Genomic DNA, 91,880 nt, shown 5'->3' with positions numbered 1-91,880 from the left:
GTTCCGATCGACGCGGGCTCTGGCCGGGGCGGCATGGCACTCAGTACGGAAGTCACGCATCTAGCGCCCGTACACGGGCCTGGAGCCCGCTGCGCGACCGCTTCCGAGTGAGGCCCGACCGGGGTCCCGCCCCGTGGCCGTGCCGCGTGCGCGGAGGCCGGCCCGAAGGGCGGGACCTGGTCGGTCACCGGTACCCTCCGCCAGCTATGCGGCCGAGCCGGCGCCACCTGGTGCGCGCAGGAACAACTGGAGCAGCTGCCGCCTGTCGGCGACCAGCACGGTCTCCTGACCGTGAAGAGCAGCGGCCGGTCGGCGACCGGCACGGTCTCCTGACCGCTCTGGAGCGTTCCCGACCGTGGAGGAGGTGCGGGGAGGGCCGCCGGGTTCTGCATCGTGGAGCACTCCCCCACCGGCGCGCCCCCTGTCGGCGTACACATGAAAGTGCTCACCGAGGTACGGCGCTACGTGCCCATCCCGTGCGCTCCGGGCCGGCTGTTCAGGCCGCGTCGGAGAAGCACACTCGCACGGCGAGGAGGCCACCCGACGAATCCAGATCGGCGATCACCGGGAAGAAGCCATCGCCCCAGCTCGTCATGGCGCACAGCACTCGGGCATCACCGAGTTCCACGGATCCGGCCCCGACTTGCGAAGCACGTACCTTACGCATGATCTGCCAGTGATGGGAGTGCGGTCGGAAGTCCACCGCCATGCGCCGTCCAGTTTCGTCCTTCCATCTCAACAGAGCGCGTGTTCTGCGCATTGCCTCCGAGGCGGGCAGGCCAGTCCATCCGCGAACATCGTCCTCGCCGAGCTCGCCCAGTTCGGGTGCGGCAAACGTCGCGGCCGCTTCGTCTGCCGCGCCACCCCAGAACGCCACATCGGCCAAGCCGTCCACCGGCTCATCGTGCTGCCAGAGGCTCAGGGCGTCGACATCGCCGAAGAGTACACGTGCCCAGTCCACGCCGATGTCACCCAAGGAAACCGATGACGTCACCTGACCCTCACCCATCCGGATCGAGATCTCGGACCAGCGTTCTCCGACACCATCGCCGTGGTCGACCCGTGTAGCCAGCACGGGCAGGTGCCGACTTCGGGGTACGCCACCTACTGCAACGACGGGCACCCCAAGCATCAGAAAGCTGCCACCGCCCTCATCACCTGTCCGGCGGGCCCTGTGGGCATGTGCCTCGCGAACCGGCAGGGCCTCCAGCCGGGCGTCAAGGCCGGCAGATCGGCAGTGCTCATCGAAAGTCGCCTCGAATTCGGCGGCTTTCGAGGCCGGGATGTCATGGAGCCTGGACCCTGGTTGGCGGTCAAAGCTCCGAACGGCTTCGGAAGCGTCCGGCCCGGTGACCACGAAGTCGATGGCGCCCGTGACGTCGGAGGCCATTGCAGCGTCTTCAATACCCAAGGAAGCCGGATCGATGTCCGCCGGCGACTGGTCCCCGCTCCACGGCCACAGGTAACCACCGTCAACGAGCACCAGGGTGCCAGAGGGGCAACTGATGGTCCCCAGCTCGAACATCTCTTCCACGGCGCGCGAGTCTACGACCACCCGGCAAGCCGTGCGCAGGCGGGCGGCTCAGCTGCCGGACAGCCTCTGGGAGCCTGCGTTGCATAGCAGGGGGGGTGCACGTTTCCGCGCACCGCCCTGTGCACTTCACGCGAACGCCGGCACCCCCCGGGCTAGAAGCCGGGAACCTCTGGGTCGTAAGACTCGATCTTCGCCGGTGCCCCACTCATTCCGGGGTGAGGCACGGCCACATTCGGATGTCGTAGCGCTCCGGGCCCTCGGAGCACCGACAGACGCTCACTTCGTGCTCACCGTCGTCTGACAGAGCCAGGACGGGCCCAGGCTCTCTCCCCTCGACGTTGACGACAGTGACCTCCCTGCCAGGAGCTTCGATGCGCGAAGTCCCCAGCAGGGTGCCTACACCGTCGGGCGCCGGACCTTCCCAGATGGAGATCGCTACTCCGATGTCCGTTGCAGAGCCGAGAGTGGAACGCCGACCGCCTCCCCGTTGCCCCTGACTGAGTCTCCTTCGGGAACAGCGCTCACGATGTCAGCACCAGGCCCGCTGCCGGCAACCAGCCAGAACTCGCTGTGCGAGACCCACAAGGCGTCAAACACCACGTCCCGCAGCTGGTCAGCGGCGAACAGGTCTTCACCGAATGCCATTTCAGGATCCATGCTCGGGGGAGCCGAATTCGGCGTTCAGCGCGCGCAGGGCGTCATCGTACTGGTGGCGGTCGAACTGGAACGGGCCGAACGCCGTGTACTCGCGGGTCTTGCGATGGGGTTGCTCGAAGGCATCCCAGATCACCAGGTCGGTTGTCGTGGTGATGCCGGCCATCAGAGGCCAGCATCCCCACTCACCGCATTCACAGCCGAGGACGGGTGTCTTCGGCCCCATCGCGTTGGTAGACCGTTCGAAGACGTGGTCCTGCAGCGGGCCAAACCGGAAGAACTCCGGGATCAGGCCACCGTAGGCGTCGCCTGCGGGCTGCATCCTTCTGGGGCACCAGCCGCCTCACCCCGGGGCGAAGCGGCCCGCAGAGCGTACGGACGGGGGCGCGCGGCGGGGGCGTGCGCCACCTGCCAGTGGAATATGCCGGGATTCCAGCTGCGGAGTGGCCGCCCGGTTCTGCATCGTGGGGGCAGAGGCCCCAGGCCGTGGGTTGCCTCGCGAGACGATGCGGGACAGGGGAGGCGCGATGGGCTGGGAACGTGAGGGGTTCGAGTCGCACGTGGGCACGGTGGGAGTGCTGCTGGCCGACGGGAGCGAGCCTCGCCCGGTCATCTTCGACATGGGCAGCAGCAGCTCGTTCTACGAGTCGACGTCGTGGTGGCACTACAACGGGACCGGGATCCGGCCGACGGCGACGTCGATGCGGGGCCGGTGCGCCTGCGGGTGGCGCGCCGAACGTACGTACCCGATCGACTGGGAACAGGTCCGCCGCGACGACGACCCGGACGTCTACGACACCAGCGGCCTGTACGAGGACTGGGCCGCCCAGATGGAGAAGGTGGCCGCTCGCCAGGTCGCCCTGCCCGAGGACATGGCGGGGGCGCTCCGGCAGCTGCGCGAGCGCCTCGACGAGCTCGTGGACGGCGAGCCGCTGGTCGTGCTCAGGGCCGTCGGGGAGCTGGAGGAGGTGATCACCTCGTCCGCCCGGTACGCCGCACGGCTCATCTCGCTGGAGGACACCCCGGTGCCGGAGGTGGCCGAGGCGCTCGGGGTCACCGAGAAGGTAGCCCGCTCGCGCCTGTCGCGCTACGAGTTCCTGCGCTAGCCCAGGCCGTGTTCCGCCCGGCGCCGACGTCCCGGGGGCCGCCCGGAGGAACCCCGGAGGGGCTCTGTGGCTGCCCGTTGGAGCCGGGGAGCTGTCGCCGGTGCGCCGATTCCTCTGGTGAACCCGCTCCCCCGGTGCACTGGTACCGACTGCCGCCCGGGAGGCGCGGCCGTGCCTCCCCGCTCCCTTGGCACGTCCCGAGTCGGAGACCGCGAGGCTGCCCCACCCACCACACCGACACCGCGCCCTCAGCCCTTGCCGTGCCAAGGGTTCACGTGGCTGCGGGGAGGGGGTCAGGTGGCTTCGTCGAGGAGGTGGGGGCCGTTGTTGTGGACGTTGTTCACGGCCATGGAGACGGGCCGGGCGTTGAGTTGGCCGTCCGCGGGCTGGGTGAGTAGGGCGCGGAGGTCTTCGGTGTTCTGGTGGTGGGGGTCGAGCCAGGCGTCGTAGTGGTCGGGCGTGAGGGCCAGTGGCATGCGGGGGTGGACGCGGCCGGCTGCGTCGGTGGCCTCGGTGGTGATGATCGTGCAGGTGATCAGCCAGGCGTCGGGGTCGTCGGCGCTCGTGACGTCGGGGTTGCGCCAGTACTCGTACAGACCCGCCATCGCCATCACCTGGCCGTCGCTGGGGTGGATGAAGTACGGCTGCTTACGGGTCTTGCCCGTCGACTCGTCCTTCACCGGCTCCCATTCGTAGAAGCCGTCGGCCGGCAGGACGCAGCGGCGCTTGGCGAAGGCACGCCGGTAGGCGGGCTTCTCGTGGACGGTCTCGACCCGCGCGTTGATCATCCGCGAGCCTGTCTTCGGGTCCTTGGCCCACGACGGCACCAGACCCCACTTGAGCGCCCGCAGTTCACGGCGCACCTCGTCGTCTTCGTCCCGGGCGGTGCGTTCGAGAACCGCGTAGACCTCGTCGGTCGGCGCGACGTTCCAGCTGGGCTCCAGCCTTTCGTCGGGGCGCCAGTCGGTGACCTGAAAGAGTCGGGTCAGATCCTCAGGACTGCGAGTGGAGGTGTAGCGGCCGCACATACCGCCACTGTGCCACGCCACCCCATGTTGGGCACGGAAGCTGAAGTCCCGCGGCGGCCGCCGCGGGCTTCCCCCTCCGGGACACGGTCGACTGCGGCAGGCCCACTTCCCTTGCCATCTGTCTGAACTGAATTTCCGACTCGGAAGGCTAGCGGTCGAGCAGGGGCAGCGCGGTGAAGGTGTGGTCCTGCCAGATCAGGCGCGAGGCTTCTTCCGGATAGGCGGCGAGGCTCGCCCGGCTCTCGGCGTCGAAGAGCCGTACGAGGCGTTCTCGGGTGTCGTACGCGGGCCAGCCCGGATCGCCGTGGGAGGCGAATGATGTCCACGCGGCCCGCATGCGTGCGGACAGCTCCTCCGCCTCTGGGGACGGGCTCTCTCCGATCAGCGCCGCGGGCTGGCCGCGGTCCAGGTTGCCGAAGACCAGGGGCACGTCGAGACCGTGGCATGCGCCGAGGGCGCCGCCCATGCCCGGGGCGGACCAGGTCAGCTCGTAGACGTGGGCGCGGCCACCGGCAGCGGTCTGGGCCTGGGCGAGGTGGAGGGAGGGCATGCGGAACAACCAGTCGGAGTTGACCAGCTCGTAGAGCTCGTCCGGGCCCGCGGCGGGGAACGCCTCGCGGTAACGGTGTGCGGCGTCCCGGCCGGGGCCGAAGACCTGCAGGGCGGTCTCGGCCTGCTCCGGCGTGACCTGGCCCAGCACTCCGTCGAGCGCGGCCAGCAGCCGCGTTTCGTCGCGGGTGTGGCCGACGAGGAGCTCGATGTCCCGCCCGGCGCCGTTCGCCAGGGCCTGCCACGGGGTGACCGGCAGGGTGTCGCCGTCGATGACCGGCGAGAAGGGGATCGCCCGGTGGGCGACCGGCCCCCAGCGATCCGCCCAACTGTCCGTCTTGGCGCCGACCGCGTCACCGGCGGTGGCCAGTCGGGTGGGGTCCACCCCGGACAGGTCGGCCACCGTGGGTCGTAGCCCCAGCTCGGCGGCGCATGCGGCGGAGATGTCGGCGGCGAGCTCCGGCGTGAAGTACGTGCCCTGCACGCTCTGTGCCACGGCCCGGCCGAAGAGCCCGGCCGCGCGCTCCGTCGCCAGCAGGGCGGCGACCGATCCGGCTCCCGCCGACTGGCCGAAGATCGTGACGCGGCTCGGGTCGCCGCCGAAGGCCCGGATGTTGTCGCGCACCCACTCCAGGGCGGCGATCTGGTCCAGCAGGCCCCGATTGGCGGGCGCCCCCTCGATCTGCCCGTACCCCTCCAGGCCCACCCGGTAGTTGAACGTCACCACGACGACGCCGTCACGCGCCAGGAGGCCACCGTCGTACTCGGGAAGACCGGACATGCCGATCGAGTAGGCACCGCCCTGGATCCACACCATCACCGGCAGACCTGCGACCGGACTCGGGTCGGGCGACCAGACGTTTACCGTCAGCCAGTCGTCGCCCGCGGCGTCCCGCGCCAGCGCGTCCATGCCGAAATGGCCGCCCTGCGGCGGCGGCGGGCCGTACGACACCGCCGGCCGCACCCCGTCCCATGCCCGTACGGGCCGCGGCGCGGCGAAGCGCAGCGGGCCGACCGGCGGCTCGGCGAAGGGGATGCCGCGGAAGACCGCCACGCCCGTCTCGCGGCTGCCGCGCAGCACCCCGCCCGCCACGCGGACCTCGGGCCGGGTCCCAGTCCCGGACCCGGACCCGGAGAGATCGGACGGCTCGGACGCACCAACGGTCATCACAGCTCCCTCAGTGGGCGGCCTGGAACGCTCCGGGATCATGCCCTGCCGCCCCTACGTGCGCCAGCCAATTACGTAGGTGTCGCAGGACCGGGGGCCTCCCCGCGCGGGATCACCAGGCGGCCTGCGCTCCCCACTTGTGGTCACTGGCTGTCCGCAAAGTCGACTCGAGGACGTCGCCGGCGTGGTGGGCTGCCTGGCGGGCCCCCAGGGGCGCTGGGTGACCGGACAGAGTATCGATGTCTCCTGCGGTACCTACCTCGGGCCGATCGCGGACGGGTGATCAGCCCGAGGCACCTACAGGGGCGTTGACGGTGGCCGCGACCTCGGTGGAGACGACGACCGGGGGGCCACGCCGGAGGACGCCGGAGGACAGGCGGTCTCGGGGCTGGAGTGGCTGCGTCCCGACCAGGCCCGGGCCCGCCGCAGCGCTCGCGACGGGCCCCGATCGCGACGCTCCCGATCGGCGTCGCGCCGCCGTTGGTCAGGGTCGGGTGCAGTTCACGCGGGCGAAGACGGTCAGCGGCTGGGTGCCCCTGTTCGTGGCCCGGACGGTCCACCCCGTGCGCGTGGGGTAGGACTCGTTGAAGAAAACGGACGGGTTGCCGAGTCCGCCGCCCCCGGTCGGCACCTCGCCGGCGGGGCATTCGACGTGGGTGGTTCCGGTGGTGCCCAGGCCCAGCAGCGTGCCCTCGCTGGACCGCGCACTGTGGGGCGTGTTGGTGCACACGACCTGGGTGGCGATCCGCTGCTGGAAGGTGGAGGCGTTGAAGGCCCGGACGGTCCATTCGTCACCGATGTCGGACGACTGACTCACGTACATCCGGTCGTTGCCCTGCGCCCCGCCGATGTTGCCGCCGCCCGTGGGCTCCGTGCCTGCGGGACACGCTGCGCGGGCGATCCCCGACTCCCCCGCCGGCACTTGCGTGTGGGGAATGCTCGATCGGCGTGTGTGCCACTGCGGGGTGCAGATCGCCACGGCCCAGACCGTCTGCGGGCTGTCGGACTCGTTGTAGACGTCGGCTGCCCAGCCTGCCGCGGACCATGAGGCGGTGATGAAGACTCCGTTGCCCGTGGTCCGCACGCCTCCTCCTGAGCTCTGCTCGGGAGACTGGCAGGGGACGTTGACGTGGGCCCCTGAATGGGGGGCCACGGTTGAGGAGAGCCCTTCCGTGATGGTGTGGGGGGCAAGTGCCCGTGTGTCGTGCGGCTCGGTGACTGCGGTGGCGGCCCCCGTGCACAACGCGGCCGCGCAGAGCGTGCCGGCCATGCCGAGTGCGGCCAGACTGAGACGCCTCATGGTTACTCCAGGTGATCGAGGGGTGAAGAACGACCAGGTTAGGATCCCCCGAGAGTGGTAAATGAATACACAGAGTCACTAGAACAGGTGATCGCGACATGCGGCCCGTTCGCAAGGAAGTGCTGATTCAGGCAAGACGCCAGGGGCTGAATTGGCTGGCGCGGCGGTCGCGGTGGCCCGTAGCATCCGCCCATGATCGAGGACGTGGCAGAAGCCGTGACGGAGCGCATGGCCACCGAGAATCCGCCCCGTCAGGTGTGCTGGCGCGGCCAGGGCGTCGCCTTCGCGCCGCTCGACGTCGACGACGCGGAGTTGGTACACGTCTGGCGCGCCGACCCCGTGGCCGCCCACGAGATCGGCATGTGGCCGCGTTCCCTCTCGGCCGTCCGCGAACGCATCGAGCGCGACCGCGACGAACACGATCGCGACGACTTCCTCGTCCTTCTCCCCGACGGTACGCCGATCGGCCACACCGCCCTGTTCGACCAGGACTTGGTCGACGGCACCGCCGAAATTCTGTTGATGCTGGACCCCGACCACCGGGGCCAGGGCCACGGCGCCGATGCCGTGGACGCGCTGGTCGACCTCGCCTTCGGCGAACTGCCCATGCACCGCGTCCAGGCCGTCACCCACACCACCAACACCGCAGCACTCGACGTCCTGGCCAGGGCCGGGTTCACGCAGGAGGGGGTACGCCGCTCCGCCTGCCTGCACCGGGGCCGGCGCTACGACGTCGCGGTCCTGGCCCTGCTCCGAGACGAGTGGCAGGCGCTCACCCGGTCCCGGTCCTGGGATGTGCCGGTCGACGGCCAGTGACCTGAGCCAAGGATTCCTTCGCGGTTCGCACGAGCCCGCCGGTGGCGTGGGCGTCCTCGCCGTCCTGCACGGCGCCGACGCCCTGCTCAGCGCGGAGGCCCTCAAGGCCCTCCGCGCGCGAGGTCAGGTAGGACTGCGCAGCCCCGCCAGGAGCCGGTCGAGTGCCTGTTCCGCCGCCTGCGGGTCCCCGCCGCGCGCGATCCAGAGCGCGGCCTCGTTCATCGCCCCCGAGAGCAGCCGGGCCAGGGGCTCCACCGGCTGGTCGGCGATGATCCCGGCCGCGGCGAGCGCGGTCAGGGCCTCCGCGAGGTGCCGGGCGGAGGACTCCTCGTCGAGGGCCCTCCACTCGTCCCAGCCCAGTACGGTCGGCGCGTCGACCAGCAGGATCTGACGCACCGCCGGGTCGGTCCCCGCGGCCAGGAAGGCCCGGCAGCCGGCCCGGAGTTGCCCCCAGAGGTCCTCGTGCCGCTCGGCCGCGGTCGCGACCCGCTCGCCCAGTTCATGCTGGACCTCGGCGACGACGGCCCGGAAGAGCCCCGCTTTGCTGTCGAAGTGGTGGTAGGCGGCCCCCTTCGTGACCCCGGCGGCCCGCGCCACTTCGGCCAGCACCACATGGTGGTACCCGTCGGCGGCGAACCGCCGCCGCCCTTCGGCCAGCAGCGCCTGCCGCGTCGCCGCCCGCTGCTCCGCCCGGTTGACCGCCATCGCGTGCGCACCACCCTTTCCATTTCGCATACCGGGGGTATGCTAACGCCACGGTTCACATACCCGGGGTATGTGAAAGGGATCTGAAGGGCCTCTGCCATGACGAAAGACATCACGACCACGCCCACGACCAAGCTCGGCGGCTTCTACCCGGTGCTGGCCACCCGGGACGTCGCGGCCTCCCGCGACTTCTACACCCGTCACCTCGGGTTCGAGGTGACCTTCGAGGCCGACTGGTACGTCAGCCTGCGCCGCCCCGATGCCCCGCAGTACGAGCTGGCCCTCCTGGACCACGCCCACCCGACCGTCCCCGAGGGCCACCGGGCCGCGCTCCGGGGCGGCTTGCTGCTGAACTTCGAGGTCGACGATGTGGACGCCGAGCACCAGCGGCTCGTGACGGCGGCCGGCCTTCCCGAAGTACTGCCCCTGCGTACGGAGGACTTCGGCCAGCGCCACTTCATCGTCGCCGCCCCCGACGGCGTACTGATCGACGTCATCACCGTCGTCCCGCCCAGCGAGGAATACGCCGCCCGATACACCGGTCGACACGCCGACGCCTGAGGCCGTACCGGCCGCCGCCACGGCGCGCGTGGCGGAGGCGCGGTCGGCGGGCTCGCCCGGCCGAGAGGCGACGATCCAGGACCGCGGGAACCTCTCGGAGGGTTCGCCGAGGCGCTGCGGCGGCGCGGGTGTGCCCGTACAGCACTTCGCCCCGCCGATCGAAGGATCGGCGGGGCGACGTGTTCATACCCGGGAGGCTTTCGGCGTCATCCCGTCGGCGTCAGGCGACGTCAGTCGTCGTCCGCCACGAGTTCGTGGACCTTGGGCCACTCCGGCATCCAGTCCGTCTCGATTTTTCCACGGAGGGTACCCACGAGCCATTCCTCAAGGGGAAGGCTCGTCTCGTACCAGTCGCCCCAGTTGCGTCGGAAAGCGGAGACCGTCCAACGCTCACCCGGGCCCTGGGGCACGAGGAACAGCCGGTCCCCGTCGAGCGTCTGGCCCCAGTGGAGCATTCCTGCCGGTTCCGGCAGGACCGGATCGACGATCAGCCGCGATTCTCCGCGCTTCACATAGCCGCTCATCCAGTCCCCCTTTTCCTCCAGGGTGAGGGGGCCGAACAGGTAGAGGAAGTCGTCGATCATCAGGTCCCCGTAGGACGACAGCACGCGGTGGACATCCGCGGGCAGGTCGACTCCCCAGGCCTGCTCGACGCCGGCCAGGGTGCGCTCGGGCCAGGGGGACCGCCCCAAGATCTGGGACAGATCGTCAAAGGACGAAGACATCCGTATTCCTTTCGGCTACCAGCATCGGTACGTGGCTGCGGCTGTGTTGTCGAACTCGCATCGGACATCGACCGTTCCCGTGGAGAAGAATTGCACCTTGGTCGGCATCACCGACGCAGGGTCGTCGTACACGGGAACCACCTGGACGAACTGGCGCCCACCCTTCTTGATGGAATTCACGACCTTGTCCTCGGCATGGTCGTACATGGCCTGATTGGCCGTCTGATACATGGGAACGAAATTCCGCGTATCCGTGTTCGACCCACCCATGGCAAAGCCGATGAGGTGACCGCGAGCGCGGTTCTTGCCCGGGAGGTCCTTGAGTCCCGGCAGAGCGAACCCGAGACCCGGCCGCGGCGGCGGCACGTAGTCGTCCTTGGCCAGGTCGGCGTAGGCGCCACTGGCGACGCACGCGCCGGCCTGACGCTTCCGCGGAAGGTAGATCTTGTTGGCCACGCCCTGCTTGTTCGTGTCCCAGCCGAACCCGGTGTCACACGGGTTGTCGTCGGTTCCCGTGCCGGCACCGGCATCGCCTTCGCTCCCCAGAACAGGCGCGTAACCAGCGAGAGGTTCCTCCGGTTCGAACGCATCGTCGGGCTGGAGCAGTCCCAGCATGCTGTCGGCCGAGAACACCGAGGCCCAGCCGTCGGCAAGGCCCCACCCTGCGTCCCGGACCGCGTCCCACGCGACGTCGGCGACGTGCTTGGGCGCTGGGACGGGGTTCTTGCCGTTGTTGGGGTTCTGGTCGATCGGGGGCGGAAGAGGCCGGCTGGGCTTGGGTGTGCCGGTGCCGACGTTGCAGTGCCGCTTGCAGCCCTGCGGAGGCGGACCGTAGTACCGAGTTCTGGTCTCGGTCCAGGCCCATCCGATGTCCGTCTGGGTCGTGGCCCCGGCCCTGGGGGGAGTGCCGTTGCCGCACATCCAGTGGTTGCAACCGCTGGACCTTCCCGGGCTCCAACCCCATGACTCGTTCTGGTTGAAGCGCTCGTGGTACCGGCGGGCGATGGCTTCGCCGTCGACCTTGTGGGTGAGCATTCCCAGCAGGCCCAGAAGGCCACCGCCCCGGAACCCGGGCATCGGAGGACGTGGCGGCGCCGGCGGCTTCCCGAGGCTCGGGGCCGTCCTGGGCGGGCTGTAGCGCCCGTTGCCCGTGTCCTGCCAGTGTCCGGTGGGGTCGGTACCGTTGAGCGGGCTCGCGTTGCCGTACGTGTAGCGGTTCGCCTGGACCGAGGGGTCCGGGTCGAGCTGCCACGTGTCGCGGCCGGTGAAGCTGCCGGTCCCCGGCTGATACCAGCGGGAGGCCATGTTGACCTCGCCGGTGGAGGCGTCCGTCCAGCCCGACTGGTAGCCGAGGGACGGGTTGGCACCCGTGGAAGCCGTCACGGTCCCGAAGGCGTCGTACGCGCGGGACGAGGAGACCGTGGTGCCGTCCGGAGTGAGTCCGGCGACCACGTCGGTGTGCCCGTCCGTGACGGACAGCTGGGCGCTGCCCGCCGTGCCGGTCACCGCCGACGCGAGCAGCGCGCCGCCGGGCGTCCGGCTGTAGGTCGACGTGCCGTCCTTGACCAGGTTGTTGGAGCCGCCGTCGTAGCTGAAGGCGTTTCCGCCGCTGGTCAGGATGCGGTCGAGCGAGTCGTACGTGAAGGTGCTCGTGCCGTTGTTGACCGTCCGCTCGAACGCGTCGGAGTTGATGACCCGGCTGGTGGCGCCGTCGCTGACCGCCTTGATCGTGCCGCGGGCGCTGTAGTCGAAGGTCTGCGTGCCCCAGGTCTGGACGCGGTTGCGCGAGTCGTACGTGCCGGTGGTGTTCCCCTTCTTGGTCAGGTTGCCGCTCTTGTCCCACTCGTACGGGGTGGTGGTACTTCCCGCGGTGGTGGAGGTCGTCCGGCCGGCCAGGTCGTAGGCGTAGGACTGGATGCCCGCGCCCGCCGTGCCGGTCGTGGTCTTCTTGGTCAGACGGTCGTCGAGGTCGTACTCGTAGGCGATGCTCTGGACCTCGGTGCCGCCCGCGGTGCGGACCACCGCGTCCTTGGTGGCCCGGCCCAACGCGTCGTACGTGTACGAGCGCTTCGCCGCGATGGTGTAGGCGCCGCCGGCGGCGGGGCGTGCGTACTCGTCGACGGTCGGTCGCCCGGCCGCGTCGAAGTCGCTGCGCACCTGCGTACCGGTCAGCGGGTCGGTCGTGGTGTCGAGACGCCCGGCCGGGTCGTAGGTGAAGGCCGTCGCGCCCGCCGCGTCCGTGCGGGAGGTCATCTGACCGTCCGCGTCGTACGTGTAGGCGGACGCGCCCGACGGGCCGTCGCTGTTCAGGAGCTGACCGCGGTCGTTGTAGGCGTACGTGTTGCCCGCGAGGACGCCGTCACCGGCCACTGCGGTCAAACGGCCGACGAGGTCGTAGGTGAGGCTGCGCGGACGGGTGGTCACGGCTGTGCCGGAGCCTGTCTCGCCGGTCGGACGGCCCAGGTTGTCGTACGTCTTGTTGCGCTTGACGTTGCCCGGGAGCAGCTCGGTGACGAGCTGACCCGCCGCGTCGTAGACGTTCGTCCACGTGCGGTTGCTGAGGGCCGGGTGCTGCGTGGTGCTGGGCTCGATGGTCGATTCCTGCAGACCCCACGTGTTGAACGTGTAGTACGTCACCTTCCCGCGGCCGTCGGTCAGGCGCGTGCGGTTGCCCGCCGCGTCGTAGCCGAAGGTCGTCGTGATCGAGTCCGTGGCGGTGACCGGTTCGACCTGCTTGGTCATCCGGCCCAGGGCGTCGTAGGTGTAGGTGCGCCGTGCGCCGGTGGCGGAGACCGATGCGGTGACGTTTCCGTCGTTGTCGTACTCCGAGGACACCGAGCGCAGGACCGTCGTTCCGGTCCCGTGGTCGGACACCCGGACCGGCTTGCCCAGGACGTCGTACGACGTGACCGTCCTGCGGCCGGTGGCGTCCTTCGACTCGGTCTGACGGCCGAGGCCGTCGTACGTGGACCGCGTGACGTCGCCGAGCGGGTCGGTGACGGTCAGGACCTGGCCTGCCCTGTCGTACGTCGCCGTGGAGCGGCGCCCGCCGGGGGTGGTCGAGGCGATCTGGTTACCCGCGTCGTCCCACGTGTAGCGGGAGACGAGGTTCTGCAGAACCGGCTTGCGCTCGACCGTGGTCGCGGTCAGCTTGCGGCCGAGTTCGTCATAGGTGGACTCGGTGCGTGCTCCTGTCGGGTCGGCCGCCGAGAGCGGCAGACCGGTCGGGGTCCAGGTGTAGGTGGAGACGCCACCGCCGGACAGGTCCGTCGTCGTGCCGTTGAAGGTCGTCGCGCCCGGGGCCTGCAGGCCCTGTGCTCCGGCCAGGGCCGGGTCCGTCCTGCGGACGAGGTTGCCCAGCTGGTCGTACCCGTAGGACGTGACGCGGCCCAGCGGGTCGGTCGTCGAGGCCGCGTTGCCGAGCTTGTCGTACGTCGTGCGCGCAACGGCGGTGATGGCCGTCGCGGCACCCGGCGCGGTGTAGTCGGGCAGCGTGACCGCGGTGGGCCGGCCCAGCTTGTCGGTCTCCGTACGGGTGACGAGACCGCGTGCGTCACGCGTCTCGGTCGCCTCGCCGAAGGTGTTGTAGCCGATGAGGGTCCTGGGCGTGACGGCCGTGGCCGCACCGCCGTTCTCCTCGGCCTGCACCTGCGGCGCGGTCGTCTCGACCGGACGGCCGAGCTCGTCGTAGCGGCTGGTGGTGGTGTTGCCCCGCGGGGTGACCTGCGTCAGAGGGAGGCCCCGCTGGTCGAAGGTGCCCGAGATGACCCGCGTGTCGGTGCCGTCGGTGACGGTCGCCTTCTTCGGGTTGCCCGCCGCGTCGTACTCGGTCGTCGAAGCGAGCTTCTTGCCGGAGCCGTCGATCGACTGGGTCTGCTCGGTGATCCGGTTGTCACCGTCGTAGGCCGCGGTCGTGACGCGGTTCAGGCCGTTCGGGTCGAAGACGACGCGGGTCGTGCGACCCGTGGCGTCCACCGTGTTGACCGTCGTCCGGCCACCGCTCTCCGTCCGGGTCGCGAGGTTTCCCGCGCCGTCGTGGACGAGGGATTCCAGGACGATGTCCTTCTTGGAACCGTCGGACTGCGTGATGCCCTTCGCCGTCGCCGAGGCCTTCAGGCCGTCGTCGTAGTAGGTGAAGGCGGTCGTGGCGCCCATCGCGTCCGTCGTCGAGGCCAGGCGGCCCGCCGGGTCGTACGCGTGGGAGACCAGGACCAGGTCGCGGGTCTGGCCGGACGGGTCGCCCGTCCAGTCCTTGAGGACCGACTCGGCCAGCTGCCCGCGCCGGGTGAACGCGTGCGTGACCACGTTGCCCGCGGGATCCGTCTCGCGGATCACCCGGCCCGACGCGTCGTGCCCGAAGGTGCTCTCGTTGCCTGCCGCGTCCGTGACGCTCTCGTTCAGGCCGAGGGCGTTGTAGCGGTAGGTGGTGGTGCGGGTGGTGTCGCCGCCGGTGGTGTCCTCCGTGGACTCGGTGAGCAGGTTGCCGTCCGCGTCGTACGTGCGGCCGATCCTGGCGGTGTGGGTGACGCCGGTGATCTCGTTCTTGACACCGGGACCGGTCTCGGACGAGATCCGGGACAGGGCGTTGTAGGCGTACGAGGTCGTGACACCCGCCGGGGTGGCGTCGGAGACCTGGGTCTCGGTCAGCTTCCGGCCGACGCCGTCGTAGGTGTACGAGGTCACAAGACCGGAGGGCGCCGTCGACTTGGCCAGGTCACCGCTCGAGAAGTACGCGTACGAGGTCGTGGCACCGCCGGTGCTCTTCCTGGCGGCGACCAGGCCCTTCGGGGTCGTTCCGCCGCCCACCGCGGGCTCCGTGCCCGTGGTGTACGTCGTCGAGGTCGTCCGGCCGTCCGCGAGCGTGACCGTGTCGGTCAGGCCGAGGGCGGTGTAGGACGTGGTCGTGCGGTAGCGGTTGTCCGTCGAGCCCGTCGACCGTGCGTCACGGACAGCCGTGGGCTTGCCGTTGCGCGGGTCCAGCGGGTCCGCGGCATTGTGGTGGTGGTCCGCGAAGGACGTCCAGCAGGAGTTCGCATCCCTGCAGACCGTGGTCGAGACGGTGTTGCCGTGCTCGTCGTGACCGGTGGTGGTCGCGTGACCGTTGGGGTCGGTGACCGTGTGCAGGAAGCCGCCGGTGTCGTACGCGTACGTGGTGACACCGCCGTCCGCGTCCGTCGAGGCGGTACGGCGCTGGCCGCGGACCGCGTCGAACGTGCTGCCGGTCTTCGCGCCCACCGGGTCGGTGACCGTCACCGTGGAGGTGAGCGAGGAGACCGACGCGGAGGTACGGGCCTCGTACTGTGCCGTGACCTCGTCGGCGGAGAGACCGCGGCGGAAGACCGCGGCCTCGTCGAGCGTGCCGGTGAAGTAGCTCACGTTGCCGGGGGCGGACGGCCAGAACTTGGCGAAGCCCGCACCCAGGAACGTCCGGCTGTTGCCCTGGTGGCTGACCGGGGCAGCGGACTTCGTCGCGACCTGTGCGCCGTCCAGGTAGAGCGTCTGGACGTCGCCCTTGGCCGTGATGGCGGCGTGGTGCCACTGGTTGTCGGTCACGGTGCCGGGTGAGGCGTTCGACGCGTTCACACCGGCCGAGTAGTACTCGCCGCGGAGCTTGCCGTCGGCACCGACATAGAGGACCGGGGTCCACGTGCCGCTCGCGTCGGCGGCTCCCGCGACGGGTGCCGACTGGTCGCTGAGGATGACGCCCGGCTTGTCGGTCCGGAACCACACGCTGGCGGAGACGTCCGTGGTGGCGGTTCCGACCGGTGGCAGCTCGGCGAATCCGTCGCCGTTGAACTGCGCCGCGGAGCCGTCGCCGGGGCCGAACGCGCTGGTGGTCCCGAGGACCGCCTTGGTGTACGTGCCCGTGCCGTCGACGGACGCCACACGGCTCTTCACCGTGGTGCCACTGGTCTCGTCCAGGCGCCAGTAGCCGGCGGGGCCCGCGGCCGTCACGGCGCCGCGGTACTGGTCGCCGGTGCCGCTCATCGCCTTGGTGCGGGCCTTGAAGTGGTCCGCCACAGCCTGTGCGTCGAGTTCCTTGGCGTAGAAGGCTGCCTCGTCGAGCTGACCGTCGAAGTAGCGGGTCGCTCGTGCCTGCCCGTCCCACGCCTCACTGGAGTAGCCGGCTCCCAGGTAGGCGTGGACCAGGGTCTCCGGCTTGACGACACCGGACTTGGAACCGATCTTGGCGCCGTCGAGGTAGAGCGACTGACCGGTCGGCCCGCCGGTGATCACGACGTGGTGCCACTTGTTGTCGGTGACCTTCACACCGCCCATGACCGGCCAGCCCGCGGACGGACCGTCCCACAGATGGCCGCGGAGCTTGCCTTCCCCGTCGACGAGCAGACTCGCGTTCCACATCGTCGGGGTGGTGCCGAGTTCGGTGTTCTGCAGGCCCAGCAGGACACCGCTGGGCTTGTCCGTCCTGAACCACAGCTCCACGGAGAGCGAGGTGGCGTCGTAGATCGACTCGGACGGTACGGAGACGGCGCCCTTGGACCCGTCGAGCGCGATCGCGCCGTCGTCGCCGTCGAGGAACGCCCCGACGCCGCCGAGGACGACACCGTCACGGTAGGAACCGTTGCCGCCGGCGGATATCTCGTCGGCCGCGGCGGCGCCGCTGCTGTCGCCCAGGCGCCAGTAGTTGACCGGTCCTGCGGACCTCACGGAATCGGCGTAGACCTGGGAGCCCGACGCGTAGCGGGGCGCGGAGATCTGCCACACACCGCCGTTCTCGTCGGTCACCTTGGTGGCGCGCTCGGTGTCGCCGTCGTACTCGGCCGTACCGCCGATCCTGCCCGAGGGCAGGGTCACCTTCGACAGCTTCGAAGCCCCGGTGCGGGCCGCGTAGTGCGAGCGGACCGAGCCGGCGTCGAGAGCGCGGTGGTAGACCGCGACCTCGTCCATCGATCCCCGGAAGAACCGGTTGCCCGTGGCAGCGATCCCGTCCCAGCTGCTGTTCCCGTAGGCCACGCCCAGGTAGGCGTGCGTCTTCTCGGCGTGACTGACCGGGCCGGCGAGCGTTCCCACGGCCGTGCCGTCCAGGTACAGCGTCTGGTTCGTCGCCGTGCTCGTGAGGACCGCGTGGTGCCAGGCGTTGTCGTTCACCGCCGTGGAGGAGGTGATGGGCACCAGACCGCCGTCCGCCTTCTCGAACGCCCCGCGGAGCTTGCCCGCCGCGTCGATGGCGAGCACCGGGTTGTAGCGGACCGGCGGAGCCGGCCCGACCGGCGCGTCCTGGAATCCGACGAGTGCGCCACCCGCCTTGTCCGTCTTGAACCACACCTCGACCGACAGGACGGTGGACGACGCCAAGGTCGACTCCGGCAGCTCGACGTAGGAGCTGGTGCCGTCGAAGGACGCCGACTTGTTGCCCGTGCCCGCGAGAGCACCGGTGCTGGAGAGGGTGACGTCACGGTACTGACCGGCGTTCATGCCGGTACGGGAGACCGCCTCGCTCTGCGCGGCCGAGCCCTCGGTCTCGTCGAGCCGCCAGTAGGCGACCGGGTTGGCGTCCTGGACCATGCCCCGGTAGTGCGAACCGCCGGTGTACTCGTACACCGTGCATGCGGTCGTGGACGTCGGCGGGCAGACCTTCGTCAGGAGGTCGCCCTGGTAGGTGTACGACCAGACGAGAGCCGACGCGGACGGGCCGACGGCATCGGTGGAGACGGACGCGACGTGCGCCCCGCTCCAGGTGAACGTCAGTGCCCGCTTGGACAGGGCGTCGGTGGCCTTGGTCAGCTTGCCACCCGTGTAGGTGAGCACCTGCTCGCGCTCGTGGCCGTCCTTGACCTTGGTCAGGCGGCCGGTCGCGTCGAAGGTGTACAGCGACGCGGACGCGTCCCGCAGGGTCCAACCGCCACCGGTCACCGCGGCGAGTACGCCCATGGAACCGGACGGCGCGCTGTAGGTGCCGTCGGCGTTGCTGCCGAAGCGGACCTGGCTGCCGCCGGCCAGCGTGACGACGACGCTGCCGTCGGGCTCGGCGACCGCCCGCATGTCCCAGCGGGTCGCCCAGCCGGCACCGAAGGCGTTCGCCTGGCGCGGGTCCTGCGAGTTGTACGTACGCGTGACCGCGAGCTCAGGACCGACCGTCGGCACCGCGGCGTCGGTGGCGGCGGTGACGTAGTTGCCGGACCGCTCTCCGAAGGTGCGCCCGCTGTCCGCACCGCCGAGGTGGGAGGTGATGACAGGCTGCGGGACCTGCGTGGTCAGGAGCGACGGGGCGGTCCTGGAGGACTGGTCCTTGCCGTCGTTGGCGTAGGCGAACCAGGCGTACGTCTTGGCCCACTTGAGCCGGCCGGCCGGGACGGTCCAGCTCTCGGAGGCCGCGTGCGTGTTGCCCTGGCAGTTCTTCCGGACGTCCTTCCCCTCGACCTCACAGAGCTCGAACTGGTACGTCAGCGCACCGGGAGACTTGTCCTGGTCGGTGGCCCTCGCCCACAGCGTCGGGGTCAGGGTGTCGACGACCGTGCCGCTCGGCGGGGCCGCAGAGGTCAGGTAGGGGGGCATGTTGACCGCGTCGAACCGTACGGCCGGGCCCGGGACTCCGTCGTCGACGAAGCTGCGGACGCCGAACTCGTCCATGGTCCACTGGATCGTGTACGTGCCGGGTGCCAGCGGGGCGATCGTCGCATCGACGGTGGCCGAGGCGCCGGGCGCCACGTCGTACGGCATGGGCGTCCACCGGATCTTGCTCCAGTAGTCGCCGCCCACCTTGTTGCCGTTGGCGTCGAAAAGGTCGTACCGCAGCTTGTAGTTGCTGTTCACGCCCCAGGTCTGCTGCCCGGTGTTGGTGACGGTGACCTTGAACTTGCCGTCGGTCGTGGCCGTCGGGGGTTGGACGAAACCGCCCAGACCGTACGTGGCCCCGTACTTCGACCACGTGACATCGAGGCTGGGCTTGCCGGTGGGGTAGTCGTCGGAGCCGAACTGCTTCCAGGTCCTGGAGTCGTCCGTGGCGGCCTTCACGGCCAGGCCGTAGTTGGCCTTGCGGCCGTGCGTCCAGTCGTCGACCAGCCTGCGCCCGGACTCGCCGAGCGGGATCGCCTCCCACGCGGGCCCGCAGGACCAGGTTGTCGTGCCCGACGGGCGCCAACCGTGCGCGAAGGACTTCGAGCCGAGGGCGCCGCCGGTCGCGGGACCGGGGTAGCTGGATGTGCTGCCCTCGGACCAGTTCGAGGTGATCTCGTGGACCGTCACCGGCCTTGCGGTGCACGAGTACGACCACGTGTTGTAGAGGCTCAGGTTCGCATTGATCACATACGCGTTCTTGAGGGTGGTGTCCAGACCGTTGAACTTCAGGAAGGAGGCCGCCTTGTGCCCGCCGCCGTCGTACGTGCCGACCTTGAGGACGGTGTCGCTGGAGAAGTTCTGGTTGTAGGGCGACTCGACGTACGTGCCGGATGCGGCCTGAAGGCCCGAGGCGGAGGGGTCGACCTTGACGGGGAAGACCCGCTCGGGCGCCGAGAGCCACTTCTTGTCGAGGGTGACGACCAGGACCTGCCGCGCACCCTCCCGCACGATCTCGTAGGTGACGCCGGAGGAGATGACGCCCTCGTTGGAGTTCGGTGCCTTGCGGGAGTCCTCCATCCAGCCGGCGGGCATCCAGCCCTGCTGGCGACCCGAGGCGTCGACGAAGGCGATGCCGCCGTGCGCGTCGAGCTTCGCCGTCAACCCTTCCAGGGCCAGCGGGAAACGCCACTGCGTGGGTGCTGCGGCGCTCTTGAGGATCAGCGTCTCCTTGACGGAGCTGCTGCCCGCGATGATCTCCACGTCCGCGTGGGGACGGGCCTCGGGGTAGGTGATGACGCTGCCGGTCACCTTGCCCTGCGCGTGCGAGACGCCTTCGATCCCCCACCCGATGGCGGCGGAGTCGTTCACGCCGAGACGGACCAGAGTCTGGGCATCGGCGTACTCGGCGAACCGTAGCTGCTCCTCGGTGGAGCGCGGCTCCCAGTTGGCGCCGGAGCCGTTCATGCTCCGCGTCGCGGTCTGCGCCGTGCGGGCCAGGCCGGTGTCGATGGCCTTCCACGTACCTTCGGACGACCGGAAGTTCACCGGCTCGTTGTAGAAGCGGGTGGTGTACGTGCCGTCCTTGTTCAGGAAGGTCCGGCCCCGCTCGGTCCGCTTGGCCGGCACTTCGGCGCTGGTCTTCGCGTCGAAGCCCTTCGGCGCTGCCACCTTGGGCGCCGGGACCCTTGTGACGGGGACGTCGGCCGGGGCCTTGGGTGCGGCGCCCAGCTTCACCGGCGCGGTACCGCCGTCCGGCGGGAGTTCGCCCGGCGCCTTCAGTGCGCCACTGCGTCCCCCTTCCGCCGGCGCGTCGGTGGCGTCGCCGGGGGCGCCGTGGCCCCGTCCGCGCGCCGATCCCCAGCCCTGTTCGGGTAGTTCACCGGCTCCGTAGCCGGCCCTTGCGGTGACCGAGTTGGTCACCGCGAGTGCAGCCTGTTCTGTACCTGCCAGAACGGCCATCATGAATGCCACTAGGAGCACTAGTGGTCGCGCAGCGCGCACGGCTTTCCCCCACGTAGACGATAAGTGGGGTTGTCATATCTACCTTCACAGCAAACTCACAACATCTGTCTGAAAGATGACGCGCCCTGGCCGAATCCCATGCGAGCCGACATGGGCTTTTGATCACCAGATGTCATGACAGGGGAGGTCGGAACGGCCCTCTCCGAGTGGGGAAGGTCACTCTGCAACGCACACCTTCCGGCGCACGTTTTCTTCGAGTTCCCTACAACCTTGGCCGCCGCGCGTGAGTCGTACTGCGGCACGGCCGGCGCAGCCCTGTCCGGTGCTTCGCCTTTCGTCGTTGTTTGAGAGTGGGGAACGTGAGCAGGAGAAAGACCCTCGGCGCGTGGATGGTCACGGGGCTCGCCGCGGCCGGATTGCTGGCGGCCGCGTCCGTGACGCCGGCCGTGTCGGCCGGTGCGCCGGAAGGAACTCCGCCGGTGCGGACGATCTCGTACAACGTGTGCGGCGCGTACGCGGCGCAGTGCCGGAGCGAGATGCCACTGGCCACGTGGGCCGACGGGCTGCAGGTGCACGTCGCCGACTGGGACGCCGACGTGGTGATGCTCCAGGAAATGTGCAAGGGCCAGTACGACCGGTTGCGCCAGGTTCTTCCCGGCTACGCGGGCGTGTGGACCAGTACCCGGACCGCCGACGGGTGCGCGAAGTGGGGCGATGACAAGAGCTTCGGCCAGGCGCTCCTGGTGAAGGCTCCGCAGAGCGAGGTCACCGGGATGTCGGCGGAGATCACTCCGCCGGGCTTCAGTGGGGAGAAGCGCTCGGTGGTGTGTGCCAAGGCGCCGGTCGAGGGGCGTGCCGTCCTCGCCTGCGGTACGCACCTGCGGCGTGACGACACCGCGCAGAACGACACTCCGGCGCTGCTGGAGCGGATCGAGACCTGGGCGAACGGGCTGCCTGTGATCCTGGCCGGGGACTTCAACGCCCGGCCCGACTACGCGCACATGGACCCGGTGTACGCGGGCCGGCCGGGGACGCTGTCCTTCGCCGAGGCCGACGGCACCGACCAGCAGTACTTCACGGCCGCGTGCAGGACGGCCGGTGCCGCGGAGTGCCGCAGCGGAGCTCCGACTCTCGTCGACAACGAGACGGGTACGAAGTACGTCTCGAAGGTCGACTTCACCTTCTTCACCCGCCAGGACTTCCGCGACCTGCGCAGCGAGACCGTCGAGACCGGGTTCACCAAGGTCAAGGACCATCTGCTGGTCCGCTCGGCAGCGGCGTTCCAGGAGCGGACCCCGGTCGCAGGGGACCTCACCGGTGACGGCGTCCGGGATCTGCTCGCCGTCCAGGACGACGGCTCGCTGCGGCTCTACCCAGGGCTCGGGAACGGGCGCTTCGCCGCCCACCAGGTCATCGGCACGAGCGGCTTCGCGGGTGCCGACGTCAGCCACCGCGGTGACTGGACCGGTGACGGCCGCGAGGACGTCATCGCCAGGATCGGCGACGAGCTGTGGGTCTACCCCAACATCGGCCTCGGCCGGCTCGGCGACCGCATCCCGATGGGCGAACGCCACACCGGCTGGGCACACGCCCATGTCCTCGCCGTGGGGGACGTCGACGGTGACGGACAGGCAGACCTGGTGGGCCGCAGTGCCAACGGCCTGTACCTGCACCGCGGGACCGTCGGCACGAACCCGACCCTGCCGCGCGACGCCGTGGTTCTGGGCGGCCCCGAATGGAAGGCCGCGGACCTGCCGGACATCCTCGCCCCCGGCGACGTGAACGGTGACGGCCGCGCGGACCTGTGGGCCCGCGCCGCCGACGGGCAGGTGCGCCAGTACGTCTCCCACGGGGCCCAGGCCCTCGCCGCCCCCACCGTCCTCGCCTCCGCTCCCCCGGCCGCCCACCCCCTCGCCGGCGCCGTCGGCGACGCCGACCGCGACGGCCACGCCGACCTGCTCCTCACCACCGCACCGCAGGGCACCGACACGGGCACCGGCACCGGCACCGGCAACCTGACGTTCCTGCCCGGCAGCGCGACGGGCACCGGATTCGGCCCGTCCGTCACCATCGGCGAAGGCGGCTGGCGCTGGATCCAGTCCATACGTTGACCCGCCACTACACCGAAGGTCCGCAGCCGGCCCAGCGCGGTCCGCACGATGCCGGCCTTCGCGGCATGCGGACACCGCGTCGCGAGGCGCACGGAACCAAGGGTCGCCGGTCGGCAGTCTGCTCGGGCATGACGTCCCAGCGCATCACCCACGGCTGCGCCCAGTTCTGGCGCTTCGGGCTCGGCCAAGTGCGGGCTGTCGCCTTCGCCGTAGTCCTCGTCGGCGGCATCGGCGCCTCGCGGCTGCTGCCCGGCGACCTGCCGGTCGCTCGCTACGACCTGCTCCTGCTGTACGGCGTGGCACTGACGATCCTGGCCCGCAGGGTCGGCTGGGACGGGCCCAGGGACACGGCTGTGATCCTGGGCTGCCACCTGGTGGGCCTGCTCTTCGAGCTCGTCAAAGTACGCATGGGCTCGTGGACCTACCCGGAGGACGCCATCTCCAAGGTCGCGGGAGTCCCTCTCTACGGCGGCTTCCTCTACAGCGCCGTGGGCAGCTACTGCTGCCGGGCGTGGAAGATCATGGATCTGTCGTTGTCCGGGTACCGGCCCCGGTTGATGGCCGTCCTCGCGGCGGCCGTGTACGTGAACTTCTTCACCCATCACTGGCTGCCGGACGCACGGCTGCCGCTTGCCCTGCTGCTCCTCGGCGCGACGGCCGGGACCTGGGTCCACTTCACAGTGGGCCCCTCCCGTCACCGGATGCCGTTGGCCTTGGCGTTCACGCTGATCGGGTTCTTCCTCTGGGTCGCGGAGAACGCAGCCACGTACGTCGGCGCCTGGGCCTACCCCCACCAACTCGACGGCTGGCAACCCGTACCGCTGACCAAGTTCGGCGCCTGGGCTCTCCTGATCAGTGTCACCTTCGTTCTGGTCGCGCGTACCCGGGGCACTCCGGATCCACGTGACCAGGCGCCCCTCGACGAGGGGGCGGGGAGTGTTGCCGGGAGAAGCCGGGTCCAGTGGGTTCTGCAGGACACCGGTCGCGTGTCTCGCGTGCGGCGGCCGCCGACGTCGCCCCCTACTGTCACTGGTTCGGCCGAGAGGCCCCAGGCGCCCCGGCGGCGCCTGTTGAAGCGGCGGGACGAGCATTCCACGACCTGAACGACGCCCGCTACCCAGAGGGCTGCCGAGCTCTCGATGATCGTGTGCGACGTAGTTGGGCGCCGGCTTGAGGTTCTGCCGCCGGCGCAGCACAGCTACGGGGGCGGAGCGTTTCGCCGGGTTCCTTACGGCGTGGCGCTCCGCCGGGCCTGGGTGGCGGAGATGAGTCCGGCCAGGGAGGTGCGGGTTTCCGACAGTGCGGAGATCCGGTCGTCCAGACCTTCGAGATGTTCTTGGAGGGTCTCCAGCTTGCATTCGGCGACCGTGCCGTCCTGGCGGATGCACGGCTGCAGGTCGCGGATGACTCGGGTCGGCAGGCCGGCGTCCAGCAGGGCGCGAATCCGCCGGACCACCGCGGGGGCGCTGTCGCCGTAGCGGCGGTGGCCGCTGTCGAGGCGGTCGGACTCCAGGAGGCCCTGCTCCTCGTAGTAGCGCAACAGCCGGACGGAGGTGCCCGTTGTGGCGGCGAGCTCGCCGATCTTCATATGGCGCTCCTCACATCCCCTTGAATCTCACATTGATGTGAGATCTTAGCGTGAGGGCCATGACGAACACAGATCGCCCAGATCGCCCCATAGCCCTCTACGGATTCCTGCGCCCCCGGCCGGAGTACGCGGACGAAGTCCGGCGCGTCCTCTCCTCCTTCGTGGAACCCACCCGGCGAGAACCCGGCAACCTGCAGTACCACCTCCACGAGCACGAGGACGGCCGCTTCTTCCTCTACGAGGTCTGGCGCTCCCAGGAAGATCTGGACCAGCACAACGCGACGCCCCCGCTGGCCGCCTTCCTGGGCAGTCTGTCGACCTTCCTGGAGGACGCCCCCGAGGGCTACTTCGACACCATGCTCAGTCCGTACCCCGAGGCAGAACCGGTTCCCGCCTGACGCCAACCGCCGTGCTCGCGGGGGTGAGCCCGCGTTCGCGGATCTGGGTGACGCGGGTGTCGAAGTCGCCCAGGAAGACGGTGTGCCGGGCGTGGCCCGCGTGCTCGGGCAGGACCTCGATGTACAGGTAGCGGTGTTCCGCGAGTTCCCAGACGGCCTCGACGTCGTTCGGGTAGAAGGTGGGAGGTCCGCCGAGCAGCCGCTCGTACCACGTGAGTGCTGTCGCGTAGTCGCTGACGGGGATGCCTGCGAAGAGGTCGAGGGCCATGGCGACATCATAGGAACCCTCGTACGGCACGGGCCGCAGGCGACGTCAGTGGTGGAGCGTGCCTGTATTCCGGCCCCGCCTGTGTCCCGTCCCGAGGAGACCGCGCTACGTCTTCCGGACAATCCTCGCCCCCGTCATGGCGGGAAGATGTCCATGGGTGACCTGGGAAGTACTGGGCCCGGGTCCGGCCCGCCACGAGAATGATCGCGTGCGCGCCGCGCACCACGCATCGCACGCACAACCCAGCGGAGAGTTCGGTTCGCCGCCGGCTTCCGCGCTCCTGACAGCTCCGGTCCGGGACCTAGAGAGACTCACGTGCACCTTCAAGAAATCTGGCGGTTCCCCGTCAAGTCCATGCGCGGGGAGCAGCTGAAGAGCGTCGAGCTCACCGACAACGGCCTGGCCGGTGACCGGCACGTCCACGTCCGGGACTCCCGCGGTCTGCTGACCGCCCGGGTGCGTTCCCGGTTGCTCGGTCTGTCGGCGACCACGGCGGAGGACGGCAGTGTGCTCGTCGACGGGCTCCCGTGGGACAGTCCGGAGGCGGCGGCGCTGGTCCGCGGTGCGGCCGGCCCCGACGCGCAGGCGGTGCACTACACCGGCCGCGAGAGGTTCGACGTCCTCAACCTGACCGTCATCACGGACGGGGCCGCCGAGGCCCTCGGCCACGACCCGCGGCGACTCCGGTCCAACCTGGTGATCGGCGGCGTCCCCGGCCTGGCCGAACGCGACTGGCCCGGCCGTACGCTGCGCATCGGCGACGCGGTCATCGGCGTGCTCAAGCTGCGGTCCCGCTGCGTCATGACGACGGTCGACCCCGATACGGGCGAGCGTGACCACAACGTCCTGCGCGACATCCACCGGCTGTACGACGGGACCTTCGCGCTGGACTGCTGGGTCGCCTCCCCCGGCACGGTGACCGCGGGCGACGAGGTCCGGCTGACCGACGAGGAGTGGCCGGAGCCGGTCCGCGGCGGCTGGATCGTCGGGGCGCCGTACGTGGTGGCCTGAGCCGCCCCCGGTGGCCGCGTCGGCGGCTCGCCCTGAGCCGCCGACGGACGCGCGGCCGCGGCCGCAGGAGGCGCTGCGTCCCTGACGCTACTGAGGTGTGGGAGGTCGGGTGGTCGGTGGTTGACCCACGCGGGCCTCGACGCACTCCCGTTCGCCGTCGGGCCGCGCCGGGCGGAAGCAGGACCGGACGGTGCCGCCGGGGTGGGCCGCGGTCATCGCGGTGTAGACGTAGGTCTCCGCGTCGGCGCCGTTCTCGATGCGCACGTCGCGGCTCGGGCCGCCCGCCGTGACCTCCACCCGGTCGCCGATCGCGGCCCCCCATACGCGGGCCCAACTCGCGCCGCACTTCTCGCTGTAGCGCAGCTCCACGTGGGCGCCGGTGGTGGTGCGGTACGTGGTGAGGGTGTCGGGGCCGATGCCGCAGACCATACGCATCGGGTCCCGGCCCTCGCAGTCGGCTCCGTGGCATTGGGGGGCGAGAGAGTACGGGGCGGAGGCCGACGGCGCGTTGCTCTCCGTGGCCGCGACGTCCGGCAGCAGGAAGAGCACCAGCGCCACACCGCCCACGATCACCGCGGACGCCGACGCCACCACCGCCATGAGCAAGCCCCTGCCGCCGCGCGGCCGTGTCGCCACGGGCGGCGGAGGTTCCTGCGGTTGTCGGCGCGGCTCGTCGGAGGCAGGGGCGGAGACCTCCGCGCGCCCGCTCCAGCCGGACTCCGCGATCTCCCACAGGGCCAGCAGCCGCCCGTCCGGTTCGTTCGCGACCCGGCACAGCTCCTGTACGGCCGGGCGAGGGGGCAGGGCCTTGCCGTTGAGGTAGCGCTCCCATGAGGACTTGCTGTACGCCGTGCGTGCCGACAGCGCCGCCAGGCTCAGACCCGTACGGGCCCGCAACTCCCGTAGCGCCGCGGTCAGCCTGGTGTGTTCCGCGGTCACTTCGGTGCCGCCTCCCGGAGGGCCTTCCAGGTGTGCGGCCCGATCACACCGTCCACGACCAGCCCGTCCCGTTTCTGGATGCCCTGGACCGCGCGCTGGGTCTTGGGGCCGAAGACGCCGTCGATCTCCCCCAGCGGGAAGCCCGCCCTGTCCAGCAGGCACTGCGCCTCGGCCACTTCAGGGCCGATGTGGGTGTACGCCAGGATGGTGTCGGTGGTGCGGCTGAGGCCCGCGTACCAGAGGCCGTCCCGCTGCTCCACCCGGCAGGTGTAGATGACCGGCACCATGGACTCCGACACGATGGCGGGCGTCACCCCGACCGTACGGGCACGTTCGTCCGCCAGCAGGGTGCGGGTTTCGGCGAGCTGCACGGCCAGCAGGATGGCCGCGGAGACGGACAGGACCAGGGCCACCGCTCCCACCGCGACAAGGACGCGCGGGTAACACCCGTACGCATGCTGCTCCGTGTGCGTGGGTACCGGTGTCGAGGGGGTGCTCTCCGGGGAGACAGTCGCGGCCGCGCGTCCCTCCGCCCAGCGTTCGGCGGCGATCTCGTGCAGCGCCAGCAGCCGGGTCGGATCGTCACCGCCGACACGGACGATCGCCTCGACGGCCTCGCGGGGCGGAAGGGCCCCGCCGTTCAGGTACCGCTGCCATGACCGTGCGCTGTACCCGGTCTTCGCTGCCAGTTGACGCGTACTCAGTTCGCTGTGGTCCTTCAGTCTGCGCAATCGCACGATCAACTGATGGATGTGGGGATGCAGCTCAGCGGGCAACTCTTTCCAACGCGACATGTCTCCCCCGCTCGCGTCAGGGACCGCAGGTCCGGCTCCCCGCGTCCCGAGCCCCATTCTGCATCATCCGTACGCTCACGGAACGGCGACCCCGCCCTGGTGCAGAATCGGCCACCACCGCTCGCGGTCGTCCCGTAGGAGCGACTCGGCGGGTGGCGTTCCAGCAGGTCAGAGCCTGGGACGTCCCGAGATGACGTCACTTCCCCGTCGGCTGTGGCCGGACATCGCATCGGACCCGCAGGCTCTGTGCGGAGCCGGTCGACGCGGTCGGCTCCGCACATCACATCAACGGAGGGGACCACCATGCGAGCTCTCACGAAGGCACTCGTCGGTGTCACCAGCGCTGTCGGGATCGCCGCCGGCGGGCTGGCTACCGCGAGCACGGCCCACGCGGCTCCCACGGCGGCCGAGCAGCAGACGGCGAGCGCCGAGGTCGCGCCGCTCGCGGTGAACAACCTGGGGCTGAGCCGGGCGGAGGCCAGGAACGTCCAGCGCTTCCTGGCGAAGCACTGGGAGTACAACGGTGCGATCGACGGGTACCTCGGCACCAACAGTTGGAAGGCGTTCCAGCGCCTCCTGGCCGAGCACCACGGCTACAAGGATGCGATCGACGGCATCGTCGACCCCAACACGATCAAGGCGGTGCAGCGCCTGATGCAGAAGAACGGCTACTACACCGGCCCGGTCAACGGCGTCGCCAACAGCGGGACCAAGGCCGCGTTGAAGCTGTGGTCCACCAAGCTCTGACGGACCGGCCGCACCACGAACCCACCGCGGCTCGCCCTCTCCCTCGGGGGAGAGAGGAAGACGGGCCGCCTGCCGTATGCGGAGAACGGCTCTGAGGAAGAACATCATGCGGTGGCTGATGCCGACCATCGCCTGCGTGCTGGCCGTGCCCTTGTCGAGTGGCTGCGCCATCGACGAGGGCACGGCGCTCGCCGCGGATTTCGAAGCAGACTGGGCCGGCACGGCGAACGTGGCGAGCATCCACACCACCAGGAACAACACGCTCCCCTTCAGCGGTACGGCAACCGGTGTGCTGGTCCTGGAGGAGGGCACGACGGACGAGCTCGTGTCCGAACGGGCGGACGCGTTGCGGGAGTACGTCGCCCGCCACGACAAGGTCACCGGCCGGATCACGGCGGCCGGCATCACGTTCACCGTCGTCGCCGACAAGGAACGCACCCGTGAAGTACTGGCCCTCTGGCGGTCGTTGACGGCCGACGGTCGGGTGATGAACGGCGACATCCATGACGCGTCCCGGAAGGGGACCGACGGCTGGCGGTCCGAAGTCACCGCGGTCGATGCCACCGGCGCGATGGCGGTGTTCAAGGACATGGTCTCCGACGGCGGCCGGCACAGGCCGCTCCCGGACGTGTCGTCGTCGAAGGTCAGCACAGGGCGCGGTGTGCGGCCGGGGCTCTCTGTCGGGACAGGTGCCGACGGGACCCTGCCGACGGAGGCGATCGCCGCGTACGAGGCGGTGGTCACCCAGCACCCGGTCGTCAGCGCGGGCCTCCATCATGATCGCGCGAGCATCGTCGTGGCGGAGGGGGTGGACCCTGTCCGCGCCGGTGAACGCGCCAGGAGTGCGGCGCCGAACCTCGGTGCCGCCGTCACGGTCAGGAGCGACAGCGGTGCCTGATCGCAGGCTGGACGAACCTGGTCGTCCAGGGCTCCTTCGTGCCGACCGTTGGACACAGACACACGAGAAGGGGCCATCGGGTGACCAGGATTCTGGCCCTGCGAGCGCTGCGTCGGTTGCGGACGACTCCCGGCGGGCAGCTCGACTGCCGGATCGACTTCTCCGACGGATCGGGGACATCGCAGCCGGTCGCCTGGGTGGAACGCGCAGTGCCGCCGGCCGGCGTTCCCGCCTACCTCGCGGCCCGGAAGAGCGGCGCCCGCGCCTTCGTCCTGTGGGCAGACGAGCACCGGCAGACCCCCATAGCCACCCTCATCACCCTCACCGGAGGCCGACGGGCACTGTTCCAGGTGCTCGGCCCGCCGGCGCCGACGGACAGGTACCGCTGGAGTTCAGGTCGTCCGGCGACACGATGCGTGTGAACGCACCCGATCTGGACTGGCGGCTCGGAGCTGCTCTCGTGGCCCTGATCCCCTCGTTCGACAGCTGGATCGGGAACCCCTGGGACAGCAGGAAGGACTGACGGCTGCTCAAGGAGTCCAGGGCGGCGAGCGTGGTGTTCGCCGGTGGGCGAGGTGGGGCGCATTAGCCTCCGCGTATGCGTCGTGATCTCTTTCGTTCCGCGTTTGTGTTGGCCGCGTGTGTGGCGCTGAGTGGTGTGAACGGTGCTCCCGCCGCCGGGGCTCGGCCGGGGGGTGTCGTTCGGGAGGACTTCTCCTCCGGTTTTCTGCCCGGGAAGTGGCGGGTGGTCGGTGGGGAGTGGCGGGTGGAGGGTGGGCGGTTGGTGGGGGCTGCCGGGGCGGGGAAGGGGGTGGTGACCTTCGGGGAGGGGTTGGCGGACTTTCGGTTCGAGGCTCGGGGGCGTTTCGATCGGGGGGTGGTGGCCGGCGGGTGGTTCGGCCTGGGGGTGGATGTGCCTGCTTCCGGGGCCGGGTCGTGGGCTGCCGGGGTGGTACGGGCCGGGAGCGGTGTCTCGTTCGGGGAGGGGGACGGTGCAGGGGCGCCGGTTCCCGTCGGGGTGGCTGCCGGTGGGGAGGTTCGGGTACGTGTCGAGGTTCGGGGGCGGCAGGCCGTCTGGTTCCTCGATGGTCGGCAGGTGTTGATGACCACCCTGCCGGAGCGTTCGGTCGAGGGCGGCTTGGCGTTGGCCGTGGGCGGGGGGACCGTGTCGTTCGACGACGTGCGGGTCACGAGGGCGAGTTCGTCCGCGTTCCAGCGTGTCGACGCCGAGCGGTTGGCCGTCGTGGCGCACCGGGGGGCGTCCTCGGTGGCGCCCGAGAACACCATGGTCGCGCAGGAGGTGGGGCGGCGCTCAGGGGCGGAGTTCATCGAGAACGACGTCCGGTTCAGCCGGGACGGTGTGCCGGTTCTGATGCACGACGCGACCCTCGACCGGACGACGGACGGGACGGGGAAGGTCGGCACGCTCAGCGCTGCGCAGATCGGCCTGCTGGACGCGGGGTCCTGGTTCGCGCCGGCGTTCGCCGGAGCCCGCGTTCCCACGCTCGCCGAGCAGTTGGCCGACCTGCGGACCCGGGGTGGGAGTCTGCTCCTTGAGACCAAGGAGGCCGACAGCATCGAGGACATCGCGACAGTGATCGACGTCGTACGGGCGGAGAACATGACCGGCCGGGTACTCGTCCAGAGCTTCGATCCCCAACATCTGCGGTGGGTGCGCGCGTTGGCCCCCGAGATCCCCCTCGGTCTGCTGCGCGACAAGCTGGACGCCGACCCGGTGGCCGTGAGCAAGGAGCTGGGTCTGGCCATGTACATCCCCAGCGGTGCGGCGCTGGAGGCCCGGCCGGGTGTCGTGGGCGATCTGCACGAGGCGGGGTTGGGCGTGTGGGTGTGGACCGTGGACACCGCCGAGCGGTGGGACCGGTACGACCGCTACGGCGTGGACGGCATCATCACCAACCGCGCCGGTGAGCTCACCGGCTGGATCAATGGGCGGGGCGCGGGCACGGGCGTGTCCGGTACGGCGCCTGGGGGCCTCTAGCCCTAGGGCCTTTCGTTTGGATCAGGCCGGATCAGGGAGCGGGGTCTGGTGCGTGCGATCGCAAGGCGGAGGAGGGAGTCAACGCGGAGCGTTGGCGACCGACGACAACGCGGCGAGCGTGCGTGCCAGACCCCGCGAGCCCGGCATGATCCAAACGAAAGGCCCTAGGCCCATAAGGCCTCGTTTGCGCCTCCCGGGCCGCCCCGCCCCACCGTCAGGTCGTCAGCGCCGCCAGTTCCGCGTTCGCCCGCTCGGTCACCTGGGTGAGGACGCGGCCGGCGGCGGCCAGGTCCTCGGCGGGCAGGCCGCCCCAGATGCGGGCGCTGATGGGGGCGGTCTCCGCGCCGACGGTGGCGAGCAGTTCGCGTCCGGCGTCCGTGGCCCGGATGTGCGCGCCGTCCGCGACGAGCAGGTTCTTGGCCAGCAGGTCGTCGAGCGTGGTGCGGATGCCGGCAGGGGCGGCCTTGAGGGAGGCCCGGACCTGGGTGACGAGGTCGTCCGGTGTCTGCGGGGCGTCGGCCGTGACGGCGGCGCGCAGAACGATCTGCTCCTGGAACGTGACGCCGTGCCGGGCCAGGACGTGTTCGAGGACGCCTCGGGCGGCGTAGTGGGCCAGGCCGAGGGCGCGGGAGTCGGCGGCGGGCGCGGGGGTGGATGCCGTGGTGGTCATGGTGTGGTCCTCTCCGTGTTCTCGTCGTTCTCGTCGTGCTCGTCGTGCTCGTCATTCGGTACGGGTGGGGCGAGAGGTGCGTCGAGCAGGGTCATCAGCTCGTCCGTGAACGCGCGCGTCCGTGGTGCGTCGAGGCCGCCGAGCGGTTCAAGGAGCTGTTGGAGGAGGTCCTGGACCACCTTGATCGCCTGCCGTACGACCGTCGTGCCCTGTTCGGTCAGGGCAAGTTGTACGGCGCGGGGGTCGCGGGGGTCGCGGGTCCGCTCGATCAGGCCGGACAACTCCAGGGCCCGCGCCAGCTTGGAGACGTACAGCGCCTCCAGGCCGGTGTGGTCGGCGAGTCGGCGCTGACTGGGGCGCTCGCCGGTGCGCCGCATGCCGTACAGCGACGCGACCAGTACGTACTGCGCGTGGGTGAGGCCCAGGGGCGCCACCGCGCGATCGACCGCGACGCGCCACTTGTTGGCGAGCCGCCATACCAGGAAGCCGGGCGTGGGACCCGGTGAACCCTTGCTCATGACAGATACCGTACATGGACATTATCGCCATGGCTACTATTTCACGCGAGGCGATTCACCCGGACGGGGCCGTCCCGCGCGTCCCCGCGCTCTTCTTGTGGGAAGGGTGGCGGGACGACTGTGCACATACATGCCTGACGACCGGTAAGACGAGGACCATGGCAGCAAAGGTGGGCGGTGGCGGTGCGCGTGCTCGGCTCTGGGCGCGGGCGGCCGTCCTCGCGGTGGCGGGCGCCGTCGCCGTGTTGCTGGTGGCGGTCGGCGCCGGCGGGGCGGTGGTGGTGGTCAGCGGGCTCCTGGGGCTCGTCGTCTCCGCCGTGGGGGTCTGGTGGATGGTGGCCCGGAGAGGGCCGCTGCGGTGGCTGGGAGCGTTGCTCATGGTCGGCGCGCCCGTCGCCCTGCTCGTGCTGTACGTACGGAGCGACCTTTGGGTGATCGCGCTCGTCGCCCTCGTGCTCTGGGGTGTCGCGCTCGCCTGTGGACGGGCCGCCCTTCGGCCCTCGCGCCACAGCCATGTCATGCGGGCCGAGGCCCGGCACGCTCCCCTGCACCCCGTCATCCTCATGAACCCCGCCTCCGGCGGCGGCAAGGTCGAGAACTTCGGGCTCGTCGAGCGGGCCGAGCAGCTCGGCGCGCGCGTGATCCTTCTCGAGCCCTCCAGCGGTGACCAGGTCGTCGGACTGGCCCGCAAGGCCGTCTCCGAAGGGGCCGACCTGCTCGGGGTCGCGGGCGGTGACGGTACGCAGGCGCAGGTCGCCGGGGTCGCCGCCGAGCACGATCTCCCGTTCCTCGTCGTGCCCGCGGGGACCCGCAACCACTTCGCCATGGACCTGGGGCTCGACCGCGCGGATCCGTCCCTCAGCCTCGACGCCCTCACCCATGGCGAGGAGCTCCGCGTCGACCTCGGCGACGTCGGCGGGCGCCCGTTCGTCAACACCGTGTCGTTCGGGGTGTACGCGCAGGTGGTGCAGCGCCCCGAGTACCGCGACGCCAAGGCCGAGACCGCGCTCGACGCCATGCCCGATCTCCTCCATGAGAGCGGGCCGCGCCTCGACGCCACCGCCGACGGAGCTCTCCTGCCGTCCCAGCAGGCGCTTCTCGTCAGCAACAACCCCTACACACGGCCAGATCCGTTCACCGGCCGCCGCACCCGGCTCGACCAGGGCGAGCTCGGCGTCATCGGCGTACGCGTCGACAGCGCGGCCGACGCCGCCGACATGGCGCTGCGGGGCTCGCTCTCCGACAGCCTCAACGTCCTGACCGCACACCGGGTCGACGTGACCGTCGACGGCGCGGACACCATGCCGGTCGCCGTCGACGGTGAGGCGCTCACCCTGGCGACGCCCGTGACCTGCACGATCCGGCGCCACGCGCTGCGCGTACGGGTGCCGCGCGACCGGCCAGGGGCGCCGCCCGTCGCCCCCGCCGTCGACTGGCGACGCATCTTCACACTGGCCTTCCGAGGGAGGGGCGATGAGTAGTCCGCGCGAGGAGAAGCCCGGTGGTCTCGCCGCCGTTCTCACCGATCTTCGGGCTGTCGACGGCGCGCTGTACGCCGCCGTCGCCGCGACGCCCACGCCCACGCTCGACAAGGCCCTGCGGCGGCTGTCGGGTGCGGCCGACCATTCCAAGATCTCCTTCGGGATCGCCGCCGCGCTCGCCCTCTCCCCCGGCCGTTCGCGGCGCGCCGCCGTCCTGGGGGTCGGTGCGGTCGCCATGGCCTCGGCCTGCGCGAACCTCTTCGGCAAGCGACTCGTACGGCGGGCCCGACCGGATCGTGAAGCGGCGCGGGTGATCGTCGATCGTCATGTGCCCATGCCCAGCTCCGCGTCCTTCCCGTCCGGGCACACCGCTTCGGCCGTCGCGTTCGCCACCGCTGTCGGCGCCGTGCTGCCCCCGGCGGCGCTGCCCCTCACCGCGCTCGCCTGTGCGGTCGGGTACTCCCGGGTCCATACCGGTGTCCACTATCCGGGCGACGTGCTGGCGGGGGCGGTCCTGGGGGCCACCTCCGCCACAGCGGTCCTCACTCTGGCCCGCGTCCGGGCCGCATGACCGATACCGCGTAACCCATTCGTTTGCATGGTCATGCGTTCTGATGCATACTCTTCCTATGTCTAAGGTCCTCACCTCCCTTCCTTCCGGCGAGCGGGTCGGAATCGCCTTCTCCGGCGGGCTCGACACGTCGGTCGCTGTCGCGTGGATGCGCGACAAGGGCGCCGTCCCGTGCACCTACACCGCCGACATCGGCCAGTACGACGAGCCCGACATCGGCTCCGTGCCCGGTCGTGCCAAGACCTACGGCGCCGAGATCGCCCGGCTGGTCGACTGCCGCGCCGCGCTGGTCGAGGAGGGGCTCGCCGCGCTCACCTGCGGGGCGTTCCACATCCGCTCCGGCGGGCGCGCCTATTTCAACACCACCCCGCTCGGGCGGGCGGTCACCGGCACCCTTCTGGTGCGGGCGATGCTCGAGGACGACGTGCAGATCTGGGGCGACGGATCGACGTTCAAGGGCAATGACATCGAGCGGTTCTACCGGTACGGGCTGCTCGCCAACCCGCACCTGCGGATCTACAAGCCCTGGCTCGACGCGGACTTCGTGACCGAGCTCGGCGGCCGTACGGAGATGTCCGAGTGGCTGCTCGCCCACGGTCTGCCCTACCGGGACAGCACCGAGAAGGCGTACTCCACCGACGCCAACATCTGGGGCGCCACCCACGAGGCGAAGATCCTCGAGCACCTCGACACGGGCGTGGAGACCGTGGAGCCGATCATGGGCGTGCGGTTCTGGGACCCGTCGGTGGAGATCGCCACCGAGGACGTGACCATCGGTTTCGACCAGGGCCGGCCGGTGACGATCAACGGCAAGGAGTTCTCCTCCCCCGTCAGCCTGGTGATGGAGGCGAACGAGATCGGCGGGCGCCACGGCCTCGGCATGTCCGACCAGATCGAGAACCGGATCATCGAGGCGAAGAGCCGCGGGATCTACGAGGCTCCGGGCATGGCGCTGCTGCACGCGGCGTACGAGCGTCTCGTCAACGCCATCCACAACGAGGACACGCTCGCGCAGTACCACAACGAGGGTCGGCGCCTCGGTCGGCTGATGTACGAGGGCCGCTGGCTGGACCCGCAGGCGCTGATGATCCGCGAGTCGCTGCAGCGCTGGGTCGGCGCGGCCGTCACGGGCGAGGTGACCCTGCGGCTGCGGCGCGGCGAGGACTACTCGATCGTCGACACCACGGGTCCTGCGTTCAGCTACCACCCGGACAAGCTGTCGATGGAGCGCACCGAGGACTCCGCGTTCGGTCCGGTCGACCGGATCGGCCAGCTGACGATGCGTAACCTCGACATCGCCGACTCGCGGGCCAAGCTGGAGCAGTACGCGGGGCTCGGCCTGATCGGCACCGCGAACCCGGCGATCGGCGCCGCGCAGGCCGCCGCGACCGGGCTGATCGGCACGATGCCGCAGGGCGGCGCCGAGGCGATCGCCTCGCGTGGCGAGGTCTCCGCCAACGACGAGCTGCTCGACCGTGCCGCGATGGAGTCCGGCACCGACTGATCGTCCGACGTCGCCCCAGGGCGCTGTCGCCGCCACCGAGAGGTGTCGGCGGCAGCGCCCTCGGTGTGTCTACGCCCGTTTCTCGCGGCGTGCGCGCGGCAGGCGCCAGCGGCGCGGTGGCTGGTCCGGGAGCCAGCCGAAGGCGAGTGAGCTGCCGACGAGGCCGAGGAGCAGACCGATGAAGAAACCTCCGAGGTTCGAGGTGACGAAGGTGGCGAGCGAGGCAAGGACGGCGACGATCGAGTAGAAGAGGCGCTGGCGCGGGTTGAGGACGATCAGCGCCCCGCAGACGATCATGATCACCGGCAGGACGTAGCCGGCCAGGCTGTCCGCCCCCGCCGTGAGGATGACGGAGATGCTCGCCCGTTGGGTGAGGAGGATCTCGCCGCCACCGAGCATGATCAGGAGGCCCGGGGCGAAGGGGCGGCGGTGACGCCATCCGGCGAAGGCCCGCCAGGGGTGTCGGCCGCCGGTGGCCGGCCGTGCCATGGTCAACAGCCTTCGGACGTGAAGCTCATGTGCAGGTCGGGCAGGGTGAAGCGGGTGGCCGTGGTGGCGTAGTTCTTCTGGTACACGTCGGTGATGGTGACGGTGTCGGCCTGCTGGCCGAAGCTGCCGAGCGGGCCCTTGACCGGCGGTTTGTCGAAGGTGCTGGCGTCGCCGCCGATCTCGATGTTGTCGAACGCGGCGACCTTGCCGGAGATCTCGGTGGAGTCCGTGGTCAGGCCGGAGGCCTTGACCGGGGTGCCCCTGTTGCCCGCCGTGATGCGCAGGTGGGTGCCGCCCAGTTCCACGCTCTGGCAGAGGTTGGTGAGTTCGGCCTGGCGGATTGCGGTGACGATGACCAGGACCTGGCCGCCGGTGTCGCCGGCGTTGGGGCTGCCCTCGGCCATGTTGTCCATGGCCCCGAACTGGCCGAAGCCGGTGCCCTTGAGGGTGTCGGCCTTGACGACGAACGGCATGCCGGAGATGGCGAACTGGGCGGCGAGGGCGCCCTGGGCGGTCAGGACGACGAGGGTGCCGGCGATCGCGCAGGCGGGGACCGCCATCAGCGCGGCGCGCCGGAAGCGGACGCGGCCTCTGCGGCGGGGTTCCTCGGCCGGGGTTGCCGGGGATAAGGAGGCGGTGGAGGTGGGGTCTTCGGACAGGGCCATGAGGTGCTCCTGACAGTCGTGAGGAAACAGACCTGTGGCGGCGATGTCCTGGCGCGGACGGTGGATCCGGTGCGGTTCCCGTGCCCGCCGGGGTCTTCCTCGCGTGGCGTACGGAGGCGGCCGCGTGGCAGGGAACCGTCCTGGACGGTAAACCCGTCGTTACCGCCGAGTCAACTAGTGTGCGAAACACGGCAGTTGATCGATCGATGCGCAGGTCTCAGGGGTGCGTGAACGGCGCCACCACGACGTGCACCAGGGTGTCCAGGAGGTGCGGGAGGTGGGCCGTCCGGTCCTCGTCGACCGTGCGGTGGACCGCCGCGTGGACGGCCCCGACGACGGTGTCGACCAGCTCCTCCCGTGCCACCCCCGGCGGGCCCGGCGGCGCGTCCACGAAGAACCGTCGGAAACGGGCCAGAAGTTCGGCGCGCGCACGGCGCCCCGCGGGCCCCGCCGACTCGATCTCGACGACCATCCGCGCGAACGCGGGCGTCTCCGAAAGCAGGGCCAGCATCGTGCGCAGTCCGGCCCGCACGGCCGCCGGCCACGACGCCGCGCCGCCCGCCTCCTCGTACGCCCGTCCCATGGCCCGTACGACCATGTCCGTACCGCTCCGGTAAGCGGCCAGGACCGCGTCCTCCTTGCCCGTGAACAGGGCGTAGAACACCGGGCGGGTCACTCCGGCGGCCCGGCAGATGTCGCTGATCCGCGCACCGCCGTAGCCGTGCGCCGCGACCATGCGGGCCACCCCGTCGAGCAGCCGCTCGCGCTGCCGCGAGGCCACTTGTTCCGGCGTCAGCCGGCGGGGTCCCGGGCGCAGGGAGCGCTCCGGGTCGCGGCCCGTGCGGGCACCGGGCAGCGCCTGCCACTCCTCGGTCGGACGAGCACCCTTCACCGGCCACATCCCCCCGGGGCTGTTGACGTCACATACCCGACAGGTTTACAACCCTGATGGGTTTTCCTCTTCTGCGGCGCTCTGCTCCGCACCGTGCACCGCACCGAGTATCACGCTCTCGTCGCGTCCCGCGACAGCGCTGGGCCGATCCGTGGCGCCGGATCGGCCCGGCCAGGGATTCGCTTCGCTCCGTCCGCACCGTAGAGCCGCATCCTTCCCCCGCCACCGGCCGCCGCCGGGGGCCCACCCACGCATACCCGCCCGCCGGGTGATGTCCCCGCATCCCCGGCAGAGCTCCACCACCCTCACCCTGGGACGAAAGGAACCCCCACCATGAACAAGCGTGTCTTCTTAGCCTCCGCCGGAGCCGCCGTCGCCGCCGTCCTGGCCGTCACGCACCCGGCCACCGCGGCCGGCAGCGTCCTGACGACCGGCAGCGCGAGCGGTCCGGCCGTCGCGGTCGGCGACGTGCTCGCCGCCTCGCTCACCTCGGGCACCACCGCGAAGATCGCCACGACGTCCGGCGGCAGCACGGGGATCACCTGCAACTCCTCGGCGTTCAACGCGACCGTCACGAGCAACCCGGCCGCACCCGGCACCGCGACCGAGACGCTCAACTCCCACACCCTGAGCAGCTGTACGACCAACATCGTGGGCGCGACCGGCGTGCAGAGCATCACGGTCAACAACCTCCCGTACACGACGGCCGTCACATCGGGCGGCACGCTGACCGTGACCGCGGGCAGCGGGGGCCCGATCCAGACCACGCTGAAGATCAACACCATCCTGGGCCTGACGACCTGCGTCTACCGGGCCACGACCCTGACGGCGACCCCGTCGAACGCGGACAACTCGCTGGCCTTCGCCAACCAGCAGTTCACCAAGGCCAGCGGGCCGGGCACGTGCCCCGCGAACGGCTTCTTCAGCGCGAAGTACGGCCCCGTGTCGGACACCACACAGGCGGGCGCCCCCGTCTTCGTCAACTGAGCCCGCCCGCCTCCTGAGTCCGGCCTCCCGCCGCACACAGGACCGTCCGGGAGCGCCTGTCACGCGCTCCCGGACGGTTCCGTACAGGACGCAACTCTCCAGACCTGAGCAGGACATGGTCCGGGGGGGTGCGCCGGGTGGAGCCTAGAGGACGGTCGGGCGCCACTTCTGGTTGGGTGCTCCCGTGCAGGACCAGATCTGGGCGCGGGTGCCGTTCGTGGAGGAGTTTCCGGTGGCGTCCAGGCACTTGTCGGCGGCGACGTTCACGAGGTCGGCGGAGGCCGGCTCGTGGCGCCATCGTTGGGCGCCCGTGCCGTTGCAGGTGTAGAGCTGGACCTTGGCGCCGTTCGTCGTCGAGCCGTCCGTCACGTCCAGGCACTTGCCGAGGGCGCGGACAGTGCCGTCGGCGTGGATCGTCCAGGCTTGCGCGGCCGAGCCGTTGCACTGCCAGAGCTGGACCGGCGTACCGTCGGCGGCCGAGCCGCCCGCGACGTCGAGGCAGGCCCCGCCGAGGCCCACCAGCGACGGGGCGGAGGCCTGGGTGCCCGACCAGGTGAAGGTCGCGGAGGTCTTGCCGGGGAGCGTGTACGTGTAGTGGCCCGAGCCCCAGTTGACGGTCATCTGCCGTGCGGCGGTGGAGTCGTTGTAGGCGATGAGGGCCTTGGAGCCGTCGGGGTTGCGCCAGGCGACGTTCGGGACCTCGGAGGTGGCGGTCGAGGCGATGCGGTGGGCGCCGGGCCGGACGAACTTCGTGAGGTGGCCCATGGTGTAGTACTCGATCGTGTAGTCGACCTGACCGTGCCGGGAGTCGCCGTTGTGGACGGTGATCAGGCCGTCGCAGACACCGCAGCCGCCGTTGTGCGGGCCCCTGTTCTGGTCGACGGCGAGGGACCACTTGGTGACCGACTTCGCCCAGTTCCGGGTGTAGTCGATGATGTTCATCATGTCCTCGCGCTGCTGGTTCGCGTTCCAGGTGCCGCCCGAGTGCTCGGTCTGGAAGGCGTTCAGCTGCGGATGACGGTCGTGGATCTCGGTCTGCTTGGCGACGTTGCCGCCGTAGCCGTGCCAGGCGACGCCCCCGAAGTTCGGATGGCTGCGCACGGCCGGGTCGTCGACGGTCTGGGCGGCGTACGCGTCGTACGTGTCCCAGTTCCAGTCGTGGGCGAGGACCTTGGTGGGCAGGCCGGCGGACTGGAGCCCCGGCAGCAGCTCGCTCTTGGTGAAGTAGGCGAGTCCTGAGGCGTTCCAGCTCATCGACGGGTAGCCGGAGCAGCAGGTCGGTTCGTTCTGGGCGGTGACGTAGTCGACGGGGACGCCCTGGTCGCGCCAGCCCTGGAGGTACTTCACGAAGTAGTCGGCGTACGTGCCGTAGTGCTCGGCCTTCAGCCAGCCGCCGTTCAGCTGGCCGCTGTCCTTCATCCAGGCGGGGGCGGTCCAGGGCGAGGCGACGAGCGTGAGGGCCGGGTTGAGCTGCTTGGCCTGTTTGGTGAGGGGCAGGACGTCCTGGAGGTCGTGGGCGAGGGAGAAGCGCGCGAGGGTGGGGTCGGTCTGACCGGCCGGCAGGTCGTCGTAGGTGTAGCCGAAACGGGCCAGGTCCGAGCCGCCCATGGGGTTGCGGACGAAGGACAGGCCGATGCCGTCGGTGGGCGAGAAGAGCTTGCGCATCGTCGCGTCCCGGGTCGCCTGGGAGAGGGCGCCGGAACCCTTCATCAGCCAGGCGGCGGTGTCGGTGAACGAGGCGCCGCCACCGGTGAAGGTCTGGTAGCGCGTGTTCTCGTCGACGGTGAGGGTCGTGCCCGCGCCGCCGTTGCCGTCCTGGAAGGCGATCGGGGTCTGCTGCTGGAGTCCGCGGGTGACGTGGCGGCCGCCCGCGTCGTCGGTGGTGGTCAGCCAGACGTTCACCTGCTCTCCCGCGGCGTGTGCCGTGCCGGCGGAGAGGCCGGTGATTCCGGCGAGGCCGGTGAGACCTGATGCGGCCAGTGCTCCGGCCAGGAGGGTTCTCACCAGCCGGCTGCCTCGGGGACGGCGGCGCCGGCGGCCCGTGCGGGTGGGGCTGTGCGTCGAACGGAGCATGTGGGTGCCCTTCTCGGCGGGGTGTGGGGGAAGTCCGAGAGCCCGGTCGCGCGTCGGGTGGGTCCCGTCGGATCGAGTCCGGTGCGGTCGAGTGGGTGTCCGGGGGCCGGCTCGCGTCGAGAGTGAACTGGGCATCGGGGTCCGCCGTCAAGGTGTCGCGCATTCATATCCTGAACGCACGACCGGAGTTGAAGGGGCATGTAGGGAGTTTGAGGCGTTCACTGTGTGAACTCTTGACGGCGGTGCGGGGTGGCGGTTGACTCGCCCCACCGTGCCGGAACCGGTTCCGGGAGCGGTTCCGACACCGATGTCAGTCCCTCGACGCGGAGGCCCCCGATGCGTGTCACGATCGCCGATGTCGCACGTCAGGCGGGTGTCAGCAAGACGACGGTCTCCCGGGTCCTGAACACCAGGGCGGAGGTGGACCAGGCCACGGCCGCCCGCGTTCGTGAAGTGATCGATGTGCTGGGCTATGTGCCCAGCTCAGGGGCGGTCGGTCTGGCGCGCGGCTCCAGCCGGACCATCGGCATGCTGACGCCGTCGCTCACCTGGCCGTGGATGGGCGAGGTCCTCCAGGGTGTCGTCGACACCGTCGAGGCGGCCGGGTACGGGCTGTTGCTCTTCACGTGCAACCGAGGTGCCGACTCCGTACGGCACTTCGCCGCTCAGGTCTCCGCCCGGGCCTTCGACGGACTGCTCGTCGTCGAGCCGGAGAGCACCCTCGACACGATCGCCGCGATGCACCGGCGTGGCCTGCCCGTCGTGCTCATCGACGACCGGGGCCGTCATCCGGCCTTCCCCTCGGTCGCCACCACCCATCACGCCGGAGGCCAGGCCGCCGCGGGCCATCTGCTCGCCTCGGGCCGCACCAGGCCGCTGGTCGTCACCGGGCGCCGCGACTTCGGCTGTGTGCGCGAACGGCTGGACGGGTTCCGCGAGGTCCTGCCGACGGATCTGATCGTCGAGGGCGAGTTCACGGAGGAGACCGGACGGTCCGCCGTACGGCGTGCGCTCGCCGGGGGCTGGGACTTCGACGGCGTCTTCGCGCACAACGACCTCATCGCGGCGGGCGTGTTGCGCGCGCTGCGCGAGGCCGGGCGGGTCGTCCCGGACGACGTGGCCGTCGTCGGCTTCGACGACATTCCCATGGCGCGGCACACCGAACCGCCGCTGACCACCATCCGCCAGCCGATGCGTCGGATGGGTGAGACGGCCGCGCGGATGCTCCTGGCGGGTCTTGGCGGCGAGCCGATCCCGCGTGAGCCGGTCGTCCTGCCCACCGAACTCGTCGTCCGGCGCTCCGCGCCGAGCGGCGGCCGATGACGCGGGACGAGGCCAACCACCAGCCACTCCCTCCCCGTACGCCGTCGCTCCTGGCCGCCCCGCAGGCGGCCCCGCGCCGCCGTTCCCGCACGTCCTCTTCCCTCCGTCTCTCCGTCCCGTCCGTCCCGTCCGTCCCTCTGTCCCGCTGTCCCGTACAAGGAGCCGCAATGCCACGAACAACGGCGGTGATAGCCGTCACCGCTCTGCTCGGCACTCTCCTCACCGGAGCGACGCTGCCGAGCGCCGCGGCCGACGTGCCCGCGAGCGCACCCGCGCCGGTGGCCGTCGACCGGTTCGAAGGGGAGATCCCCTTCGCCTCCCCGCCCGCGGAGGGCATCTTCACGTGGGGTAGTGACGCCGACGACCCGCCGAAGCTGCGGATCGCCGAGCGCGCCGACGCCCCCGAGGGCGGGAAGGTCCTCGCAGGCGACTACGACATCAGCGGCTGGGGCGGGTTCAGCCACGACTTCGCGTTCGACAGGCCCGCCCACGACTGGACCGCGTACAAGGGCGTCCGTTTCTGGTGGTACGGGCAGAACACCGCGCCCCTGCCGCCCGGGTCCGGCAAGCGCCTCCACTTCGAGATCAAGGACGGCGGGGCGAACGGCGAGGCGTCCGAGCTGTGGACCACGTCGTTCACGGACGACTGGGAGGGCTGGCACCTCGTCGAGATCCCGTTCTCGGAGTTCCAGTACCGCGCCGACTACCAGCCGGTGGGCGGCATCGACCAGGTGCTCGGTCTGAACGAGATGTGGGGGTACGCCCTGACGCTGCCGCCCGGCTCGCCCGGCGCCTTCGCGATGGACGGCGTGGAGCTGTACGGTACGGCCGAGCCGGCCCTGACCACCAAGGTCGTCACCGATGCCGCCGTGTACCCGGTCGGTGAGGGCGGCACCGCCGAGGTGAAGGTGTCCGTCGCCACGACGGGATCCGCGCCGCTCGCCGAGCCCGTCACCGTCACGTACACGACCGACGGCGAGGGCGGGAGCGCCCGGTCCGGCGAGGACTTCACGCCGGTGAGCGGTTCCGTCACCTTCCCGGCCGGTACGGCCTCCGGCGCGACCCGTTCGGTCTCCGTGGCAACGAAGAAGGACAGCTCCGCCGAGTCGGCCGAGACGATCCCGCTCACGCTGGGCGTCACGGGCGCCAAGGCCCCGACGGAGAACCCGACGGTCGTCGTGAACGCCCATGGGCTGCCGTACCTGAACACGAAGCTTCCGGTGAAGAAGCGCGTCGCCGATCTGCTGGGGCGGATGTCGCTCGCGGAGAAGGCCGGCCAGATGACGCAGGCCGAGCGCAACGCGCTGCGGTCGCCCGGCGACATCGCCTCCTACGACCTCGGCTCCCTGCTCTCCGGCGGTGGATCGGTCCCCTCCCCCAACACGCCCGCCGCCTGGGCGAAGATGATCGACGGCTACCAACTGCGCGCACAGGCCACGCGATTCCAGATCCCGCTGATCTACGGCGTGGACGCGGTGCACGGCCACAACAACGTCGTCGGTTCGACGATCATGCCGCACAACATCGGCCTCGGCGCCGCGCGTGATCCGAAGCTCGCCGAGCGGACGGGTGCCGTGACCGCGAAGGAGGTGCGGGCGACGGGCATCCCGTGGGACTTCGCGCCGTGCCTGTGCGTCACGCGCGACGAGCGCTGGGGGCGCTCCTACGAGGCGTTCGGTGAGGATCCCGCCCTGGTGACCGCCATGGAGACCGTGATCAACGGGATGCAGGGCGCGCGGGACGGCAGGGACCTGGATCGTAACGACAAGGTGCTGACCAGCGCCAAGCACTTCGTGGGCGACGGCGGGACGGAGTTCGGGTCCTCGACCACCGGCTCGTACACGATCGACCAGGGCGTCACGAAGGTCACCCGGGAGGAGCTCGAGGCGGTGCATCTCGCGCCGTTCGCCGAGGCGGTGAAGCGCGGGGCGGGGACGGTCATGCCGTCGTACTCCTCGCTGGACATCCTGGGCGACGACCAGGGTCCTGTGAAGATGCACGCCCACGCGGAGATGATCAACGGTGTCCTGAAGGACCGCATGGGCTTCGAGGGCTTCGTCATCAGTGACTGGCAGGCGATCGACCAGATCCCGGGCGACTACCCCAGCGACGTGCGGACGTCGGTCAACGCCGGCCTCGACATGATCATGGTGCCGACGAACTACCAGGACTTCACCCGGACCTTGAAGGACGAGGTGACGGCCGGGCGGATCGGCCAGGCCCGGATCGACGACGCGGTGGCGCGGATCCTGACGCAGAAGTTCAAGCTGGGCCTGTTCGAGCAGCCCTACGCGGACACCTCCCACCTCGGCGAGATCGGCTCCCCCGGGCACCGCGCGGTGGCGCGCGAGGCGGTCGCCAAGTCCCAGGTGCTGCTGAAGAACGAGGGTGGGCTGCTGCCGCTGAAGAAGGACCGGAAGGTGTACGTCGCCGGGTCCAACGCCGACGACCTCGGCAACCAGGCGGGCGGCTGGACCGTCAGCTGGCAGGGTTCGTCCGGTCGGACGACCACGGGGACGACGATTCTGGAGGGCATGCGGAAGGCGGCGCCCGGGGCGGAGATCGCGTACTCCAAGGACGCCTCCGCCGACATGGGCGGGTACGACGTCGGCGTGGTCGTCGTCGGCGAGACGCCGTACGCGGAGGGCATCGGGGACGTCGGCAACGGACACGACCTGGAGCTCACCGCCGCCGACAGGACGGCCGTCGACAAGGTCTGCGCCGCGATGAAGTGCGTGGTCCTGGTGGTGTCCGGCCGCCCGCAGCTCATCGGTGACCGGCTGGGTGCGATCGACTCGCTCGTCGCGTCGTGGCTGCCGGGTACGGAGGGCGACGGTGTCGCCGACGTGCTCTACGGGGCCCGTCCGTTCACCGGACAGCTCCCGGTCACCTGGCCGAAGTCCGAGGCGCAGCTGCCGGTGAATGTCGGCGACGCGGCCTACGATCCGCAGTTCCCGTACGGCTGGGGGCTGACGACTCTCTCCCCTGCCCCGGCCGGCGGGGACTCCGCTCTGAAGGCCATCGGCGTCGCGGCCAAGGTCCTCCAGGCGCTCGGGCTCGGTACGTCGGCGGAGGGCCGGGAGCTGGTCGCGAAGGCCCGGGCGATCGTCCAGCAGAGGATCGGTCAGCACGTCACGGAGGCGACGGCGAAGCCGTTCGCCGAGGCGGACCATCTGCTGCTCACGGGGGACCTGACGGGCGCCGTGGCCAAGCTGAGGGTCGCGTACGGGGCGGCTGCCGCCTCCTGAGGTGACAGGGCCCCTAGGGAGTGTCCGGAAAGTATGGTCGTCCGCCCGAAGGGCGGGGCCGCGAGCCAGGCCAGACTTTCCGGACGCGACCTAGGGCCATCGGCTGACGGTGAGGGTGCCGGCGTCGCGGGTGACTTCCGCGATGCCGGTGCCGCCGAAGTGGGCGGGGACGATCAGTTCCCGTTCCGCGGCGGCCCGTTCGAGGATGCGGCGGCGGCTGGTGACGGCCGCCGCCGCGTCCAGGCAGAAACAGCTGTTGCACGAGGGCTGGAGCAGCTGCACCGGGCTGTGGAGGAGGTCTCCGACGAAGACCGCACGGTCGTCTCCCGAGGCGAGCCTCAGCACGGCGGAGCCGGGGGTGTGGCCGGGTGCGGATTCCAGCGTGAGGTGCTCGTCGATGCGGTACGTGCCGTCCCAGAGCACGCTCCGGCCGGCCCGGTGCACGGGGGCGATGCTGTCCTCATGAACGAACCGGTCGTGCTCCTGCCTTCCGTGACGGTCGGCGTTCCCGGGGCCGAAGAAGGCGTCGTCGGCGGCGGGGACGAGGTACTGGGCGTGGGGGAAGGTCGGGACCCACTCGCCGTCGGTTCGGGTCGTGTTCCAACCGACGTGGTCGGCGTGGATGTGGGTGTTGACGACGACGTCGACGTCCTCGGGGCGGATCCCGGCACGGGCCAGGCCGCCGAGGAAGTCTCCCTGCCAGTGGTGGAACGGTGTGCCGGGCCGCTCGCGACCGTTGCCCACTCCGGTGTCGACGAGGACGGTCCGTCCTGCGCTGCGCAGGACCCAGGTCTGGAGCGCCATCACGGCGTGATCCGTCTGCGGATCCCAGTGGTCGGGGGCCAGCCGCTGCTCGTTGGCACGCCATACGTCGGGCTCGGCGTCCGGGACAAGGCCTCGGGCGGAGGTGAACGCGCCCTGCCACTCGACGACTCGGATGACCTCGACGTCTCCCAGCGTCATGCGCTGCGCGGTCTGTGTGGTGTTCATGGAGTCGACCCTAGGGAGAGGTTACTGAGTCTCTCAATGCCTGCACTGCTCCTGTGAATACGTGCACGTCTCACATCTGAGCCGGGAGCTACCCTTCCTCCATGGATGTGGTGAGCGATGCGATCGCGACCGTGCGGATGGGGCGGGCGTCGTCCGACCGCGTGCGGGTGAGTGGGAGTTGGTGTGCGCGGTTCGCCCCGTACGACGGGGCGGGCTTCCATGTGGTGTTGGAGGGCGGCTGCTGGCTGTTGCCGGACGGCGGCTCGGCGGTGTCGCTCGGCGTCGGCGACGCGGTTCTGCTGCCGCACGGGACGGGCCATGTGATCGCCGACTCCCCCGTCGACGCGGAGACCGTCGCGCGCGCGGTGCCGTTCGAGCGGTGGACCGGCGGGCCGCCGTCGAGTCCGACGGCGTCCGGGGCGGAACTGTTGTGCGGCAAGTACCGTCTCGATCACAGCCGCGTCCACCCGCTGTTGGCGGAGCTGCCGACCGTGGTCCATCTGCCGAACCGGGTGGGAGACCAGGCCGAACTGCGGGCCGCCATCGATCTGTTGGGAGGCGAGCTGGGCGCGGACCGGCCCGGATCGGGGATCGCCGTTCCCGGCCTCGTCGACCTCCTGCTCGTCTACATGATCAGGGCCTGGGTGGCCCAGGACGGCGGCGGCGCATGGCCGGCCGTCCTGGGTGACCCCGTGACGGCGGCGGCTCTACGGGCGCTGCACGCCGACCCGGCCGCCGCGTGGAGCAACGACCGGCTGGCCGCGGAGGCGGGCGTGTCCCGGCCGACGCTCGCGCGCCGCTTCACGTCCCTGGTCGGCCGGCCGCCGATGGCGTACCTCACCTGGTGGCGGCTGACCTTGGCCGCGGCGCGGCTGCGCGACTCCGAGGACTCCTTGACGACGATCGCCCGCCGCGTCGGCTACGGGACGCCGTACGCGCTGTCGCACGCCTTCAGCCGCGAGTTCGGTACGACGCCGGGGCGGTACCGGGCGGCGCGTTCCGCCGCGATGACGCAGCAGGCGGGGCAGGGGACGGGGAGGTAGCCCGCGAGGGTGTCAACCGCGCGCCGACCACGAGCCGGGGCGAGGGCCGCGGTCAGCAGGTCGCGCGTACGTAGCCGGTCTCGCCGGCGGGGCGGACGTCGGTGTCGCGCAGGACCACGGAGAGGGTTTTGCCCCAGCGCTCGCAGGCGCGCGCGAGGCCGGCGGGTTCGTACTCGATGACGAGGACGCGGTTGTCGAAGGCGGTGGCGTACGGGCCGCACTCGTCGTACTGGCCGCACTCTTCCGCGACCGCGAAGTCGAAGCCGAGGGCGCGGCCGCGCTGGGCGAGCTCGGCGGCGTTCTTCTGGCCGATCGCGAGGCCCGCCGCGTGGGCGCGGTCGATGAGCAACCGCGCGAAGGCGAGGTCGTGTTCCGGGGTGAGGAGGCCTGCGGAGCGCTCGTACGAGTCGAGGTTGTCGGCCTCGACGGCCTGGAAGCCGGAGGCGGCGCAGCCGTCGATCCAGCCGCCGACGATCTCGGCGAGCCGCTCGCGCTTTGCGGGCGTGGAGATGTCGAAGAGGGCTTCGTCCCAGTCCTGGTCGATGACGGGTGCTCCGCCGGCGTTCCTCAGGAGGAGGTCGGGGTGGTTCTCCTGCCACCAGTCCGTGGCGTCCGGCTGGGCCTGGAAGGTGTTGACGTAGCAGATGTTGTAGAGGCCGTCCGTCGGCTCGGCCGTGCGGTCGCGGGAGACCGCACCGACTCCGGGGGGCGGCGGGTAGGCTCCGCCGATCTGGTAGTCGAAGCCTACGTGGGGCTCGGGCGGGACCACGGCGCGGGCGGAGGACGGCGGGGACGAGGGGGCGGAGTCGCCGCCACCCTCGCCGTCACCGGGCGACCCGCATCCGACGGCCATGGCGGCGAGGACGCCCGCCAGGGCCAGGACCGACAGCGCGCTGCGGAGGGGCCGGTGTGTACGGGCGTTCACGGTGCGGGCTCCAGGTCGTCCAGGCCGTCGGCGTTGTCGTTGGCGTGCGGTGCACAGCACAGCAGCGCCGTGCAGTGCAGGGCGATGGGGTGCTCTGCAGGCCTACCGTACGGCGCCAGCGGGAGCCCCATCGACAAGCCCCTCGAGTACGACCTGCCGCTGAACTCGACCTCCGACGGCTCGGCCGCGATCGGCGGAACCGTCTACCCGAGCCGCGTCACCCCGCTCAAGGTCGTCCAGGGCATCGGCATCGAGGTACGTACGACGTCACGCCCGACGACGCCAGGACCAACTTCGGCAACATCGCCCCGGAGTACGCCCAGCACGGCATCGTCCTGAAGTGGGCGGCCAACGTCTGGATCCGGCGCGTCGGCACGCAGATGACCGGCTCCCACGCGGTCGTCACCGAGAGCGCCAAGAACATCCAGGTGCAGGAGTCGTCCTTCGACGGTGCGGCAACGTGTGGCGCGGCAACAGGTCCGACCTGGGTGGGGTGGGTGCGTACGCCATCAAGATCACCTCGACGTCGAAGTGCAGCGCGAATCCGAACGTCGTGTACGCGTCCAACACGGTCACGAACGCGGGCAGCGGACTGACGAACGTCCCCGTCACGCCCTGACCCGACACGGGTGTGCGGGGTGTGCGGGTGTTACGACGCTTCGGCCGCCGCCTTGATGCGGCGGCCGAACGCGTCGGCGTCCTTGCGGGCGGCGCCGAGGGCGAGGCCGACGAGGAGCTTGCCGACTCCGTGGCCCTCAAGGACGTTGTGGATCCGGACCCTCGTACGGCCGTCCGGCAGGGCGGAGAGGTCGTAGCCGCCCTCGCGGGCCATGACGATGTTCTTGGAGGTCTCGGCCCAGCGGATCCGGTGCGGTGCGTCGAACTCGGTGATGCGGAACTCGCGGGACGTCGTCATCCCGGCGTCCTTCACCGTGCTGCGGAAGACGGTGCCGACGGCCGTCGGGGTGTCCGGGACGCGTTCGATCTTCTGCACCCGAGGGCTGAACTTCGGGTCGTTGCGCCCGTCGGCGAGGAAGGCGAAGACCTCCTCGATGGGGCGGTCGACGTCCGTCGTCGCCTCGAATTGTCCGGACATGAGCCCACTCCTTGGAGTCTTCGCTGCCGTGACGGTGATCGTATGGGAGGCGATCGCGCGCCGCGCTCGGGCAAAGCCGTTCGGGTGACGGCGGCTCAGGGGCTGATGGGCGGCCCGATGCGTGGCCTGTTCGGTGGCCTGATGAGTCGCCTGATGGGTGGCCTCAGCCCGTCGTCCACCGGATGCGGGGCGGGCGTACGGCGGCGCAGAGCGGCAGCCCGTGGGCGTCGGTCAGGCCGAGCCGTCCTTCGGCCGCGCCTCGGTCGAGGGCGGTCGCGGGCAGGTCGTCGAGGAAGAGCTTGGCCCGGCGGAACATCGTGAACGTGCCGCCCGGGGGCCACTCGCCCCAGGTGAGGTAGAGGAACCGCTCGCCGCGGCGGCCGTGGACGTACGGTCCTCGGAAGTCCTGGGTCCCGTCCGGTGCGAGCACCGTGTCCACGGTGAACTCCCACACCGCTTCGGCCGCGTCCCCCGGCACCGCGCCGTCGGGCTCGCGCCCGCGCTGCACGGCGACGTGGACGTCGTCGTACGCTCCGCAGGCGCGGCCGGGCAGATCGCCGCCGACGATGCGCAGGGCGAGCGGGGTTTTCGTCGTGCTCATTCCTTGCCCACCACGGCCCTGAGGAGGCCGGGGAAGGCCTCTTCGAACTCCTCGCGGCGCAGCCCGTTCATCCGGGAGGTACCGACGTAGTGCTGGCGGATGAGGCCGGCCTCGCGCAGGACGTGGAAGTGGTGCGTGGCGGTGGACTTGCTGACCGGGAGGTCGATGGCGCCGCAGTTGAGGTCCTGGTCCGTGGCGTGCAGGACGCTGACGATCTGGCGGCGGACGGGGTCGACGAGGGCTTCCAGCACCTGCTGGAGGCTGATCGTGCGCATGTCCGGGTGGGGCGGAACGCGGTCCTGTCCGCTGCGTTGTGGTGTCACCATCGGCTGTCTCGACCTCCCGCGCTCATCGTAGGGCACACCCGGTGAGCGTCCGTGGCCGTCGGAGGCCGGCGCCCCGCGGTTCAGGTGCCCGCCGGGGGCGACCAGATCCGCGGGTACTGCTCGCTTCCCAGCGCCTCGATCCACCGCAGCCGGTCGCGGACGATGGCGCGCCGGGGTTCGGGGCAGCGGTCGAGGAGCCGGTCGAGCATGGTGCGCAGGCGCTGGAGCGACATGGGCGAGGCGGCCGCGACGACGATCAGGTCGTCGACGGCCGTGGAGAGGTACTGCTCCCAGCTCGGGACGGGGACGACGATCCGGACCGCGCCGTCCTCGTCGGTGAGCTCCCCGATGTCCAGGTCGCGGTCGGCGAGGCGGGTCAGCAGGTCCTCGACCTGGTCCAGGGTCTGGACGGCGGTGGCGGGGTCGTTGACGGCGGGCGAGAGGGCCCGGAGCGCGATGTCGGCGAAGAGCCGGAAGGCCAGTTCGGGGTCCTGGTCGAAGGTGCGCTCGACGCCGGTGACGAGGGCGGCGCGGAGCTCGGACTCGGACACGCCCGTACGGGACGCCTCCGTGCCGATTCCCTTTCCGCCGGTCATCTCTCCGCCTGTCACGTCGGCGAGAGGGCCGCCCTTCACGAGGGTGCCCCCGATCGGTACGCGAAAGGTGATGACGCAGCCACGCCTCCTCGCCAGGTCGACGAGGGTCGGGGCGTCCACCTGCTGCAGGACGGCGGCCGCGCCCGACCAGCGCAGGGTGGTCGCCCCGGTCGGCGCCGGCCGGGGGCGCGCGCTCGCGGCGGGGTCGAAGGGCGCGGTGTAGAGGAAGTCGAAGAGCGGGTGCGCCCGTGCGGCGATCGACGCGAGGGCGGGTGCCAGTTGGATCGAGGTGAAGGCCCGGCTCTGCAGGGCCCGCATGAGCCAGAGCGCGACCAGGGCCAGGAGCATGGCGGCGGTCGGGACGAGGGCGGACACGGTCTGCTTGGTGCCGATGGACAGGGCCGCGGTGACGCAGAAGATGAAGACGCCGACGGCGAACGCGAAGGCGCGCCAGACGAGTGGATCCTCGCGGAACAGCCCGAGGCGCGGGGTGAACATCGTGGAGGAGAACTGCACCACCAGGAAGAGCACCGAGTAGATGATGCTCACCAGGCTGATGACGCCGAAGCCGATGGTGAAGAGCAGGCTCACCACCTGCTCGGACTTGGCGTCGGGGCCCACGGTCAGCAGAGGGACCAGCAGCCCGAGGCCGACGCCGGCTCCGGCGCAGACGAGCTGCGCCAGGTCCCTGCGCATCTCCCGCCTCGGTCGGCGGAAGAGCCCGCCGCCGCGGTCCGGCCCCACACGCACCGCCACGCTCCCACCTCCGCCCGGCCCACACCCGCACGTACGTACCTACGCAGGCACGCCCGCACGCACGCCGAAGGGGTGCCTCGGACACCTTCGGACGCCCTCACGCTACGGAACGCCGACCGGGCCCGCCTCTCAGGACGGCCCCGGGTGGGAACGCGCGGGTGGGGAGGTGAAGGTGACGGCGGAGGCGGGGATGGTCGTGTCGGCTTCGCGGCTGAGGGCCCAGGCCGCGACGCGGGAGACCGTGGCGGCGGGGACCGCGTCGGCGATTCCGGGGGCCGCCGGGATGTCGTGCGTCGCGTGGGCGTCGTACGGGAGGACGACGCGGTAGCCGCGCGCCAGGGCCGTGCGGGCGGTGGCCTGGACGCACATCTCGGACATCATCCCGCAGACGGCGAGCGAGCGGACGCCCGCGTCGGTCAACAGGCCGTTCAGTGAGGTCCCTTCGAAGCTGTCGTCCCGGACCTTACGGATGACCACCTCGGCGGGGCCCGGCTCGACGCGATGGTGGAGTTCCCAGCCGGGGGTGTGGGGTTCGCAGTCCGCCCCGGGCGGGCCGTCGTTCTGCACGTGGACGACGAGCGCGCCGCCGGCGCGCGCCCCGGCGATCAGCGCGGCCGTGCGGTCCAGGAGACGGTCGGCGCCCGGAACGGCGCCGGGGCCGGTGACGAAGGCCGTCTGGACGTCCACGACGAGCAGGGCTTCCACGGGGTACGCGGTCAGGGTCATGGCGTCATCCTGTCCGGCGGCGCGGAGCCGCCTCCAGCGGTTTTCCGGCCGGGGCGGCGGGGCGTGCCGGAGCCGGTCGCTCCGACGTGATCCGGCGTAATCCGGCGTGATCCGGCGCACAGACCGGCCGGTAGGCGTACGGTCGCGTGCTAGCGTCCGCGACCGTGACAACCGCCCCCGGCGGGCCGGGGCCCGCTTCCGCCACGGGTCCCGTCGGTTCCTGCCCGTACGGTGGGACGGCCGGCACCGAGGGCTCGCCACTGCTGCGGCTCGATCAGCTGGACGTGTTCGGGGAGGACTTCGTCCGCGACCCGTACCCGTGGCTCGACGCGCTGCGGACCGAGGCCCCCGTCCATCGCGACCCCGCCACCGGGCTGTGGCTGGTCAGCCGGTACGAGGACATCCGCCGGGTGCTGCTCGACCCGGAGGCGTTCCGGCCGGACAACGCCCAGCACGCGGTCACCCCCTTGAGCGTTCCCGCGCTCCGGCTGCTCGCCCGCGCGGGTTTCCGGCTGCGGCCCGCGCTGGCCAACAACGCGACCGAGAGCCACGCGGGGTTGCGCCGTGTCGTCACGCGCTTCTTCAACGCCCAGCGGGTCGCGGCGGCGGTGCCCGTCATCGAGCGGGTCGCGGGCGAGCTGCTGGACGACGTGCGGGCGGAGCTCGACGGGCGGGGCGGCAGCGACCTCTTCGGCACGTTCGCGCACACGCTCCCCTGCCGGATCATGATGGAGCTGCTGGGGATCGACGGCCTCGCGCCGGAGACCCTGGTGCGGTGGAGCGACGCCTCGCTGGAGCTCTTCTACGGACGCCCGACAGCGGAGCGGCAGCTCGAACTGGCCGCGTTGGTCGGCGAGTTCCATCAGTGGCTGACCTCGGTCGTGACCGACAGGTCCGCCCCGCCGGACAGTTTCATCGGCGCGCTGACCCGCCACCGGCTGCCGGACGGCGAACCGGTGGACGTGGCGACGGCGGTCGGCGCGTGCTTCTTCGTCTTCATCGCCGGGCAGTCCACGACCGGCCAGCTCATCGCCACGGTCCTGTGGGGCGCTCTGGACGAACCCGGCCTGTGGCGGCGCGCGGCGCGCGAGGAGGGTCTGGCCGAGGCGTGGGTCGAGGAGGTGCTGCGCCGCGAGCCGCCCGTGACGACCTGGCGTCGGGTGGCGCCGGAGCCGGTGGAGCTGGGCGGTGTACGACTCCCGGCCGGAGCCGAACTGCTGCTGATGCTCCTGGGCAGCGGCTCGGACCAGAAGGTCTTCGAAACTCCCGACCGGATGCTCCCCTTCCGCGAGAACGTCCGCCACCACCTGTCCTTCGGCGCGGGCCGCCACCGCTGCCCGGGCGCGTCACTGGCCCGTACGGAAGCCGCCGTGGCACTACGCGCGGCCGCCCGCCGACTCCCCGACCTCCACCTGACCCCGGGCGCACCGCCCCCACCGGTCCTGGACCTGCTCTCGTTCCGGGCACCGCTCGAAGTACGGGTGAGCGTCACCGCGCGCTGAGGCGACGGGCCGAGCAGGAGTGTTCAACGGTCCAGCCGGTGCCGAACGTAGTCCGGCTGGGCCACACCGAGCTCGATGCAGTTCTCGTCGAGGCCGTTGACGATCCGCAGGCAGCCCCCGGCGAAGGCGAACTCCACAGCCACCGTTCCAGCCGCCAGGTCACGGTCTGCCGGCCGCCACTCAAGCAGCGCGACCTCGCACAGGCCCTGGCCGAGAAACGGCTCGAGGCGTTCGTCGCTGTGAGACCAGTGGGGCGTGAACTCGGACCACTCCCACCCGGTGATGGTCGCCGCAGTGTCGATCGTGTCCCAGCCGATCGAGAGTTCATCGAGCTTCGAGTGACAAACCTCCACCTGAACGCCGTCGAAGTCCAGAAGCACCGGGCAGTCGGCGAACCAGTCTCCGTCCTCGACGAAACGCGCCAGCGCGAACCCCGTCAGCCGCCGACCAGCGAGCCTCGCCAGACGCGATCCGTGCGCCTGTCGAACCGCCTCGACCCCGACCAGGAAGGACGGCTTGAATCCAGAGATCCCCATGTGCACAGCAGCGGAGTTTCCCAGCCTTCAGCCCGACCGGCAAGCGCATATTCGCAGCAGCGGGATCCCTGCCACCGCTGCTCGGAGAGCAGTCGGCCACGCAGGTCTGCAGGCAGTTCACCACCGCATGCAACCACCGCGAACCCGCAGGCTGGGCAGCTGGATCCCGTGTCCCGCGACCAAGCTGAGCCCCCGTGCCTGGTGGTCCGTGTGAAGGGTCAGGCGGGCAGGCGGGCGCAGTGGCGGCAGGCTCGGGCCGAGGGGGCCGTGAGGGCGTGGGAGGCGGCCGCGAGCGTGCAGGCCAGTGCGATCAGGGGCCAGCCGGCGGTCATGAAGGCGGCGACGGCAAGGGAAAGGGTCGCCAGGGCCATCGACACGCTCGCCGTGGTGCCCGTCCAGGCGACCAGGAGGGGCAGCCGGTGCGGGGTGGGTACGTGGCGTGCGAGGGGGCCGGTGGCCGCGAGGGCGGTCGCTGCGAGAAGGGCCGCGACGCCCGCGACGGCGGCCAGTGACTGGGCCGTGCGGGGCAGTACTCCCTCCTGGCCGGTGCCCGTGGTGAGGAGCGCGTACCAGCACGCGAGGAGGAGCGGGGCCACGAGGACGACGGAGCGGGCGGTGTGGCGGGCCTGGGCGATCGTCAGTTCGCGCTGGAAGGCGGGTGCGAGCTCGGCGGGGGTGCCGAACTCCCGCACCGCCTCCTGGACCGCGTCCTCGTACGAAGCCCCCGCGTGGGTGTGGGCCTCCGCGGTGTCGACGAGCCCGCCGCGTACCTCCTCGACGAGGCGCGCCGTGGCCCGGGGCGGGCCGTGCAGGGCCTTCCGTAGGTCCGCGACGTAGGCGTCGATGGGGTCCGTCGAGCCCTTCGGCTTCGCGGGGGCGCTCATGTCGCGGTTCCGGGAGCGAGGGCCGGGTTCAGGACCGAGCCGATCGCCGTCGTGAACTCGCGCCAGGCCGCCCGCTCCCCCGCGAGGCCTTCGCGGCCCGCGTCGGTGAGTTCGTAGCAGCGCCGGCGACGCTCGCCGACCGCATCCCAGCTGCTGCTCAACAGCCCGATCCGCTCGAGCCGGTTGAGCGCCGGATAGATCGTGCCCGTACGCAGGTCGAGCACGCCTCCGCTGCGCTCCTGGACGGCCGTGATGATCGCGTACCCGTGCAGCGGCTCCTGCTCCAGCACGGCAAGCAGCAGTCCGTCGAGGTGCCCTCGCACCGCATCCGCTCTCATAGGTAGGCAGCCTACACACCACACGAGTAGACGTGCTATCTATTGGCAGCCAACATATGGCTCATCAGGCCGGAGGGGCCCGTAGTGACCAAGCTGCTGCTGTCCATACACGTCCTCGCGGCGATCCTGGTGGTCGGACCGATCACCGTGGCCGCCTCACTGTTCCCCCGCTACGCGCGCCAGGACTCGCCCGTCGCCGCGCTGCTGCACCGGATCTGCCGGGGGTACGCCGTCGCCGGTGTCGCCGTCCCGGTCTTCGGGCTCGCGACCGCGATCCAGCTCGGCGTCCTCACCGACGTCTGGCTGCTCACCTCGCTGGCGCTCACCGCGATCGCGGCGGCCGTCCTGGTCCTGGCGATCCTGCCCGGCCAGCGGCTGCTGCTCGACGGCGGCGAAGGCCACGAAGGTGACGGCGGCGCCGCACGCGCGACCGCCTCGCGACTGGCCATGCTCACCGGGGTCTTCAACATCCTCTGGGCGGTCGTCGTGGTCCTCATGATCGTCCGCCCCGGCTCGACCACGGGAGCGTGAGGCCGGTGCGCACGCTTCGCATCGCGGCCGGCGTGGAGGCGGCCTCCCTGGTCGCCCTCCTGGTCAATCTGCTCACCACGCACACGCCCGCGGTCTCGACGCTCGTCGGCCCGTTGCACGGCACGGCGTATCTCGTCACGATCGCGGCCGCATGGCCGGCGCCCGGCGCCGCCGCGACCGGAGCGCGATGGCTGTCCGTCATTCCCGGCGTCGGCGGACTGCTCGCCCTGCGCCGGCTCCAGGGCGGCAGCCGCCATGCTGCTTAGCCGGGCGTGGTGTTGGCTGGTGGCCGACACGCGCCCACCGTACGCACGAGGAGTCGACATGCCCCCGGCCGATCAGCCGCCCCCGCCCCACCGCAACGCCCGGCCGCCGTCCGCGCAGGCCTCGCTCGGGGCCGGTGTCGTGGTGACCGACGCGGCAGGCCGGGTGCTGCTCGGGCTCCATCCGAGCGGCACGTGGGAGCTGCCCGGCGGGAAGGTCGATCCGGGCGAGTCCATCGAGCGGGCGGCCGCGCGTGAACTCGCCGAGGAGACCACCCTCGTGGCCGACGTCGCCGACGTCGACGTCATCGGGATCCTGCTGGACTCGCTGACGTCGACGCGGCTCACCCGTCTGACGGCGGTGGCGGTGGTACGGGCCTTCAGCGGCACCCCGGTCGTCGCGGAGCCGGACAAGATCGAGCGCTGGGAGTGGACCCCGCTCGACCGAATCCCCGGGTCGCTGTTCGCGCCCTCCGCCCAGGCGCTCAGGACCTGGCGTCCTGAACTGCCCATCGAGGAGGGGCCGTTCCACCGCTACGACGTGACCCCGACACCCCCGCGATGACGGATACGCACGTGCGGACATGATCCCGAATCCCGGAACCTAGTCGCGTAATTGAATAGGTACGGTGTTGAATGCCGTCGAGGCGTGCCGCTCGGGGCACGTCGCCGCACGGAGGAGCACCAGGCGTATGTACACCGGCCCGTACGAGCGTTATGTCGCCCTGGGCGACAGCCAGACCGAAGGCCTCGGGGACGGTGACGACAGCACGGGCCTCCGCGGCTGCGCCGACCGGCTCGCGGAGCTGATGGCGGTCGACAGTCCGGGGCTCACCTACGCCAACCTGGCGGTACGGGGCAGGCTCGCCGGGCAGGTGCGGGCCGAGCAGCTCGGTCCCGCGCTCGCGCTGCGGCCCGATGTGGCCACCGTGGTCGCGGGGATGAACGACCTGCTCAGGCCCACGTTCGACGCGGTCGAGGTGGTCGGTCATCTGGAGGCGATGTTCGCCGAGCTGACCGCACAGGGCACGCGGGTGGCGACGGTGACCTTCCCGGACATCGGGCTGCTCGTCCCGCTGGCGCGGCCGCTCGGGGACCGCGTCGTCGCGCTCAACGCGCGGATCCGCGAGGCGGCGGCGCGCCACGGCGTGGCGGTCGCGGAGACCTACCCGCATCCGGTGGTGACCGATGCCCGACTGTGGAGCCCGGACCGGCTGCACGCCAGTCCGCTCGGTCACGCGCGGATCGCCGCCGCCGTGGCCGAAGCCCTCGGGCTGCCCGGCAACGGCGACTCCTGGACGCATCCGCTGCCGGAAGCTCCCGGCGCGCGAGCGTCGGGCCCGCGCAGGGCGCTGGACGAGGCGCGGTGGGTCGCGGGCTTCCTCGGCCCGTGGCTCGGCAGACGCCTGCGCGGCCGCTCCTCAGGAGACGGCCGCGCGGCGAAGCGTCCCGACCTGGTACCGGTCGGGACCGGGGAGGTCAGGAGTCCGAGCGGTCGGCCTTCGCTGCCTTCTCCGCCTGCATCTCCTTGATGCGGACCGCTTCCTTGCGGACGTCGGCCTGGGTGGCGCGCTCCTTCTGGAGCCACTCCGGGGCTTCCTGCTTCAGGGCCTCGATCTGGTCGGTGGTGAGCGCCTCGGTGACGCCACCCCGGGCGAGGCCCGAGATGGAGATGCCGAGCTTCGCCGCGATCACCGGGCGGGGGTGGGGGCCGTTGCGCCGGAGTTCGCGGAGCCACTCGGGCGGATCGGTCTGCAGGGCGTTCAGCTCGGTGCGCGAGACGACACCCTCCCGGAACTCGGCGGGGGTGGCCTCGAGGTACACACCCAGCTTCTTCGCCGCGGTCGCGGGCTTCATCGTCTGGGCGGTCTGGTGCGACGTCATGGTGTCAAGGGTATCGAGCGTGTGAGCTACCTCTGACCACGACGGGTAACCTGGCGGGGTGACTGGCCAGGAAGAACCCTCCTCGTTCCGGCTCGCGTACGTACCGGGAGTGACGCCCACGAAGTGGGTGCGGATCTGGAACGAGCGGCTCCCGGACGTCCCGCTGACCCTCGTCCAGGTGCCCGCCGACGAAGCCTTCGAGCTGTTGCGGGGCGGCGGCGCGGACGCCGGTTTCGTCCGTCTGCCGGTCGACCGTACGGATCTCAGCGCGATCCCCCTGTACGCGGAGACGACGGTCGTCGTCGTACCGAAGGACCACGTGGTGGCGGCGGTCGAGGAGGTGTCGGCGGAGGACCTGGCCGAGGAGATCGTGCTGCATCCGCTCGACGACACCCTCGACTGGGAGCGCCCGCCGGGGCTGCCGGCGATCGAGCGGCCGGCGACGACGGCGGACGCGATCGAGCTCGTCGCGGCGGGCGTGGGGCTGCTCGTGGTCCCGCAGTCGCTGGCGCGGCTGCACCACCGCAAGGACCTCACCTACCGTCCCGTGTCGGACACGCCCGAGTCCCGGGTGGCCCTGTCCTGGCCGCAGGCGGAGACGACCCCGGACCTGGTGGAAGAGTTCATCGGGATCGTCCGGGGCCGGACGGTGAACAGCACCCGGGGGCGTGCCGCGACGCCTCCGCAGCCCAAGGCGAAGGCGAAGCGTCCCGAGAAGGGCGGCAGGCCTGCCGAGAAGAGCTCCCGGAGCGGTTCCGGCGGGGCCAGGGGCGCCAAGGCCTCGAAGAACGTCAAGCGCGGAAGCAAGCCCGGAAAGCCCCGCCGCAGGTCGTAGCCCTCACAGTCGTTCGCCTTCCGGCGCCACGAAGATCCAGGGCCTGGACAGTCCTGCGGGCCGGCTGATCTTCTGGCGCCATGACCGACGACCCGCACGCCTACGCCCGGCGGACCATGCTGCGCGGCGCCGCCCTCGGCGCGGCCTTACCCTCCTGCCGACCGCGGCCGCGCACGCCCGCACCCCCTCCCCCGTTCCCGCCCCCGGTTCGGCGTCGCTGCGCCGGCTGGGGACGGCGGGCTGGACCCCCTGCAGATCTCCGTGGTCAAGGGCGGCGAGGTGCTGGACTTCGGCCGGGGACTCGTCGTCGAGGTCGTGGCGAGCCTGCACAGCCGTAACAAGCAGCACTCCTACTTCGCGCCCGGCACGCTGACCGGGCCGCCGGCGACCGTTCCCGCCACCATCTCCGACCCTCCGGAGGGCGACACCCTCAGGCCGATCCGACGATGGACCTGGCCGGGCTGATCGGCCAGGTCCACCGGGAGGCGCCCGGGACGCGGGTCGTCGTCCCGGACTACCGCACGGTCTACGGCGCGGACCTGCGCCCCCGCCGCTGAGCCGGAGCAGCCGTACCCGTGGAACGCCGTCGCCCCCGGCGGGTGGCCGGGGGCGACGGTCCGTGTCGGGTCGGATCACATGGTGGTCACCAGGCGACCGGAAGGCGCTCGGGGATGCGCTTCATGAAGCGGGTGCGCCAGACGAGTTGGTCGACCGGGACCGCGAGGTGCAGGTCGGGCATCCTGTCGAGCAGGACCTCCAGGGCGATCTCGGCGTGCTTCTTCCCGAGGGCCGTGGCCGGGCAGTAGTGGCCGCCGCCGCCGAAGGAGAGGTGGGTTCCGGCGTTCGGCCGGGTGATGTCCACGGTGTGCGGGTCGGGGAAGACCGCCGGGTCGGTGTTGGCGGCCTCGACGAGGACGAGAAGGAGTTCTCCCTTCCGTACCTCGACGTCTCCGAGGGTGACGTCTTCGAGGGCGAGGCGCGGCAGCCCGTCGGCGATGGACAGGTTGACCCGGAGCAGTTCGTCCACGGCACCGGGGATCCGCTCCGGCTCCTTGCGCAGCCGCTCCCATACGTCCGGGTTCTGGAGCAGGGAGAAGACGGCCATGGTGAGGAAGCCCATGGTGGAGATGACGCCCGCGCCGAAGAAGGTGACGCCGACGGTGGCGAGCATCTCGTCCGTCAGATGGGCGTAGTCGGGGTTCCCGCGCAGGGCGGCGAGTTCGGCCATGAGGCCGGTGGTCGCCGGGTCGTCGAGCCGCTCGACCATGTACGCGATGTCCCGGTCCCAGTTGAGCCGGGCGCCGCTGACGGGGCAGGCCGAGTTCATGAACGCGATGTCCAGGCTGGCGGCCAGGCGCGGCGCGTCGGACTCGGGGATGCCGAGGATCCTGCAGTGCAGCTGCTCGGCGTACGGGCTGGTGAAGCGGTCGCGGAGGTCGACCGGCGGTCCGTAGGCGAGGAGTCCGTCGACCAGCGCGGCGGCGTGGTCGCGCATCCAGTCGGTGAGGCCGTCCGTCTTGGGGTTGATGGCCTTGAGGACGGCCTTGCGCAGTCCCGCGCCGGTGATGTTGCCCATGTTGTTGACCACCTCGGGCGGGATGGTCAGGGCGTACTGCCGGGGCACGCCGGGCGCCGAGGTGTCCTTGAGCGAGAACCTCGGGTCTTCGAGGACCTGCTTGCAGAGCTCGTAGGACGAGACCAGCCATGCCTCGTCGCCGGCGATCGTGCGGACCCGCTTGACCGGTTCGGCGCGCAGGGACTCGATCTCGGGCGGCAGTCGGTCGCCGCGTGCGGAGAACGGGAAGTCGAGCAGCGTGTCAGTGGTCATCGTGGTCTCCGAGCATCGGGGTGACGATGGCGTGGCCCTGGTTGCGGGAGGCACGCAGTCCGGAGCCCCGGGAGTAGAGGAGTTCGGCCATCGGCAGGAGCTGGTGGTAGCAGTTCAGGGAGGAGGGGACACCGAGGATCGCGGGGGTGTCCAGGAAGAGCGGTGCCTCGGCGCAGATGTACTGGAGGCAGACCTCGCGCTGGCGGGCGGTGGGGGTCTGTCCTTCGAGGACCTTGGAGGAGAGGAACGACGCCACGAGCCGGTCGCAGGTGGCGAGGAACTCGGCGTCGGTGGCGAGCAGGTCGTCCAGGTGTTTGCGCAGGTGCCGGTAGGCCGGGATGTCGAGGAGCGCGGACATGGGGCGTCCTCGGAGCCGTTCGCCGCCGGGGTCGATGGCGGCGACGGCGTTGTTGACCTTGGCACGGACGCCGCGGAGGTTCTTGACCGCTTTGCGGCGGGCTTCGTCCGGCGGGTAGCCGAGAGCCTCGTACATGTCGGCGACGTGCAGGTCGGTGTAGATGAGGTCGACCTGTTCGAAGCGCCGGAGTCCCCAGGCGGCGAGTTCGGCCACCCGCTGGGCGGAGAAGTAACCGTTGCCCGGGGATATGCCGATGACCGCGTGGGCGCCTTCGGTGTGGATCACTTGGCAGTGCTGCGTGTACGGCTGGACCTTGAAGCTGTCGGTCGCTGTCGTCAAGTGAAGAGATGTCCTTCGTTGCCGCTAGTCCCGTCGGGGCCTTGTGCCCCTGGTGTGGCGGCGACGGCATGAAGTTACCGGCGATCTCCACAGAGTGACGAATCTGGGCTAGAGGTGGCCGAATACCTTCGGTACGTGACGAGAATTGACGCATCGTCCGGCCAGGAAGCGACCAGTTTCGGTCACTCCGGACAGCCTCCACCGCTGACCGGACGCACGGCCACCGGCCTCGCCTCCGAGGGGAGGTGGGGCCGGTGGGGTGGAGGGGGCGTCACGCGGAGGCGGTGGGGACCCGGTTGAAGACCCGGCCGCCGAGGTCGATGCCGGTGACGGCGCCGCTCGTGTCGCGGGAGAGTTCGCGGGAGAAGTCATGGGAGACGTCGCGGGAGAAGAAGCCTCGCTGCCCCTTCAGGCCACCGGCGGTCACGATGAACTCGTCGCCGTCGCCCGGCAGGAGACCCATCGCGGCCGGCTCGTAGTCCGCCGGCATCTCGAAGTCGGCCGCCGCGCGGATCTCCGGCTTGATCACGGCCCCGAGGGTCAGCCCCGCCGCGTCGGTGGCGACCGTGAGGATCATGCCGTCGTTCTCGTAGGCACCGACGACCTCCTGGGCGCGCGCCTCGTCGTACGGCAGCGGCTCCGGGTCCTTGTCGACGACGCCCAGGTGGTGCTCCAGGGCCCAGCGGACGACGGACCGGTTGAAGGCGATGCCGTCCGTGCCCGAGTTGGACAGGGCGACGACGGCGAAGTTCCGCTCGGGCACGATCAGCAGCTCGGCGAACTGGCCGTTGGTCGAACCGCCGTGCTCGATCGTCCGCACACCGTCCACCTCGCGCAGGAACCAGCAGATGCCGAAGCCGTCGCCGAGGTTGCTGCCGCGCAGTTCGACCGTCTGCTCGCGCATCCGGTGCAGCAGCTCGGTCGGCAGCAGCCGCTCGCCGTCCTCCGTACGACCGTCGCCCATCTGGAACCGCGCCCACCTGAGGACGTCCGCCGCCGAGGACGCGAGACCACCGCCGGGGTTGTTGCCACGGGTGAGCCTCCACTCCTTCGCGACGGCCAGGTCCCCGTCCTCGCCGGGGTTGTGGCCCACGGCGAACCGCCGGGTCATGACCTCCGCGGTCCCGAAGAAGCTCTGGGTGAGCCCCAGCGGCTCGAACAGGAGCGAGGCGATGGCCTGCTCGTACGTCTGCCCCGTGACGTTCTCCAGGACGCGGCCGAGCAGGTTGAACCCGGCCTGGCTGTACGAGGCCCGGCCGCCCGGCGCGCCGATGAACTGCAGGTCGGCCATCTTCGCCACGAAGCCGGCCAGGGCGTCGTCGCCGTCACCGGTGTCGACGATGATGTTCCAGTCGAGGCCGGAGGTGTGGTTGAGCAGGTTGAGTACGGTGATCTCGGCCGCCGCCTTCTCGTCGGAGAGGACGAGTTCGGGAACGTACCGGCTCACCGGCGCGTCCAGGTCGAGCCGGCCGTCGGCGACCAGGCGCATCAACGCGGTCGCCGTGAAGGTCTTCGTCGTGGAACCCAGTTGGAAGAGCGTGTCCTTGTCGACCGGCAGCGGGTTGTCCAGGCTCGTCACACCGTGGCTCGCGAAGATCTCCCGGCCGTCGGCCCACACGCCCACGGTGGCGCCGGGGATGCCGTGCTGCGTGGCCGTCCGCTCGACGAACTCGGACAGCGGGGACTGAGGCTGGGGCTGGTCCTGGGACTGGGACTGGGACTTCTCGACGCTGTTGACGCTCATGGTGTGTTCTCCGTGTCGGGTGTCGTCGTTCTTGATGACCACGACGATGCCCGGGCGCGCTGACAGCGTGCCGACGGGACGCTGACGGGACCCTGACGACGGCTGACCTGCTCCGGTCGGCGCTGTCAGCGGGCCGCACCGGCTGTCAGGCGCGCCGCTCGTGTGCGGCTCGCGCGCCGCCTCGTTGCCGGAGTCACCGCGCGATCGCGTCGGCCGGCCCCATGACGATCACCGGTTCCTTGGCGGGGTCCAGAGCGCGCAGGAGCTGCTGCATGACGTCGGCGGTGAGGGAGACGCAGGCCTGGGTGGGGCCGCCGTGGTCGACGTGGATCCAGACGCCTCCGCCCCGCTCCAGGCCGAGCGGGCGTTCCTTGTTCAGGGGTGTCGTGCCGGGGATGCGGTTGTAGTCGATGGCGACGACGTAGTCGAACGAGCCCTCCAGGGGTTCGCCGAGGAACCCGACGCCCGGGGAGACGAACTCCTCGTCCTGGTCGTAGGGCAGCTTCGAGCCGGGGTCGGGCAGCCGTCCGCCCGCGTCGCCGAGCCGGAAGACACCGGTCGGGGTGCGCAGGTCGCCGGCCCAGTGGTCGTCGGTCCAGCCGCGCAGGGCGTTGTGCGCGGTCCACGGCCCGGCCGTACGGCGCCAGCGCCCGGCCGGATCACGTTCGTAGAGCACGGCGGTGGCCTCGTTGGTGTCCTGCGTCCGGCCGGTCACGACGAACACCTGGCTCGTGCCGTCCGGGATTCGCGTCCGGGTCACCGGCCCGACGCCGGGCGGTGCGGAGTCCGCCTGGGGCTTGGGGGTCACCGGTGAGGCGGGTGAGGAGGGCGGGGCCTCCGGTCCGGCGTTCTTGGCGGCGGCCACGCGGGCCCCCGACGCGGTGTTCGGGGCGGCGGCTTGCTCCTGGGACACCTTCACGTAGCCGATGAGCGCGAGGGTCGCGCAGAGCGCGGCGGTCAGCACACGCGGGCCGGGGCGGACGTTCCTGACAGGCATGGGGCAGCATCCTCCGACGCTCGCGGACGGCAATGCCGCGATACGTACCCGGTCCGCGTCCACGCCTGTCGGGAGAGCCGCGCACTCACCCGCCTGGGGCAGAGCCGAGGACGAGCGCCCGGCGGACGGCGGTCGTCCGAGCGACCGTCAGAAGGCGCCGACGACGCCGACCCGCCGGGCGTCCCCGGGAAGTCAGGCCGTGGCGGCGGGTGTCTCGTCGAGCTCCCAGGCGTGGCGCTTGAAGTCCCGTGCGAAGTCGGGGTGGTCCTCCCAGTTGCGGGCGACGCCGCGCAGGACGTCCCAGTTGTGCTCCAGGGCCTGGTCGATGATGTGACGGAGCGCCGGGTCGGCCGCCGCTCGCTGCTCGGCGAGGCCCTTGACGGCCGCGGCGGCCTTCACCGTGCCGAGGAGGGACCGCAGGGCACGGGAGGTGTCGTCCATCCCGAAGCCGTGGTCGCTACCCTTCGCGGGGTCGAACAACGGCCGGAGACGGTCCTCGATGAACGCGGTGATCCGCTCGAAGTGCTGCACGTCCATCGGTCTCTCATCTCCTGGATCGGCTGGTCTCGCGTCTGCGCCCCCATTATCCCGTGCGCGTCACCGGATCGACGGCGGGGCCATCCGTACGTCGCGCCAGAGCGCGTGCGCGGCGCTCGGCCCCTCGGTGCGGTCCCTCGGGACGTCCCACACGTGGATGGCGAGTTCGGCGGGATCGGCGGGGTCGGCGGTCGGGGCCCAGCCCGGGTCACCAGTGGCGGCGAAGGCCGCCCAGGCGTCGACCATACGGCGGGACAGGGCGCGGTCGTCGGCGTCGGCGGGGCCTCCGGTCAGGAACTCGACGCCCGTGGCGTCCAGGGTGCCGAGGGCGAAGGGGACGTCTCCGGCGTGCCAGGCGCGCACCGGCCTGCCGTCGGGGCCGGGGCGGCGCCGGTCGAACCGCGACAGGAAGGTGCGACCGTCTCCCGCACGCGCGTGTGCTTCGGCGAGACGGACTGTGGGCACGGTGAACACGGCGTCGCCCGCGAGGGCGAGGAAGACGTCGAGGACCGGCGCTCCCGGCATGAGGGCCCGGTAGGCGTCGACAAGGCCCGGGGGAAGGCCGTAGTCGGCGGCGAACCGGGCGAGTCCGTCGTCCGTGGTGACCGTCGGCATCGCGCCCACCCGGTGCATGAGCCAGTACTCCTCGGTGGTGTGGCAGACGAGGAGGTCGACGTGGCCGCCGGCGGCCGGGGCGTCGAGGGGGTCCCGGTCCAGCAGGACGCCGTCGAGGACCGGCCCGTAGAGGACGGTGTCGTAGTGGAGGAACCCGGCCGACGGATCGCCCGCGTACCGTGCCACCACCCGGTCCGAGGCCTCGACGAGTTCCTGCGGGCTCGCGGAGAGCAGGCCCTGGGCGGTCGGCGCGACTCCGGCGGCCTCCGCGACCTCGCGGGCGATGCGCTCGGCGAACTCCGGCCGGAAGAACGCGTCGGGGACGCTGTGCGCGATGGCGCGGTGAAAGAGTCCGTCGGCCCGCGCGCTGTTCATCAGACAGGCGATCGAGCCGCCGCCCGCGGACTGTCCTGCCACGGTGACGTTGTCCGGGTCGCCGCCGAAGGCCGCGATGTTGTCGCGTACCCACTCCAGCGCGGCGATCTGGTCCAGCAGTCCCCGGTTGTCGGGGAAGCCGGGCACGTGGCCGAAGCCTTCGAAGCCGAGACGATAGTTGCAGGTCACCACCACGGTGCCGGCGCGGGCCAGGGTGGAGCCGTCGTAGTCGGGCTGGGCGGAGGAGCCGAAGGTGTAGGCCCCGCCGTGGATCCAGAAGAGAACGGGCAGCGGTTCGGAACGCTCCGCCGGTGCCCAGACGTTGAGCGTGAGAACGCCCTCCTCGTCCGGGTTCCAGGCCGGGGAGCCGGGCAGTTCCGCCGACTGCGGGGCGATCGGTCCGTAGCGCGTGCAGTCCCGCACCTCGTCCCAGGCCGTCGCCGGCCTCGGCGCCAGGAAGCGCCCGGCGCCGAAGGGCGGGTCGGCGTACGGGATGCCCAGCGTGATCCGCAGCCCGTCGGCGACCGTGCCGCGCACCGGTCCGCTCCCGGTCTCGACGGTGTGGTCGGCGATGCCCGTACGCACAGGTGGAGCTCCTTCGTGCTGCCGTCGGCCCCTCCGAGCGGCAGCACACCCTCGCACGGGCGGCGCGGGGCGGACAATCGATTAAGGATCTTGAACGGAGTCGAGGTCCAGGTCCGTGCCGGAGTTCGGGCCGAGGGCCGGGGCGGCTGCCTCGAGGGCGGCTTCGTCGAGCTCCAGGGGCTGTTCGGCCCAGATGATCTTGCCCTCGGCGGTGTAGCGGGTCCCCCAGCGCCGGGTGAACTGCGAGATCAGGAAGAGGCCCCGGCCTCCCTCGTCGGTGGTGCGCGCGTGGCGGAGGTGCGGGGAGGTGCTGCTGGCGTCGAAGACCTCGCAGATCAGGGTGCGTTCGAGGATGAGGCGTAGCCGGATGGGTCCTGAGGCGTGCCGGATGGCGTTGGTGACGAGCTCGCTGACGACGAGTTCGGTGGTGAAGGCGAGTTCCTCCAGGCCCCAGGCGGCGAGTTGGCGGGCGGCCATCACCCGGGCGCGGGCGACGACGGCCGGGTCGGCGGGGAGGTCCCACACGGCGACCTGTCCGGCCGCGAGGCCGCGGGTCCTGACCAGGAGGAGGGCCGCGTCGTCGGTGTACGGCCTGCTGGGCGCCAGTTCGTCGACGATGCTGCGGCAGAGTTCGTCGAGCGGCAGGTCCCGGGACTCCAGGACCCGGCGCAGCCCGTCCTTGCCCGCTCCAGGCGCGGCGATCAGTCCGTCGGTGTAGAAGGCGAGGACGCTGCCCTCCGCGAGGGGCAGTTCGACGGCTTCGAAGGGGAGCCCGCCGATGCCGAGGGACGGTCCGGGCGGGAGTTCCGGGAAGGTGACGGTGCCGTCGGGCGCGCGGACGGCGGGCGCGAGGTGGCCGGCGCTCGCCAGGTCGCAGCGGAGGCTGACCGGGTCGTAGACCGCGTAGAGGCAGCTGGCGCCGACGCCCGCCGGGTTGGGGGCGCCGCCGAGGTCGGTCACGTTGCCGTCGCGGGTCACCTGGACGACGAGGTCGTCGAGGTGGGCGAGGAGTTCCTCGGGCGCGAGGTCGAGGTCCGCGAGGGTCCGTACGGCGGTACGGAGCTGGCCCATGGTGGCGGCCGCCTCGATCCCGTGGCCGAGGACCTCGCCGACGACCAGGGCGACCCTGGCTCCGGAGAGCGGGATGACGTCGAACCAGTCGCCGCCGAGGCCCGACAGTTCGTCGGCGGGCCGGTAGAAGGAGGCGGCGTCGACGGCCTCCTGCGCCGGGACGCCGTGCGGCAGCAGACTGCGCTGGAGCACGAGCGCGGCGGCCTGCTCACGGGCGTAGCGGCGGGCGTTGTCGAGGCAGACGGCGGCGCGGGCGACGAGTTCCTCGGCGAGGCGCAGGTCGTCCTCGTCGAACGGCTCGTCGCGCCGGGTGCGCAGGAAGGTGGCCACGCCGAGGGTGACGCCCCGGGCGAGGATCGGCACGACGATGGCCGTGTGCGGTACGGGGTCGGACGCCCCGGCGGCCTCGGCGGCGGCCGCGGCCTCGGCCACCGAGATCGGAATGGCGGCCGCGCGTGTCGCGGCGTCCAGGTGGGCCGCCCGCCAGGAGCGGCCGTGGGCCAGGGAGTCCATCTGGGGCGACGACGGCCGGTATCCGGACGGCTCCCCCGGTTCCAGGACCTCCTTCACCCCGCCGGGGCGTACGTTCTGGGCGCCGCCGCGGACCAGTCGCAGGGAGGTGGCGGCGGCCGTCGGCCCGGGGGACGGTTCCGCGCCCCGCAGGACGGCGTCCAGGAGGTCGACGGCGACGAAGTCGGCCAGGGCGGGGACCGCCACGTCGGCGAGGTCCTGGGCGGTGCCCATGACGTCCAGGCTGCGGCCGATGCGCTCGCTGGCCCGGGCCATGAGGGCGAGGCGGAGGCGGGCGCGGTAGCGGTCGGTGATGTCGACGACGGCGTAACAGACGCCGAGGGCACGGCCGTTGTCGTCGTCGAGCCGGACGAAGGACATGGCGTGGGCGTGGTCCCTGTCGGGGTGGGAGCGGGTGCGGCCCACGTGCTCGTACGCGACGACGGGTTGGCCGGTCGTCAGCACCTGGCGCATCTTCGACTCGACGATGTCGGCGTTCATCCCGGGCTGGATCTCCGCGAGGCGCTTGCCCCGCCGCTGCTCGACCGTGCCGCCGCCGAAGTGTTCCAGCGCGGTGTTCGACCACACGCACCGCAGTTCGGTGTCGACGAAGCAGAGCCCGATGGGCATCTCGGTGACCATGCGCTCCAGGAGCGCGGGGCCCATCGTCCACTGCCGGGACGGCGCCGCGCCGACGGCGACGACGAGCCAGCGGGCCGGGCCCGCCTCGCCCGGCAGGGGCAGCACGGTGACGTCGACGGCGACGGTACGGCCGTCCCGGTGACGCGCGAGCAGCACCCCCGACCAGCCGCCGTCCCGCTTCGAGGTCGCCAGGATCTCGGGAAGCCGGCCGGCCTCGTCGCCCGCGAGCAGGGAGCCGACGCGGCGGCCGCCGAGCTCCGCCGCGGGGTAGCCGAGCAGCCGCTCGGCGGCATAGGGGCGGCCGACGACCGTCCCTGCCTCGTCGAAGAGGAGAACGACGGAATCGGCGACACCGAACACGGCCTCGTGCGCGGTGGTCTCTGTGTCCTCGGGTCTCCCCACGGCCGTCGGCTCCGTTCTCACACCCCCACCCTGCCTGTCCCTATCTATCACACTATGCCCAGATCATTGCCGTTACGTCCGCCTTTGCCGTCACCCCTTCGGCGGACAGTCCGGGTTCCCGCTCGGCCGGAGAGGTTAGTGAGGTCTCAAGGACCGACGACCAGGGAGACGGGCACCGTGACTCGACCGAAGATTCTCGTGGTGGGCGCCGGCTTCGCCGGGGTCGGCTGTGTGCGGAGGCTGGAGCGGCGGCTCACCGAGCGCGAGGCGCAGATCTCGCTCCTTTCACCCTTCTCGTACCAGCTCTATCTGCCGCTGCTCCCCCAGGTCGCGGCCGGCGTACTGACCCCGCAGTCGGTCGCCCTCTCCCTGCGACGCAGCAAGCGGCACCGCACGCGGATCATCCCGGGCGGCGCGGTCGGTGTGGACACCAAGGCGAAGGTCTGCCTGGTACGGACGATCTCGGGCGAGATCATCGACGAGCCGTACGACCACCTGGTGCTCGCGCCCGGCAGTGTGACCCGCACCTTCGACATCCCCGGGCTGAGCGAGCACGCGCGGGGCATGAAGACGCTGGCCGAGGCGGCCTACATCCGTGACCACGTCATCGCCCAGCTCGATCTGGCGGACGCGAGCCAGGACGACGCGGAGCGCGCGGCGCGGCTCTGCTTCGTGGTGGTCGGCGGCGGGTACGCGGGGACGGAGACGGCGGCCTGTCTGCAGCGGCTGACCCACAACGCGGTCCAGCGCTATCCGCGCCTCGACCCGGCGCTGATCAGATGGCACCTGGTGGACCTCGCACCCAAGCTCATGCCCGAGCTGGGCGACAAGCTGGGCGCCGCCGCTCTGGACATCCTGCGGCGGCGCGGGATCGAGGTCTCGCTCGGTGTCTCGGTCGCCTCCGTGGACGCCGAGGCGGTGACGCTCACCGACGGGCGGGTCCTCCCGAGCCGCACCCTGATCTGGACGGCGGGCGTGGCCGCCAGCCCGCTGATCGGCACCCTGGAGGCGGAGACGAACCGGGGCCGCCTGGTGGTCGGGCCCGACATGGTGGTCCCCGGTCTCGACGGGGTGCACGCCCTCGGTGACGCCGCCGCCGTACCGGACCTGGCCAAGAACGAGGAGGGCGCGATCTGCCCGCCCACGGCGCAGCACGCGATGCGCCAGGGCAAGCAGGTCGCCGACAACCTCGTCGCGACGCTGCGCGGCGAGCAGACCTACCCGTACCACCACCGGGATCTCGGTCTGGTGGTGGACCTGGGCGGGCGGGACGCCGTCTCGAAGCCGCTCGGGATCGAGCTGCACGGCATGCCCGCGCAGGCGGTGGCCCGGGCCTACCACTGGGCGGCGCTGCGGACCAACGTCGCCAAGGCGCGGGTGATGACGAACTGGCTGCTCAACGCCGTGGCCGGGGACGACTTCGTCCGTACGGGATTCCTGTCGTCCCGGTCCGGGACCTTGGCCGACTTCGAGTACACGGACGCGTATCTCACGCCTGATCAGGTACGGGCCCACACCGCCGCGCTGCGGGCTCAGGTGTCGCCGGGGCCGTGAGCAGGGCCAGTGCGGTGGCGCCTGACGTCCGTTCGCTGCTCACAGCCAGCCGTTGCGGCGGAAGCTGCGGTGGAGGAGGAAACAGGTCACGGCCATCACGCTCACGACGAGCGGGTAGCCGTAGGTCCAGCGGAGCTCGGGCATGTGATCGAAGTTCATGCCGTACACGCCGCAGACCATCGTGGGTACGGCGATGATCGCGGCCCAGGCGGTGATCTTCCGCATGTCCTCGTTCTGGGCGACGGTCACCTGCGCCAGATGGGCCTGGAGGATCGAGTCGAGGAGCGCGTCGAAGGAGGTGATCTGTTCCGTGATCCGCGAGAGGTGGTCGGCGACGTCGCGGAAGTACGGCTGTATGTCCGCCGAGACCAGGTTCAGCGGCTGCGCGGCCGCGAGGGACTGCAGCGGGCGGTCGAGGGGGGCCACCGCCCGCTTGAGTTCGAGCAGTTCGCGCTTGAGCTGGTAGACGCGGCCGGCGTCGCCCCGGGAGGCCTGCTCGCTGAAGACGGCCGTCTCCACGGCGTCTATGTCGTCCTGCACGGCGTCGGCGACGGCGAGGTAGTCGTCCACGACGTGGTCGGCGATGGCGTGCAGGACGGCCGCGGGGCCCTTGGCGAGGTGTTCGGCGTCGGCCTCCAGCGCCTCGCGCAGCGGGCCGAGCGAACCGTGGTTGCCGTGCCGGACGGTGATGACGAAGTCAGGGCCGGTGAAGACCATGAGCTCACCGGTCTCGACGACCTCGCTGGTGGCCGTGAGCTCCTCGTGCTCCACGTAACGGACCGTCTTGAAGACGGCGAAGAGCGTGTCGTCGTACCGTTCCAACTTGGGCCGCTGGTGGGCGTGGACGGCGTCCTCGACGGCCAGCGGATGGAGTCCGAACAGCTCGGCGAGCCCGGCGAACTCCTCGACGGACGGCTCGTGCAGACCGATCCAGACGAAGCCGTCGCCCGACTTGCGGACCCGTCGCACCGCCTCGTCGGCGGGGCAGGACCCGCGCTGCCGCGCTCCGTCCTCGTACAGCACGCAGTTGACCACCGAGCTGCCCAGCGGTGAGCGGGCGGGGTGGCTCAGGTCGACGGTCCGACGGTAGGCACGGCGGACGGTGCGCCTCAGATTGCGGATTATCGGCACGTGGGGCTCCTTGGAACGATCAGCGGCCAGTCTGCCATCGACGCACGGTGGGCGGGACTCCTGACAAATGTCACCCCTTCGTCGTGCACAAGATCCTCCCGAGGGCGGAGGGCGGATCGTGCCCGTCCGACGAGGATGGGAGCACCGCCAACTCGAGGGAAGCAGGACCCATCCATGACTTCGTCCCGCAGGGCACCCCTGTCCGTCGTCGCCGCCGCCACGCTGGTCGCGCTCTCCGCCACGGCGTTACCGGCGCAGGCCGCCGTCACCGCCGAGCCCGGCTCCGCCACGCCCGTGTCCGCCGTGTCCGCCGTCTCGGCGGCCGCCACCGGCCATCGTCTCGACCGCGCGGCGCTGCGCGGCTCGCTCGGCGCCTTCCACAAGGCGGGTATGTACGGCGCCTACTCGGCCGTCCGCGACGGCTCGGCGCAGTGGCGAGGAGCCACCGGGTTCGCCGACATCGACAGCCACCGCCCCACTCGGCCGGACCTCGAACACCGGGTCGGCAGCATCACCAAGACCTTCACGGCCGTCGCCGTCCTCCAGCAGGTCGAGGGCGGGCGTGTCGACCTCGACGCTCCCGTCGGGCGCTACATTCCCGACATCGTGTCGGACGAGCGGGGCCGGCAGGTCACCGTCCGGATGCTGCTCAACCACACCAGCGGCATAGCCGACTACGTCCTGCCCGCCTTCCCGGGCATCCTGGAGAACCCCGGCAAGGCCCTCGACGAGAACCGTCTGCGTCGCATCGCGCCCGAGGAGCTCGCCCGCCTCGGTCTCGCCGCCCCGCCCGTCGCGCAGCGCGGGACGCACTCGTACTCCAACACCAACTACATCCTGGCCGGGCTGATCCTGGAGCGGGTGACCGGGCAGAAGGCCGAGGCCTACATCACCCGGAACGTCATCCGTAAGGCCGGGCTCCGCCACACCTACTTCCCGAGCTCGCCGTTCATCAAGGGCCCGCACGCGAAGATGTACGAGTCCTTCTTCGGCCTGATCGACCCGCCGCGCGACTACAGCGTCACCGACATGTCCTGGGCGGGCACGGCCGGCGCCCTGGTCTCGACGCCGAGCGACCTCAACGACTTCTACCGCAAGCTGCTCACCGGCCGGTTGCTCGGCGCGGCGCAGCTGCGCGAGATGAAGACGACCGTCCCGGCCTACGAGACCCAGCCGGGCGAGGAGCCGCTGATGCGCTACGGCCTGGGCATCTACACCCTCCGGATGCCCAACGGCGGCTGGTACTGGGGTCATGACGGTGCCGTCTTCGGCGCCGGCACCTGGGCCCTGTCGAGCGAGGACGGCCGTCGTCAGGTCGCCATCGGCTACAACCTCATGAAGTACCAGCGCTTCGACGCGGAGGGCCGTCCGCTGCCGGACCCCATCACCGAAGCGCTGTACGCCCACGTCGACGGCGCCCTCGCCGGCACCTCCGCCCCCGCGCCCGGTGCGGCGCCGCAGCGCACGCAGGGTACGCGGGCGCTGCCCGACCTGCCGATCGGCCCGGCGTCGCTCCACCAGGCGACCCTCCGATAGCCGCGCCACGTCCCTGACGGAGGTGTGGCGGACGGGCCGTCACCTGGACTGCAGGGCGTCCAGGGCGACGGCCTGGGCTATGGCCAGGCGGCGGTCGAGGTGCTCGTCGTGGATCGTCAGGACGTATCGGTCGCGCAGGCCAAGTCGCTTCTGCACCGACATGACGGGGCGGTCCGCGTGGGCGAAGTCGAAGTGGTACGGCCAGGCGAACGGCAGGATGTCGACGAAGGGGACGAGGCCCCAGGCCCGGCGCAGGAGGGCCACGGTCCTGTTGCGCTCGACGCCCGTCGTCTCGGCCGCCGCCCCCTCCTCGCTCATATGCCAGGTGCTGCGCAGCAGGGAGGCGGCGAAGTTCTTGCGGAGGGTGCCGACGGGGCTGCCCGAGGCCGCGCGGATGTCGTACGTCGCGCCGAGGTCGACGACCTGCCGGGCCTGGAAGGTGAAGAGGACCTGCTTCTGGGACTCGTCCGTGTAGAACGTGATCCGTTCCTTCAGGGCCATGCGCTTCTGGTGGGCGAACGCGACGATCTCGCCCTCGGTGCCGTCCGCTCCGGCCGCGTGGACCACGTAGCGGTTGGCCATGGGCGTGAGCTTCTGGTTGATGTGAAAGCGGTGCTGCGACTGCTCGAGACCCATGGTGCACTCCACGCTCGTCGTCTCCGTCCCGACGATGGTCGCCCGCCGTGAGCACCCGCCGCAGTCATCGAAAGTCGCTCCCCGGAGAGACGAACGGATCGCGTGTCCCCCGGCCTTCAGGGCACCTGCGTCGGGGAGACGACCGCCCGTCCGGCAACGGCCCGGACCGTCCCGACGAAGGTCACCAGCCAGGCCGCCGTCGCGATCCACAGGAGCACCTGACCGAGGACGTCGAGCCAGCCGATGGCCGTCGCCGCCGAGGTCGACAGGCAGGCGACCGCCGTCATCCCCATCGGGAAGACGGTCGCCCAGCGCCGTACGTCGTAGCCCGGGCGGCGCCGCAGCAGCTCGGCCCCGAGCAGGACGAGGTACCAGGCGAGGTCGCCGGCCAGCAGGATCAGGGTGACGGTGCGCAAGGCCGTGTGGGCGCCCGTGCCCGCCCAGAGGCCGGTGGCGAGCAGCTTGGAACCGGCGAGCGCGGAGATGGCGAGGGCACCACCGGCAACCCATTGGTCGCCGGCGCCCTCGGCGACCTGACGGAAGTCGAACCGGAACAGGGCGGCCGCATAGAGCAGCAGACCGAGGACGAAGAAGACCAGGGCCGTCCGGGCGAGCCAGTCGCCCGCCGAGACCGCGAGCGTGGCTCCCAGGACCACGAGTCCCTGCGTGGCGACACAGATCAGGAAGACACCGCCGGGCATCCGGCGGCGCAGGTGCGTGAGCACCGCCGCGAGCAACGGAGCCCACAACACGGCGGACAGCGCCAGGAGGACGGCCGCCGCCGTGGTCCAGCCGAGGACCACGACACGCACACCGAGCACGGTCGTCGCGGCGACGGCGGTCAGCGCGGGCGGGGTGTCGGCCTCCGCGACCCAGCGGGGACGGCTGCGCAGCAGCCGGGAGGCGAAGTCGCACGCGAGCAGCAACCACACGAGAACCGCGAGGCAGAGCAGTACGCGGGACACCGTTTCACGGCCGGTCAGATGGAACCCGACGGACAGGATGCCGGTGGCCATCACGGCGGAGCCCGCGGCGGGCGGCAACTCGGCCCACCAACGGGCGACGCGCGACTTCATGCCCCCTATCGCACCGGCTGCCCGCCGACCTCGCCACTCGGACACGAGGTGGGGACATGGGGCGCCGCCCGCCCGTCCGAGCCGCCGTTCAGCCCCGAGGCATCGTTCAGCCCCGAGCCGTCGTTCAGCCCCCTGCCGTCGCCAGGAGCGCCTCGGTGGTGATGAGTGCCGTGGAGCCCGGGGCCGTACACGCGTGGGCTCCGGAGATCGCCCCCAGGCGGGCGCAGGTCAGGACGGACTCACCGGCGAGGCGACCGTAGAGGAAACCGCTGACGAACGCGTCGCCCGCGCCGTTGGTGTCCACGACCGGGGCGTGCGGGGCGACGGCCGGGACGTGCTGCGGCGTCGGCCCTCCGTCCCGGGTGAGGACGTAGGAGCCGTCGGCGCCCGCCGTCGCGACCACCGTCCGGGCTCGGCCCTCACGCAGGATCTCCCGCATCAGCGCCGTCGTACCGTCGCCCGCCCCCGCCGCGCTGAGGAAGACGAGGTCCGAGCGCAGGGCGAACTCCCGGTGGTGGTCCGCCAGCCCGTCCCAGTCGTGCAGATCCGTGGAGACGGGTACGCCGAGCTCCTCGATGTCCTCGTACAGGAAGCGGGCGAAGTTCATGATCGAGACGTGGACATGGCGCGCGCGGCGCAGCCGGGGCAGATAGTGCTCCCTGGGCATCCGCAGGTCCGCCGGGTCCCGGCTGTCGTAGAAGGACATCCGGCGTCCGGTCGCGTCGACGAGGTTCACCGCCCGCCGGGTGCCGGCGGGCGAGATCACCGGGTGGAACTCGACGTCCCCCTCGGCCATGCGCTGCCGTACGAGCGTGCCGATCCAGTCGTCGCCCACGCAGTCGAGCAGGGCGACGCGCAGGCCGAGGGCCCGTGTGCCGAGGGCCACGTTCCCGCCGGTGTGCCCGGGCCACTCCTCGATCGGTCCCACGTGGACCGAGTCGGCGAGGGGCACGGGCAGGGCGTCGACGCGGATGACCGTGTCCACTCCGCTGCCGCCGACCACCACGACGTCGTACAGGTCGTTCTGTGTACTCAACTCTGCCGCCTCTCGGGTCCCGCCGCGCCCAGTATGGTGCGCCGCTCGCGGGAGGGAGCAAGGGGCTCGTCAAAGGCTCGTACACGGGTCGTCAAAGAGGTCCGGCGGAGCGGGGCTTCGGGCCTAGCGTGCATCGCATGGAACCTCCCGAACCCTCGTCGCCCTTCGACCGCCATGTCCCGGTCGCGCACGGCGCGTACGCGGCGCACACGACGCCCGAAGAGCAGGAGCACAACGCAGCACGCGGAGGCCACACGACACGCGAGGCGCACGACGACGAGTGGGCGGGCGAGACGCGTGCGGCCGCGGGATGCGCGGCCCTGCTGCTGGCCCTGTCCCTGACCATCGACGCCGGCACCGGCTCCCTGAACACGACCCGGGCGATGCTCTGGATCGCGCTCGCCGCCCTGCTCTTCGCGATACTCGTGCCCCCGCACGTCTCCGCCTCCCCCGGCCGGCTCACGGTGCGCGGCCTGTGGACCCGGCAGTCGGTGCGCACCGACCGTCTGCGGTCCGTCCGATGGTCGAACGGCGTCTCCCAGCGCCTGGTCCTGCGGGACACCGAGGACGGTCGGGCCGAGATCGACCCGCGCGTCCTCGTCGCCAACCCCGCGCTCTGGCACCTCGTGGCGGCGGACGCGCGCATCTCCTCGGCCCGGGGCACGCTGCTCTGCGGCTCGACCGCGCTGGACCGACTCTCCCGGCGCATGGACCGGGAGACCGCGCAGACCGTCTTCAAGGTCTCCGGCCTGCAGTAGTCGACGCGGAGACCTGCACCGGCCGGCGCGGCGATCCGATACGCGGAGAACCGATATAGAGGTAATCATTCCTCTATGGACGAAAAGCCGGTTGTCGTCGGTGTGGACGGGTCGGAGCACAGCAAGCTCGCCCTGGCCTGGGCCCTGGGCGCCGCGCAGCGGCTCGACGCGCCCCTCGTCGTCGCGCACGTGCGCTCCGAGGCGCTCCAGCTGGGAACCGCCCGGATCGCCTCGCTCGGCCAGAGCCCGAACATCCCCGACACGGTCGTCAACGGCGTCGCCGCCTGGATCGAGGGGCAGGACACGCAGGTGCCGGTACGGTACGAGTCGCTCGACGGCACCGTGCCCGACGCGCTCCTCGACATGGCCCGGACGGCGCGCCTCCTGGTCACCGGCTCCCGTGGGCGCGGCGGCTTCGCGAGCCTGCTGCTCGGTTCCGTCAGCCGCTCCCTGGCGGCCTCCGCGCCGTGCCCGGTCGTCGTGGTGCCGCACGAGGAGCGGACGGTGCCGAAGGAGAGCAAGGACGAGGCGGGCCGGGTCCTCGTGGGGCTCCATCCGGAGGAGACGGCCGACGAGGTCCTCGACTTCGCGTTCCACGCGGCCCAGCAGCGTGGCGTGGCCCTGGAGGTGGTGACGGCCTACCGGCTGCCGCCGTCGCCGGTCATGCTGGTCGGACCGCCCGCGCCCGCCCTGCAGATGCCGCCCCCGCTCCCCTTGGACGAGGAGACTCCCGAGCTCGTCCGGGACACCACGCGCCTCCAGGAGGAGCGGCTCCAGCCCTTCACCGAGCGGTACCCGGACGTGCGGGTCGCCCCCACGGTCGTACCGGCGGACGCGGCGGGTCGACTGGTCGAGGGCTCCCGCAGCGCGGACCTGGTGGTCGTCGGCCGCCACCGCCGGTACCGGGTGGCGTCGCTCCTCATGGGCTCGGTCGCCCACGCCGTTCTGCACCACGCCCACTGCCCGGTCGCGGTGGTGCCTCCGCCCGCGGCTTCCTGAGGCGCCGGTCACCCACGCCCGGGAACCCTCGACCAGTCGCCACGCCCCGCTCCGGCCTCACGTCAGGAGGCCCGGGGTCGCGCGGTCGAGCACCGAGGCGATCCGGTTCCAGGTCTCCTCGTCGCGGGCGACCGGCGGGAGGATCTCGCCGTCGCCCGTGCCCCAGGCCGTGGCGAGCCCGGCCGGGTCCTCGCCGGTCGCGGCGGAGGCGGCGAGGGCGGCCGCGCCGAGGGCGACGAGTTCGGTCGCGGCGGGAACCACCAGGGGCCGGCCCGAGAGCCGTCGGATCGTCTCCCGCCAGGCGCGGCCCTGGGCTCCGCCGCCGATCAGGCGCAGCGGACGGTCCCGTACCGCCGCGTCGGAGGGGTCGAGGCCGCAGGCGGTGAGGAGGTCGTCGAGGGCGCGCAGCACGGTGAACGCGGCGCCCTCGTAGGCCGCGCCGAGGACGGCACGCGAGGTGGTGGTGTGCCGCAGGCCGGTCACGAGGCCGGTGGCGTGCGGCAGGTCGGGGGTGCGTTCGCCGTCGAGATAGGGCAGGACGACCACCCCGCCACCGGGAACGGTGTCCTCGCGGTCGAGGCCGAGCAGGCCGGCGAACCGGTCGACGGCCAGTGAGCAGTTGAGGGTGCAGCCGAGCGGCAGGTACGTGCCGTCGGCGGCGGCGAACCCCGCGAGTCCGGCGGAGGCGGGGCGGGTACGGGTGGCGGCGTAGACGGTGCCCGAGGTGCCGAGGCTGACGACGGGATGGTCGAGGAGCCCCCCGCCGCCGAGGCCCAGGCCGACGGCTGCGGCCATGTTGTCCCCCGTACCGGCGGCGACGGCGACGCCGGAGGGCAGTCCGAGCGCGCGGGCGGCTTCCGGGGTGAGCGTGCCGACGCGGGTGGCGCCGCTCGCGGCGACGACGGGCAGCAGGGCCGGGTCGAGGCCGAGGTGGCGGAGGATCTCCGGGTCGTAGGCGTGGGTCGCCGTGTCGTACCAGCAGGTGCCGGATGCGTCTCCGGGGTCGGTCGCGGCGACGCCGGAGAGGCGCTCGGTGAGGTAGTCGTGGGGCAGCCGGACGGCCGCCGTGGCGGCCGTGACGGAGGGTTCGTGGGCGCGCAGCCACTGCCAGGTGGTGGCGGTCATGGAGGCGACCGGCAGCGAGCCGGTGCGGGCGAGCCAGCGTTTGGGGCCGCCGAGGGCCGCGGTGAGTTCGACGGCCTGCGGCGCCGAACGGGTGTCGTTCCAGAGAACGGCGGGGCGCAGCGGGCGGCCTGCCGCGTCGAGGACGACGAGGCCGTGCTGCTGGCCCGCCACGGCGATGCCGGTGACGGCGCGCGGGGGCACGTCCGCGGCGGCGAGCGCCGCAGTGACCGCCTCGCACAGCGCGGACCACCACTGCTCGGGGTCGCTCTCCCGGGCTCCGTCCGCCCCCGTGACCGTGTGCGCGGCCCGCCCGACGGCGCGTACGGCGCCGGTGGCCGCGTCGACGACGGCCGCCTTGGTGGACTGTGTCGAGCTGTCCACGCCGATCACGACCGGGGGTGCGGTGCCCGTCGCCGCCATGGGTCTCACCTTTCGTCGAACCGCGTGACCACTCTGGCGCGGGATCGCCCCGTGCCGTATTAGTTATCTCAGAAAACAAATAGAGGGGCCAGGCCTTGCCGCGCCCTTCTTTCCCCCGTGGACGCGCAGAAGAGGAACAGACCATGTCGGAACGCTTCTCCCCCGCACCCCTGGCCGCCGAATCCTTCACCCCCACCCCCGACGACCGGTTCACCTTCGGCCTGTGGACCGTCGGCTGGCAGGGCCGCGACCCCTTCGGCGAGGCCACCCGCCCCGCGCTCGACCCCGTCGAGTCGGTCGAGCGGCTCGCGGCACTGGGGGCGTACGGCGTCACCTTCCACGACGACGACCTCATCCCCTTCGGTGCGTCGGAGGGCGAGCGCGAGGCCGTGGTCAAGCGCTTCCGCGCCGCCCTGGAGCGCACCGGCCTGACCGTGCCGATGGCGACGACGAACCTCTTCACCCACCCCGTCTTCAAGGACGGCGCATTCACGGCCAACGACCGTGACGTGCGGCGCTACGCCCTGCGCAAGACGATCCGGAACATCGATCTCGCCGTCGAGCTGGGCGCCACCACCTATGTCGCCTGGGGCGGCCGCGAGGGCGCCGAGTCGGGCGCGGCCAAGGACGTCCGTGTGGCCCTCGACCGGATGAAGGAGGCCTTCGACCTCCTCGGCCAGTACGTCACCGAGCAGGGCTACGCGCTGCGTTTCGCGATCGAGCCGAAGCCGAACGAGCCGCGCGGCGACATCCTGCTGCCGACGATCGGTCACGCGCTGGCCTTCATCGAGCGTCTGGAGCGGCCCGAACTGGTGGGCGTGAACCCGGAGACCGGCCACGAGCAGATGGCCGGGCTCAACTTCCCGCACGGCATCGCCCAGGCGCTCTGGGCGGGCAAGCTCTTCCACCTCGACCTCAACGGCCAGTCGGGCATCAAGTACGACCAGGACTTCCGGTTCGGCGCCGGGGATCTGCGCCAGGCGTTCTGGCTGGTGGACCTGTTGGAGACGGCGGGGTACGAGGGCCCTCGGCACTTCGACTTCAAGCCGGTCCGCACGGACGGCTTCGACGGTGTGTGGGAGTCCGCGAAGAACTGCATGCGCAACTACCTGATCCTGAAGGAGCGTGCGGCCGCCTTCCGCGCGGATCCCGAGGTCCAGGAGGCGCTGGTCGCCTCCCGCCTGCCCGAACTCGCCCTGCCCACGGCCCCCGACGGCCTCGCGGGCCTGCTCGCGGACGCCGGCGCCTTCGAGGAGTTCGACGTGACGGCGGCGGCCGAGCGGTCGATGGCCTTCGAGCGGCTGGACCAACTCGCCCTGGAGCACCTGCTCGGCGTACGCCGCTGACCACCATGCGCGACCACCCCGTCAGGTGATCCACATCACGCCGCCGTGCCGATGAGTTCACGGCCCGCCGACGGTCTGCCCTACAAGATCTACAAGATCGACGAGATCACACCGCACCCGAAGGGACATCAACGCCATGGCCGAGACCGTCAAGGGCCCCGCGAGCTACTTCCCCTCGATCGAGAAGAAGTACGGCCGCCCGATCGCCGAGTGGCAGGAGCTCATCCGGACCTCGCCGCTCACCAAGCACATGGAGCTCGTCGCCTGGCTGAAGAGCGAGCACGGCCTGGGTCACGGCCACGCCAACGCCCTCGTCGCCCACACGCTCGCCGAGTCCAAGGACCGGTGAGTGGGATGGTGACCGATGGCCCGTGACCGATGACCGCCACGGGCTGGGAGCTAGCGGGTGTCGCCCTCCCAGTCCCAGTGGAGGTCGTCGCCCTCCCGGGGCCCGTAGCGGGTGTGGCCCCCTGGGCCGTAGGCGCCTATCTCGGTGGCGAGGGCGGCGCCCTCGTCCAGCCGGCGGCGCGTCCAGCCGGTGACGTCGAGGAGTAGGCCGTCCAGGGGGCCGGCCACCAGTTCCCGGTAGTCGTGGCCGGGTCGGGGGCCGGGGTCGGGGTCGTCATGGTCGGCGCCGTACACGCGGCCTCGCATCAGCTCGTCCATACCCCGCAGCATCGCACCCGGCACTGACACTCGCCCTGTCACGGAGGTCCGTTCAGGCGCCGACGGTTCCGTCGACGCCCTCGCGCAGGAAGTCCGCGTGGCCGTTGTGGCGGCCGTACTCGAGCAGTACGTGCACCATGACCATCCGCAGCGACACCTCCTGCTCCCACCTGGGCTGATATCCGGCGAGGTCGAGGGTGGCGGCCTCACGTTCGATCCGCCGGGAGTTCTCCACCTCCGTCTCCCAGGCGGCGAAGGCCTCCGCGCGCGTCGACCGGCTCGCGTCGTACGCGGCCTGGAAGTCGACCTTGTCCGACCAGACCATCGGCGCGTCGCCGTCCTCGAAGACGCGCCGGAACCAGGCCCGCTCCACCTCCGCCATGTGCCGGACCAGGCCGAGCAGCGACAGTGTGGACGGGGGCATCGACCGCTCCCGCAGCTGTTCGTCGTCGAGCCCCTCGCACTTCATCGCGAGCGTCGTGCGGTGGTAGTCGAGAAAGGCGCGCAGGGTCTCGCGTTCACCACCGAGGTGGGGCGGCGAGAGGCGCGGGTCGCCGGTCATGGGCGTTGCTCCTCGTCAAGATCCGTCAGGGGCCCCGAACTTACCCGGGGAACCCGGACCGCCGACACGAGGCCCCGGGCGCTCACTCTCCGGGCGGCCGCCCCTCGTCCGAGCGCCCCCGCTCCGCCGCGAGGGAGGCGACCAGGACGCCGGCCAGGCCCGCCCACACCACCGCCGCGCCGCCGACGGTCGCCCAGCCCACGGCGCCGAGCACGCACGCCACCCCGAGCCCTGTGCCCAGGGCGCGCCGGTCGGTGGCGAAGGCCCAGGCGCGGCGGCCGGCGCCGGGCGTGCGCATCTCGAGCACCGCGGCGCGGCACACCAGCGCCACGGCGGCGAGCAGCGCGGTCATCACGGACGGATCCATGCGCTCTCCCTCCCCGACCATGGTCGCGCAGAGCCGCTCGGACGGCGCGGTTCGAACGACGTACAGGGGACCGCGGGTCCGCCCCGACACCCCCGCGTCACGGCCCTTCCCGAGATGCGGGGCCCCTCGGCCGGGGAGCATGCTGGCAGTGTGATCCCGCACGGCGTGGCCGGACAGCACCCGTCGGCCGAGAAAGAGGACGCGCCCGGGAGCGCGGACGCCGACGGGAGGCTCCTCGACGCGCTGCCGCTGGTCGTCGCCGAGGCCGTACTGCGGACGATCGAGGCGGTCGGCGGTTACGCGGGCTGTGTCTATCTGCGCTCCGGGACCCCGGGGCTGCTGCGCATGGCCGTGCTCGCCGGGCTCCCCGGCCCCCTGTTCCGCCCGTGGTGGCGCATGCATGTGAACCGGCCGTTCCCCGTCGCGGAGGTCCACCGATCGGGCCAGCCCGTGCACCTGGCCGACGTCGAGGAGGCCATGCGGCAGTTTCCGCAGCTCGTGGCCAGTCTGCCGTTCCCCTTCGCGTCCCTGTACGCGCCGATCGTCAGCGAGCGGGAGCGGTTCGGGGTACTCGTGGTGCTCCGCACGCCGAGCCCCGGTGTGCCCGTGAACGCCAGGGACCGGGCCCGGATGGCCCGGGAGGCCCACCGGCTCGCGGCCGCCCTGAAAGGGCTCGCGGGAGCCGGTACGTCCGTGGAATGGCCCGCCGAGCCGGTCTGCGTCCAGCTCCCGTCGGGCGGCACGAAGCCGGTGCGGATCGGCACCTTCGACTGGGACCTGGACACCGGCGAGGTCGTCGCCGACGAGGGACTGCGGGCGATCCTCGGCGACGACGACACCGTCCCCGGCACGATCGAGGCGCTGACGTCGCGCCTCGCCCCCGAGGACTCCTACGCGCTGTGGACGATGGCGCGCCGGGCGGCCGAGTCAGGTTCCCGGGTCGCGCGCCGGATCCGGCTCAAGGCCCCCGACGGCGGGCTGCACCTGCTGGAGATCTCCGCCCGGGTCGCACCGGGCGGACGCGCGGGACGGCTGACGGGCTCGCTGGTCGACCTGGGCACCGGGCTCGTCGGCTCCGACGCCGTCGACCGGCTTCCCCGGGCGATCCTGGCGATCGACCGGCTCGGCCGGGTCACCTATGTGAACCATCTGTCCGAGGCGCTCCTCGGCGTGCCGCGCGCCTCGCTCGCCGGGCAGAGCGTGTGGCAGGTGCTGCCCTGGTTCAACCAGCCCGCCTACGAGGAGCATCTGCGAGCCGTGCTGCTCTCCGACGAGCCCGTGCATTTCCTGGTCCACGCGGCCGAGCGGGAATGGCTGTCGGTCTCGCTCTACCCCGGCCATGACGGGGTGACCCTGGTGCTCGTACCGGAGGGTGATCCCGCCTACGAGCCCGCATCGGTCTCCCGGCCCGACCTGGGGCTCGGCTCCCCCGCGGACAAGGCGTCGGCGCTGTACCGGCCGGTGGCGCTCGCCATCGCGCTGACCGAGGCGATCACGGCCCGCCAGGTGTCGGCGGTGGTGACGGACGAGCTGCTTCCCGCGTTCGGCGGCCGGCAGCTGGCGATCTACCTGCTGAGCGACCGGCATCTCTACCTGGCGTGGGAGACCGGGTTCCCGCCGGGTTTCCTGGAGCCGTTCGACGGCGTGGGGCTCGATGCCCACATGCCGGGTGTCGAGGCGCTGACGACCGGCCGCCCGCTGTTCTTCGAATCGATCGACCAGATGAGCCGGGCCTATCCGGACCTCCCCCTGGACGCCCTGTCGGGGGCCCGGGCGTTCCTGCCGCTGATCGCCTCGGGCCGGCCGGTGGGCTCGTGCATCCTCGGCTTCGACCGGCCCCGCGGCTTCAGTCCGGAGGAGCGCACGGTCCTGACGGCGCTCGCCGGGCTGATCGCGCAGGCCCTGGAGCGGGCCCGCCGGTACGACAGCGAGGCCGCCCTCGCCCGCGGACTCCAGGACGCGCTGCTGCCCGCCCGACTGCCGGTCATCGACCATGTCGACACGGTGGCGCGCTATCTGCCCGGTACGCAGGGCATGGACGTGGGCGGCGACTGGTACGACGTGGTCGAGACCAAGCGGGGGCTGCTGGCCCTGGTGTGCGGCGACGTCCAGGGCCACGGTGTCGCCGCCGCGGCGACGATGGGGCAGCTGCGGAGCGCGGTACGGGCCTTCGCGCTCGGCGGCCACGCTCCGGAGGAGGTCCTGAAGGGCACGAACCGGCTGCTGATCGACCTCGACCCCGGTCAGTTCGCCAGCTGCTGCTACGTGGTGCTCGACCCGGCGACGGGCCTGGCCGAGGCCGTGCGCGCCGGGCATCCGCAGCCCCTCCTGAGGCACCCGGACGGGACCGCGGAGGTCCTGGAGCTGCCGGGCGGTCTGGTCCTGGGGATCGACGCCGACGCCACGTATCCGGTCACGAAACTGCAGCTGGATCCCGGGGCGGTCCTCGCCCTGTACACGGACGGTCTGGTGGAGCGGCCGGGGCGGGACATCGACGAGGGGGTCGAGTGGCTGCGCCGTACGTTCTCCGGCACCGGGTCGATCCCCTTGACGGAGACGGCGGACCGGCTGATCCGGGACGCCCGGCAGGCCAGTGACCGGCCGGACGACATCGCCCTGCTGCTCGCCGCCCGGTGGACGGACTGACCGCCCGGACTGACCGCCTGGACGGACTCACCGCCGTCACCCGGTCGGCCGCGTGGCGCTGGTCGGCCGGCCGGGGTCCGGGGAGGCTGGGGCCATCGAATGGCAGTCCGAGGAGGACGTGTGCAGCAGGACAAGCAGCCGGAGTACGGCCCCGTGGTCTTCCGCGACCGCTCCGCCGGGTTCGCCTTCCTGACCCGGTCGACGGCGACCAGCGAGCAGACCATCGAGTGGGACGACGGCAAGACCTATCCCGTGGTCGACGTCGAGATCTCCTCCGAGAGCCACCCGTTCTACACGGGGAAGGCGCGGACGGTGGACGCCGAGGGGCGCGTAGCGAAGTTCCAGCGCCGCTACGGGGAGGACGACGAGGAGGAGGAGTCACCCTCCTGAGACGGCCGAGACGGCACGGCGCCGTCGCCGCGGCGCGTCGCCGCGGGCCTCCCGAGCGGGCTCCTGCAGCCACGAATGGCGCGGGAAACGGCCGACCGCCCCCGTGCCGTGGCTACGGGGGCGGTCGAAGGGGGCGGGTGCTGCTCAGCCCTCGATGACGCCGGACTCGGCGACGGCGATCCGGGCGCTGGTGGCGCCGGAGCGCGAGCCGAGGCCTTCTATCTTCTTGACCAGGTCCTGGCCCTCGACGACCTCGCCGAAGACGACGTGCTTGCCGTCCAGCCAGTCGGTCACGATGGTGGTGATGAAGAACTGCGAGCCGTTGGAGTTGCGGCCCGCGTTCGCCATCGACAGCAGGAACGGCCGGTCGTGCTTCAGCTCGAAGTTCTCGTCGTCGAACTTCTCGCCGTAGATGCTCTTGCCACCGGTGCCGTTGCCCCGGGTGAAGTCACCGCCCTGGAGCATGAACTGCGGGATGACACGGTGGAAGGGGGAGCCGGCGTAGCCGAAGCCGTGCTCGCCGGTGGCGAGCTCACGGAAGTTCTTGGTGGTCCGGGGGACGACATCGTCGAACAGCTCGAAGACGATCCGCCCGGCGGGCTCGTCGTTAATCGTGATGTCGAAGTACACATTGTTGCTCATACGTACATTCTGACATTCACGCTTAAACAACGCGCGGACGGGCCGCCCCTCGGAGGATCACACAAGCCCGCCGGCGCCCGGCGTCTGGGGCAGGCTGTCGGCCACCAGAGGGGCGGCCCCGTCCAGGAGGGGCTCCACCGGGTTGTCGTTCTGCAGGAGACCGGTCGCGCCGGTCGCGCCGTGGTCGGCGGCGGAGGCGTGGGGCGGCGGGGTCACGAGGGCCGTGACGACACCGGCGGCGAGGGAGGCGATGGCGAGCATGCTGCGCTTCTTCATGCCCTGGTCAACTGTCGAGAGGCTCCGGGGTTACGGCCTACGTCCCGGCCGAACGGATTCGTGGGAGCGACGGCCACGACGTCGCCCCCTCTCGCGGCCGGTCGCTCGGCGTGTTCAGAAGTCGGTGCGGGTCTCCACGTACACCGTTGTGCCGGAGCGCCGGGCGCGGTCGATCTCGGCGAGCCGGGCGAAGTTCCTCGGTGCCATCTCCCGCTCCCACTCGGCCATGGTCCGCACGCGGAACTCGCTGTGCTCCTCCGGGTCGAGGACGACGCCCGCGATCTGCTCGTCGGTGAGGACACCGCCGTCGAAGATGAAGCCGATGTGGTTGGCCGGCCAGTCGTCGCCCCGGTCGGTGACGAAGTGGGTGCCGAGGAGCCTCGGCGCACCCTCGAAGACGATTCCGGTCTCCTCGTGGCACTCGCGGACGGCCGTCTGCCAGGGGGTCTCCCCCGGGTCCATGTTGCCGCCGGGCCACTGCCAGAGCTCGGTGGAGTAGGTGGCGCGCAGCTGGAAGGGCCGTCCGTCGGTGTCGGTGAAGTACAGGCAGGCGTACGCCGTCGCCCTCGGCAGCGTCGCGATGTACTCGGCGGGCGGCAGCCAGGTGTTCGCCATGGGTCAGCTCTCTTTCGACGGACCGGGTGGAACCCCCATCCAATCGCTCCCGCGGCCCCGCCCCGGTCCGCGACGATCATGTCCACCCGGTCGTGTGATCACGGGGTCACCAGGCCCGTCACGAGTGTGGTGGTGCTGCTCCTGCTGCCCTCGGTCTTCTCCGACCAACGGCACCGGTCGGCCGTGGTCGGCCACACGCTCCCCTGCCGCGCCTGGCTGCGGCTGGTGCAGGTCGGACCGTACGAGGTCCCCTTCCCCTGGTCGCTCGGCTGGGCGTGGTTCGTGTACGGGGCGTGGGCGCTGGTCGCCGCCGTCGTCACGGTGACGGCCGTGCACCGACAGGACCGGTGACCTGGGGGCTCAGGGGAGGTCGTCGCCCGGGAGTTCGGCCGGCAGTCGGTCGATGTGGCGCCGGACGAGGTGCTCGTGGATGAGGCGGCCGACGAGGGCGGCGCCGTAGACCACGAAGCCGACGCCGACGAGCCAGGACTGCAGGACGAGGACCGTGCCGAAGGGGCCGTAGGTGACCGCGTTGGAGGCGATCAGCGGGGAGAAGACGAACTGGGAGAAGACCCGCAGTCCGAACAGCCCCAGGGCCGTGCACAGCGCCCCTGGGGCGAGCGCGCGCCAGCGGATCCGCCCGCAGAGGAGGAAGCGCTGCGACCACCAGAAGAAGAGGAAGGCGCCGAAGACGTCGCTGACGGCGACCAGGAAGGTGACGGCCGTGGAGGACTCGGCGGGGACGGGGGCGGTGACGAAGAGGAGGAGGGCTGCGACGAGGACCGCGAGCCAGACGACGTGGCGCCACATGGTGTGCCAGCGGGCGGTGGGCAGGTCCCAGACGCGTTCGTAACCGGTCTGGACGGCCGATCCGAAGGTGACGCCGAACGCGGCGAGGGCGGCGAGGCCGAAGGCGGTGGTGCGCTGCAGGGCCTCCCCCGGCTTGCCGAAGAGCATCTCGACCTCCTCCTGCGACACCTCGGAGACGCCGAGCCCCTGGATGAGCCAGCGGGCGAAGCCCTGGCCGCTGGCGAGGTCGGCGGCGGCGACGACGATGAGCAGCGGGACGAGGGTGAGGAGGCTGAGCGCCGCGAAGCCCATCGCGCGGTGCATGAGCTCCACCTCGCGGCCCCGGTTCCAGGCGAGCCCCACGACCGACGTGAGGACGGACCGGTGGAGCCGTTGGAACCAGTCGCCGTGCTCTGCGGGGGCACCGTCGTGGGGCGCACCGGAAGTGGGGGGCATGCCACGGGACGTACCCGCCCAGGCGGCAGGACACCTCCGCCATGCCGCCGAACGGGGGGATGGGAGTCGTCGTGGACAGAGGGGTACGGGGGGTCTAGCGTCGATCTTCGCGTCGGTTCGCGGCGCGGACGGTGAGTCTGAACCTCAGGTTCAGGGTCAGGCTCAGGGTCGAGTTCAGGTCCAGGGTCGGGGTCGGGGTCGGTTCCGAGGCCAGGTCCGAGGCCGGTTCCGAAGGCGGCTCCAGGGCCGGGGGCGAGGTCGGTTCCCAGGTCGGTTCAGGGCGAGGAGTGGAGTGGAGTGGAGTGGGCATGAAGCGGTCACGCACGGTCGAGTGGGAGGACGCCACCGCCACCGCGAAGGCGGCGGGGACGATGGCGGGCCTTGAATTCCTGCGGGAGATCGTGGCCGGGCGGCTGCCTCCCGCCCCGCTCGGGTCGCTGCTGGGCTTCGCGCTGGAGGAGGTCGAGGACGGCCGTGCGGTCTTCGGCTTCGAACCGGCCGAACAGCACTACAACCCGATCGGAAGCGTGCACGGGGGCGTGTACGCGACGCTCCTCGACTCGGCCGCCGGGTGCGCGGTGCACTCGACGCTCCCGCGCGGCATGGCGTACACCTCGCTGGACCTGTCGACCCGCTTCCTGCGCCCTATCACCGTGGACACGGGCAAGGTGCGCGCGATCGGCACGGTGATGAGCCGGGGCAGGCGCACGGCGCTCGCCGAGGCAGGCCTGTACGACTCCTCGGACCGGCTCCTCGGGCATGCCACGAGCACCTGCATGCTGTTCCCGACGGAGTGACGGGGGCTCAGATCCGCGCGTAGGTGCGGCAGGAGCGGGTGCAGCCGTCCGGCGCCGTGTCCGGGCGGCCGGTGGAGGCCTGCAGCGCGGCGCTCACCAGGGTCGCGAGCAGGTCGATGTCGGAGCCCATGTCCAGCCGGACCGTCACCCAGCCCGAGCCGGCGCGCAGGCGCACGGCGCTCGACCCGAGGAGCGCCGGGCGCAGTTTCGCGATCATGGCGCGGGTGAGGTGGACGTCGGCCTCGTGCTCGCCGTGGAAGTGGACGATGTCGTGCGTCGGGGTGTGCAGACCGAGCTCGGCTCCGCACTGGGCGCGGCCGGGGGCCAGCGAGGGCCAGCTCATCAGACGTTCACTGGCGTGCCGGGCGGTGTTCATACCCAGGAGCGTGCCGGGACGGAGGGCCTTGCACAAGCGTCCTGCGAGATTAATCGCGCCCAGGCGTGAAACAGGCCCGCCCGTGGTGACGCAGGGCGCGTACGACGCCCCAAAAGCCCCTTGCGGGACGGGGGGTGGTGGCGCGTTCGCACCGGCTGCGACCGGCGCGCGCCGACCGTCCACCGGTTCACTGGGCGTTCACCGGCTGATGCGCGTTCGTGCGGTTCGCGGAGTTCGCCTGGGGGCTCCGACGGGCGGCCGATCGGCCCGCCTTCACTGGGGCGTGGTGCGTTCGCGGATCCGGGCGGCCAGGACGGCGACGTCGTCCTCGGCGTGGTGGGCGTCGAGCCGCAGGAGGACCTCCTCCACGAGCTCTTCGGGGTCGGAGCCGGGGCGCACACGGAGCGAGGAGAGCCGGGCGAGCGAGACGTCGATGTCCTCGCCGCGCCGCTCGACCAGGCCGTCGGTGAAGAGCACGAGCGTGTCGGCGGGGGCGAGGGCGCGGGTGACGGGTTCGTAGCCGCCGACGCCGGTCCCCAGCGGCGGGCCGACGGGGAGTTCGACGAGGTCGGCGGAGCCGTCCGCCGCGAAGACCGCCGGCGGGAGGTGGCCGGCGCTGGCGAAGGTGGCCGAACCGCGCGCGGGGTCGACCTGGACGAGCAGGCAGGTCGCGGGGCGCAGCCCGCCGTCGTCGGCGATGACGGAGTCGAGCTGGCGGAGCACGCGGTGCGGGGGCAGGTCCGTGGAGGCCACGTCGCGGAGCGCGGAGCGGTACGCGTTCATGTCGACGGCCGCGTCGAGGCCGTGCCCCATCACGTCGCCGACGACGAGCAGGCTGCGGCCGAAGTGGAGCCGTACGCTCTCGAACCAGTCGCCGCCCACCAGCGTTCTCGCGCCGACCGGCAGGTAGCGTCCGGCGACCTCCAGATTGGGGTGCGGCCGGCCCGGCTCGGCCACGAGGGCCTGTTGGAGGTGGAAGGCGGTCCGTTCGGTGGCGGCGAGCCGGCGGGCGTGGGCGAGGTGGGCGGCGGCGAACCGCGCCGCGTCGCGGACCGTGGCCGTCGCGTGCTCGCCGAGGCGGTCGGCCAGGGCGCTGACGGCGCTCACGTACCCGATGGTGCGGCCCTGCAACGCCAGGGGCGCCGACACCACCTGGACGTGCACACCGCCGGGGGCCACGTCGGCGTGCGCGTGGGGGACCCCGCCCTCGTGCGCGGGCTCGACCCGGTCGATCAGCTTCGGGTCTCCGGCCACCGCGGTACGTACCCAGCCGGGCCCGTCCTCGGGGCGGACGTCGACCGCCACCGCCTCGTACCCGTGTCGGCAGAGGAACCGGGCCAGGTCCTCACAGACGCCCTGTTCGTCGGGGTGTGAACCGATCTCCTCGATCGCGTCCGTCGCGGCTCTCAGCCGGGCCAGGACCGCCGCATGCTCCTCGACCAGGGAGGCCTGTTCCCCCGCTCTCTCCGACAAGACACCTCCACCGCCGCCACGGACCCCGAGCAGCGCACACATCCATTGGACCAGCGGGGCGACACGCCCGCGCGCCGCACCGGCCGGACCAGGAGTCCATCACATTCCGTGACCCCGTAGCCAGATCTTCCGCCCCCTCGCTACGCCGCGACGGTGATCTCGTCCGATCTTCACCGAATCCCCCGTGAGCTTGGCCGCACTCACGTTCCTCGCGGTTGTGGAGCGGGGCGGGAGCTGATCGAGTACGCGCATGGCTACCCGCCAGTACGGGATCTCGCGGCTCCGGGGGGAACAACACATGACGACCGGGTACTTCAGCTCCGTCGACGACGTCGCGGAGCGGCTCGCCGCGACCGGCTATCTGGCCTCGCCCGCCGTCGCGACCACCGTCTTCCTGGCCGACCGACTGGGCAAGCCGCTGCTCGTGGAGGGCCCCGCCGGGGTCGGCAAGACCGAGTTGGCGAAGGCCGTCGCCGAGGTCGCGGGCGCCCGGCTCGTACGGCTCCAGTGCTACGAAGGCGTCGACGAGTCGCGGGCCCTGTACGAGTGGAACCACGCCAAGCAGTTGCTG

Annotated in this window: 86 protein-coding genes and 4 pseudogenes (1 of these 90 only partly in view); 38 read left to right on the top strand and 52 right to left on the bottom strand. The window is 71.4% G+C overall.

All coding sequences use genetic code 11. The annotated features are described in order from the left end of the window. Nucleotides 1-496: 496 nt before the first annotated feature. Both ACGFYP_RS29500 and ACGFYP_RS29495 read right to left on the bottom strand, forming a co-directional pair. Nucleotides 497-1,534: a hypothetical protein gene (locus ACGFYP_RS29500; protein WP_393499856.1), complete on the bottom strand. Its 1,038-nt coding sequence runs from the start codon at nt 1,532-1,534 to the stop codon at nt 497-499. Between the two features lie 646 nt (nt 1,535-2,180). Then, the gene (locus ACGFYP_RS29495; protein WP_393499853.1) at nt 2,181-2,510 is read right to left on the bottom strand and encodes a hypothetical protein; all 330 of its coding nucleotides are present in this window, start codon (nt 2,508-2,510) and stop codon (nt 2,181-2,183) included. Between the two features lie 205 nt (nt 2,511-2,715). On the opposite strand from ACGFYP_RS29495, the gene ACGFYP_RS29490 reads away from it, so the two are divergent. Beyond that, nucleotides 2,716-3,294 (top strand): hypothetical protein, encoded by a 579-nt coding sequence (locus ACGFYP_RS29490; RefSeq protein ID WP_393499850.1) that lies wholly within the window; start codon nt 2,716-2,718, stop codon nt 3,292-3,294. Between the two features lie 293 nt (nt 3,295-3,587). On the opposite strand, the gene ACGFYP_RS29485 is transcribed toward ACGFYP_RS29490, so the two are convergent. After that, a complete protein-coding gene (locus ACGFYP_RS29485; protein WP_393499847.1) occupies nt 3,588-4,322 on the bottom strand; it encodes an SOS response-associated peptidase in 735 nt (244 codons plus the stop codon). Between the two features lie 148 nt (nt 4,323-4,470). Beyond that, nucleotides 4,471-6,039 (bottom strand): carboxylesterase/lipase family protein, encoded by a 1,569-nt coding sequence (locus ACGFYP_RS29480; protein WP_393499844.1) that lies wholly within the window; start codon nt 6,037-6,039, stop codon nt 4,471-4,473. A 169-nt stretch (nt 6,040-6,208) separates the two neighbouring features. Here ACGFYP_RS29480 and ACGFYP_RS29475 point away from each other — a divergent pair. After that, nucleotides 6,209-6,322: pseudogene (locus tag ACGFYP_RS29475) on the top strand (short-chain dehydrogenase); the annotation flags it as partial. Nucleotides 6,323-6,523: 201 nt separating this feature from the next. Here ACGFYP_RS29475 and ACGFYP_RS29470 read toward each other — a convergent pair. After that, nucleotides 6,524-7,123 (bottom strand): hypothetical protein, encoded by a 600-nt coding sequence (locus tag ACGFYP_RS29470; RefSeq protein ID WP_393499841.1) that lies wholly within the window; start codon nt 7,121-7,123, stop codon nt 6,524-6,526. Nucleotides 7,124-7,531: 408 nt separating this feature from the next. On the opposite strand from ACGFYP_RS29470, the gene ACGFYP_RS29465 reads away from it, so the two are divergent. Next, complete coding sequence (locus tag ACGFYP_RS29465; protein WP_393499837.1) at nt 7,532-8,155, top strand: GNAT family N-acetyltransferase; 624 nt, start codon at nt 7,532-7,534, stop codon at nt 8,153-8,155. Between the two features lie 123 nt (nt 8,156-8,278). Here ACGFYP_RS29465 and ACGFYP_RS29460 read toward each other — a convergent pair whose 3' ends face one another. Continuing rightward, on the bottom strand, nt 8,279-8,890 hold the full coding sequence (locus tag ACGFYP_RS29460; RefSeq protein WP_393499834.1) for a TetR/AcrR family transcriptional regulator: 612 nt from the start codon (nt 8,888-8,890) through the stop codon (nt 8,279-8,281). A 69-nt stretch (nt 8,891-8,959) separates the two neighbouring features. Between ACGFYP_RS29460 and ACGFYP_RS29455 the strand changes: the two genes are divergently transcribed. Next, complete coding sequence (locus ACGFYP_RS29455; protein ID WP_393499831.1) at nt 8,960-9,421, top strand: VOC family protein; 462 nt, start codon at nt 8,960-8,962, stop codon at nt 9,419-9,421. A 3-nt stretch (nt 9,422-9,424) separates the two neighbouring features. Here ACGFYP_RS29455 and ACGFYP_RS29450 read toward each other — a convergent pair. The 3 genes and pseudogenes from ACGFYP_RS29450 to ACGFYP_RS29440 form a co-directional block, all read right to left on the bottom strand. After that, nucleotides 9,425-9,541: pseudogene (locus ACGFYP_RS29450) on the bottom strand (aminoglycoside phosphotransferase); the annotation flags it as partial. 110 nt (nt 9,542-9,651) lie between these two features. Next, the gene (locus ACGFYP_RS29445) at nt 9,652-10,146 is read right to left on the bottom strand and encodes a hypothetical protein (RefSeq protein WP_393499828.1); all 495 of its coding nucleotides are present in this window, start codon (nt 10,144-10,146) and stop codon (nt 9,652-9,654) included. A 15-nt stretch (nt 10,147-10,161) separates the two neighbouring features. Then, a complete protein-coding gene (locus tag ACGFYP_RS29440; protein WP_393499825.1) occupies nt 10,162-20,628 on the bottom strand; it encodes a LamG-like jellyroll fold domain-containing protein in 10,467 nt (3,488 codons plus the stop codon). Nucleotides 20,629-20,987: 359 nt separating this feature from the next. On the opposite strand from ACGFYP_RS29440, the gene ACGFYP_RS29435 reads away from it, so the two are divergent. Beyond that, nucleotides 20,988-22,739: an FG-GAP-like repeat-containing protein gene (locus tag ACGFYP_RS29435; RefSeq protein ID WP_393499822.1), complete on the top strand. Its 1,752-nt coding sequence runs from the start codon at nt 20,988-20,990 to the stop codon at nt 22,737-22,739. Nucleotides 22,740-22,867: 128 nt separating this feature from the next. Continuing rightward, nucleotides 22,868-23,626 (top strand): annotated as a pseudogene (locus ACGFYP_RS29430) (DUF817 domain-containing protein); the annotation flags it as partial. A 341-nt stretch (nt 23,627-23,967) separates the two neighbouring features. Here ACGFYP_RS29430 and ACGFYP_RS29425 read toward each other — a convergent pair. After that, entirely contained in the window at nt 23,968-24,327 is a 360-nt protein-coding gene (locus ACGFYP_RS29425) for a MerR family transcriptional regulator (protein WP_393499819.1), read from the bottom strand. Nucleotides 24,328-24,386: 59 nt separating this feature from the next. Here ACGFYP_RS29425 and ACGFYP_RS29420 point away from each other — a divergent pair, with 59 nt between their 5' ends. Beyond that, complete coding sequence (locus ACGFYP_RS29420; protein ID WP_393499816.1) at nt 24,387-24,725, top strand: putative quinol monooxygenase; 339 nt, start codon at nt 24,387-24,389, stop codon at nt 24,723-24,725. Here ACGFYP_RS29420 and ACGFYP_RS29415 read toward each other — a convergent pair. Beyond that, the gene (locus ACGFYP_RS29415; RefSeq protein ID WP_393499813.1) at nt 24,688-24,993 is read right to left on the bottom strand and encodes a VOC family protein; all 306 of its coding nucleotides are present in this window, start codon (nt 24,991-24,993) and stop codon (nt 24,688-24,690) included. The two genes, ACGFYP_RS29420 and ACGFYP_RS29415, sit on opposite strands and share 38 nt — an antisense overlap. Nucleotides 24,994-25,308: 315 nt before the next feature. Between ACGFYP_RS29415 and ACGFYP_RS29410 the strand changes: the two genes are divergently transcribed. Then, a complete protein-coding gene (locus tag ACGFYP_RS29410; RefSeq protein WP_393499811.1) occupies nt 25,309-26,004 on the top strand; it encodes an MOSC domain-containing protein in 696 nt (231 codons plus the stop codon). An 87-nt stretch (nt 26,005-26,091) separates the two neighbouring features. On the opposite strand, the gene ACGFYP_RS29405 is transcribed toward ACGFYP_RS29410, so the two are convergent. Then, nucleotides 26,092-26,943, bottom strand: a complete 852-nt coding sequence (locus ACGFYP_RS29405; RefSeq protein ID WP_393499808.1) for a DUF2690 domain-containing protein — start codon at nt 26,941-26,943, stop codon at nt 26,092-26,094. Beyond that, nucleotides 26,940-27,737 carry a peptidoglycan-binding protein gene (locus tag ACGFYP_RS29400; protein ID WP_393499805.1) on the bottom strand — a complete coding sequence of 266 codons (798 nt, stop codon included), beginning with the start codon at nt 27,735-27,737 and terminating at the stop codon, nt 26,940-26,942. Before ACGFYP_RS29400 ends, ACGFYP_RS29405 begins: the two co-directional genes overlap by 4 nt. Nucleotides 27,738-28,040: 303 nt before the next feature. On the opposite strand from ACGFYP_RS29400, the gene ACGFYP_RS29395 reads away from it, so the two are divergent. The 4 genes from ACGFYP_RS29395 (at nt 28,041) to ACGFYP_RS29380 (ending at nt 31,381) form a co-directional block, all read left to right on the top strand. Next, nucleotides 28,041-28,484, top strand: a complete 444-nt coding sequence (locus ACGFYP_RS29395; RefSeq protein ID WP_393499802.1) for a peptidoglycan-binding protein — start codon at nt 28,041-28,043, stop codon at nt 28,482-28,484. A gap of 106 nt (nt 28,485-28,590) precedes the next feature. Beyond that, nucleotides 28,591-29,382 carry a hypothetical protein gene (locus ACGFYP_RS29390; RefSeq protein WP_393499799.1) on the top strand — a complete coding sequence of 264 codons (792 nt, stop codon included), beginning with the start codon at nt 28,591-28,593 and terminating at the stop codon, nt 29,380-29,382. A gap of 80 nt (nt 29,383-29,462) precedes the next feature. Then, the gene (locus ACGFYP_RS29385) at nt 29,463-29,804 is read left to right on the top strand and encodes a hypothetical protein (RefSeq protein ID WP_393499796.1); all 342 of its coding nucleotides are present in this window, start codon (nt 29,463-29,465) and stop codon (nt 29,802-29,804) included. Between the two features lie 680 nt (nt 29,805-30,484). Next, nucleotides 30,485-31,381: a glycerophosphodiester phosphodiesterase gene (locus ACGFYP_RS29380; RefSeq protein WP_393499865.1), complete on the top strand. Its 897-nt coding sequence runs from the start codon at nt 30,485-30,487 to the stop codon at nt 31,379-31,381. Nucleotides 31,382-31,595: 214 nt separating this feature from the next. Here the strand turns inward: ACGFYP_RS29380 and ACGFYP_RS29375 are convergent, their stop codons facing one another. Further along, on the bottom strand, nt 31,596-32,051 hold the full coding sequence (locus ACGFYP_RS29375) for a MarR family transcriptional regulator (protein WP_393499793.1): 456 nt from the start codon (nt 32,049-32,051) through the stop codon (nt 31,596-31,598). Continuing rightward, entirely contained in the window at nt 32,048-32,569 is a 522-nt protein-coding gene (locus ACGFYP_RS29370) for a MarR family winged helix-turn-helix transcriptional regulator (protein WP_393499790.1), read from the bottom strand. Before ACGFYP_RS29370 ends, ACGFYP_RS29375 begins: the two co-directional genes overlap by 4 nt. A 158-nt stretch (nt 32,570-32,727) precedes the next feature. Between ACGFYP_RS29370 and ACGFYP_RS29365 the strand changes: the two genes are divergently transcribed. From ACGFYP_RS29365 to argG, 3 genes are read left to right on the top strand one after another with little or no spacing between them, the layout of a single operon-like run. Beyond that, nucleotides 32,728-34,050 carry a diacylglycerol/lipid kinase family protein gene (locus ACGFYP_RS29365; protein ID WP_393499787.1) on the top strand — a complete coding sequence of 441 codons (1,323 nt, stop codon included), beginning with the start codon at nt 32,728-32,730 and terminating at the stop codon, nt 34,048-34,050. Continuing rightward, nucleotides 34,043-34,621: a phosphatase PAP2 family protein gene (locus ACGFYP_RS29360; protein WP_393499784.1), complete on the top strand. Its 579-nt coding sequence runs from the start codon at nt 34,043-34,045 to the stop codon at nt 34,619-34,621. Before ACGFYP_RS29365 ends, ACGFYP_RS29360 begins: the two co-directional genes overlap by 8 nt. 58 nt (nt 34,622-34,679) lie before the next feature. Next, nucleotides 34,680-36,125, top strand: coding sequence for an argininosuccinate synthase (argG, locus tag ACGFYP_RS29355; RefSeq protein ID WP_361956120.1), 1,446 nt, complete (start codon nt 34,680-34,682; stop codon nt 36,123-36,125). Nucleotides 36,126-36,194: 69 nt separating this feature from the next. On the opposite strand, the gene ACGFYP_RS29350 is transcribed toward argG, so the two are convergent. From ACGFYP_RS29350 to ACGFYP_RS29340, 3 genes are all read right to left on the bottom strand, one after another. Beyond that, on the bottom strand, nt 36,195-36,614 hold the full coding sequence (locus tag ACGFYP_RS29350) for a DUF6114 domain-containing protein (protein WP_361956117.1): 420 nt from the start codon (nt 36,612-36,614) through the stop codon (nt 36,195-36,197). A 2-nt stretch (nt 36,615-36,616) separates the two neighbouring features. Then, nucleotides 36,617-37,279: a DUF6230 family protein gene (locus ACGFYP_RS29345; protein ID WP_393499779.1), complete on the bottom strand. Its 663-nt coding sequence runs from the start codon at nt 37,277-37,279 to the stop codon at nt 36,617-36,619. A 217-nt stretch (nt 37,280-37,496) separates the two neighbouring features. After that, nucleotides 37,497-38,180, bottom strand: coding sequence for a TetR/AcrR family transcriptional regulator (locus ACGFYP_RS29340; protein ID WP_393499776.1), 684 nt, complete (start codon nt 38,178-38,180; stop codon nt 37,497-37,499). 324 nt (nt 38,181-38,504) lie between these two features. Between ACGFYP_RS29340 and ACGFYP_RS29335 the strand changes: the two genes are divergently transcribed. Then, a complete protein-coding gene (locus ACGFYP_RS29335; protein ID WP_393499774.1) occupies nt 38,505-39,158 on the top strand; it encodes a Tat pathway signal sequence domain protein in 654 nt (217 codons plus the stop codon). Between the two features lie 144 nt (nt 39,159-39,302). On the opposite strand, the gene ACGFYP_RS29330 is transcribed toward ACGFYP_RS29335, so the two are convergent. Then, the gene (locus ACGFYP_RS29330) at nt 39,303-41,231 is read right to left on the bottom strand and encodes a ricin-type beta-trefoil lectin domain protein (protein WP_393499771.1); all 1,929 of its coding nucleotides are present in this window, start codon (nt 41,229-41,231) and stop codon (nt 39,303-39,305) included. Between the two features lie 336 nt (nt 41,232-41,567). On the opposite strand from ACGFYP_RS29330, the gene ACGFYP_RS29325 reads away from it, so the two are divergent. Both ACGFYP_RS29325 and ACGFYP_RS29320 read left to right on the top strand, forming a co-directional pair. Beyond that, on the top strand, nt 41,568-42,554 hold the full coding sequence (locus ACGFYP_RS29325) for a LacI family DNA-binding transcriptional regulator (protein WP_393499768.1): 987 nt from the start codon (nt 41,568-41,570) through the stop codon (nt 42,552-42,554). 167 nt (nt 42,555-42,721) lie between these two features. After that, a complete protein-coding gene (locus ACGFYP_RS29320; protein WP_393499764.1) occupies nt 42,722-45,802 on the top strand; it encodes a glycoside hydrolase family 3 N-terminal domain-containing protein in 3,081 nt (1,026 codons plus the stop codon). 90 nt (nt 45,803-45,892) lie between these two features. On the opposite strand, the gene ACGFYP_RS29315 is transcribed toward ACGFYP_RS29320, so the two are convergent. Continuing rightward, nucleotides 45,893-46,792, bottom strand: coding sequence for an MBL fold metallo-hydrolase (locus ACGFYP_RS29315; RefSeq protein ID WP_393499761.1), 900 nt, complete (start codon nt 46,790-46,792; stop codon nt 45,893-45,895). 101 nt (nt 46,793-46,893) lie between these two features. On the opposite strand from ACGFYP_RS29315, the gene ACGFYP_RS29310 reads away from it, so the two are divergent. Further along, nucleotides 46,894-47,835, top strand: coding sequence for an AraC family transcriptional regulator (locus ACGFYP_RS29310; protein WP_393499758.1), 942 nt, complete (start codon nt 46,894-46,896; stop codon nt 47,833-47,835). A gap of 52 nt (nt 47,836-47,887) precedes the next feature. Here ACGFYP_RS29310 and ACGFYP_RS29305 read toward each other — a convergent pair whose 3' ends face one another. Beyond that, the gene (locus ACGFYP_RS29305) at nt 47,888-48,760 is read right to left on the bottom strand and encodes an endo alpha-1,4 polygalactosaminidase (RefSeq protein WP_393499755.1); all 873 of its coding nucleotides are present in this window, start codon (nt 48,758-48,760) and stop codon (nt 47,888-47,890) included. Beyond that, nucleotides 48,757-48,891 (bottom strand): hypothetical protein, encoded by a 135-nt coding sequence (locus ACGFYP_RS29300; RefSeq protein ID WP_393499752.1) that lies wholly within the window; start codon nt 48,889-48,891, stop codon nt 48,757-48,759. Before ACGFYP_RS29300 ends, ACGFYP_RS29305 begins: the two co-directional genes overlap by 4 nt. A gap of 329 nt (nt 48,892-49,220) precedes the next feature. On the opposite strand from ACGFYP_RS29300, the gene ACGFYP_RS29295 reads away from it, so the two are divergent. Next, nucleotides 49,221-49,379 (top strand): hypothetical protein, encoded by a 159-nt coding sequence (locus ACGFYP_RS29295; RefSeq protein WP_393499749.1) that lies wholly within the window; start codon nt 49,221-49,223, stop codon nt 49,377-49,379. Nucleotides 49,380-49,409: 30 nt separating this feature from the next. Here ACGFYP_RS29295 and ACGFYP_RS29290 read toward each other — a convergent pair whose 3' ends face one another. The 5 genes from ACGFYP_RS29290 to ACGFYP_RS29270 form a co-directional block, all read right to left on the bottom strand. Next, nucleotides 49,410-49,856, bottom strand: coding sequence for an SRPBCC family protein (locus tag ACGFYP_RS29290; protein WP_361956094.1), 447 nt, complete (start codon nt 49,854-49,856; stop codon nt 49,410-49,412). Nucleotides 49,857-50,019: 163 nt separating this feature from the next. Beyond that, nucleotides 50,020-50,457, bottom strand: coding sequence for a DUF5990 family protein (locus ACGFYP_RS29285; protein ID WP_393499745.1), 438 nt, complete (start codon nt 50,455-50,457; stop codon nt 50,020-50,022). Next, nucleotides 50,454-50,732 carry an ArsR/SmtB family transcription factor gene (locus ACGFYP_RS29280; protein WP_393499742.1) on the bottom strand — a complete coding sequence of 93 codons (279 nt, stop codon included), beginning with the start codon at nt 50,730-50,732 and terminating at the stop codon, nt 50,454-50,456. Before ACGFYP_RS29280 ends, ACGFYP_RS29285 begins: the two co-directional genes overlap by 4 nt. Nucleotides 50,733-50,863: 131 nt before the next feature. Beyond that, the gene (locus ACGFYP_RS29275) at nt 50,864-52,135 is read right to left on the bottom strand and encodes a DUF2254 family protein (RefSeq protein ID WP_393499739.1); all 1,272 of its coding nucleotides are present in this window, start codon (nt 52,133-52,135) and stop codon (nt 50,864-50,866) included. Between the two features lie 129 nt (nt 52,136-52,264). Further along, nucleotides 52,265-52,861 carry a cysteine hydrolase family protein gene (locus ACGFYP_RS29270; protein WP_393499736.1) on the bottom strand — a complete coding sequence of 199 codons (597 nt, stop codon included), beginning with the start codon at nt 52,859-52,861 and terminating at the stop codon, nt 52,265-52,267. 164 nt (nt 52,862-53,025) lie between these two features. On the opposite strand from ACGFYP_RS29270, the gene ACGFYP_RS29265 reads away from it, so the two are divergent. Continuing rightward, a complete protein-coding gene (locus tag ACGFYP_RS29265) occupies nt 53,026-54,363 on the top strand; it encodes a cytochrome P450 (RefSeq protein WP_393499733.1) in 1,338 nt (445 codons plus the stop codon). A gap of 23 nt (nt 54,364-54,386) precedes the next feature. On the opposite strand, the gene ACGFYP_RS29260 is transcribed toward ACGFYP_RS29265, so the two are convergent. From ACGFYP_RS29260 to ACGFYP_RS29250, 3 genes are all read right to left on the bottom strand, one after another. Then, nucleotides 54,387-54,899: a hypothetical protein gene (locus ACGFYP_RS29260; protein WP_393499730.1), complete on the bottom strand. Its 513-nt coding sequence runs from the start codon at nt 54,897-54,899 to the stop codon at nt 54,387-54,389. Nucleotides 54,900-55,117: 218 nt separating this feature from the next. Continuing rightward, nucleotides 55,118-55,783 (bottom strand): permease prefix domain 1-containing protein, encoded by a 666-nt coding sequence (locus tag ACGFYP_RS29255; protein ID WP_393499727.1) that lies wholly within the window; start codon nt 55,781-55,783, stop codon nt 55,118-55,120. Then, on the bottom strand, nt 55,780-56,121 hold the full coding sequence (locus tag ACGFYP_RS29250; RefSeq protein ID WP_393499725.1) for a PadR family transcriptional regulator: 342 nt from the start codon (nt 56,119-56,121) through the stop codon (nt 55,780-55,782). Before ACGFYP_RS29250 ends, ACGFYP_RS29255 begins: the two co-directional genes overlap by 4 nt. An 84-nt stretch (nt 56,122-56,205) precedes the next feature. On the opposite strand from ACGFYP_RS29250, the gene ACGFYP_RS29245 reads away from it, so the two are divergent. The 4 genes from ACGFYP_RS29245 to ACGFYP_RS29230 all read left to right on the top strand — a co-directional run bounded on the left by ACGFYP_RS29245 (nt 56,206) and on the right by ACGFYP_RS29230 (nt 58,447). After that, the gene (locus tag ACGFYP_RS29245; RefSeq protein WP_393499722.1) at nt 56,206-56,652 is read left to right on the top strand and encodes a hypothetical protein; all 447 of its coding nucleotides are present in this window, start codon (nt 56,206-56,208) and stop codon (nt 56,650-56,652) included. 5 nt (nt 56,653-56,657) lie between these two features. Beyond that, a complete protein-coding gene (locus ACGFYP_RS29240; RefSeq protein ID WP_361956076.1) occupies nt 56,658-56,918 on the top strand; it encodes a hypothetical protein in 261 nt (86 codons plus the stop codon). A gap of 58 nt (nt 56,919-56,976) precedes the next feature. Beyond that, nucleotides 56,977-57,480 carry an NUDIX hydrolase gene (locus ACGFYP_RS29235; RefSeq protein WP_393499719.1) on the top strand — a complete coding sequence of 168 codons (504 nt, stop codon included), beginning with the start codon at nt 56,977-56,979 and terminating at the stop codon, nt 57,478-57,480. Between the two features lie 127 nt (nt 57,481-57,607). Then, nucleotides 57,608-58,447: an SGNH/GDSL hydrolase family protein gene (locus tag ACGFYP_RS29230; protein WP_393499716.1), complete on the top strand. Its 840-nt coding sequence runs from the start codon at nt 57,608-57,610 to the stop codon at nt 58,445-58,447. On the opposite strand, the gene ACGFYP_RS29225 is transcribed toward ACGFYP_RS29230, so the two are convergent. Continuing rightward, a complete protein-coding gene (locus tag ACGFYP_RS29225) occupies nt 58,395-58,799 on the bottom strand; it encodes a DUF5997 family protein (RefSeq protein WP_361956070.1) in 405 nt (134 codons plus the stop codon). The two genes, ACGFYP_RS29230 and ACGFYP_RS29225, sit on opposite strands and share 53 nt — an antisense overlap. A 58-nt stretch (nt 58,800-58,857) precedes the next feature. Between ACGFYP_RS29225 and ACGFYP_RS29220 the strand changes: the two genes are divergently transcribed. Together ACGFYP_RS29220 and ACGFYP_RS29215 are read left to right on the top strand one after the other, a co-directional pair. Next, nucleotides 58,858-59,634, top strand: coding sequence for a LysR substrate-binding domain-containing protein (locus ACGFYP_RS29220; protein ID WP_393499711.1), 777 nt, complete (start codon nt 58,858-58,860; stop codon nt 59,632-59,634). 237 nt (nt 59,635-59,871) lie between these two features. Then, nucleotides 59,872-60,191, top strand: a pseudogene (locus tag ACGFYP_RS29215) (hypothetical protein); the annotation flags it as partial. A gap of 86 nt (nt 60,192-60,277) precedes the next feature. Here ACGFYP_RS29215 and ACGFYP_RS29210 read toward each other — a convergent pair. The 7 genes from ACGFYP_RS29210 to ACGFYP_RS29180 form a co-directional block, all read right to left on the bottom strand. After that, nucleotides 60,278-61,462 (bottom strand): cytochrome P450, encoded by a 1,185-nt coding sequence (locus ACGFYP_RS29210; protein WP_393499707.1) that lies wholly within the window; start codon nt 61,460-61,462, stop codon nt 60,278-60,280. Continuing rightward, nucleotides 61,452-62,159, bottom strand: a complete 708-nt coding sequence (locus ACGFYP_RS29205) for a tRNA-dependent cyclodipeptide synthase (protein ID WP_393499704.1) — start codon at nt 62,157-62,159, stop codon at nt 61,452-61,454. Before ACGFYP_RS29205 ends, ACGFYP_RS29210 begins: the two co-directional genes overlap by 11 nt. Before the next feature lie 271 nt (nt 62,160-62,430). Beyond that, a complete protein-coding gene (locus tag ACGFYP_RS29200; protein WP_393499701.1) occupies nt 62,431-63,903 on the bottom strand; it encodes a serine hydrolase domain-containing protein in 1,473 nt (490 codons plus the stop codon). Nucleotides 63,904-64,096: 193 nt separating this feature from the next. Then, on the bottom strand, nt 64,097-64,900 hold the full coding sequence (locus ACGFYP_RS29195; RefSeq protein ID WP_393499698.1) for a hypothetical protein: 804 nt from the start codon (nt 64,898-64,900) through the stop codon (nt 64,097-64,099). Nucleotides 64,901-65,092: 192 nt separating this feature from the next. After that, a complete protein-coding gene (locus ACGFYP_RS29190) occupies nt 65,093-65,437 on the bottom strand; it encodes a hypothetical protein (protein WP_393499695.1) in 345 nt (114 codons plus the stop codon). A gap of 60 nt (nt 65,438-65,497) precedes the next feature. After that, a complete protein-coding gene (locus tag ACGFYP_RS29185) occupies nt 65,498-67,012 on the bottom strand; it encodes a carboxylesterase/lipase family protein (protein ID WP_393499692.1) in 1,515 nt (504 codons plus the stop codon). A gap of 81 nt (nt 67,013-67,093) precedes the next feature. Next, complete coding sequence (locus ACGFYP_RS29180) at nt 67,094-69,637, bottom strand: SpoIIE family protein phosphatase (protein ID WP_393499688.1); 2,544 nt, start codon at nt 69,635-69,637, stop codon at nt 67,094-67,096. 177 nt (nt 69,638-69,814) lie between these two features. Between ACGFYP_RS29180 and ACGFYP_RS29175 the strand changes: the two genes are divergently transcribed. Continuing rightward, a complete protein-coding gene (locus ACGFYP_RS29175; protein ID WP_393499685.1) occupies nt 69,815-71,191 on the top strand; it encodes an NAD(P)/FAD-dependent oxidoreductase in 1,377 nt (458 codons plus the stop codon). A gap of 39 nt (nt 71,192-71,230) precedes the next feature. Here the strand turns inward: ACGFYP_RS29175 and corA are convergent, their stop codons facing one another. After that, nucleotides 71,231-72,316: a magnesium/cobalt transporter CorA gene (gene corA / locus ACGFYP_RS29170; RefSeq protein ID WP_393499862.1), complete on the bottom strand. Its 1,086-nt coding sequence runs from the start codon at nt 72,314-72,316 to the stop codon at nt 71,231-71,233. Between the two features lie 180 nt (nt 72,317-72,496). Between corA and ACGFYP_RS29165 the strand changes: the two genes are divergently transcribed. After that, a complete protein-coding gene (locus tag ACGFYP_RS29165) occupies nt 72,497-73,858 on the top strand; it encodes a serine hydrolase domain-containing protein (protein WP_393499682.1) in 1,362 nt (453 codons plus the stop codon). 39 nt (nt 73,859-73,897) lie between these two features. Here the strand turns inward: ACGFYP_RS29165 and ACGFYP_RS29160 are convergent, their stop codons facing one another. From ACGFYP_RS29160 to ACGFYP_RS29150, 3 genes are all read right to left on the bottom strand, one after another. Then, nucleotides 73,898-74,494 carry a hypothetical protein gene (locus ACGFYP_RS29160; RefSeq protein ID WP_361956046.1) on the bottom strand — a complete coding sequence of 199 codons (597 nt, stop codon included), beginning with the start codon at nt 74,492-74,494 and terminating at the stop codon, nt 73,898-73,900. A gap of 116 nt (nt 74,495-74,610) precedes the next feature. Next, nucleotides 74,611-75,570, bottom strand: a complete 960-nt coding sequence (locus ACGFYP_RS29155) for a tellurite resistance/C4-dicarboxylate transporter family protein (protein WP_393499679.1) — start codon at nt 75,568-75,570, stop codon at nt 74,611-74,613. Nucleotides 75,571-75,694: 124 nt separating this feature from the next. Further along, nucleotides 75,695-76,606: a PfkB family carbohydrate kinase gene (locus ACGFYP_RS29150; protein ID WP_361956042.1), complete on the bottom strand. Its 912-nt coding sequence runs from the start codon at nt 76,604-76,606 to the stop codon at nt 75,695-75,697. Between the two features lie 137 nt (nt 76,607-76,743). Between ACGFYP_RS29150 and ACGFYP_RS29145 the strand changes: the two genes are divergently transcribed. Then, the gene (locus ACGFYP_RS29145; protein WP_393499675.1) at nt 76,744-77,364 is read left to right on the top strand and encodes a hypothetical protein; all 621 of its coding nucleotides are present in this window, start codon (nt 76,744-76,746) and stop codon (nt 77,362-77,364) included. A 75-nt stretch (nt 77,365-77,439) separates the two neighbouring features. Beyond that, nucleotides 77,440-78,363 (top strand): universal stress protein, encoded by a 924-nt coding sequence (locus ACGFYP_RS29140; RefSeq protein ID WP_393499672.1) that lies wholly within the window; start codon nt 77,440-77,442, stop codon nt 78,361-78,363. Nucleotides 78,364-78,420: 57 nt separating this feature from the next. Here the strand turns inward: ACGFYP_RS29140 and xylB are convergent, their stop codons facing one another. Then, nucleotides 78,421-79,908, bottom strand: a complete 1,488-nt coding sequence (gene xylB / locus ACGFYP_RS29135) for a xylulokinase (RefSeq protein ID WP_393499669.1) — start codon at nt 79,906-79,908, stop codon at nt 78,421-78,423. Between the two features lie 143 nt (nt 79,909-80,051). On the opposite strand from xylB, the gene xylA reads away from it, so the two are divergent. Both xylA and ACGFYP_RS29125 read left to right on the top strand, forming a co-directional pair. Continuing rightward, complete coding sequence (xylA, locus tag ACGFYP_RS29130; RefSeq protein WP_393499666.1) at nt 80,052-81,254, top strand: xylose isomerase; 1,203 nt, start codon at nt 80,052-80,054, stop codon at nt 81,252-81,254. A gap of 136 nt (nt 81,255-81,390) precedes the next feature. Further along, complete coding sequence (locus ACGFYP_RS29125; RefSeq protein ID WP_361956032.1) at nt 81,391-81,603, top strand: DUF4287 domain-containing protein; 213 nt, start codon at nt 81,391-81,393, stop codon at nt 81,601-81,603. 50 nt (nt 81,604-81,653) lie between these two features. Here ACGFYP_RS29125 and ACGFYP_RS29120 read toward each other — a convergent pair whose 3' ends face one another. From ACGFYP_RS29120 to ACGFYP_RS29110, 3 genes are all read right to left on the bottom strand, one after another. Continuing rightward, nucleotides 81,654-81,920: a hypothetical protein gene (locus ACGFYP_RS29120; protein WP_361956030.1), complete on the bottom strand. Its 267-nt coding sequence runs from the start codon at nt 81,918-81,920 to the stop codon at nt 81,654-81,656. Between the two features lie 52 nt (nt 81,921-81,972). After that, nucleotides 81,973-82,482 (bottom strand): DinB family protein, encoded by a 510-nt coding sequence (locus tag ACGFYP_RS29115; RefSeq protein ID WP_393499661.1) that lies wholly within the window; start codon nt 82,480-82,482, stop codon nt 81,973-81,975. 82 nt (nt 82,483-82,564) lie between these two features. Further along, on the bottom strand, nt 82,565-82,849 hold the full coding sequence (locus ACGFYP_RS29110; RefSeq protein WP_393499658.1) for a hypothetical protein: 285 nt from the start codon (nt 82,847-82,849) through the stop codon (nt 82,565-82,567). Nucleotides 82,850-82,963: 114 nt separating this feature from the next. Between ACGFYP_RS29110 and ACGFYP_RS29105 the strand changes: the two genes are divergently transcribed. Both ACGFYP_RS29105 and ACGFYP_RS29100 read left to right on the top strand, forming a co-directional pair. Beyond that, on the top strand, nt 82,964-85,495 hold the full coding sequence (locus tag ACGFYP_RS29105) for a SpoIIE family protein phosphatase (protein WP_393499655.1): 2,532 nt from the start codon (nt 82,964-82,966) through the stop codon (nt 85,493-85,495). Nucleotides 85,496-85,615: 120 nt separating this feature from the next. Continuing rightward, a complete protein-coding gene (locus tag ACGFYP_RS29100; protein ID WP_393499652.1) occupies nt 85,616-85,885 on the top strand; it encodes a type B 50S ribosomal protein L31 in 270 nt (89 codons plus the stop codon). A 144-nt stretch (nt 85,886-86,029) separates the two neighbouring features. On the opposite strand, the gene ACGFYP_RS29095 is transcribed toward ACGFYP_RS29100, so the two are convergent. From ACGFYP_RS29095 to ACGFYP_RS29085, 3 genes are all read right to left on the bottom strand, one after another. Then, the gene (locus ACGFYP_RS29095) at nt 86,030-86,527 is read right to left on the bottom strand and encodes a peptidylprolyl isomerase (protein ID WP_361956022.1); all 498 of its coding nucleotides are present in this window, start codon (nt 86,525-86,527) and stop codon (nt 86,030-86,032) included. Nucleotides 86,528-86,584: 57 nt separating this feature from the next. Next, nucleotides 86,585-86,803, bottom strand: a complete 219-nt coding sequence (locus ACGFYP_RS29090; protein ID WP_361956020.1) for a hypothetical protein — start codon at nt 86,801-86,803, stop codon at nt 86,585-86,587. A 114-nt stretch (nt 86,804-86,917) separates the two neighbouring features. Next, nucleotides 86,918-87,418: an NUDIX domain-containing protein gene (locus tag ACGFYP_RS29085; RefSeq protein WP_393499647.1), complete on the bottom strand. Its 501-nt coding sequence runs from the start codon at nt 87,416-87,418 to the stop codon at nt 86,918-86,920. A gap of 126 nt (nt 87,419-87,544) precedes the next feature. On the opposite strand from ACGFYP_RS29085, the gene ACGFYP_RS29080 reads away from it, so the two are divergent. Then, entirely contained in the window at nt 87,545-87,769 is a 225-nt protein-coding gene (locus ACGFYP_RS29080) for a hypothetical protein (protein ID WP_393499644.1), read from the top strand. 9 nt (nt 87,770-87,778) lie between these two features. Here ACGFYP_RS29080 and ACGFYP_RS29075 read toward each other — a convergent pair whose 3' ends face one another. Beyond that, nucleotides 87,779-88,663: a YhjD/YihY/BrkB family envelope integrity protein gene (locus ACGFYP_RS29075; RefSeq protein WP_361956016.1), complete on the bottom strand. Its 885-nt coding sequence runs from the start codon at nt 88,661-88,663 to the stop codon at nt 87,779-87,781. A 308-nt stretch (nt 88,664-88,971) separates the two neighbouring features. On the opposite strand from ACGFYP_RS29075, the gene ACGFYP_RS29070 reads away from it, so the two are divergent. Beyond that, nucleotides 88,972-89,460: a PaaI family thioesterase gene (locus ACGFYP_RS29070; RefSeq protein ID WP_393499641.1), complete on the top strand. Its 489-nt coding sequence runs from the start codon at nt 88,972-88,974 to the stop codon at nt 89,458-89,460. Nucleotides 89,461-89,467: 7 nt separating this feature from the next. Here ACGFYP_RS29070 and ACGFYP_RS29065 read toward each other — a convergent pair whose 3' ends face one another. Further along, the gene (locus tag ACGFYP_RS29065) at nt 89,468-89,836 is read right to left on the bottom strand and encodes a luciferase family protein (RefSeq protein ID WP_361956012.1); all 369 of its coding nucleotides are present in this window, start codon (nt 89,834-89,836) and stop codon (nt 89,468-89,470) included. Between the two features lie 273 nt (nt 89,837-90,109). Continuing rightward, on the bottom strand, nt 90,110-91,309 hold the full coding sequence (locus ACGFYP_RS29060; protein WP_393499636.1) for a PP2C family protein-serine/threonine phosphatase: 1,200 nt from the start codon (nt 91,307-91,309) through the stop codon (nt 90,110-90,112). 298 nt (nt 91,310-91,607) lie between these two features. Here ACGFYP_RS29060 and ACGFYP_RS29055 point away from each other — a divergent pair, with 298 nt between their 5' ends. After that, on the top strand, nt 91,608-91,880 hold the 5' end (the start) of the coding sequence (locus ACGFYP_RS29055) for an AAA family ATPase (protein ID WP_393499633.1). 597 nt of this gene lie beyond the right edge of the window; 273 of the gene's 870 nt are visible here — the first part of the coding sequence; the start codon lies at nt 91,608-91,610; the stop codon falls past the right edge of the window.

This window comes from Streptomyces sp. NPDC048370 (assembly GCF_043200825.1).
Taxonomy (GTDB): Bacteria; Actinomycetota; Actinomycetes; order Streptomycetales; family Streptomycetaceae; genus Streptomyces.
The sequence above is the reverse complement of the archived record's forward strand: the minus strand, read 5'-3'. Positions and strand labels throughout refer to the sequence as shown.

Bases quoted from the DNA above. Each gene is read 5' to 3' on its own strand.
- ACGFYP_RS29495 (WP_393499853.1), bottom strand. From the start codon at position 2,510: ATGCAGCCCGCAGGCGACGCCTACGGTGGCCTGATCCCGGAGTTCTTC.
- ACGFYP_RS29490 (WP_393499850.1), top strand. From the start codon at position 2,716: ATGGGCTGGGAACGTGAGGGGTTCGAGTCGCACGTGGGCACGGTGGGA.
- ACGFYP_RS29485 (WP_393499847.1), bottom strand. From the start codon at position 4,322: ATGTGCGGCCGCTACACCTCCACTCGCAGTCCTGAGGATCTGACCCGA.
- ACGFYP_RS29480 (WP_393499844.1), bottom strand. From the start codon at position 6,039: ATGACCGTTGGTGCGTCCGAGCCGTCCGATCTCTCCGGGTCCGGGTCC.
- ACGFYP_RS29465 (WP_393499837.1), top strand. From the start codon at position 7,532: ATGATCGAGGACGTGGCAGAAGCCGTGACGGAGCGCATGGCCACCGAG.
- ACGFYP_RS29460 (WP_393499834.1), bottom strand. From the start codon at position 8,890: ATGCGAAATGGAAAGGGTGGTGCGCACGCGATGGCGGTCAACCGGGCG.
- ACGFYP_RS29455 (WP_393499831.1), top strand. From the start codon at position 8,960: ATGACGAAAGACATCACGACCACGCCCACGACCAAGCTCGGCGGCTTC.
- ACGFYP_RS29445 (WP_393499828.1), bottom strand. From the start codon at position 10,146: ATGTCTTCGTCCTTTGACGATCTGTCCCAGATCTTGGGGCGGTCCCCC.
- ACGFYP_RS29440 (WP_393499825.1), bottom strand. From the start codon at position 20,628: ATGATGGCCGTTCTGGCAGGTACAGAACAGGCTGCACTCGCGGTGACC.
- ACGFYP_RS29425 (WP_393499819.1), bottom strand. From the start codon at position 24,327: ATGAAGATCGGCGAGCTCGCCGCCACAACGGGCACCTCCGTCCGGCTG.
- ACGFYP_RS29420 (WP_393499816.1), top strand. From the start codon at position 24,387: ATGACGAACACAGATCGCCCAGATCGCCCCATAGCCCTCTACGGATTC.
- ACGFYP_RS29415 (WP_393499813.1), bottom strand. From the start codon at position 24,993: ATGGCCCTCGACCTCTTCGCAGGCATCCCCGTCAGCGACTACGCGACA.
- ACGFYP_RS29400 (WP_393499805.1), bottom strand. From the start codon at position 27,737: ATGTCGCGTTGGAAAGAGTTGCCCGCTGAGCTGCATCCCCACATCCAT.
- ACGFYP_RS29395 (WP_393499802.1), top strand. From the start codon at position 28,041: ATGCGAGCTCTCACGAAGGCACTCGTCGGTGTCACCAGCGCTGTCGGG.
- ACGFYP_RS29390 (WP_393499799.1), top strand. From the start codon at position 28,591: ATGCGGTGGCTGATGCCGACCATCGCCTGCGTGCTGGCCGTGCCCTTG.
- ACGFYP_RS29380 (WP_393499865.1), top strand. From the start codon at position 30,485: ATGACCACCCTGCCGGAGCGTTCGGTCGAGGGCGGCTTGGCGTTGGCC.
- ACGFYP_RS29375 (WP_393499793.1), bottom strand. From the start codon at position 32,051: ATGACCACCACGGCATCCACCCCCGCGCCCGCCGCCGACTCCCGCGCC.
- ACGFYP_RS29370 (WP_393499790.1), bottom strand. From the start codon at position 32,569: ATGAGCAAGGGTTCACCGGGTCCCACGCCCGGCTTCCTGGTATGGCGG.
- ACGFYP_RS29365 (WP_393499787.1), top strand. From the start codon at position 32,728: ATGGCAGCAAAGGTGGGCGGTGGCGGTGCGCGTGCTCGGCTCTGGGCG.
- ACGFYP_RS29360 (WP_393499784.1), top strand. From the start codon at position 34,043: ATGAGTAGTCCGCGCGAGGAGAAGCCCGGTGGTCTCGCCGCCGTTCTC.
- argG (WP_361956120.1), top strand. From the start codon at position 34,680: ATGTCTAAGGTCCTCACCTCCCTTCCTTCCGGCGAGCGGGTCGGAATC.
- ACGFYP_RS29350 (WP_361956117.1), bottom strand. From the start codon at position 36,614: ATGGCACGGCCGGCCACCGGCGGCCGACACCCCTGGCGGGCCTTCGCC.
- ACGFYP_RS29345 (WP_393499779.1), bottom strand. From the start codon at position 37,279: ATGGCCCTGTCCGAAGACCCCACCTCCACCGCCTCCTTATCCCCGGCA.
- ACGFYP_RS29340 (WP_393499776.1), bottom strand. From the start codon at position 38,180: ATGTGGCCGGTGAAGGGTGCTCGTCCGACCGAGGAGTGGCAGGCGCTG.
- ACGFYP_RS29335 (WP_393499774.1), top strand. From the start codon at position 38,505: ATGAACAAGCGTGTCTTCTTAGCCTCCGCCGGAGCCGCCGTCGCCGCC.
- ACGFYP_RS29330 (WP_393499771.1), bottom strand. From the start codon at position 41,231: ATGCTCCGTTCGACGCACAGCCCCACCCGCACGGGCCGCCGGCGCCGC.
- ACGFYP_RS29325 (WP_393499768.1), top strand. From the start codon at position 41,568: ATGCGTGTCACGATCGCCGATGTCGCACGTCAGGCGGGTGTCAGCAAG.
- ACGFYP_RS29320 (WP_393499764.1), top strand. From the start codon at position 42,722: ATGCCACGAACAACGGCGGTGATAGCCGTCACCGCTCTGCTCGGCACT.
- ACGFYP_RS29315 (WP_393499761.1), bottom strand. From the start codon at position 46,792: ATGAACACCACACAGACCGCGCAGCGCATGACGCTGGGAGACGTCGAG.
- ACGFYP_RS29310 (WP_393499758.1), top strand. From the start codon at position 46,894: ATGGATGTGGTGAGCGATGCGATCGCGACCGTGCGGATGGGGCGGGCG.
- ACGFYP_RS29300 (WP_393499752.1), bottom strand. From the start codon at position 48,891: ATGGGGCTCCCGCTGGCGCCGTACGGTAGGCCTGCAGAGCACCCCATC.
- ACGFYP_RS29290 (WP_361956094.1), bottom strand. From the start codon at position 49,856: ATGTCCGGACAATTCGAGGCGACGACGGACGTCGACCGCCCCATCGAG.
- ACGFYP_RS29285 (WP_393499745.1), bottom strand. From the start codon at position 50,457: ATGAGCACGACGAAAACCCCGCTCGCCCTGCGCATCGTCGGCGGCGAT.
- ACGFYP_RS29280 (WP_393499742.1), bottom strand. From the start codon at position 50,732: ATGCGCACGATCAGCCTCCAGCAGGTGCTGGAAGCCCTCGTCGACCCC.
- ACGFYP_RS29270 (WP_393499736.1), bottom strand. From the start codon at position 52,861: ATGACCCTGACCGCGTACCCCGTGGAAGCCCTGCTCGTCGTGGACGTC.
- ACGFYP_RS29260 (WP_393499730.1), bottom strand. From the start codon at position 54,899: ATGGGGATCTCTGGATTCAAGCCGTCCTTCCTGGTCGGGGTCGAGGCG.
- ACGFYP_RS29255 (WP_393499727.1), bottom strand. From the start codon at position 55,783: ATGAGCGCCCCCGCGAAGCCGAAGGGCTCGACGGACCCCATCGACGCC.
- ACGFYP_RS29250 (WP_393499725.1), bottom strand. From the start codon at position 56,121: ATGAGAGCGGATGCGGTGCGAGGGCACCTCGACGGACTGCTGCTTGCC.
- ACGFYP_RS29235 (WP_393499719.1), top strand. From the start codon at position 56,977: ATGCCCCCGGCCGATCAGCCGCCCCCGCCCCACCGCAACGCCCGGCCG.
- ACGFYP_RS29230 (WP_393499716.1), top strand. From the start codon at position 57,608: ATGTACACCGGCCCGTACGAGCGTTATGTCGCCCTGGGCGACAGCCAG.
- ACGFYP_RS29225 (WP_361956070.1), bottom strand. From the start codon at position 58,799: ATGACGTCGCACCAGACCGCCCAGACGATGAAGCCCGCGACCGCGGCG.
- ACGFYP_RS29210 (WP_393499707.1), bottom strand. From the start codon at position 61,462: ATGACCACTGACACGCTGCTCGACTTCCCGTTCTCCGCACGCGGCGAC.
- ACGFYP_RS29200 (WP_393499701.1), bottom strand. From the start codon at position 63,903: ATGAGCGTCAACAGCGTCGAGAAGTCCCAGTCCCAGTCCCAGGACCAG.
- ACGFYP_RS29195 (WP_393499698.1), bottom strand. From the start codon at position 64,900: ATGCCTGTCAGGAACGTCCGCCCCGGCCCGCGTGTGCTGACCGCCGCG.
- ACGFYP_RS29190 (WP_393499695.1), bottom strand. From the start codon at position 65,437: ATGGACGTGCAGCACTTCGAGCGGATCACCGCGTTCATCGAGGACCGT.
- ACGFYP_RS29165 (WP_393499682.1), top strand. From the start codon at position 72,497: ATGACTTCGTCCCGCAGGGCACCCCTGTCCGTCGTCGCCGCCGCCACG.
- ACGFYP_RS29160 (WP_361956046.1), bottom strand. From the start codon at position 74,494: ATGGGTCTCGAGCAGTCGCAGCACCGCTTTCACATCAACCAGAAGCTC.
- ACGFYP_RS29155 (WP_393499679.1), bottom strand. From the start codon at position 75,570: ATGAAGTCGCGCGTCGCCCGTTGGTGGGCCGAGTTGCCGCCCGCCGCG.
- ACGFYP_RS29145 (WP_393499675.1), top strand. From the start codon at position 76,744: ATGGAACCTCCCGAACCCTCGTCGCCCTTCGACCGCCATGTCCCGGTC.
- ACGFYP_RS29140 (WP_393499672.1), top strand. From the start codon at position 77,440: ATGGACGAAAAGCCGGTTGTCGTCGGTGTGGACGGGTCGGAGCACAGC.
- xylB (WP_393499669.1), bottom strand. From the start codon at position 79,908: ATGGCGGCGACGGGCACCGCACCCCCGGTCGTGATCGGCGTGGACAGC.
- xylA (WP_393499666.1), top strand. From the start codon at position 80,052: ATGTCGGAACGCTTCTCCCCCGCACCCCTGGCCGCCGAATCCTTCACC.
- ACGFYP_RS29125 (WP_361956032.1), top strand. From the start codon at position 81,391: ATGGCCGAGACCGTCAAGGGCCCCGCGAGCTACTTCCCCTCGATCGAG.
- ACGFYP_RS29120 (WP_361956030.1), bottom strand. From the start codon at position 81,920: ATGGACGAGCTGATGCGAGGCCGCGTGTACGGCGCCGACCATGACGAC.
- ACGFYP_RS29115 (WP_393499661.1), bottom strand. From the start codon at position 82,482: ATGACCGGCGACCCGCGCCTCTCGCCGCCCCACCTCGGTGGTGAACGC.
- ACGFYP_RS29110 (WP_393499658.1), bottom strand. From the start codon at position 82,849: ATGGATCCGTCCGTGATGACCGCGCTGCTCGCCGCCGTGGCGCTGGTG.
- ACGFYP_RS29105 (WP_393499655.1), top strand. From the start codon at position 82,964: ATGCGGGGCCCCTCGGCCGGGGAGCATGCTGGCAGTGTGATCCCGCAC.
- ACGFYP_RS29095 (WP_361956022.1), bottom strand. From the start codon at position 86,527: ATGAGCAACAATGTGTACTTCGACATCACGATTAACGACGAGCCCGCC.
- ACGFYP_RS29090 (WP_361956020.1), bottom strand. From the start codon at position 86,803: ATGAAGAAGCGCAGCATGCTCGCCATCGCCTCCCTCGCCGCCGGTGTC.
- ACGFYP_RS29085 (WP_393499647.1), bottom strand. From the start codon at position 87,418: ATGGCGAACACCTGGCTGCCGCCCGCCGAGTACATCGCGACGCTGCCG.
- ACGFYP_RS29075 (WP_361956016.1), bottom strand. From the start codon at position 88,663: ATGCCCCCCACTTCCGGTGCGCCCCACGACGGTGCCCCCGCAGAGCAC.
- ACGFYP_RS29070 (WP_393499641.1), top strand. From the start codon at position 88,972: ATGAAGCGGTCACGCACGGTCGAGTGGGAGGACGCCACCGCCACCGCG.
- ACGFYP_RS29065 (WP_361956012.1), bottom strand. From the start codon at position 89,836: ATGAACACCGCCCGGCACGCCAGTGAACGTCTGATGAGCTGGCCCTCG.